At 50.4% G+C, this 115,343-nt stretch carries 90 protein-coding genes, 6 tRNA genes and 1 other annotated feature (1 of these 97 running past the window's edge); of the genes, 79 read left to right on the top strand and 17 right to left on the bottom strand.

The annotated features are described in order from the left end of the window. Positions 1-147 precede the first annotated feature (147 nt). The 7 genes from ACAN54_RS22715 (at position 148) to ACAN54_RS22745 (ending at position 1,419) form a co-directional block, all read left to right on the top strand. On the top strand, positions 148-687 hold the full coding sequence (locus ACAN54_RS22715) for a DEAD/DEAH box helicase family protein (RefSeq protein ID WP_379160942.1): 540 nt from the start codon (positions 148-150) through the stop codon (positions 685-687). Between the two features lie 79 nt (positions 688-766). Continuing rightward, positions 767-841 (top strand) — tRNA-Glu (locus ACAN54_RS22720). 119 nt (positions 842-960) lie between these two features. Continuing rightward, a tRNA-Met gene (locus ACAN54_RS22725) sits at positions 961-1,034 on the top strand. A 7-nt stretch (positions 1,035-1,041) separates the two neighbouring features. Next, a tRNA-Asp gene (locus ACAN54_RS22730) sits at positions 1,042-1,119 on the top strand. 40 nt (positions 1,120-1,159) lie between these two features. Beyond that, positions 1,160-1,234: transfer RNA gene (locus tag ACAN54_RS22735), tRNA-Gly, on the top strand. 6 nt (positions 1,235-1,240) lie between these two features. Continuing rightward, positions 1,241-1,317: transfer RNA gene (locus ACAN54_RS22740), tRNA-Arg, on the top strand. Positions 1,318-1,340: 23 nt separating this feature from the next. Next, positions 1,341-1,419, top strand: a tRNA-Leu gene (locus ACAN54_RS22745). A 461-nt stretch (positions 1,420-1,880) separates the two neighbouring features. On the opposite strand, the gene fabV is transcribed toward ACAN54_RS22745, so the two are convergent. After that, entirely contained in the window at positions 1,881-3,071 is a 1,191-nt protein-coding gene (fabV, locus tag ACAN54_RS22750; protein ID WP_379160944.1) for an enoyl-ACP reductase FabV, read from the bottom strand. A gap of 407 nt (positions 3,072-3,478) precedes the next feature. Here fabV and ACAN54_RS22755 point away from each other — a divergent pair, with 407 nt between their 5' ends. The 8 genes from ACAN54_RS22755 (at position 3,479) to yajC (ending at position 11,239) form a co-directional block, all read left to right on the top strand. Beyond that, a complete protein-coding gene (locus tag ACAN54_RS22755) occupies positions 3,479-4,156 on the top strand; it encodes a BofC C-terminal domain-containing protein (protein ID WP_379160946.1) in 678 nt (225 codons plus the stop codon). A 234-nt stretch (positions 4,157-4,390) separates the two neighbouring features. Further along, entirely contained in the window at positions 4,391-4,894 is a 504-nt protein-coding gene (gene ruvC, locus ACAN54_RS22760) for a crossover junction endodeoxyribonuclease RuvC (protein WP_379160948.1), read from the top strand. Further along, a complete protein-coding gene (ruvA, locus tag ACAN54_RS22765; RefSeq protein ID WP_379160951.1) occupies positions 4,891-5,514 on the top strand; it encodes a Holliday junction branch migration protein RuvA in 624 nt (207 codons plus the stop codon). The genes ruvC and ruvA overlap by 4 nt, the downstream gene beginning before the upstream one ends. Positions 5,515-5,543: 29 nt before the next feature. Beyond that, on the top strand, positions 5,544-6,551 hold the full coding sequence (gene ruvB, locus ACAN54_RS22770) for a Holliday junction branch migration DNA helicase RuvB (protein ID WP_379160953.1): 1,008 nt from the start codon (positions 5,544-5,546) through the stop codon (positions 6,549-6,551). Positions 6,552-6,592: 41 nt separating this feature from the next. Next, on the top strand, positions 6,593-8,677 hold the full coding sequence (locus ACAN54_RS22775; RefSeq protein WP_379160955.1) for a SpoIID/LytB domain-containing protein: 2,085 nt from the start codon (positions 6,593-6,595) through the stop codon (positions 8,675-8,677). A gap of 9 nt (positions 8,678-8,686) precedes the next feature. Continuing rightward, the gene (gene queA, locus ACAN54_RS22780; protein ID WP_379160957.1) at positions 8,687-9,715 is read left to right on the top strand and encodes a tRNA preQ1(34) S-adenosylmethionine ribosyltransferase-isomerase QueA; all 1,029 of its coding nucleotides are present in this window, start codon (positions 8,687-8,689) and stop codon (positions 9,713-9,715) included. Between the two features lie 21 nt (positions 9,716-9,736). Next, a complete protein-coding gene (gene tgt / locus ACAN54_RS22785; protein ID WP_379160959.1) occupies positions 9,737-10,873 on the top strand; it encodes a tRNA guanosine(34) transglycosylase Tgt in 1,137 nt (378 codons plus the stop codon). Positions 10,874-10,924: 51 nt separating this feature from the next. Beyond that, the gene (gene yajC / locus ACAN54_RS22790; protein WP_074112186.1) at positions 10,925-11,239 is read left to right on the top strand and encodes a preprotein translocase subunit YajC; all 315 of its coding nucleotides are present in this window, start codon (positions 10,925-10,927) and stop codon (positions 11,237-11,239) included. Between the two features lie 75 nt (positions 11,240-11,314). On the opposite strand, the gene ACAN54_RS22795 is transcribed toward yajC, so the two are convergent. Beyond that, positions 11,315-12,154 (bottom strand): phosphatase PAP2 family protein, encoded by an 840-nt coding sequence (locus tag ACAN54_RS22795; protein ID WP_379160962.1) that lies wholly within the window; start codon positions 12,152-12,154, stop codon positions 11,315-11,317. Between the two features lie 96 nt (positions 12,155-12,250). Further along, positions 12,251-12,643, bottom strand: a complete 393-nt coding sequence (locus tag ACAN54_RS22800) for a TIGR04086 family membrane protein (RefSeq protein WP_379160964.1) — start codon at positions 12,641-12,643, stop codon at positions 12,251-12,253. A gap of 294 nt (positions 12,644-12,937) precedes the next feature. Here ACAN54_RS22800 and ACAN54_RS22805 point away from each other — a divergent pair, with 294 nt between their 5' ends. Beyond that, positions 12,938-13,705: a YetF domain-containing protein gene (locus tag ACAN54_RS22805; RefSeq protein WP_379160966.1), complete on the top strand. Its 768-nt coding sequence runs from the start codon at positions 12,938-12,940 to the stop codon at positions 13,703-13,705. Positions 13,706-13,712: 7 nt separating this feature from the next. Here the strand turns inward: ACAN54_RS22805 and spoVB are convergent, their stop codons facing one another. Beyond that, on the bottom strand, positions 13,713-15,311 hold the full coding sequence (spoVB, locus tag ACAN54_RS22810; RefSeq protein WP_379160968.1) for a stage V sporulation protein B: 1,599 nt from the start codon (positions 15,309-15,311) through the stop codon (positions 13,713-13,715). A gap of 174 nt (positions 15,312-15,485) precedes the next feature. Between spoVB and ACAN54_RS22815 the strand changes: the two genes are divergently transcribed. From ACAN54_RS22815 to ACAN54_RS22840, 6 genes are all read left to right on the top strand, one after another. Beyond that, positions 15,486-15,740, top strand: a complete 255-nt coding sequence (locus tag ACAN54_RS22815; RefSeq protein WP_379160970.1) for a post-transcriptional regulator — start codon at positions 15,486-15,488, stop codon at positions 15,738-15,740. A gap of 216 nt (positions 15,741-15,956) precedes the next feature. Then, complete coding sequence (gene secD / locus ACAN54_RS22820) at positions 15,957-17,207, top strand: protein translocase subunit SecD (RefSeq protein ID WP_379160972.1); 1,251 nt, start codon at positions 15,957-15,959, stop codon at positions 17,205-17,207. Further along, positions 17,197-18,099 carry a protein translocase subunit SecF gene (gene secF, locus ACAN54_RS22825; RefSeq protein WP_379160974.1) on the top strand — a complete coding sequence of 301 codons (903 nt, stop codon included), beginning with the start codon at positions 17,197-17,199 and terminating at the stop codon, positions 18,097-18,099. The genes secD and secF overlap by 11 nt, the downstream gene beginning before the upstream one ends. Before the next feature lie 120 nt (positions 18,100-18,219). Beyond that, positions 18,220-19,182 carry a cation diffusion facilitator family transporter gene (locus ACAN54_RS22830; protein WP_379160976.1) on the top strand — a complete coding sequence of 321 codons (963 nt, stop codon included), beginning with the start codon at positions 18,220-18,222 and terminating at the stop codon, positions 19,180-19,182. A gap of 28 nt (positions 19,183-19,210) precedes the next feature. Further along, positions 19,211-21,622: a single-stranded-DNA-specific exonuclease RecJ gene (gene recJ, locus ACAN54_RS22835; RefSeq protein WP_379160978.1), complete on the top strand. Its 2,412-nt coding sequence runs from the start codon at positions 19,211-19,213 to the stop codon at positions 21,620-21,622. Between the two features lie 194 nt (positions 21,623-21,816). Further along, a complete protein-coding gene (locus ACAN54_RS22840) occupies positions 21,817-22,335 on the top strand; it encodes an adenine phosphoribosyltransferase (RefSeq protein WP_379160980.1) in 519 nt (172 codons plus the stop codon). Between the two features lie 104 nt (positions 22,336-22,439). On the opposite strand, the gene uraA is transcribed toward ACAN54_RS22840, so the two are convergent. Next, positions 22,440-23,750, bottom strand: coding sequence for a uracil permease (gene uraA / locus ACAN54_RS22845; RefSeq protein ID WP_379160982.1), 1,311 nt, complete (start codon positions 23,748-23,750; stop codon positions 22,440-22,442). A 304-nt stretch (positions 23,751-24,054) separates the two neighbouring features. On the opposite strand from uraA, the gene ACAN54_RS22850 reads away from it, so the two are divergent. The 13 genes from ACAN54_RS22850 to ACAN54_RS22910 all read left to right on the top strand — a co-directional run bounded on the left by ACAN54_RS22850 (position 24,055) and on the right by ACAN54_RS22910 (position 45,180). After that, complete coding sequence (locus tag ACAN54_RS22850) at positions 24,055-26,235, top strand: RelA/SpoT family protein (RefSeq protein WP_379161581.1); 2,181 nt, start codon at positions 24,055-24,057, stop codon at positions 26,233-26,235. 21 nt (positions 26,236-26,256) lie between these two features. Next, positions 26,257-26,700, top strand: a complete 444-nt coding sequence (gene dtd / locus ACAN54_RS22855; RefSeq protein ID WP_379160984.1) for a D-aminoacyl-tRNA deacylase — start codon at positions 26,257-26,259, stop codon at positions 26,698-26,700. A gap of 533 nt (positions 26,701-27,233) precedes the next feature. Next, positions 27,234-27,740, top strand: a complete 507-nt coding sequence (locus ACAN54_RS22860) for a type 1 glutamine amidotransferase domain-containing protein (protein WP_379160986.1) — start codon at positions 27,234-27,236, stop codon at positions 27,738-27,740. A 61-nt stretch (positions 27,741-27,801) separates the two neighbouring features. Next, positions 27,802-28,248, top strand: a complete 447-nt coding sequence (locus ACAN54_RS22865) for a hypothetical protein (RefSeq protein ID WP_379160988.1) — start codon at positions 27,802-27,804, stop codon at positions 28,246-28,248. A gap of 822 nt (positions 28,249-29,070) precedes the next feature. After that, a complete protein-coding gene (hisS, locus tag ACAN54_RS22870) occupies positions 29,071-30,324 on the top strand; it encodes a histidine--tRNA ligase (protein WP_379160990.1) in 1,254 nt (417 codons plus the stop codon). A 64-nt stretch (positions 30,325-30,388) separates the two neighbouring features. Beyond that, on the top strand, positions 30,389-32,167 hold the full coding sequence (gene aspS / locus ACAN54_RS22875; protein WP_379160992.1) for an aspartate--tRNA ligase: 1,779 nt from the start codon (positions 30,389-30,391) through the stop codon (positions 32,165-32,167). Positions 32,168-32,285: 118 nt separating this feature from the next. After that, positions 32,286-33,041: a tRNA threonylcarbamoyladenosine dehydratase gene (locus ACAN54_RS22880; RefSeq protein WP_379160994.1), complete on the top strand. Its 756-nt coding sequence runs from the start codon at positions 32,286-32,288 to the stop codon at positions 33,039-33,041. A gap of 135 nt (positions 33,042-33,176) precedes the next feature. Continuing rightward, complete coding sequence (locus ACAN54_RS22885; protein ID WP_379160996.1) at positions 33,177-34,478, top strand: NCS2 family permease; 1,302 nt, start codon at positions 33,177-33,179, stop codon at positions 34,476-34,478. Between the two features lie 183 nt (positions 34,479-34,661). After that, entirely contained in the window at positions 34,662-36,848 is a 2,187-nt protein-coding gene (locus ACAN54_RS22890) for a HelD family protein (protein ID WP_379160998.1), read from the top strand. Positions 36,849-37,234: 386 nt separating this feature from the next. After that, on the top strand, positions 37,235-37,516 hold the full coding sequence (locus tag ACAN54_RS22895) for a CD3324 family protein (RefSeq protein WP_379161000.1): 282 nt from the start codon (positions 37,235-37,237) through the stop codon (positions 37,514-37,516). A 179-nt stretch (positions 37,517-37,695) separates the two neighbouring features. Beyond that, a complete protein-coding gene (locus ACAN54_RS22900; RefSeq protein WP_379161002.1) occupies positions 37,696-39,000 on the top strand; it encodes a replication-associated recombination protein A in 1,305 nt (434 codons plus the stop codon). A gap of 436 nt (positions 39,001-39,436) precedes the next feature. After that, positions 39,437-42,172, top strand: a complete 2,736-nt coding sequence (locus ACAN54_RS22905) for a glycoside hydrolase family 9 protein (RefSeq protein ID WP_379161004.1) — start codon at positions 39,437-39,439, stop codon at positions 42,170-42,172. A gap of 26 nt (positions 42,173-42,198) precedes the next feature. Next, the gene (locus tag ACAN54_RS22910) at positions 42,199-45,180 is read left to right on the top strand and encodes a glycoside hydrolase family 48 protein (protein ID WP_379161006.1); all 2,982 of its coding nucleotides are present in this window, start codon (positions 42,199-42,201) and stop codon (positions 45,178-45,180) included. Between the two features lie 135 nt (positions 45,181-45,315). Here the strand turns inward: ACAN54_RS22910 and mnmA are convergent, their stop codons facing one another. Further along, complete coding sequence (gene mnmA, locus ACAN54_RS22915; RefSeq protein WP_379161008.1) at positions 45,316-46,437, bottom strand: tRNA 2-thiouridine(34) synthase MnmA; 1,122 nt, start codon at positions 46,435-46,437, stop codon at positions 45,316-45,318. A 309-nt stretch (positions 46,438-46,746) separates the two neighbouring features. On the opposite strand from mnmA, the gene cymR reads away from it, so the two are divergent. Both cymR and ACAN54_RS22925 read left to right on the top strand, forming a co-directional pair. Beyond that, entirely contained in the window at positions 46,747-47,166 is a 420-nt protein-coding gene (gene cymR / locus ACAN54_RS22920; RefSeq protein WP_379161010.1) for a cysteine metabolism transcriptional regulator CymR, read from the top strand. 155 nt (positions 47,167-47,321) lie between these two features. After that, positions 47,322-47,882, top strand: coding sequence for a DUF1541 domain-containing protein (locus ACAN54_RS22925; RefSeq protein WP_379161012.1), 561 nt, complete (start codon positions 47,322-47,324; stop codon positions 47,880-47,882). A 17-nt stretch (positions 47,883-47,899) separates the two neighbouring features. On the opposite strand, the gene ACAN54_RS22930 is transcribed toward ACAN54_RS22925, so the two are convergent. After that, a complete protein-coding gene (locus ACAN54_RS22930) occupies positions 47,900-48,583 on the bottom strand; it encodes an SOS response-associated peptidase (protein WP_379161013.1) in 684 nt (227 codons plus the stop codon). A gap of 136 nt (positions 48,584-48,719) precedes the next feature. Between ACAN54_RS22930 and ACAN54_RS22935 the strand changes: the two genes are divergently transcribed. The 9 genes from ACAN54_RS22935 (at position 48,720) to ACAN54_RS22975 (ending at position 62,509) form a co-directional block, all read left to right on the top strand. After that, entirely contained in the window at positions 48,720-49,199 is a 480-nt protein-coding gene (locus ACAN54_RS22935; RefSeq protein WP_379161015.1) for a 2-thiouracil desulfurase family protein, read from the top strand. Positions 49,200-49,340: 141 nt separating this feature from the next. Then, complete coding sequence (locus ACAN54_RS22940; RefSeq protein ID WP_379161017.1) at positions 49,341-50,492, top strand: cysteine desulfurase family protein; 1,152 nt, start codon at positions 49,341-49,343, stop codon at positions 50,490-50,492. Between the two features lie 98 nt (positions 50,493-50,590). Further along, the gene (locus tag ACAN54_RS22945) at positions 50,591-51,112 is read left to right on the top strand and encodes a PRC-barrel domain-containing protein (RefSeq protein WP_379161019.1); all 522 of its coding nucleotides are present in this window, start codon (positions 50,591-50,593) and stop codon (positions 51,110-51,112) included. A 14-nt stretch (positions 51,113-51,126) separates the two neighbouring features. After that, positions 51,127-51,336: a hypothetical protein gene (locus tag ACAN54_RS22950; protein WP_379161021.1), complete on the top strand. Its 210-nt coding sequence runs from the start codon at positions 51,127-51,129 to the stop codon at positions 51,334-51,336. A 231-nt stretch (positions 51,337-51,567) separates the two neighbouring features. Beyond that, positions 51,568-56,052: a carbohydrate binding domain-containing protein gene (locus ACAN54_RS22955; RefSeq protein WP_379161023.1), complete on the top strand. Its 4,485-nt coding sequence runs from the start codon at positions 51,568-51,570 to the stop codon at positions 56,050-56,052. 133 nt (positions 56,053-56,185) lie between these two features. Further along, on the top strand, positions 56,186-57,592 hold the full coding sequence (locus ACAN54_RS22960) for a sugar ABC transporter substrate-binding protein (protein ID WP_379161025.1): 1,407 nt from the start codon (positions 56,186-56,188) through the stop codon (positions 57,590-57,592). 102 nt (positions 57,593-57,694) lie between these two features. Continuing rightward, entirely contained in the window at positions 57,695-58,651 is a 957-nt protein-coding gene (locus ACAN54_RS22965; RefSeq protein WP_379161027.1) for a carbohydrate ABC transporter permease, read from the top strand. Further along, a complete protein-coding gene (locus ACAN54_RS22970; protein ID WP_379161029.1) occupies positions 58,648-59,505 on the top strand; it encodes a carbohydrate ABC transporter permease in 858 nt (285 codons plus the stop codon). The genes ACAN54_RS22965 and ACAN54_RS22970 overlap by 4 nt, the downstream gene beginning before the upstream one ends. Positions 59,506-59,539: 34 nt before the next feature. Then, positions 59,540-62,509: a GH36-type glycosyl hydrolase domain-containing protein gene (locus ACAN54_RS22975; protein ID WP_379161031.1), complete on the top strand. Its 2,970-nt coding sequence runs from the start codon at positions 59,540-59,542 to the stop codon at positions 62,507-62,509. A gap of 5 nt (positions 62,510-62,514) precedes the next feature. On the opposite strand, the gene ACAN54_RS22980 is transcribed toward ACAN54_RS22975, so the two are convergent. Together ACAN54_RS22980 and ACAN54_RS22985 are read right to left on the bottom strand one after the other, a co-directional pair. Beyond that, the gene (locus ACAN54_RS22980; protein WP_379161033.1) at positions 62,515-64,122 is read right to left on the bottom strand and encodes a response regulator; all 1,608 of its coding nucleotides are present in this window, start codon (positions 64,120-64,122) and stop codon (positions 62,515-62,517) included. Next, complete coding sequence (locus ACAN54_RS22985) at positions 64,100-65,845, bottom strand: sensor histidine kinase (protein ID WP_379161034.1); 1,746 nt, start codon at positions 65,843-65,845, stop codon at positions 64,100-64,102. Before ACAN54_RS22985 ends, ACAN54_RS22980 begins: the two co-directional genes overlap by 23 nt. 118 nt (positions 65,846-65,963) lie before the next feature. On the opposite strand from ACAN54_RS22985, the gene ACAN54_RS22990 reads away from it, so the two are divergent. Then, entirely contained in the window at positions 65,964-67,544 is a 1,581-nt protein-coding gene (locus ACAN54_RS22990; RefSeq protein WP_379161036.1) for an extracellular solute-binding protein, read from the top strand. 65 nt (positions 67,545-67,609) lie between these two features. On the opposite strand, the gene bglS (ACAN54_RS22995) is transcribed toward ACAN54_RS22990, so the two are convergent. Together bglS (ACAN54_RS22995) and bglS (ACAN54_RS23000) are read right to left on the bottom strand one after the other, a co-directional pair. Then, positions 67,610-68,317, bottom strand: a complete 708-nt coding sequence (gene bglS, locus ACAN54_RS22995) for a beta-glucanase (RefSeq protein WP_379161582.1) — start codon at positions 68,315-68,317, stop codon at positions 67,610-67,612. A gap of 217 nt (positions 68,318-68,534) precedes the next feature. Beyond that, a complete protein-coding gene (gene bglS, locus ACAN54_RS23000) occupies positions 68,535-69,257 on the bottom strand; it encodes a beta-glucanase (protein WP_379161038.1) in 723 nt (240 codons plus the stop codon). Between the two features lie 197 nt (positions 69,258-69,454). Here bglS (ACAN54_RS23000) and ACAN54_RS23005 point away from each other — a divergent pair, with 197 nt between their 5' ends. Beyond that, positions 69,455-70,522, top strand: a complete 1,068-nt coding sequence (locus ACAN54_RS23005; protein ID WP_379161040.1) for an AI-2E family transporter — start codon at positions 69,455-69,457, stop codon at positions 70,520-70,522. A 154-nt stretch (positions 70,523-70,676) separates the two neighbouring features. Further along, positions 70,677-70,941 (top strand) — a binding site (T-box leader). Between the two features lie 479 nt (positions 70,942-71,420). Then, on the top strand, positions 71,421-73,874 hold the full coding sequence (gene leuS / locus ACAN54_RS23010; RefSeq protein WP_379161042.1) for a leucine--tRNA ligase: 2,454 nt from the start codon (positions 71,421-71,423) through the stop codon (positions 73,872-73,874). A gap of 100 nt (positions 73,875-73,974) precedes the next feature. Here leuS and comER read toward each other — a convergent pair whose 3' ends face one another. Further along, positions 73,975-74,823: a late competence protein ComER gene (gene comER, locus ACAN54_RS23015; protein ID WP_379161044.1), complete on the bottom strand. Its 849-nt coding sequence runs from the start codon at positions 74,821-74,823 to the stop codon at positions 73,975-73,977. A gap of 165 nt (positions 74,824-74,988) precedes the next feature. On the opposite strand from comER, the gene ACAN54_RS23020 reads away from it, so the two are divergent. The 5 genes from ACAN54_RS23020 (at position 74,989) to ACAN54_RS23040 (ending at position 80,575) form a co-directional block, all read left to right on the top strand. Next, positions 74,989-75,672 (top strand): ComEA family DNA-binding protein, encoded by a 684-nt coding sequence (locus ACAN54_RS23020; RefSeq protein WP_379161046.1) that lies wholly within the window; start codon positions 74,989-74,991, stop codon positions 75,670-75,672. An 82-nt stretch (positions 75,673-75,754) separates the two neighbouring features. Then, on the top strand, positions 75,755-76,273 hold the full coding sequence (locus ACAN54_RS23025; protein ID WP_379161048.1) for a deoxycytidylate deaminase: 519 nt from the start codon (positions 75,755-75,757) through the stop codon (positions 76,271-76,273). A gap of 161 nt (positions 76,274-76,434) precedes the next feature. After that, complete coding sequence (locus ACAN54_RS23030; protein WP_379161050.1) at positions 76,435-79,155, top strand: ComEC/Rec2 family competence protein; 2,721 nt, start codon at positions 76,435-76,437, stop codon at positions 79,153-79,155. Beyond that, positions 79,152-79,409: a hypothetical protein gene (locus tag ACAN54_RS23035; protein ID WP_379161052.1), complete on the top strand. Its 258-nt coding sequence runs from the start codon at positions 79,152-79,154 to the stop codon at positions 79,407-79,409. Before ACAN54_RS23030 ends, ACAN54_RS23035 begins: the two co-directional genes overlap by 4 nt. A 140-nt stretch (positions 79,410-79,549) precedes the next feature. After that, positions 79,550-80,575, top strand: a complete 1,026-nt coding sequence (locus tag ACAN54_RS23040; protein WP_379161054.1) for a LacI family DNA-binding transcriptional regulator — start codon at positions 79,550-79,552, stop codon at positions 80,573-80,575. A gap of 144 nt (positions 80,576-80,719) precedes the next feature. On the opposite strand, the gene ACAN54_RS23045 is transcribed toward ACAN54_RS23040, so the two are convergent. Beyond that, positions 80,720-81,673, bottom strand: coding sequence for a sugar kinase (locus tag ACAN54_RS23045; RefSeq protein ID WP_379161056.1), 954 nt, complete (start codon positions 81,671-81,673; stop codon positions 80,720-80,722). Positions 81,674-82,015: 342 nt separating this feature from the next. On the opposite strand from ACAN54_RS23045, the gene ACAN54_RS23050 reads away from it, so the two are divergent. The 4 genes from ACAN54_RS23050 (at position 82,016) to holA (ending at position 86,024) form a co-directional block, all read left to right on the top strand. Beyond that, positions 82,016-82,657: a bifunctional 2-keto-4-hydroxyglutarate aldolase/2-keto-3-deoxy-6-phosphogluconate aldolase gene (locus tag ACAN54_RS23050; RefSeq protein WP_379161058.1), complete on the top strand. Its 642-nt coding sequence runs from the start codon at positions 82,016-82,018 to the stop codon at positions 82,655-82,657. A gap of 259 nt (positions 82,658-82,916) precedes the next feature. Further along, complete coding sequence (locus ACAN54_RS23055) at positions 82,917-83,465, top strand: RNA polymerase sigma factor (protein ID WP_379161060.1); 549 nt, start codon at positions 82,917-82,919, stop codon at positions 83,463-83,465. Beyond that, positions 83,462-84,679: an anti-sigma factor family protein gene (locus ACAN54_RS23060; RefSeq protein ID WP_379161062.1), complete on the top strand. Its 1,218-nt coding sequence runs from the start codon at positions 83,462-83,464 to the stop codon at positions 84,677-84,679. Before ACAN54_RS23055 ends, ACAN54_RS23060 begins: the two co-directional genes overlap by 4 nt. 325 nt (positions 84,680-85,004) lie before the next feature. Next, the gene (gene holA, locus ACAN54_RS23065) at positions 85,005-86,024 is read left to right on the top strand and encodes a DNA polymerase III subunit delta (RefSeq protein ID WP_379161064.1); all 1,020 of its coding nucleotides are present in this window, start codon (positions 85,005-85,007) and stop codon (positions 86,022-86,024) included. A 215-nt stretch (positions 86,025-86,239) separates the two neighbouring features. Here the strand turns inward: holA and rpsT are convergent, their stop codons facing one another. After that, positions 86,240-86,512, bottom strand: coding sequence for a 30S ribosomal protein S20 (gene rpsT / locus ACAN54_RS23070; RefSeq protein ID WP_379161066.1), 273 nt, complete (start codon positions 86,510-86,512; stop codon positions 86,240-86,242). Between the two features lie 179 nt (positions 86,513-86,691). Between rpsT and gpr the strand changes: the two genes are divergently transcribed. The 6 genes from gpr to ACAN54_RS23100 all read left to right on the top strand — a co-directional run bounded on the left by gpr (position 86,692) and on the right by ACAN54_RS23100 (position 93,572). Next, a complete protein-coding gene (gpr, locus tag ACAN54_RS23075; protein ID WP_379161068.1) occupies positions 86,692-87,702 on the top strand; it encodes a GPR endopeptidase in 1,011 nt (336 codons plus the stop codon). Between the two features lie 220 nt (positions 87,703-87,922). Next, on the top strand, positions 87,923-89,239 hold the full coding sequence (locus ACAN54_RS23080) for a stage II sporulation protein P (RefSeq protein WP_379161070.1): 1,317 nt from the start codon (positions 87,923-87,925) through the stop codon (positions 89,237-89,239). A gap of 15 nt (positions 89,240-89,254) precedes the next feature. Then, on the top strand, positions 89,255-89,764 hold the full coding sequence (locus tag ACAN54_RS23085; RefSeq protein WP_379161072.1) for a hypothetical protein: 510 nt from the start codon (positions 89,255-89,257) through the stop codon (positions 89,762-89,764). Between the two features lie 107 nt (positions 89,765-89,871). Then, positions 89,872-91,686 (top strand): translation elongation factor 4, encoded by a 1,815-nt coding sequence (gene lepA / locus ACAN54_RS23090; RefSeq protein WP_379161074.1) that lies wholly within the window; start codon positions 89,872-89,874, stop codon positions 91,684-91,686. A 129-nt stretch (positions 91,687-91,815) separates the two neighbouring features. Then, the gene (hemW, locus tag ACAN54_RS23095) at positions 91,816-92,988 is read left to right on the top strand and encodes a radical SAM family heme chaperone HemW (protein WP_379161077.1); all 1,173 of its coding nucleotides are present in this window, start codon (positions 91,816-91,818) and stop codon (positions 92,986-92,988) included. Positions 92,989-93,080: 92 nt separating this feature from the next. Further along, positions 93,081-93,572: an N-acetyltransferase gene (locus tag ACAN54_RS23100; RefSeq protein ID WP_379161584.1), complete on the top strand. Its 492-nt coding sequence runs from the start codon at positions 93,081-93,083 to the stop codon at positions 93,570-93,572. Between the two features lie 180 nt (positions 93,573-93,752). On the opposite strand, the gene ACAN54_RS23105 is transcribed toward ACAN54_RS23100, so the two are convergent. Continuing rightward, positions 93,753-94,490, bottom strand: a complete 738-nt coding sequence (locus ACAN54_RS23105; protein WP_379161079.1) for a hypothetical protein — start codon at positions 94,488-94,490, stop codon at positions 93,753-93,755. A gap of 305 nt (positions 94,491-94,795) precedes the next feature. Here ACAN54_RS23105 and hrcA point away from each other — a divergent pair, with 305 nt between their 5' ends. The 4 genes from hrcA to dnaJ all read left to right on the top strand — a co-directional run bounded on the left by hrcA (position 94,796) and on the right by dnaJ (position 99,658). Further along, positions 94,796-95,827 carry a heat-inducible transcriptional repressor HrcA gene (hrcA, locus tag ACAN54_RS23110; protein ID WP_379161082.1) on the top strand — a complete coding sequence of 344 codons (1,032 nt, stop codon included), beginning with the start codon at positions 94,796-94,798 and terminating at the stop codon, positions 95,825-95,827. 48 nt (positions 95,828-95,875) lie between these two features. Next, a complete protein-coding gene (gene grpE, locus ACAN54_RS23115; protein ID WP_379161084.1) occupies positions 95,876-96,466 on the top strand; it encodes a nucleotide exchange factor GrpE in 591 nt (196 codons plus the stop codon). Positions 96,467-96,568: 102 nt separating this feature from the next. After that, on the top strand, positions 96,569-98,413 hold the full coding sequence (dnaK, locus tag ACAN54_RS23120; protein ID WP_379161086.1) for a molecular chaperone DnaK: 1,845 nt from the start codon (positions 96,569-96,571) through the stop codon (positions 98,411-98,413). 120 nt (positions 98,414-98,533) lie between these two features. After that, positions 98,534-99,658 (top strand): molecular chaperone DnaJ, encoded by a 1,125-nt coding sequence (dnaJ, locus tag ACAN54_RS23125; protein WP_379161088.1) that lies wholly within the window; start codon positions 98,534-98,536, stop codon positions 99,656-99,658. Positions 99,659-99,916: 258 nt separating this feature from the next. Here the strand turns inward: dnaJ and ACAN54_RS23130 are convergent, their stop codons facing one another. Then, positions 99,917-104,047 carry a S8 family serine peptidase gene (locus tag ACAN54_RS23130; protein WP_379161090.1) on the bottom strand — a complete coding sequence of 1,377 codons (4,131 nt, stop codon included), beginning with the start codon at positions 104,045-104,047 and terminating at the stop codon, positions 99,917-99,919. 648 nt (positions 104,048-104,695) lie between these two features. Here ACAN54_RS23130 and ACAN54_RS23135 point away from each other — a divergent pair. From ACAN54_RS23135 to ACAN54_RS23145, 3 genes are all read left to right on the top strand, one after another. Next, positions 104,696-105,067, top strand: a complete 372-nt coding sequence (locus tag ACAN54_RS23135; RefSeq protein ID WP_379161092.1) for a hypothetical protein — start codon at positions 104,696-104,698, stop codon at positions 105,065-105,067. Between the two features lie 66 nt (positions 105,068-105,133). Then, positions 105,134-105,313 carry a YfhD family protein gene (locus ACAN54_RS23140; protein ID WP_379161094.1) on the top strand — a complete coding sequence of 60 codons (180 nt, stop codon included), beginning with the start codon at positions 105,134-105,136 and terminating at the stop codon, positions 105,311-105,313. Between the two features lie 135 nt (positions 105,314-105,448). Next, positions 105,449-105,823, top strand: a complete 375-nt coding sequence (locus ACAN54_RS23145) for a hypothetical protein (RefSeq protein ID WP_379161096.1) — start codon at positions 105,449-105,451, stop codon at positions 105,821-105,823. Between the two features lie 127 nt (positions 105,824-105,950). Here the strand turns inward: ACAN54_RS23145 and ACAN54_RS23150 are convergent, their stop codons facing one another. Continuing rightward, positions 105,951-106,907, bottom strand: coding sequence for an AraC family transcriptional regulator (locus ACAN54_RS23150; RefSeq protein WP_379161098.1), 957 nt, complete (start codon positions 106,905-106,907; stop codon positions 105,951-105,953). Between the two features lie 165 nt (positions 106,908-107,072). Here ACAN54_RS23150 and ACAN54_RS23155 point away from each other — a divergent pair, with 165 nt between their 5' ends. The 8 genes from ACAN54_RS23155 to mtaB form a co-directional block, all read left to right on the top strand. Continuing rightward, a complete protein-coding gene (locus ACAN54_RS23155; RefSeq protein WP_379161100.1) occupies positions 107,073-108,827 on the top strand; it encodes an ABC transporter ATP-binding protein in 1,755 nt (584 codons plus the stop codon). Positions 108,828-108,960: 133 nt separating this feature from the next. Then, a complete protein-coding gene (locus ACAN54_RS23160) occupies positions 108,961-109,776 on the top strand; it encodes a DUF2935 domain-containing protein (protein WP_379161102.1) in 816 nt (271 codons plus the stop codon). Between the two features lie 191 nt (positions 109,777-109,967). Continuing rightward, on the top strand, positions 109,968-110,879 hold the full coding sequence (locus tag ACAN54_RS23165) for a methyl-accepting chemotaxis protein (RefSeq protein ID WP_379161104.1): 912 nt from the start codon (positions 109,968-109,970) through the stop codon (positions 110,877-110,879). A gap of 101 nt (positions 110,880-110,980) precedes the next feature. Continuing rightward, positions 110,981-111,556, top strand: a complete 576-nt coding sequence (locus tag ACAN54_RS23170; protein ID WP_379161586.1) for a DNA-3-methyladenine glycosylase I — start codon at positions 110,981-110,983, stop codon at positions 111,554-111,556. An 84-nt stretch (positions 111,557-111,640) separates the two neighbouring features. Continuing rightward, positions 111,641-112,699 (top strand): 50S ribosomal protein L11 methyltransferase, encoded by a 1,059-nt coding sequence (gene prmA, locus ACAN54_RS23175; RefSeq protein WP_379161106.1) that lies wholly within the window; start codon positions 111,641-111,643, stop codon positions 112,697-112,699. Positions 112,700-112,701: 2 nt separating this feature from the next. Next, positions 112,702-113,385 (top strand): site-2 protease family protein, encoded by a 684-nt coding sequence (locus tag ACAN54_RS23180; protein ID WP_379161108.1) that lies wholly within the window; start codon positions 112,702-112,704, stop codon positions 113,383-113,385. Positions 113,386-113,538: 153 nt separating this feature from the next. Beyond that, the gene (locus ACAN54_RS23185) at positions 113,539-114,306 is read left to right on the top strand and encodes an RsmE family RNA methyltransferase (protein ID WP_379161588.1); all 768 of its coding nucleotides are present in this window, start codon (positions 113,539-113,541) and stop codon (positions 114,304-114,306) included. Next, positions 114,306-115,343, top strand: the 5' portion of a protein-coding gene (gene mtaB, locus ACAN54_RS23190; RefSeq protein WP_379161110.1) for a tRNA (N(6)-L-threonylcarbamoyladenosine(37)-C(2))-methylthiotransferase MtaB. Its footprint extends 306 nt past the window's final position; the window shows 1,038 of its 1,344 coding nt (coding positions 1-1,038); it begins with the start codon at positions 114,306-114,308; its stop codon lies beyond the right edge, outside the window. Before ACAN54_RS23185 ends, mtaB begins: the two co-directional genes overlap by 1 nt.

A 115,343-nucleotide genomic window follows, 5' to 3' on the forward strand; every position in this document is an offset into this window, starting at 1 on the left:
GACCGTTAAGCCCTCCAGCGCCGATGGTACTTGGACCGAAGGGTCCTGGGAGAGTAGGACGCCGCCAAGCACTGAAAGCCATTGTCGAGCAATCGACAGTGGCTTTTTTGTATATATTAAGCAATGTGATATCTTAGGGGTGCTCTTATGATCATTTGGGTGAATGGTGCGTTTGGTTCCGGTAAAATACAAGTTGCTTATGAACTGCATCGCAGGCTACCACAATCTTTTGTTTTTGACCCTGAAAATACAGGTTTCTATATTAGAGATAACATACCGCCAGTTATATCAAAATTAGATTTTCAGGATTATTTTCTATGGAGAGATATTAATTATCTAATGTTGAAGTATATAGACACTGAGTACGCTGGTACGGTTATTGTACCAATGACAATTGCTGATCCAACCTATTTTATGGAGATTACAGGCAGACTAAGGGATGAGAGGATACTGGTTACTCAATTTACCTTATGTGCTTCCCGTGAAACGCTTTTAACAAGATTACGCAGCCGTGGAGAGGGAGAGGACTCATGGTCTGCCAAGCAGATTGAACGATGCGTTGAGGGCTTGAAAGATGAGGTGTTCCACTATCATTTGGACACAGAACTGCTGTCCGTAGAAGATGTGGCAGAGAGTATTGCACTACAGTTAGGTATCACACTTTTGCCAAGGAACCGTGGACACTGAAATGAAATATTTATGTTGCTATAATCTCAAAATGTTGATATAATATTTTTTGTTGTCGAAAGATTATTAAAGTGTATGAGGCTCGTTGGTCAAGGGGTTAAGACACCTCCCTTTCACGGAGGTAACATGGGTTCGAATCCCATACGAGTCACCAATTTCTTTTATTGCTTATGAGTTCTTAGACCAATGGTATTAATAAGGTTTGCATTTAGGGCCAGAATGTGTTAAGATCATTAAGTTGCTTCTTTCAATGAATAGAACATTTATTACTGACGCGGGGTGGAGCAGCCCGGTAGCTCGTCGGGCTCATAACCCGAAGGCCGCAGGTTCAAATCCTGCCCCCGCAATTAATTTGGAACCGTGGTGTAGTTGGCCTAACATGCCTGCCTGTCACGCAGGAGATCGCGGGTTCGAATCCCGTCGGTTCCGCCATCAATATTTACTTAAGTTATAAATGATATACATACCGTGTGCGGACGTGGCTCAGCGGTAGAGCATCGCCTTGCCAAGGCGAGGGTCGCGGGTTCGATTCCCGTCGTCCGCTCCATAATTTGCGCCCTTAGCTCAGCTGGATAGAGCGTTTGACTACGAATCAAAAGGTCGGGAGTTCGAATCTCTCAGGGCGCGCCATTTCTACTTATAAACAATAATACGCCGGCGTGGCGGAATGGCAGACGCGCTCGACTCAAAATCGAGTGGGAAACCGTGGAGGTTCGAGTCCTCTCGCCGGTATAACTCAATAGCCTTGTTAATCGCTTTTGGCGGTTTACAAGGCTATTTTTATTATCTGTCAGTCACCTGGTAAAGTTCTATTGAGGACTGGCAACCTGCTTGAATATGCTCCACTGAAGCTTGAACTGTGATGAGGCCGGGCTTGTCATGAAGGCATTACCGTTGGCTGACAAAACTAATCTGCTGTACGATAAGATCATTACATTTGTATTTTATGAGATTACATAGATCTGCCTAAATCCAAGCCATAATACCACGAAAATAAAAAACTATTTGGAGAGCATGAGCAGCTTGAATTCATGGAAAGTTATAATGCCCTGCTGAATAGGTGCCCAAGCATGTAAATGAAGAGATATAAAAGTTTTGAAATGCAGGTGATAAAAGTGTAAATGCGAAAAGCCGCCTCCCGAACTACAGGAAGCGGCTTCTTCGTCAATTGAAGAGCGATATTTCAACAATCTTTAAACCTGGTTGGGGATCTCTATCGAAGGATCGGTATCGGCCTCGTAGTCCACACCTTCAGTCTGGAAGCCAAAAAGGTGGAAGAAATCTTCACGATAACCTTCAAGGTCTGCCAGTTCAGGAACATTATCCGTTTCAAGCTCATTCCAGCGTCTCATAACCTCGATTTGTACATCCTCGCGCATTTCCCAATCATCAATACGAATCAGGTGGCTGCCGTCTGCAGCAGCTTTACCGCCATTGTAAAGATGCTCTGCGAATAAACGGTACATTTGCTGGATGCAATTTTCATGCAGATCTTTTTCCTTCATCACTCTGTACAGTGCTGAAATGTACAACGGAACAACGGGAATGGCCGAGCTAGACTGTGTGACAAGCGCTTTGTTAACCGATACAAAAGCACGTCCGCCTCTTGCAGACAGCTTCTGATTCAGCGCGATAGCAGTCTGCTCCAGATCATTTTTGGCCTGTCCAATCGTTCCGTCCCGGTAGATCGGATGGGTAATCTTTGGTCCAATGTAAGAATAGGCTACTGTGGTTGCCCCATCTGCCAGTACTCCGGCTTCCTGCAGCTGGTCAATCCACATTCCCCAATCATCCCCGCCCATAACAGCGATTGTCTGGCGGACTTCTTCGTCTGTCGCGGTCTCAATGGTAACCGTAGAAACCTCTCCGGTATGGAAGTTCATGGTTTTGTTGGTATAAGCAGTGCCTACCGGTTTAATCACGGAGGAGAAGGTTTCACCCGTTACAGGATGGGTACGACGCGGAGAAGCAACACTATACACTACAAGATCCACCGTGCCATACTCAGCCTTGATAAGATCAATGGTTTTGGTTTTGATAGCATCAGAGAAGGCATCCCCAACGATGCTGTGGGATTTGAGGCCTTGCTCTGCAGCTGCCTGTTCAAAAGCGGCGGAATTATACCAGCCTGCAGAAGCTGTACGGACACCTTCAGCAGCTTTGTCAAAGAACACACCGATCGTATTGGCTCCAGCTCCAAAAGCGGCAGCAATCCGCGAAGCCAAACCGTATCCGGTAGAGGCACCGATAACGAGCACGTTCACGGGTCCGGTTAACTTCTTTTGTGATTTTACATAATCAATTTGTTCTTGTATTTGTTTGGAGCACCCTACCGGATGGGCGGTTGTGCAAATGAATCCGCGGGTTTTTGGCTGAATGATCATCAAGGATTACCCCTTTGTTTTAGTTTTTAACTTTTTTCACTAATATAGAGTATAGCAAATGATGACGCAGAAAGATAAGTATGAATGTATTATTATATATATTAGAGCATTTGGGTGATAGAAAAAACTGCTATTTCTATGGTGAATAGGAAGTTAATTAGAAATTGTCGCCACTTTATTGCGGCTGTTCGAGCTATTAAGTCTGGTTGGCCATAGGGAATGAAATCCGGGATATACTGCAAATTTTCTGCTCCTGCGCATAAATGTTCCCTCCACAGGTCACAATAGGGAAAAAGCAGAATGAAGGGATCCACGTGAATGCTTTTCGCTTAAAGAAACAATTGTGGCGGCGATGGAGACGTTGGAAAAAGGCCCCCTGGGTAGGAGCGGCTTGTATCGTCTTAACGATGCTGGCCTGGCGCGGTATGCAGGTCCCGGAGGAACTCAGCAGCCTGCTGCGTGATTCAGCATGGACTGTACCAGACAATCTTAGCGGGCTAAGTCATCAGGTGCAAACCGGCCATCTTGGAGGAAGTGTGTCAGCTGCAGCCGCAGTATACAGCCATACTGATGACAACAGCAGTGAAGAGGCAGTTGTGCTTGATCATAAGCAGTTGCTCAGGGCGGTAAGTGCAGAGCCGTTTCGCCGAACGGTCCACTTAATAACCACATATATTTCCGGTGATGAGACTTTGACTCTTCCGGAGAAGAAATCGATTGAACAACTCAAAGAGGTCATTGCTGCACACCCAGACTGGAAAGGCTGGATTAGCGCAGATGGTGATTTGTGGATCAAACACAGTGTCAATGATTTGTCACCCCAAATCAAGAAAGATGCTTTTATCGGGATGGATGAGTATGGGAATCTGAATCTCTTCAAAGGTCCACCAACGGATGAGAAGGTGCTGAAAACTTTTTTTCAAATGGATATGGGCTCTATGAAGTCCTCGTTGCCGGAGGATATTCTGAATCAGCTGCATGAGGGTATCCGTGTACAGGATGTTGAAGAATACAATAGCGTTCTGTCCACTTTCAGTGATTATGCAAGGGACTCGTCAGAACAGGTTATGCAAAGTGAGGATTAACTTATACGAAACCAAGGCAGCTTCTGTGCTGATGTGCTACAGCCAGAGCGGCCTTTTTGTGTTTTGGCGATACGCTGGGACCAAAGTTCCTATTCTCGGTAGACCAGAAACTTTTATACTCCGGGAAGATAGATTTTGCTATAATGATTAGAAGGAATACATATGTTCGCTTCACGGCGGAGAAATGGATGAAACAGTAGGAATATTCTGTCTGATTAAGAGGAGAGATTGGATTTGCGCATCTTGGGAATTGACCCGGGGCTGGCAATTGTCGGCTTTGGCTTTGTAGATAAAGTAGGAAATAAATTAACTCCGGTTCAGTACGGGTGTATTCAGACCGAGGCGCATACACCGGAAGAGGAACGTCTGCTGCATGTCTACGAAGGAATGGTACAGCTGATTGATAAATACAAGCCGGATACGGTTGCTGTAGAAAAACTATTCTTTAGCCGCAATGTAACCACAGCGCTTCCAGTAGCACAGGCTAGAGGCGTGGTTATCCTGGCTGCTGTCCAGGCTGGACTTCCCGTTGCAGAGTATACACCAATGATGGTGAAGCAGGCTGTGGTTGGCTATGGCAAGGCGGAGAAGAAGCAGGTACAAGAAATGGTTAAGCTGCTGCTGAAGCTATCGGCTGTACCTAAGCCTGATGATGTGGCGGATGCTCTGGCGGTTGCGGTATGCCATGCCCATTCCGTAAGTCTAAATTCCAAATTAAATGAGGTATTGCGAAAATGATAGATTACTTAAGAGGACCGGTTGTACATTTGGAGTCAGAATATATTGTTATGGACGTTCAAGGCGTAGGATACCGGGTGTTCTGTCCGAATCCATATGCTTTTGCCAAATCAGAGGGACCTGTGACTGTCTATATTCATTACCAGACCCGTGAGGATGCGACCCTATTGTTCGGATTCGCAACAAGGGAAGAGCAGAAGCTGTTCCGTAAACTGATTGAAGTATCGGGTATTGGCCCGCGGGTAGCACTGGGTATTCTGACCGGAGGAACACCTGACCAGCTAATCTCAGCGATTTATCAGGAGAATATTACCTTCCTGACCAAGCTCCCTGGAATCGGCAAGAAAACGGCCCAGCGGATGATTCTGGATCTCCGCGACAAGCTGGACGGCCTGAGCGGAGCATCTATGCAGACCGGACTGTTCGCCGTAGCCGCTGAAGCACAGGCTGCAGCAGAAGCGCTGCCTTGGGAGGAAGCACGGGACGGGCTGAAGGCCCTCGGCTATACTGACGCTGAACTGGACCGTGTATGGCTTACTATGAAGAAAGAAGGCACAGATACTGGAGCTGTTGATGTGCTGATGAAGAAGGCGCTGGGGCTGCTGTTTATAGCCAAATAGGGTGTTTGACAGAACGGAGTGATAGATAGATGGATGACCGGATTATATCGGCTAACCTGATGATGGATGAGCAGGCGGTGGAGTTAAGTCTGCGCCCCCGTTATCTGGGGGAATATATCGGACAGAATCAGGTAAAAGAAAATCTGAAAATATATATAGAAGCTGCCAAAATGCGGAATGAGGCACTTGACCATGTGTTGCTCTATGGCCCGCCAGGACTTGGTAAAACAACTCTCGCGAATATTATCGCCAACGAGCTGGGTGTCAATCTGCGTACAACCTCCGGGCCAGCCATTGAACGGCCTGGAGATCTGGCTGCGCTGCTGACCAATCTTCAGCAGGGGGATGTGCTGTTCATTGACGAGATCCACCGGCTTCACCGTACGGTTGAGGAGGTCATGTACCCGGCGATGGAGGATTTCGCGCTGGACATCATGATTGGTAAAGGGCCAAGCGCCCGCTCGGTGCGTCTGGACCTGCCGCCCTTTACGCTTATCGGAGCAACAACCCGTGCCGGGCTGTTGTCTGCACCTCTGCGGGACCGATTCGGTGTTGTTAGCCGGTTGGAGTATTATAATATTGAGGAACTGAGCTTCATTGTTTCTCGTAATGCAGAGCTTCTTGGCATTGAGATTCTCGGTGATGCTGCTGAAGAGATCGCTTTGCGTGCCCGGGGAACTCCACGTATCGCGAATCGCCTGCTGAAGCGGGTCCGCGACTTTGCACAGGTGCGCGGCGATGGAATTATCACACCGGAGATTGCAGCAGAGTCGCTGAAGATGCTCCAGGTGGACCCGCGCGGACTGGACAGCATTGATCACAAGATGCTTCATTCCATGATCAGTTCTTTCCGGGGCGGGCCTGTAGGTCTGGACACCATAGCTGCAACGATTGGAGAAGAGAGTCAGACCATAGAGGATGTATATGAGCCTTATCTGCTGCAGATTGGCTTTTTGCAGCGGACGCCGCGGGGGAGGGTCGTGACCCCTGCTGGTTATCAGCATTTGGGTCTCCCGATACCTCCACAGCCGAAATAATCGTTGTTCTGCTATCATTATTATTTTTAGGAGGCATCTAGATGAAGCTTGCCAAGTGGAAAAAGACAGGAGTAACCTTGCTTGCAGGTGTTCTTATTGCAGGCGGCCTTCTTGTTCCTGCCGCTGACAGTTACGCCGATTCAAACGCAACTATCCGGGTTGCGCTGTATGCCGATATTGGCAGCAAATATAAATCTACCGTCCCTTTCGTGACGTTGAGTTCAACGATGGACTTCAGCCTGATGTCCGGTAGTGCTAAGCTGCTGCCCATTCCGGCGAATAACAAAATCCGTATCAGCCTCGACGGGTATAAGGTCAAGGTAATGGACAGCCCCACATGGCAGGCAGCCGCAGAAGCTGCCAAAAGACTTCAATCAACCTCCGATAAACCGCTGCTCTTTGTAGCTTCACGGAATGGGGCACCTGTCTATCAGTTGTATACAGGTCCTTATACGAGTGAAAATGCGGCTAAGGAAGGCTTGAACCGGATCGGCAAAGCAGGCCTAGCCTTGCCTCAGGGGCAGGTTCCGGCTTTGACGGGAAGCAAACATTTGTCTGCCGGTACCTTTCCTTCCCTGCAGGAAGCGGATGCTGTCATGAATACGATCACAGCTGCCGGGTTTGATGCCTGGAAGACGCTGGTGAGTGGAACTGACGGCAGTACACAAGTGGAAGTGTGGGTGGGGGAAGCGGCGAGCGACGGTGAGCTTGCTGCTCTGCGTACAGCTGTAACGATCGCGCTCCCGCAGCTTGCTATATCCGAAGGGGCAACTGCCATGCCGGGAATGATGATCCGCACGGATGCGGGAATGGACTGGAGCAGTGAGAGCCAAGCGTTTCACTATCAGGTATCTGGCACAGGAGCCAAGTTTGTGGTGTCTGGGAATTCTGCAGGCATTCAGCTGCTTGAACGATCCAAACGTATTTATCGCGGTAATCTGGAGCTTAGCGGACTCGGCGGATCTTTGGCTGTAATAAACGAAGTTCCACTGGAGCAGTATTTGTACGCAGTCGTTGGCGGAGAGGTATCTTCGGGTTGGCCGCAGGAGGCGCTTAAGGCACAGGCCGTAGCAGCACGTAGTTATGCACTGGCGCAGGGCAACCGCTTTGATGTAGCCAATGTGGTAGATACTACACTCAGCCAAGTCTACAACGGTATCGGCGCTGAAGCACCGGTGATAACCAAGGCAGTGGATGCTACCGCCGGTGAAGTGTTGATGAGCGGAGGCAAAGTTGTTGAAGCCGTATTCTCCTCCAATAGCGGTGGTGTGACAGCTGACCCGTCGGAGGTATGGGGCAACGGAGGCAATGCTTTTGTCAGTGTAGCCAGTGCTGAGGATTCCGCCGCAGTTGCTACATCGAAGAAGTGGTATTACCTGCTGCTTGACAGCGGGGTCTCGGGTTATGCCCGGGAGGACAATATCAAATTGACTGGCAGTAAAACTGCGGCTGGTCTTGATACGGCCACAGCGAGCACCAGTGATGTGAATATCCGTCCGTTACCTGTCATTGAGAGCAGTGTCAGTCCCATAGGCAAGCTGAATCCCGGTGAAAATGCTGTAGTTCTGGATCAGTTCTACGAGAATGGAAGCTACACCTGGATTAAAGGGCCTTACAGCTCAGCGGAACTGCTCAAGAGTCTAACAGGAAAGGTTAGCAGTTCCCTGCCGTCGACTATCGCCACTCTGGAGGTTGCACAACGCGGGCCATCTGGAAGAGTAACTCAAGTGAAAGCTAATGGTGGGATTCTGCAGGTGAAATATCCTGATTTGTTCCGCTCAGCACTGGGCGGGTTGCCCAGCACATTGTTTGATATTGTACCTGCCGGCAGTTATACTGTATTAGGCGCTGACGGCTCTAAGGGGACTGTTAACAGCTCGCAGAGCACTGGAGTGCTGTCCGCATCCGGCATCGTGACGGTGAAAGGCAGCGGTACAGTTGTCATGGGTGCAGATACATCGTCCAGGGCAGTCACGAACAGTTCCGGCTTTTATTTTATCGGCTGGGGAAATGGCCATGGGCTCGGTATGTCCCAATGGGGAATTAAGGGCATGGCTGACAAGGGGTATGATTACACACAAATATTGCAACACTATTTTAATAACGTTACTATAGTTAAGGAATGAAGACTGACCATGAATGTAGACGATTATGATTTTCATTTGCCGGAAGAACTCATAGCCCAGACTCCGCTGCCTGACCGCAGCGCATCACGGCTCCTGCTCGTGAATAAGGACAATGGACAACTGCAGCATAAGCATTTTACGGATATACTGGACCAATTCCAGCCCGGTGACACACTGGTTCTGAATGATACACGAGTGATTCCCGCACGGCTCTTCGGCATAAAAGAAGACACGGGTGCGAAGGCGGAGGTTCTACTGCTGAAGAATCTCGGTGAAGACCGCTGGGAAGCGCTGGTGAAGCCCGGCAAGAAGCTGAAGACCGGAGCAGTGATTATTTTCAGTGAGGAGCTTCGTGCAGTTATTGAAGACGAGGCTGATATGGGGGGCCGGACGCTCCGTTTCATCTATACAGGGATTTTTCAGGAGATTCTGGACAGGTTGGGAAGCATGCCGCTTCCACCCTATATCAAGGAGACGCTGGATGACCGCGAGCGTTACCAGACAGTGTATGCCAAACATGAAGGTTCTGCGGCCGCTCCGACTGCGGGCTTGCACTTCACCCGGGAGCTGCTGGAGCAAATCAAAGCTAAAGGCGTCACAATTGCCTATATTACGCTTCATGTAGGACTTGGAACCTTCCGTCCTATGTCTGTAGAGAAGGTTGAGGAGCATGTAATGCATGCTGAGTACTTTGTTCTGTCCAAGGAGACAGCAGATGTACTTAATGCTGCAAAAGCCCGGAATGGACGAATCATAGCTGTTGGCACAACGTCCTGCAGAACACTAGAAACGGTGGGGAGACAATCCCAAGGCGGCCCAATAGAAGAGTGCAGCGGCTGGACGGATATTTTCATCTATCCCGGCTATACCTTTACCGTGGTAAATGCACTGATTACTAATTTTCATCTGCCTAAGTCTACACTGGTGATGCTGGTTAGCGCGCTGGCTGGACGGGAGAATATCCTTGCCGCCTATGAAGCTGCAATAGAACAGCAGTACAGATTCTTCAGTTTTGGCGATGCAATGTTTATTTATTAAGCAAGAGGAAGGGTTAAGTATATGGCAGCAATAACTTATGAACACATTAAGACCTGCAAACAATCGGGTGCGCGGCTCGGCCGGGTGCATACACCTCATGGTGTAATTGAGACTCCAGCCTTTATGCCTGTGGGTACGCTCGCTACGGTCAAAACAATGAGCCCAGAAGAGCTGAAGCAAATGGACGCTCACATCATTCTGAGCAACACATATCATCTGTTTCTGCGCCCTGGACATGATATTATCCGCGAAGCCGGCGGCCTGCATAAATTCATGAACTGGGACCGGCCGATTCTGACGGACAGCGGAGGTTTTCAAGTCTTCTCACTGAGTGATATGCGTAAAATCACTGAGGAAGGCGTGCATTTCCGTTCCCACCTGAACGGGGACAAGAAGTTCCTCTCGCCGGAAGTAGCGATGGAGATCCAGAATGCCCTGGGTTCCGATATTATGATGGCTTTTGATGAGTGTCCGCCGTATCCGGCAGAATATGATTACGTTAAAAAGTCACTTGAACGTACTTCACGCTGGGCCGAAAGATGCCTTAAAAGCCATGCCCGTCCTGAAGACCAAGGGCTGTTTGCCATCGTTCAAGGAGGTATGCATGAGGATTTGCGGCGCCAGAGCGCGGCTGATTTGACTTCCATGGATTTCCCGGGGTATGCTATTGGAGGACTCAGCGTCGGAGAGTCCAAGCAGCTTATGTATGAAGTACTGGATTATACGGTTCCGCTGCTGCCACAAGGAAAACCGCGTTATTTGATGGGCGTGGGATCACCGGATGCGCTTTTGGAAGGGTCAATCCGCGGAGTGGACATGTTTGACTGTGTCCTGCCTACGCGTATTGCCCGCAATGGAACGACGATGACCAGTCAAGGAAGACTCGTAGTGCGCAATGCACAGTATGCACGTGATTTCGGGCCGCTCGATCCGGAATGCGACTGCTATACCTGCCGGAATTATTCCCGTGCTTATTTGCGCCATTTGATCAAAGCCGATGAAACCTTCGGTTTGCGGTTAACGACATACCATAATTTGCATTTCCTGCTGGATTTGATGCGTAAAGTGCGTGAAGCCATCAGGGAAGATCGGCTGCTTGATTTTCGCGATGAGTTTTTTGCACAATACGGATTATATGATAATCTGAAAGGCTTCTAGTACGGTTACAGCTGGATTGTGCTTTAGTGTTTTTGGAAAGGGGGGAGAAATATGGTACAGCAATTTCATTTTGCAGCAGCTTCAGGGGGCGGTAGCATCCTGGGTCTAGTAGGCCCATTTGTGCTTATGTTTGTAGTATTCTACTTCTTGTTGATTCGTCCACAGCAGAAGAAGACCAAAGCTCGCAACGGAATGTTAAAATCCTTGAAAAAAGGCGATAAGGTAGTGACTATTGGCGGACTTCACGGCACGATTATGGAAATTTCCGATGATATTGTGGTCTTGCGGGTAAATGATGTAACCAAGCTGACCTTTGACCGGGGCTCCATCAGTCACTCTGTTGTCGAAGTAGAAGACAAAGAGTAAATAGTAAATTACATAAAAGCGGCGTCCTCTTCTTATGGGGACGCCGCTTTTTTAATGCTGTAGACTTTGGTTATATTAGTTGATTTCAGTTGCACGGCTGCGGACAGCGAGTTTGGCTTCTCCGCTGCGCAAGGTCAGCTTGGCGAGTTGGACAGCTACCGTAGTTGATAGAATGGCAAGCAGAGTGCCGCCCATCATGTCGGTCAGCCAGTGAATACCCAGATAGAATATGCCGAATACAATGATGACCGCTGACACAGTGGTAATCACCATCCAGCGCCGATTGCCGGAACGGTAAGCGAGCAGTGCTGTTGATACAGAAATTGCCGTGTGCAAGCTTGGAAAACAATTGTTCAGCCCTGAAAGTGGTCTGTATTCCTGCTCAAACCTCGGAAATACATCCAGCATGGTAAACCGGACACCCGCCGGGACATAGGACCAGACCTCATTCACCGGGAAGTAAAGATAAAACGGAATGGCGACCGCATAATTCAGAATAATCGTATAGCAGGTCGCATACAGCATCACACGGTTTTTATCCAGCAGATAGACGCCGAGTGAAGCGGCCAGCACAGACTGAAGCATGAAAATATAAAAGAATACAATAATCGGTGTCAGCCAGGGAGTGAAAAATAGATGCTGCAAATTCCTTACAAAATGGCCTTCAAGCCCAAAAACGAATGAGGTGTAATCCGATGTGAGATTCAGCTTCCTCTCAATCTGGAGTTCGTATTTATTCAGAGCCAGCACACCGAACATACCCACAACCAGCAGCAGGAATTTGTAAGAGCGCAGAAGTTCTTTTCCGATCTCAACAAAAGCCAGCAGCGGATTGCGAAGGGTACTAAGCCACATCAATACAGCAACAATTACAACCGTGTACAGCACTACATAATTCATGGATTGGTAAAGCAAAACAATCGAAGCCTCCTTGATCCTGCATGAAGTCATATAAAATCAGTTTACCATATTTTAAGGAGTCGGATTCGATTTTTTGAGAAATTAAATTATTTAGGATTTATGTAAATTAACCCCAAACATTCCACCGAATGCTGCGATGCCTGAAGCAGCAAGTATCCATAAACAGTCTATGCCGGCAGGTGCACTATCCAATGCCAAAAAACCAATCAGTAATACAATTATTCCGTAGAAAGCCCCCGTCATTCCCCCGTGATACCAGCCCCTGCTCGATGATCTCCGGCCTGCGGTCAATCCACCGAAGGCGGCAGCAATGCCATGTACAATATAGGTGTACATGGTAAGATCCTGTTCTTCGAGTCCGCTACCCCACAGGAACAGGGAGAGGACAACCGCTCCCAGCAGCATCCATAAGAAGGAGCGGCACAAACCGGATAATACAGGACTCGATATTCTCCACGAGAACAGGCGCCGTATTAAATACATGGTACAACCTCCTAAATGTTTTTTGAGCGATACCCCACGAGTTTAGCTACGAAAAAAACTGCCCCGGGAAGCATATGCTAAGTTTTTTGTACGATACAATGCGCAAGGTTAATTACTAACTATTGTATGGGGAGGCTTGCCCCAATAGTACAAGAATAGTCATGACGTCTTTTTACCATTAATTAATAACCCGTCTTCCGAATGTTCCCTCGGCTGAGAGGCCAGAATAGGGGTACATAAATGTGCCCTCTCCCAACAAAAGCGGGGGGTCAATGGAAGGGGAGCGAAGAGAATATGTTCCAGCATATTTCTGCCCATATATTCCTGACTGTGCTGATGTATATCTTCATTTTCCTGTGCATGCGGATTATGGGTAAAAGGGAAATCGGTAAGCTCTCGGTATTTGATCTGACGATCTCCATCATGATTGCCGAGATAGCGGTTTTTTCAATTGAAGATATAGAACGGCCAATTTATGACGGTCTGGTGCCGATGGCAACGCTGGTGCTTATTCAGATCCTCGTCGCACAGCTTAGCCTGAAGAGTAGAAAGCTGCGACTGCTGATCGACGGCAAGCCAAGCATTCTGATTTCGGACGGTAAGCTGCACCGAGGAGAGATGCGTAAGCAGCGGTATAACATTGACGATCTGATGCTTCAGTTGAGAGGTCAGAATATCGACAGCCCGGCAGATGTAGAATTTGCGATTCTGGAAACGAGCGGCCAACTGACCGTTATCGAAAAAAACAAAGGCATATCTTCCACTAATCAAAGTGGTAATAGCAGTACTGCAGCAGAATCGGGACAGCCTAACGGGAATTCTGAAGGGAATAGTTCAGACCGTGTGAAGCTGCCAAGCCATAAAATCAGATATGAAGGACTGCCGATTCCACTTATCATGGATGGTAAGGTACAGGACCAGAATTTGGAAATGATCGGAAAGACGAGATTCTGGCTCAGAACCCAAATTCGGCAAAAGGGTGTCTCGGATTTTCGGGATGTATTCCTATGCTCCATTGACCATAAAGGCAGAGTATATGTAGATCGTCTGCATAACCATTGAATGCTGTTCAGCGCCATTTTTTAAAAAAAGGCACCCGGTCCAGATCATGGACAGAGATTAAGCCTGACAGAAGGCAGATTCCAAAGTAGATCGCCATTCCACTGCATGAGGCTAACAAAAATTGTACCCACTGAACGGAAGCAATTGGGACGGAGGTATAGATATATGACATACCTGCTGCCATAATGATCATTGCGGCAAATGTTTTGAGCGGATCGGCCAATCTCAGCGATAGCGATACCAGCCTGATCACGCTGATTCCGTGCAGAAGAGTCACCAGAATGCTGTTGACAATAATGGCGATAATCGCTCCATAGATGCCGTACTCTGGTTGTGAAGCCAGGCCGAGAATCAGCAAGATTTTGATGACCGCGCCAATCAGGGTATTGACCAAAGCTCTACCCGGCCGTTCCATCGCCTGGAGAGCCGCCTGAAGCGGTGCTTGGACATATAGAAACAAAGCGAAAGGGGCCATCATCCGCAGCATCGGGGCCGTATCGGCATTGCCGTACATTAATGTACAGAGCGGTACAGCAAAAATGTACATAACGGCAGCAAACGGTGCACCGGTTACCATGGCTAGGCGTAGCGCCTGATGCATTCGTTTGTGGATCGTGGGCAGATCATGTCGCGCCGCAGCCTCTGATAAAGAGGGGACGAGAGACACAGCGAGTGAGGAGCTGAGCACCCCAGGCAGAAGCAGCAAGGGAATAACCATCCCCTGGAGGGAGCCGTATTGAGCGGTGGCCGCAGCGGTAGCAATTCCAGCGAACGCGAGGCTGCGCGCAGTGATAATGGATTCCAGCAAGTAAGAGAATGAACCCACAAGACGTCCCGCAGTGACAGGAACAGAAATCCGGATCAACCGCTTCAATATGGAGAGATCCCTGTTGGAAGAAATGGAGTGAAGCGCCTTTCCTGGTGCAGGTTCAGAAGAATCTGAAGTGAGGGATAAACCTGTCTTCTTGTCCTTTTTTACGATAAAATAATATTGCCATAGAAGCGCCAGCATTCCGACGACTTCTCCGACGGTTACCCCCAACATCGCTCCGGCAGCGGCATAGGCGATTCCCCTCGGAAGCAGCAGCCAGGAGAACCATAACATAAATACAATTCGAATCACCGATTCCAGTACAGAAGACAGTGCCGAGGGAATCATGTTCTGCCTGCCTTGAAAGTAGCCTCTATAAATTGCGGACACGGCAACAATGGCGATCATGGGTGTCATACTTATGAAGGTGTAATAGACACGGTTGTCCGTCAGAACTACACTCGAAACCCATGAGGCGCCGAAAAGGGAAAGCAGTGTAAAAAAGACACCAAGTCCCAGACTAAGAGAAAGTCCGGTATGCAAAATCCTCTTGGATTCCTCCGGGCGCCCCTCTCCTTCGGCTTCAGCGACCATTTTGGCAATTGCCAGCGGGATTCCTCCGGTGATAATGGTAACCAGCACAATGAAAAACGGATAACCAAGCTGATAGAGACCTACGCCCTCGGCGCCGATCACACGCGGTAAAATAATCCGCGGAATAAAACCGAGCATCCGGTTAATGATGCCTGCGGCCAGCAATATCAAGGTTCCTTGTATAAAGCTCTGTTTCCTCAAAGGGCACTCCTTCTTCCCAAAGTAGTCTCTCATACATTGATATGCGGCTGAGGGTCCTTTCGATGACAAGCTTTAGTTGTGACAACTTTTCAGCAGGAAGAAGGAAACCGGGAAGTATAGTCGAATACATACTGTGAACATGCATAAGCGAGCGATCTTTGGAGGTGTCAACACGTGGAATCGGAACAATGGAATTACGAACAGCTTAGTGATGAATTCGAAGCCATGTGCCGCAGTAAAGCGGAGGAATTTCGGCTCCTCGGCTATGAATATGTAACGGGCAAGGATATTTGGGATTGCGTTAGCCGCAATTACGCCAAGGAAGGCAGGCCTGCCCTGCATAAGCTGGTGAATGATATCTATTCACTCAAGGCCAATAGTTATATGAACTATCTGACTATTGCCGCTTATCGCGGTTTGAACGCATAAAAGGAACGATTTGCTTTTGCAAACGGGTTCAGGAAGCGTTAAAGTAAGAGAAGAGTAATTCACCATTTCCTATCAAAAACGGATGGCTTGCCGCTTGAGCAGAGCCGGCCGTTTCTTTGTGTGAAAAATGTAACGTCATTCCTTCCTGAATTGACGGTGATTTCGCACGTGGCTATAATAGGAATATTGAGTAATGAAAGGGGAACTAGCAAGAGCATGAAGAGAATGTTGAGCTTTATTATTACCGTGCTCGTATTGACAGGAGTCATGGTGTTTACCACTCCCGGGCTGCTGGACAAGGTCCGTCTGGGTCTTGACCTGAAAGGCGGCTTCGAGATCCTGTATCACGCCGAGCCGATGGAGGCGGGCGCTGAATTAACCCGTGCTTCACTCCAAAAGACTGCGGAAAGCCTGGAAAAACGGGCGAACGCGCTTGGAACAAGCGAGCCTGAGGTTACTACCGAAGGAACGGACCGCATCCGTCTGAAGATTGCGGGCGTTACCGATGAGGCCGAAGTCCGCAAGAAAATGAAAGAACCTGCTGTTCTTACTTTCCGTAGTGCCGCTCCAGGCGATGCTGCCGGAACCTACAGCAAGATTGAGCTTGTAGGTAGTGATTTTGTAGAAGGTGCGGCAGATGTTCAACGCGATAATCTGAACCGGCCGGAAATCAGCATCAAGGTCAAAGATAAGTCCAAATTTGCTGAGATTACCAAACGTCTGGTGGGACAGAAACTTGTAATCTATCTTGATGATAGAATGCTCTCAGATCCCAATGTCAATACAGAGATCTCTGATGGCAATGCTTCAATCTCCGGGAATTATACGCTGGATCAGGCCCGTGAATTGGCTGATACCATCAACCTCGGTGCGCTGCCATTGAAACTGACCGAGAAATATTCCCAAAGCGTAGGCGCAACATTGGGTAAACAGTCACTGGATCAGACCATCAAAGCTGGTCTTGTGGGTTCTGTAATTATTCTGATCTTCATGATCGGCATGTACCGCCTGCCGGGTGCTCTTGCCAGCTTCGCGCTGATCCTTCATACCTGGCTGCTGATTGCGGTGTTTGTCATTGCCGACTTTACCTTGACTCTCCCTGGTATTGCCGCATTTATTCTCGGTATAGGGATGGCGGTTGATGCCAATATCATTACCAATGAACGGATAAGGGAAGAAATGCGCAGCGGCAAGAGCATACTGTCTTCTGTCAAAGCAGGGAACAAAACTTCTTTCCGTACAGTAATGGACGCGAACGTAACCACTATCATTGTAGCGGCTGTAATGTTCGCTTTTGGTACCGGTGCGGTTAAAGGTTTTGCACTGATCCTGATTGTGGAAATTGTGCTTAGTATCGCAACGAACCTTTATTTTGCCCATTGGCTGCTTACCGTGCTCGTTAAAGCCGGTGCGCTGAAAAAGCCGAAGCAATTTGGGGTAAAGGAGAGTGACATAAGTGCGCTTTAAAAAAGAGCTTGATTTTGTACACCTGAGCAAATTTTTCTATATTTTTTCCATTGCCATTACGATAGCAGGTCTAATCTTTCTGGCAACTATGGGCTTGAACTATAGTGTTGACTTCAAAGCGGGCTCTAATGTGGATGTGGCGTTGTCGAAGAATATCACCCTGGAACAGCTTAAACCTGCTCTGGATGGTCTTGGGATCTCGAGTGAGCCGACAATCACATTGGGTGAGAAACGTGTAAATATCCGTTATGATAAGGAACTTGACAACACTCAGGATCAGGCACTGAAAGCTTCGATTACCAAGCTGGATGATAAAGCCTCCTTCGAGGTCAATACTGTAGATACGGAAATGGCCAAAGAACTGGCGCGTAATGCCATCTATTCTGTGCTTCTCTCCTGTCTCGGGATTATCATTTACGTAAGTATCCGCTTTGAATGGCGGTTTGCCTTGGCTGCGATTGTAGCGCTCATCCATGATGCGTTTATCGTCGTATCCGTCTTCTCCATTTTCCGTCTGGAGGTCGATTTGACTTTTATAGTCGCTGTCTTGACGATTATAGGTTATTCCATCAATGATACGATCGTTATCTTTGACCGTATTCGTGAGAATCTGCGGTTCGGCAAGCAGAAAACCTATGAGGATCTTAAACTGTTGGTTAACAAAAGTGTGTCCCAGACTCTTCTGCGGTCCCTTTATACAGCATTTACGGTGTTTATTGCCGCATTCTTCCTGCTTATTCTTGGGGGAGAGTCGATCAAAATGTTCTCTCTTGCGATGGTTATCGGTTTGCTTTCCGGAGCGTATTCATCTATCTTTATCGCAAGTCCGCTCTGGTTGCTGTTGAAGAAGCGTCAGAAGACGGCCGTAAAGAGCAATCCGGCCAAAGCCTAAAGCCAGTTACACCCGAAAAGCCGCGTCAAAGACGACGCGGCTTTTCGAAATCTTTGGAGTGGAATGTCTGGCCAAGCAGTCATCATGAGATTACTTGCTAGTGGCAAGGAGGAACTCGGAATGTATGACAAACAATCACCACCAAATGATAGAGTAGTCTGGACCGGAGTTGCAGGTGATCTTGCATTGGCTGTAGCCAAAGGGACTATTGGTTATGTCTCGGGCAGTAAGGCATTAATTGGTGATGCCTTATATTCAGGATCTGATGCGGCCGCCAAGCTGGCAGAGATTCTTCCGCTTCCGTGGCGGACAGAGCGAGATCAGAAGAATAGATCAACCCAGCGAAATCAAGAGAACCATAAGGGACCGATTATAGCTATTCTTTTTTCAGTACTTATTCTAATGGGGGGGCTTCAAATAGTCTTCTCAGCGATTCGTGATTTGACGAGAGGACATTTGTCTGCACCAGAGCAAGCGGCAATTGTTGCCGTATTCATCTCTATTGTTGTGAAAGAGGCCATTTTTCAGTATCAGTACCGTTATTTCAAAAAAAAGGGCGATGGCAGTCATGCTGCATATGCAGATAACCACCGTTTCAGTCTATATACTTCAATTACTGTAGTAATCGGGATTTCCCTGGCTATGGCCGGAGGATCGTTAAACTGGCATCCTCTGTTATATATGGACCCAATTGCTGCGCTATTAACCGGTTGCCTCATCATCCGCAAAGGTTATTCGCTCATCACTGCTTCTGTGTACGGTAATAAACTTCAGGAGCTGCCTTCTGAAGAAGCAGCCAACTTTATTGAAACTGTCCAGCGGGTGCATGGTGTGATCCGGGTAGAATATTTGCAGGCACTGGAGCAAGGACGTTATGTTAATCTACAGGTGAAAATAAGCGTGAATCCGCGTATCACGGTTATGGAAGCCCAGGATATTTCGGAATGCGCCAGAAAGCTTTTACAGCACCGTTTTGTGCATGTAGGCGAGGTTCACATGGATGTTGTACCGTATGATCCGGGTTATCCTTACAAAAGCAACCACGAGCTTGTGGACAATGAAATCCCAACGTTGCTTCAATAGCCGCTAAGGGAGAGAAAGGTGAAATCTATTGCTTCATTCAAAAACAAGATGGCAATCTCCGGCAGCCGATCCTGATGAAGTTCGGGAATTGGCCCGGAGCCTTTCAGTTTCTCCGCTCCTGTCATCGTTACTTGTGAAGCGAGGCCTGAACACGCCGGACAAGGCGCTTATGTTCATGGAAGGCGGAGATCAGGAAGGGTATGATCCCTTTCTGCTTAAGGGGATGACCGAAGCGGTACCCCGGATTAGAAAGGCTTTACAGGAAGAAGAGCATATCCTTGTATATGGCGACTATGATGCGGACGGAGTGTCCAGTACTGCGCTGATGATCTATCTGCTGCGCTACCTGGGCGCTTCTTTTGATATTTATATTCCACACCGCGCAAATGAAGGCTACGGACTGCACAATCATGCGCTGGACTGGGCAAAGCAGCAAGGTGTATCGCTTGTCATCACGGTAGATACTGGTATCAGTGCCTATCATCAAATTGCATACGCCAGCGGGCTTGGGATGGATGTGATCGTTACGGATCATCATGAACCACCGGAGCTTTTGCCTGAAGCTTATGCTCTGATTAATCCCAAGCTGCCCGATTGTCCTTATCCGTTCAAAGGATTAGCGGGTGTAGGGGTGGCGTACAAGCTGGCACAGGCACTGCTTGGTGATGGGGTTCCTGAAGAATGGAGTGAGATCGCTGCAATTGGGACTGTTGCTGATCTGATGCCACTTCTGGACGAGAACCGCAGCATTGTTCGCAAAGGCCTCTCCAGTATGAGGAACTCGCCATTCCCGGGCATACGAGCCCTGCTTGGAGTAAGCGGAATAACGATAGATACCGTAAGTGCAGTGAACATTGCTTTTGGAATGGCACCCCGGATCAATGCCAGTGGACGGCTGGACCATGCTGGACGTGCTGTTACTTTGCTGACTACGGAGCACATGGATGAGGCTGAGCAGCTTGCCGGTGAACTGGATCTGTTGAATAAGGAACGCCAGTTGGTTGTCGAGAGAATAGCGGCCGAAGCCACTGCCATGCTGGAACTCCAGATTCAGAAGGACAAGCTTCCTGATATTGTTGTGCTAGCCCATCAAGGATGGAATGTCGGAGTAGTAGGAATAGTTGCCTCCAAGCTGTTGGAACGGTACTATCGTCCTGTGATTATTCTGGACATTCATCCCGAGACAGGCATGTGCAAGGGTTCAGCCCGTTCAATTCCCGGTTTGGATATCTACGAAGCTTTATCCTCCTGTGCAGACCTAATGGATCATTTCGGCGGACATCCAGCTGCGGCCGGGATGAGCCTGCATCAGGACAAATTGATAGATTTTGCGGCGGCTTTAAATGATTATGCTTCGAAGGTACTGAAGCCGGAGCATCTTCTGCCGGTGACTGCTGCGGATGCAGAGACAGTGATTGCTGATTTGTCGCTGCAGGCTGCGCTCGAACTGGACAAGCTGGCTCCATTTGGAATGGCTAACCCGGTGCCCAAATTCATCGTTCGTGGTGCTGCTGTGAAAGAAACCCGTAAGATGGGTCAGGATGGCAAACACTTGAAGATTGTTCTACAGCAGGGCAGTCATACTATTGAAGTGGTGGCCTTTGGCAAAGGAGGGCTTGCTGAATTACTCCCGGGCGGAACACTGATCAATATTCTGGCCGAGCTGTCGGTCAACGAATGGAATGGCTCTCGTAAACCACAGCTTATGCTGCAGGATCTGGCGGTGGAGAGTCCGCAGCTATTTGACCTCCGCGGTGCCGCCGATGCGGTGAAACAAGCCGCACAGCTTACAGAGCTGTTGCAGCCTTATTGTGGTGTAGAGCCGCTCAGAACAGCTGCTGTATTCCAGAACAGCCGCTTGTCGCCTATGAGTGCTCTTCAAGGCATGTCCCTATGGGTATATGATGAAGACGCTGGCATATCACCGGTTCTGCTTGAACCGGCAGATTCAGAAGGCACACAGATATCCTTACTCTGTCTGCTCGATATGCCGGAGACCCCGGAACAGCTGGATGCGCTCCTTGCTGCATTCCCGCATGCAGATAACATTGCCTTGCTGCATTCGATCAGGGATGGCCGGGACCGGCTTCAGGTGCCGACAAGAGACCACTTCAAAGTGCTGTATAAATCATTGGCTGCGCTGGCAGCAGCTCCAATACCCGAGCATGAACTGCTGCTGAGGCTCACCAGGCAGTCATCCATGGGGATGCGCATGCTTGCCAAAATGCTCGACGTATTCGAGGAGCTCGATTTTATTGAGCGTACCAAGGGGACAGTTACCTTTGTTACACAGCCCGCTGCTAAGAGCCTTACTGCTTCGCAGCATTTTGTGAGACTGGAACAAACGGCGGAGCTAGAACGTTATTTCATGGAAAGCAGCCGCAGCGAGCTGCAGGAGTGGATCTTGTCCCGCCGGCTGGATGGTTTCCGGGTGGGATAAATAAATGCTTTTCGGAGCGAGTTGGTTCGAAGTTAATTCAGTGAGGTAACGCCCACAAACTAAGCATATGCTTCTGGAGCGAGTTTCGCACGCGCTGAAGCTAGGCTAACAAAACTTTGTATATGCTTTCGTAGCGAGTTTGTTCGAAGTTAATTCAGTGAGGTAACGCTCACAAACTTTTAGGAGATGATAGTGTGAATTTAAAAGACAGTATTCGTGTGATTCCGGATTTCCCGCAGCCGGGCATCAGCTTCAAAGATATTACTACCCTGCTTAAGGATGGTGAGGCTTACCGCCGGGCGATTGATGAGCTGAAGGCTCTGGTATCGCATCTGCAGATCGACGTAATTGCCGGCCCGGAGGCACGCGGATTTGTGGTAGGCGCCCCCCTGGCCTATGCACTCGGGGTCGGTTTTGTGCCGATCCGCAAGAGCGGCAAGCTTCCGTACGACACAATTGAGGTGGGTTACGATCTGGAATACGGAAAAGATACGCTTGCCGTTCACACGGATGCGGTCAAACCTGGACAGAACGTTCTTATTGCAGATGATTTGCTGGCAACGGGTGGCACTATCGCCACTTCGGTCAATTTGATCGAGCAGTTGGGCGGCAAAGTGGTCGGAGCGGCCTTCCTGATCGAATTGACACAGCTTGCCGGACGGAATAAGCTTTCCGGTATTGAGATTCATTCGCTGCTTACTTACGAAGATTAATTTAACCCTGGTGACTTTTCCCGGGAAATAAAAAGCGGACTGCTGTCGATTATGACAGTAGTCCGCTTTTATATACAGCATATATCCCGTTTATTAAGTGCCTATTAATGTGCAGTTTTGTCGCTGTCCTGCTCATTCGATAAGCCAAGTACTTCAATTACTTTGAACAGCAGGGACAGAACCATGCCTACAATGGTTGCAAGCGCCATACCTTTAAGCTCTACACCGCCAAGTTTAAGCGAGATACCGCTAATGCCGACTACAAGAACCAAAGTTGCCAGAATCATGTTGGTTGCTTTGGAGAAATCAACCTTTTGCTCAACAAAGATACGCAGACCGGAAGCCGCAATGACACCGAACAGCAGCAGGGAGACACCACCCATAACAGGCTGCGGAATATTGGCAATAATAGAGGAGAAAGTTCCGGAGAACGAGAGCAGGATCGCTATCACTGCTGCACCACCGATCACATAGACCGAATATACTTTGGTCAGCGCCATAACACCGATATTTTCACCGTAAGTGGTGTTTGGGGTAGAACCGAAGAATCCGGAAAGAATAGTGGAAATCCCGTTGCCCATCAGCGAGCGGTCCAGTCCGGGGTCCTTGGTCAGGTCTTTGCCGACAATGTTGCTGGTAACGAGCAAGTGGCCAATGTGTTCTACAATGACTACAAGCGATACCGGGATAATGGTCAGGATGACCTGCCAGTCGAAGGATGGGGTAATAATGGTGGGATGGGAAAAGAAGTGCGCGCTCGAGATCGCGTCTGTATTTACCACTTGCATAATATAAGCCAGAACATAACCGGTTACGATACCGATGAGGATATGAATGATTTTGGGGAAACCACGGAAGAGCACTGCGCCAATGACAGTTACGCCCAGTGTTACCATAGAAAGGGTGATTGCTTTGGTATCGGGAGTCCAGTCGGCCACACTTACACCTTCGGGAGCAATCAGTCCAGCCATGCGTGCCGCAACGGGTACCAGTTCCAGTCCGATGGTCGCTACGATAGCGCCCATAACCGCCGGAGGAAACACAACATCAATCCAACCGGTTCCGGCATAACGGACAATCAATGCGACAAGGATGAAGATCACGCCAGTTACGATAAAAGCACCCAGTGCAAGCGAATATCCATGCATATGATCTCCCTTATGTTTGTCCAGTACGCTGAGCACCGGGGAGATAAAGGCAAAGCTTGAGCCGAGGTATGCAGGGATTTTGCCGCGGCAGATCAGAATGTACAGCAGTGTGCCGATACCGTTCATCAGCAGGATCATGCCGGGGTCGACTCCGAACAGGTTAGGGACAAGCACCGTACTGCCGAACATAGCGAACAAATGTTGAAGACTCAGCAGAAAACCAGGACCCCATGGGAGCTTTTGATTAACTTGAATTTCGCGTTGCAATGGTATTCACTTCTCTTTCATGTCTATTTTATGTGAGGTTCCAAAAAACCGCCTTTACTAGATTAAATAGAACGGCGTCTTTTTACAACAACATTTTTGCAAGTGCCACGAAATTGTCTATTCTCGACACAATACCTTGCCCGTATGCCATGCTGTGGCAAGTGTTGACGTAATCCATCGCAAGCGTCATAATTATAGACAACTTTACACTGCGGGTAGCGCAGATTCGAAACATATGGAACCTGCAAATTCTGCAACGCTTGCGGGTTCATTTTATTATAGAAAGGAAACGGATACGACGAGAATGGGCATAGAGCAATTAACCGAAAAGGCCGGCGCCTATATAAAAGAAAAAGATCTTCTCCGCATCCGGGAAGCTTATGAATTTGCCGATCAGGCTCATTACGGGCAGGTTCGGAAATCGGGGGAGCCATACATTCTGCATCCGCTCGCGGTCGCAGATATTGTCGTCAATATGCAAATGGATGTTATCTCCATAATTGCAGCGCTGTTGCATGATGTTGTAGAAGATACTACGGTTTCGCTGGAGCAGATCCGCGAGAAGTTTGGCGATACCTGCGCGATGCTAGTGGACGGATTAACCAAACTGGAACGGATTCGCTTCCGCTCCAAGGAGGAGCAGCAGAACGAGAACTACCGCAAGATGTTCATCGCCATGGCTCAGGATATCCGGGTCATTGTGATCAAGCTGGCAGACCGTCTGCATAATATGCGCACTCTTAAGTACCAGTCAGAAGAAAGCCAGCGCCGTATTTCTTACGAAACGCTGGAGATTTTTTGTCCCATTGCGGACCGGTTGGGGATTTCCGCGATCAAATGGGAGATGGAGGATATTGCTCTCCGTTATTTAAACCCGCAGCAGTATTACCGTATTGCCAACCTGGTCCATAAGAAACGTGCGGAACGGGAACAGTTCATCGACAACGTTATCGGCCGAATCCGTTCCAAACTGGATGAAATGGGCATCGAAGGAGATCTTTCGGGCCGTCCCAAGCATATTTACAGTGTGTATAACAAGATGAATACGAAGAACAAGCAGTTCAACGAAATTTATGACTTGCTTGCCATCCGCATTATCGTCGACAATATTAAGGATTGTTATGCCACACTCGGCATTATTCATACTCTTTGGAAGCCGATGCCTGGCCGTTTCAAGGATTATATTGCTATGCCCAAAGCGAACATGTACCAATCGCTGCACACTACCGTGGTGGGTCCGGGCGGAGAACCGACTGAAGTGCAAATCCGCACGTGGGAGATGCACCGTACAGCCGAGTTCGGGATTGCGGCCCACTGGGCTTACAAAGAAGGCAGCAGTAATAATGTCAATCCGGAGAACCGGATGCCATTTTTCCGTGAGATTCTGGAACTCCAGCATGAGGCTAAAGATGCAGAAGAGTTCGTAGAATCGTTGAAGATGGACTTTTTCTCGGATCTTGTATTTGTGTTCACTCCTAAGGGTGAGGTTGTGGAGCTTCCAGCAGGTTCTGTGCCGCTCGACTTTGCCTTCCGGATTCATACAGAGGTTGGGAACCGGACGATCGGCTCAAAGGTGAACGGGCGTATTGTACCGCTGGATCATAAGCTGAAGACCGGGGATATCGTGGAGATTCTAACTTCGAAGAACTCTTACGGCCCAAGCCGTGATTGGCTCAAAATTGCCCAGTCCTCCCATGCCCGCAGTAAGATCAAGCAGTGGTTCAAGAAAGAGAAACGCGAGGAGAACGTTGAAAAGGGACGGGAAGCCATTGAGCGTGAACTGAAGCGTCTGAACGTAGAAGTGTCAGATTGGCTGACAGAAGACAAATTGTCGGAAGTGTCTAAGAAGTTCGCGTTCAATGATGTGGAGGATATGCTCTCAGCCGTGGGTTTTGGCGGCATTACCGCTGCCCAAATCGCTTCCAAGCTTACAGAGAAGCTACGCAAGGAACAGGAAGAAGCGGCCGGTCATCTGGAGCTTACTTCCGAAATGAAAGAAATCAAGTCCAGCGGGGAGAGACGCAATCAGCCGACCAACGGGGTGCGTGTAAAAGGCATTGATAATCTGCTGGTTCGTTTTGCCCGATGCTGCAATCCGGTGCCGGGCGACGATATTATCGGTTATGTGACCCGCGGCCGCGGTGTTTCCGTCCATCGTGAGGACTGTCCGAATATTCCCACCGAAGGGGATGGGGAAGAATCGGCACGGGTTATCGAAGTGGAGTGGGAAGGCAGCATGGAGGCCAACTACAGTGTGGATATTGAGATTACCGGACATGACCGCAATGGACTGCTGAATGAAGTGCTGCAGGCCGTGTCGGAGAGCAAGACGAATATTTCCGCCGTCACCGGACGCAGCGACAAGAACAAAATGGCGATGATTCATATGACGATTCTGATCCGTAATACGGATCATCTGCAGTCTGTGGTCGATAAGGTGAAACGGGTTAAGGATGTATATACAGTTAATCGTATAATGCAATAGAGCAAGGAGCTGGAAGGCGTAATGAGAGTTGTGGTGCAGCGCTGCAAGGAAGCCAAAGTAAGCGTAGCAGATACAGTGACCGGAACGATCGGTGAGGGTCTGATGCTGCTGGTCGGCGTTACCCATGAGGATACAGAGAAGGACGCCAAGTATTTGGCAGATAAAATAGCCGGACTCCGCATTTTTGAGGATGAGGCCGGTAAAATGAACTTCAGTGTTACCGATACAGGAGGAGCCATATTGTCCGTATCCCAATTCACACTGTATGGAGACTGCCGTAAAGGCCGCCGTCCGAACTTTATGGCTGCGGCTGCGCCTGCTGAGGCAGAGCGGCTGTATGATTATTTCAACCAGGAGCTGAGGGCTGGCGGGCTGCAGGTGGAGACGGGTGTCTTCGGAGCGATGATGGATGTGTCACTGACTAACTGGGGGCCGGTAACGCTTCTGCTGGACAGCCGCGGCTAATGAACTCCGTATCGAAGTAGTACAGAACCAACGCGCTATAGATGATGTTCCAGAGTGTCTTACGTAATTCCGGGAGGAATTGGCGTGAGGCACTTTTTTTATAAACATGGAATGATTACAATGAGCTCCCGTCCTTCATACGGATAGACCCCGCTTGGGCTGGATAGACTAGAAAGGATCAAGTATTCGTAGGGTAGCGGGGTGTCAGGCCATGAGACAATCGGAAAAGTCGCGGAGCTGGAGTAGCATTCCGGCATATTGCGCAGGTTGCTGTGCTGAAGCAATAGCAGCAGCCAAGAGTGCCGAAGATTGTAAAGAGCGTCCAGTGTTAAAAGGAAACAGCCGCAGTCTTTTGCCGCGCACCTGAGGTGCAGGAGAGTGCGGCTGTTTCTGTATGTATCTTCCTTTCTCCGCCTCTTTCTTGAATGTAAATATTCGGGAGTTATCCCCGAATCGTTAGAAAGCCTGTTAATACGGGTAATAGAAAGTCGAAGACAGAATGAACACAGAACAGTGAGAGGAGAAACAATCTCATGAGTAAAGTTGCATTTCTGCTGGCAAACGGTTTTGAAGATTCCGAAATGAAAGTCCCTTACGATGAAGTGATAAAAGCAGGACATCAGGCAGAGATTATCGGCCTGAAGAAGAATGAGACCTTGCTTGGCAAGAAAGGCGATGTCTCCTATGCAGCGGATAAAGCGATCAGCGAGGTGAAGGCTGGTGATTACGATGCTGTAGTCATACCAGGAGGCTCATCGCCGGAGAATCTGCGGCTGAACCCTGATATTCTCCAGTTCGTCAAGGAAGCTGACGGTGCAGGCAAACCTATTGCATCCATCTGTCACGGACCGCAAATCCTGATCAGTGCAGACCTGTTGCAGGGTCGGACGGTAACTTCCTATCCTCCGCTGAAGGATGATGTGATTAACGCAGGAGCAGAGTTTAAGGATCAAGAGGTGGTCCTGGACCGCAATTACATTACCTCACGTACACCCAAGGATGAGCCCGCATTTGTGCGTGAGCTGCTAAAGGTGTTGTAATACACGTGATTCAGCATCTCAGGAACTCAAGGATCTGACCATTCAGAAGGAGGGAACGACCATGACTACAAGAATTCAGGCGTATTTCAGAAATGAAAGTGAAGCAGAAGGTGCGAAGACAGCTTTGATTCCTTACGAAGTGGAAGGCATAGAAGTATCTCCATTAACAGATCCTCTGGACAAAGGAGACCACGGGAGCCGTAATATTCTGCTGCCTCTGGTACCCTACAACAATTCAGGCATGGCCGGCGGGGCTTTTGGAGTTGCAGGCGCTACAGGCTCGCTATCTGGAGCAGCCATCGTACCGGGCATCCGTGTGGACGATAACCTTGATGACAACATAGACGCACGCAGTGCTGGCGATGTGCGCAGTGAATCGGATGCGGACGGCCATGATTGGGACGATCTGCATTATGTGATGGCCCTCAAAGTACCTGAAGAAAAGCATAATGAGGTCGTTGATGTCCTGCGGGGCAAACATGCCTTTGTCGAAATATTTGAAGATTAAGCGGTGTTCAGGCTAGCTTTCTCCAGACAATCGCTGTATGGGGGAGATTAACAGGCTGAACACCAGAAAGGCTCCAGAACCCTTCAAAAAGGGCTCGATGGAGCCTTTTTTGGTGTTGGAACACAAAAGTTGTACTATATCTCTAGACAGAGAATAATGTTGTAGTGTAAAGTAATTTGCAGGTAAGAGAATAGGGTATGTTCCGGAAAATAAAACGCTTTCTTTTCTGTAATGCAACCGTAATATTTCATTCATGATTCCTTAATATAGCGTGTTTATAATAGAAGCATGACCCCCTTTTTTATAATATATGATGATGGACCTGCAGCAATCGGCTGCAGGTCATTTTTTTTGGCACAAGCGTTCAAGAGGACTTGGAGAGGATGTATTTTGTTTCATGCCTTGACTTTAGCGCAGTGGTTCAGTAGAATCTAACAATATACGATATGTTATAACGTTTTGATGACGGGACCAAGTAATCCGTAGCCCACAACCCCAGAGAAGAATCCCTGCTGAATCAGCTGTAGTCCATTAGGTGGACTAACAGACTGTTTACGCGCTGGCTGTAAGGATTCTGTTGATGAACGGATGAATGACTTCCCCGAGAACGCACGGCGAAAGCAGGCCATCGCAGGATTGCCGCAGGTCAGTAGCCGGAGCGCGTAGGCGGGCGTTAACCGCTTTGAGCGGGTTTAGGGGAAATATCCTGAATCCGGAATGTGGGTGGTACCACGGGTGAATTATTGGTTATGATAATCCCTCGTCCCTGTTTGTTACAAACAGAGACGAGGGATTTTTTGTTATTTTCAGGAGGGATTGGCTGTGGCAAAGGAAAGATTTGAGAAACCAACGGGCACGCAGGATGTGCTGCCTGGTGCAGTGGAGAAATGGCAGGTTGTAGAGAGCAAGGCGAGAGACCTTTGCCGGCGGTTCAATTACCGTGAGATCCGCACACCGATGTTCGAGCACACAGGGCTTTTTGAACGCGGTGTGGGGGAAACAACGGACATCGTGGAAGGTGAAATGTACACGTTCAAGGATAAAGGCGACCGTGATCTGGCGCTGCGTCCAGAAGGAACCGCTGGTGTTGTGCGTGCTTATGTCCAGAACAAGCTGTATGGTGAACCGGATGTCAGCAAGCTGTATTACATCGGACCCATGTTCCGTTATGAACGTCCACAGGCAGGAAGATACCGCCAGTTCCATCAGTTTGGTATTGAAGCCTTTGGAGCGGTGGACCCGGCCATTGATGCGGAAGTTGTATCGCTGGGATACCAATTCTACAAGGATTTAGGACTGAAGGACGTGAAGGTGGAGCTGAATTCCGTGGGGAATGCACCCAGCCGTGCGGCCTACCGCGAGAAGCTGCTGAACTTCTTGCGGCCGATGCGGGATACCCTGTGCAGTGATTGTCAGCGCCGGATGGAACGTAATCCGCTGCGTGTGCTGGACTGCAAGGTGGACCAGGATAAATTCGGCGGCGCACCATCCATTCTCGATAGTCTGGATGAGGAATGCACTACACATTTTGAACAGGTCAAAGCACATCTGGATGTTATGGGTGTCGAATACAGTATTAATCCACGTCTTGTACGCGGTCTCGATTATTACACGCATACCGCGTTTGAATATAAAGCGGCAGGTATCGGCTCTATTGATACTGTTGGTGGTGGCGGACGTTACAACGGTCTGGTGGAAGAAATCGGCGGGCCGGATCAGCCGGGCATCGGCTTCGGAATCGGACTCGAGCGCATTCTGCTGATCCTGGAGAATCAGGGTGTAGAACTGGAGCAGGTCAAGCCGCTGGATGTGTATTTTGTCGCACTTGGCGAAGCAGCCGATATGGAGATTACGAAGCAGTTGTTCACGCTGCGAAGCCTTGGATTCTCTGCGGAACGGGATTATCTTGGACGCAAGATGAAGGCGCAGATGAAATCGGCAGACCGTTTGAATGCACGCTATACAGCGATTCTTGGCGAAGATGAGCTGAACAATGGCGTCATTTCCCTGAAATCGATGGCAACAGGTGAACAGCGGACAGTCAAGCTGGAAGACCTGGCAGCGTCGCTGGAGTAGGATTTGTTAGGATTGGATTTGCACATCAAAAGATGTATTTAACCATAAAGGGGCAGGATAAATTATGAGTAGAAGTCATAACTGTGGACAGCTGACACTAAGTAACATTGGCGAGACGGTAACACTGAACGGCTGGGTGCAGACCCGCCGGGATTTGGGGGGCGTCCTGTTTATCGACCTGCGCGACCGCAGCGGGATTGTGCAAATCGTGTTCAACCCGGACTATTCCGGTGAAGCGCTGCAGACTGCTGACAAGGTTCGCAGTGAATATGTGCTGTCTGTTACGGGTAAGGTTGTTAAGAGAGATGAAGAAACCATTAACCGTAATCTGCCTACCGGCGAGATTGAAGTACAGATTACAGAAATCGAAGTGCTGAATGCAGCCAAGACGCCTCCATTCTTCATTGAAGATGGGGTTGAAGTCGATGAGTCCCTGCGTATGAAATACCGTTACCTGGACCTGCGCCGTCCGGAGATGTATAAGACCCTGCTGCTCCGTTCGAAAGCGGCCAAAATCTTCCGCGACTTCCTGGACAACGAAGGTTTTATCGATATCGAAACGCCGATTCTGACCAAAAGCTCACCTGAAGGCGCACGTGATTATCTGGTGCCGAGCCGGGTTCATGACGGTGAATTCTTCGCGCTTCCGCAGTCACCGCAAATCTACAAGCAGTTGCTGATGGTTGGCGGTATTGAACGTTATTACCAGATGGCCCGCTGCTTCCGTGATGAGGATCTTCGGGCTGACCGCCAGCCGGAATTCACCCAGTTCGACATCGAGACTTCGTTCATGCCTCAGGATGAGCTGCTGTCTTTGATGGAATCGCTGATGCAGCGTCTCCTGAAAGAAACGATTGGAGTTGAAGTCTCTACCCCGTTCCAGCGTCTGACATATGCAGAAGCTATGGGCAAATATGGATCGGATAAGCCGGACCTGCGTTTTGGTCTTGAACTGGTAGAAATGAACGATATTGTGGCTGCCAGCGGTGTGAAAGTGTTCGCCTCTGTCATTGAAAAAGGCGGAGAAGTGAAGTGTCTCAACGCCAAAGGCTGCGGCACGTGGACCCGTAAGGAAATCGATGACCTGGGACCATATGCAGCACGTTACGGCGCGAAAGGGCTGGCTTGGATTCAAGTGAAAGACGGCGAATTCAAAGGTCCTATCGTTAAATTCTTCACAGAAGAAGAGATTGCTGCAGTGAAGGAGCGCACAGGCGCTGAAGAAGGCGACCTGCTGCTCTTCTCTGCTGATAATAAGAAGGTTGTGGCAGATGTACTTGGGGCGCTGCGCCTGAAGATCGGCCGCCAGCTGGGCTTGATCGATGACAGTGTATTCAAATTTGCCTGGGTAACTGAATTCCCGCTTCTCGGCTATGATGAAGACCAGAAGCGTTATGTAGCAGAACACCACCCGTTCACCCGTCCTATGGACGAAGACCTGCATCTGTTCGATACCGATCCTGGTGCTATCCGCGCACAGGCCTACGATATTGTACTTAACGGCTATGAAGTCGGCGGCGGCTCGCAGCGTATATACAAGCGTGATGTGCAGGAGAAAATGTTCGATGCCCTGGGCTTTACACCAGAAGTTGCCTATGAGAAATTTGGTTACCTGATGGACGCCTTTGAATATGGCACACCTCCGCATGGCGGAATCGCATTTGGGTTCGACCGTCTGATTATGCTGCTGGCCGGACGTACCAATCTGCGTGAAACAATTGCCTTCCCAAAAACAGCGAGTGCAACAGATCTGCTGATGGATGCTCCTTCACCGGTAGATGCTATTCAATTGGAACAGCTGCACATCAAGCTGGCTCCTAAGCCAGACAAAGAAAAGAAATAAACCATTTAAAGATTCAGAATGTTATGCTCACAAAACTTAAGCCTATGCTTTCGAAGTGAGTTTTGTATGAAGTCATTCTGAATGCTATGCTCACAAAACTTTTAGGAGGCTGTACGTTATGCTGCATCAGTTCTCACGTACGGAGCTGGCTATTGGACCGGAAGGTCTGGAGATTATGAAAAACAGCACAGTGGCAGTACTCGGGATCGGCGGTGTAGGAGCCATGGCGGTTGAAGCCCTGGCCCGTACCGGGATCGGCCGGATTATCCTGATCGACAAGGATACGGTGGATATCACGAATATCAACCGCCAGATCCATGCACTGACCACAACTGTTGGCCAGAACAAAACGGATCTGATGGTGGAGCGCATCAAGCTGATCAATCCTGAATGCGAAGCGATCGCGCTGAACATGTTCTATACGGAGGAAACGTATGAGGAGCTGTTCAAGTACAAGCTGGATTTCGTAATTGATGCTTCCGATACCATTATCTACAAAATCCATATCATCAAGGAATGTCTGGCCCGGGGAATCCCTATGATATCGAGCATGGGCGCAGCCAATAAGATGGATCCAACCCGCTTTCAGGTGGCTGACATTTCCAAGACCAGTATGGATCCAATTGCCCGTGTCATCCGGCAGAAGCTGCGCAAGGAAGGCATCAAGAAAGGCGTTAAGGTTGTGTTCTCAACGGAAGAACCGGTGAAGCCGCGTGAGGATGTTACGGAACAGATTGTGCCAGCCAATGCGCCTGACCGGCGCAAGGCCCAACAACCCCCGGCCAGCAATTCTTTTGTGCCGCCGGTCGTTGGTCTCATTATGGTTAGTGTCACCGTACACGACCTGCTGGAGGCAGGCGGGATCACGGTATAGTTGAAGTATTGAATGAATGAATGAAGGATTGAACAAAGGGCGTACAGCCGCCATCCGGCTGTTTACGCCCTTTTATTGCGGTTTATGTATGCTACAGGGACTGATTGGGATTTAATTATTAGTGGAGGTTTTTGCATGAAATCGAAGGTTTGGCGAAATAGTGTAGGCCTGGAGCCGGGCGACAACTGGAAAAGGGAACTCTCGGCAGGCATCCTGTCCTATTTTGCTTCTGTATATATTGTGATGGTCAATGCGGCAATTCTGCATGATGCGGGGATGCCGCTGCGGGCGGGAATGGTGGCTACACTGCTGACGGCAGTTGCTGGCTGTCTCCTGATGGCTTTTGGCGGCAAAACGCCGATTATTGTGGTGCCGGGTATGGGCATCAATGCATTTTTCACCTATACGCTGGTGCACTCCATGAAGCTGGACTGGCGTGAAGCGCTTGCTGTAGTAGTCGTAACAGGAGTACTGTTCGCCGTGGTGGCATTTACCTCACTGTACCGGATATTAAGCGATGCGATTCCCCATAATCTGCAGCATGCTATCACAGTGGGGATCGGACTTTTTCTGACCTTTATCGGTCTGCAAAAAAGCGGCATCGTCATCGCTCACCGCACGACTTTTGTCGCCATAGGGCATTTCAGTGATCCTGCTGTCATCACCTCCAGTATGACGCTCATTCTTGCGCTGGTTCTGTTTATCCGCGGAACAAGGGGCGGGCTGCTGATTAGTATGCTGGCAGGCACGGGGCTGGCTTATGTGCTGGGGGCGGCGCATGCACCGGAGATGACAGATTCAGGGCATATATTCGCTGGATATGGTGATGTGTTTGCCGGTATGGACTGGAGCCGGGGGATCAGTCTGGTCTTCTGGATCGCTGTATTCTTGCTGCTGTTGATTGTTGTCTTTGAAAATATCGGCCTCATCTCGTCCCAGACCCTGATGGCAGGCCGCCCGGAGCGCTTCAAAAGCAGCCTCCGTGCGCTGTCCATCGCCAATATCGCTGCCGGCCTGTTCGGCAGCAGCCCCGTGGTCGCGGCTGCTGAATCTACTGCCGGGATCGCCGCAGGCGGCCGCTCTGGCCTGACCTCGCTTGTCACCGGCATCCTGTTCAGTGCCACGTTCCTGTTCATTCCGCTGCTGGCATACGTCCCGGACAGCGCTATTGCACCGATTCTGATTGTTATCGGCGGTCTGATGGTGCAGAGCGTGCGCGAGATGGACCTCAGTGACTTGACCGAGCTGTTCCCCGCATTCCTGGTTATGGTGATGATTCCGTTCACCTACAGCATCGTGGATGGCATGGCCTTTGGCTTCATCACTTACCCGATTGTGAAGCTGGCAACGGGCAAAGGCAAAGATGTCCCACCAGCGCTGTATGGCATCGCCGGTTTGTTTGTTGCCAACTTTGTGCTGCATGCTTTTATGGGATAGTCTGTTTCCGGCAGAAACGGAAGCCGCTTCTGCTTGGTTTAATAGGGATGGTATTCCAGAATCTGTTGTGATATGATGAATATCCTTTTTGTGTGAGTATAGCCAGTCTTGCACGGGGCAAATCAGGGTGTGCGCTTGCGGAAGCAGGTGTATGCCCGTATAACTTTTAGGAGGTAACTGAAATTGGAGGACAACTTTCAAAGTGCCTATCAAGAGGAAGAAGACAGGCTGAACAACGCGCTTACGGAGATTGACACAGTTCTTGAGAGACTGCGCGGCATTCCGGTGTACACAGGGCATGAGTATACGGAGCAGGTGCTGGAGGACTCAAGGGAGCAGCGGCGTAAAGATCTTGCCAAGCTGCGGCAGGAGCCTTATTTCGGACGGCTTGATTTTCAGGGCAAGGATGAGGATGAACGCAAAGCGCTCTATATCGGCAAAATCGGTGTAGACCGGGAACAGGTAAGCGACCGTCCGCTGGTAATCGACTGGCGCGCTCCGGTAGCGAGCCTGTTCTATTCGTTTACCGGCGGGACAGAACCAGCTTCCTATGAAGCGCCGGAGGGGCTAATCGAAGGGCTGGTGTATCTGAAGCGGAACGTAGTGATCCGCAAGCAGATTCTGGAGCGGGTGGCGGATACCTATAATCGAGACAGCGACGCTCCGGCCGTGTCGGATGAATTTCTGGTCTACCGTCTGGGCGAGAACAAGGACAACCGGCTCCGGGACATTGTATCTACTATTCAGGAGGAGCAGGACCGGATAATCCGGGCAGCCAAGAACACTGCGCTGATTATCCAGGGCGTGGCGGGCAGCGGGAAAACCACTGTAGCCCTGCACCGGCTGGCGTTCCTGCTATATCAATACAAGGATCAGGTATCTGCTGAGAAAATGATTATTTTCGCACCGAACCGGATGTTTCTGGATTATATTTCGGACGTGCTTCCAGAGCTTGGCGTCGGCAATATTGCCCAGAGTACGTTCCCGGACTGGGCTGCAGAGGTGCTGGGAGTTGAGCTGCCTGAGCAGAATGCTGCAGATACTATGAATCTTTGGTTTGAACGCGAAGGCGGGATGCCCGAGATTACAGAAGAGACACCGGGCCGATTCAAAGGGTCCACAGCCTTGATGGGAATTATTGAGTCAGCCATAGGCCTCCTGGAGAACGGGGCGGTTCCTGAAGGTGACTTCAGTCCGTGGGAAGGCTCGGTGCTGAAGCGGTCCATGATTCTGCGCTGGCATAATGAGGAATACGCTCCGTATCCGCCGGCTAAGCGCAAGGAACGGGTGATGGCGCGGATTCACCGCTGGATTGAAATGGAGCTGAAGAAGAGTCCCTCCGCTGCGGCAATGAAGGACCGCAAGAAGAAAAGCGCGGCGCGAGAGAAGGCCTACAGCGCAAAATGGCCGAAATATGATCCGCTGATGATCTACAAGCAGATCTTCCGCGCAGTAAAAGTCCCTGAGGATTGGCCAACAGCAGCGCCGGACAGAATTCCGCAGGGTGTGCTGAAGCAGACGGTCAAAGACCTCAAAAAAGGTATTTTGCATGAAGAGGATCTGCCGCCGCTGCTATACATTCATTATTTGCTGAACGGCAATGAAGGCAGCAGCCGCTTTGACCATATTGTTATTGATGAAGCACAGGATTTCTCACCTTTTCAGATTGCAGTACTGGATTTGTATGTGAAAGGGCATTCCTTTACCATTCTGGGTGATCTGTCTCAAGGGATTCATGCTTATAAAGGCGTGCATGCCTGGGAAGAAATGCAGACTCTGTTTGACCCTGACCACACGGCTTACCATGCGCTGACGCGCAGTTACCGCTCAACCATGGAGATTATCGAATTCGCCAACGGCATTCTGTCTGCCGGAGTCGGCAGCAGCCTGTTGGCTGTACCTGTCTTCCGCAGCGGGAATCCCGTGCGCCTGATTCCTTACACAGAACCGTTGCCTGAGCCAGCAGCAGGCGGGGACAGTCGTGTTAAGGCCGTTAGCAAGGCTCTGGCCTCGCTCTCCGGCCGGGAATACCGGACAGTAGCCGTATTGACCCGCAGCCTAAGGGAAGCCGAAGAGCTGTACACGGAGCTTGCCGGTTCGTTCGATGATATTCATCTGATCGACGGCAGCATGAACGAATATAAAGGGGGGCTGTCCGTACTTCCAGTCTACCTGTCTAAAGGTCTGGAGTTCGACGCTGTAATCCTCGCCGATGCCGATTCGGACCATTACGGTGACGCCGCTTGGGATGCGAAGCTGATGTATGTAGGATGTACACGTGCTCTCCATGAGCTGTGGATACTGCACAGCGGCAATCTTCCGTCTTATCTTCAGAATGAGGATGGGATTACCCTAGGGTGGCCGGAATAAGTTATCTCGCAGTCTCAGCCCTTTCGTTCTGGTGAAGAACGATTATAACTATTCTTGAACTTGTAACAGCCGCTTCCATATGGCTTAATAATAAGTGTCCGGCCGGGCAAGATTACTTCTGGAAGGAGGCTGATTGAAATGATTTCAGAATACGAGGTGGTTTCCGTCTAGTACGGAAACCTGTATATGAGGAGGCCGCGAGGCCTCCTTATCATTTATGAACAGTATCATCACATTGAATGTAGACGCTAACCACAGGGTTTTATATAATGAAATTACGTTTTTACCAAATTTGAGGAGAAGAAAGGAGGCAGGTGACATGAAGCTGATGAACAGCGCAGTGATCGGACACAAGGGAACACACCTGTTGAAGGAGGAAACGTTACGTGAGTTATGTAAATGGAAAGGATGTGCTCCCCCCGGGCCTGCTGGAAGAGCTTCAGGGATACATCCAGGGTGAACTGCTCTACATCCCGAAGAAAACGGAAGAGCGGGTAAGATGGGGCGAGAACAGCGGTACCAGGCAAGAGATTGCCAGCCGCAACGAGGAAATTTTCTGCAGTCACAGCAGCGGCTGCTCGGTGAACGAGCTGCAGAAGAGATACCACTTGTCTGAAGAAAGCATCCGCAAGATTATATCAAAAACACGACTGGCGATGAACCGCTAGCCTGAATTTTGAACAAAGAGCATGGCACCCGCCAGGATGGCGAGGTCATGCTCTTTTTATATGGAGATCAAGAAAGGTACAGCTCAAGTGCCGGGTTCTTGATTGCGGCCGCTGTGTGGTATGATAGAGAGCGGAAATGCTATACAACTCCTACAAGATTACAGCAAGGAAGTGGAATTATGGATTTATTTTCTTTCGGTGAGGAACCCGCGGGCGGACGTCTGCTTGCAGACCGGATGCGACCGGGGAATCTCGATGAATATATTGGCCAGGAGCATATTGTGGGACCGGGCAAGCTGCTGCGCCGTGCAATTGAAGCCGACCAGGTATCTTCCATTCTGCTCTATGGCCCTCCCGGCTGCGGCAAGACGACCTTAGCCCATATCATATCCCATCATACGCAGGGAGAATTTGTGCGTCTAAATGCGGTGGAGGCATCGGTTAAAGATGTGCGCGAGGTCATTGAGCGTGCCCAGAGCAATAAATCACTGTACGGCTCGAAGACGATATTGTTCTTGGACGAGGTTCACCGTTTCAACAGTTCCCGCCAGGATGCCCTGCTTCCCGCTGTGGAGAAGGGGACGATTACTTTTATCGGCGCGACTACTGAGAATCCATTCCATTATGTAAACGGGGCGCTTCTGAGCCGCTCCACGCTATTTCAACTGGAATCACTGACCAGTGAGCATAGCCTGATTGCCATGCGCAGAGCACTGGCTGATGAGGAGCGGGGACTTGGATTCATGCAGCTGCAGGCAGATGAAGAAGCGCTGCAGCATATTGCTGATATGGCGAATGGCGATATCCGGCGCGCACTGAACGCGCTGGAGCTGGCTGCCATGACCACTGCGCCGGAGTCGGACGGCAGCGTCCATATTACGCTTGCGGTAGCAGAGGAATCAATCCGCCGTCCGATTGTCAAAGCCGATGAATCGACGCAGTATGATATCCTGTCGGCTTTTCATAAGAGCATCCGCGGCTCCAGTGACGCCGCCCTGTTCTGGTTCCTCTACGCCGTGGAGAAGCTTGGTATGGATCCAATGACGTTCATCCGCCGCCTGATTGCAGCCAGCAGCGAGGATATTGGCTTAGCTAATCCACAGGCGATGGTACAGGCGGTCAGTGCTCTGGAGGCTTACCGCAATAACGGCTGGCCGGAGGCCAGGCTGAACATCGCCCAAGCGATTCTGTTCGCAGTAGAGAGTCCGAAATCGAACGCCGTGGTGATGGCGATTTCGAATGCGCTGAATAGCATTGAGGAACTGAAATCCGCCGAGGTGCCGCTTCATCTAAGGGATACACATTACAAGGGCTCATCGGCGCTAGGCCATGAGGGATACCAGTATCCGCATAATTTTCCCGGCCATTATGTGAAGCAGGAATATTTGCCGAAGGCGATTGCCCGGAGGGTCTTCTATCAGGCTACGGAGCAGGGAAATGAAGCGAAGATCCGCCATAATCAAGGATTGCGGCGCGGGCAGTAACATAGATCAAGCATTGGGGAATAGTGGAACAAATCCGTTCTTTTACGACATGAGGCAGCATGGCCTCCCGTGAGAGGACGGTTTTTTTTTGAAATAGAAGAATTTATCTGTTCACACTAGAGTTTTAGGACGAAATAGCCTTTTTCACTTGGGAGAATTTCAGGATAGCCTAAACAACGCGCGTTAAATATGATCAAAATGGAAATTATTTTACAAATAATACTGTTTTCTTAGGTTTTTTTAATGTAAATATATAGAATTAAATCCCTGTATATGGTATATGTGTATATGGGACGAGTATTCCTGACATCAGTATGGGAGGTGGATGCTAAATTTGGCGAATGAACAGAATTAAAGTCTGGACACTGGGGCGGTATTGATTCGTGATGCAAGGGATCGAACAGGCATGTAAGAAGGAGAAGGGAGCTGGGCTTGAATGAATCATAAGAAGCGGAAGCAAGGCCTAATCTTATCTTTAAGTGTAGTGCTGGCAGGCACATTGGTCTCAGGTACAGTAATTCACCCGTCAGTCAGCAAAGCGGAGGGAAGTGGATTCAATTATGCAGAGGCACTGCAGAAATCGATCTATTTCTATGAAGCTCAGCGATCCGGAGACCTGCCGGATAACAACCGTGTGGAATGGAGAGGCGATTCAGGGCTGCAGGACGGTGCGGATGTTGGTCACGATCTGACCGGAGGCTGGTATGATGCTGGGGACCATGTGAAATTTGGGTTTCCTATGGCATATACAGCCACGATGCTGGCATGGTCAGTCTATGAGTACAAAGATGGATATGTTCAATCCGGCCAGCTGGATGAGATCCTCGACAACATCCGCTGGGCAACAGATTATTTTGTGAAAGCGCATACTGCTCCTAATGAGCTGTGGGGACAGGTCGGAAACGGTACGGCGGATCACAATTGGTGGGGGCCGGCGGAGGTTATGCCAATGGCGCGTCCGTCGTACAAGATCGATGCTGCCCATCCCGGTTCAGATCTGGCGGCGGAGACTGCTGCAGCCCTAGCATCGGCGTCGATTATTTTCAGGGACTCTGATCCGGCATATGCGGACAAGCTTCTGCTGCACGCGAAGCAGCTGTACAATTTTGCCGATACGTACCGTGGGGCTTACTCTGATACTATCACTGACGCTAAGCAGTATTACAATTCCTGGAGCGGTTATGAAGACGAATTAAGCTGGGGCGGAGTCTGGCTCTATATGGCGACTGGTGAACAGAATTATCTGGATAAAGCCGTAGCCGCCAGCAAATTGTGGGGCACTAATCAAGCCGGGCAATGGGGTTATCAATGGACCCAGTCCTGGGATGACAAGCATTATGGTGCACAGCTCCTGCTGTCGCGTATCACAGGCGATCCCAAATTTATTCAATCTACTGAACGGAATATGCAGTTTTGGACAACCGGGGTGAACGGGACAACCGACCGTGTGGCCTATACTCCGGGGGGACTTGCACATCTGGACCAGTGGGGTGCACTGCGGTATGCAGCGAATCAGGCGTTTCTGGCTTTTGTCTATGCGGACTGGGTAACCGATCCAGTGAAGCAAAATACAGCCCGGACGTTTGCTGAGCGTCAGATTACCTATATGCTAGGAGATAATCCCCGTAACAGCAGCTATGTCATTGGCTTCGGCAATAATGCACCACAGCATCCGCATCACCGGACCTCACACGGCTCCTGGAGCGACAGCCAGACAACCCCAGTCAACCACCGTCATGTTCTGTATGGTGCCCTGGTTGGTGGACCTTCCAAGACCGATAGCTATACGGATGCAATCAGCGATTATGTCTCGAATGAAGTTGCAACCGATTACAATTCAGCCTTTACAGGCTCTTTAGCCAAAATGATGCTCCTGCACGGGCAGGGTCAGCAGCCGCTTCCTAACTTCCCTCCGGCTGAAACTCGGGAGGATGAAATGTTCACCGAGACTTCGGTGAATGCGAGCGGCAGCAATTTTGTGGAAATCCGGGCGCTTATTAATAACCGTTCCGGCTGGCCGGCACATTCCAGCAGCCAGATGTCATTTAATTACTATGTAGATCTTAGTGAAGCTGTAGCTGCGGGGTACGGGCCGGAGGATATTACGGTCAAAGCAGGAGGCTACAATCAGGGCGGGACTGTCTCACAACTGCTCCCGTTTGACGCAGCGAATCATATTTATTACACGAAAATTGATTTCACCGGCACTCCCGTTTATCCTGGCGGGCAATCGGCATACCACAAGGAGATCCAGTTCCGGATTAGTGCTCCACTGAACACCACTTTCTGGGATAACACGAATGATTTCTCCTTCCGTGGTGTGTCTTCGAGCGCATCCGCTCCTGTGAAGAATCCGTATATTCCGGTGTTCGATGCAGGTGTTAAGGTATATGGAGAGCTGCCGACTGGCGCCAACCCCGGGGAACCGCAGGTTCCGGGCCGTCCAACCGGACTACAGGCAGCGGCAGGGAATGCCAGCGCAGCGTTGACCTGGAATGCGGTTAGCGGCGCAGCAAAATACACGATCAAACGTGCGCTCGTCAGCGGAGGACCTTATACGGTTATTGGGACGGTGACAGGAACAGCCTACAATGACAGCGGGCTGGTGAACGGTGTGGACTATTATTATGTTGTAACCGCTTCAAATGGAGTAGGGGAGGGTACGCCTTCTGCTCAGGCCACTGCCCGGCCGCATGAGACCCCCGCGCCTTCCATCGGAGATTTGCGGGTACAATACCGCACCAACGATACGAGTCCCGGTGACTCACAGATCCGCAGCCAGTTCCGGATAGTGAATACGGGAACCACGGCGGTGGCACTTAGCGGACTGAAGCTCCGTTATTATTACACCGTGGATGGAGATAAGCCGCAGGAATTTCACTGTGACTATGCTGTTGTTGGCAGCGGGAATCTAAGCGGCAGCTTTGTGAAGCTGACTGCACCTGCTGCACTGGCGGATTCATATGTGGAGATTTCTTTTGCCGCTGGGGCTGGAAGTCTTGCTCCAGGTGCAGATACTGGCGAAATCCAGGTGCGCTTCAATAAAACAGATTGGACTGCCTACAATGAAAACAATGATTATTCCTACAACGGCACCCAGCAGAGCTTCGCAGATTGGGATAAAGTCACGCTGTACCGTGAAGGCAAATTGGTATGGGGATTGGAACCATAAAATGATCCAGAGAGGGAGCATGCCAAATGATTAAGCTAAGTTCAATCAAGAAACCTATTTCCTTGGCCATGGCTGCAGTCCTGATTCTCACCCTTATGACCGGTACCTTTAATTTCAGACCTGCAACAGCAAGGGCAGCTTCGGTGGAACAGACGCGGTTCTTGCAGCTTTACGCTCAGTTGAAAAACCCGGCAAGCGGTTATTTCTCGGCTGAAGGTATACCGTATCATTCGGTAGAGACCCTACTCAGCGAGGCGCCCAATTACGGGCATATGACCACCTCAGAAGCATATAGCTACTGGATGTGGCTTGAAGTATTGTATGGCTATCATACCGGGGACTGGAGCAAGCTGGAGACGGCCTGGGACAACATGGAGAAATACATCATACCTGTTAATGAAGGGGATGGTGTACAGGAACAGCCGACGATGAGCAACTATAATCCAAACAGTCCGGCAACCTATGCCTCCGAGTTCGCGCAGCCCGATCAATATCCGAGCCCGCTGAACGGAAAGTATACACCGGGTAAAGATCCGCTGGATACCGAACTGAAGTCTACCTATGGTAACAATCAGACCTACCTGATGCACTGGCTTGTGGACGTGGACAACTGGTATGGCTTCGGCAATTTATTGAATCCTTCTCATAAGGCCGCTTACGTGAATACTTTTCAGCGGGGCGAGCAGGAATCTGTATGGGAGGCTGTCCCGCATCCATCCCAGGACGACAAATCATTCGGGAAAGCGAATGAAGGCTTCATGAGCCTGTTCACCAAAGAAAGCAGTGTTCCTTCAGCGCAGTGGCGGTACACCGATGCTACCGACGCTGATGCACGTGCAGTGCAGGCTATGTACTGGGCAAAAGAGCTTGGCTATAACAATTCGGTGTATTTGAATAAAGCCAAGAAAATGGGCGACTACCTGCGCTACGGTATGTACGACAAGTATTTTCAAAAAATCGGCAGTGCTGCGGATGGTACGCCTGAAGCCGGAACCGGCAAGGATGCGAACCTTTATTTGCTGGCCTGGTACACTGCATGGGGCGGTGGCCTTGGAGCAAACGGGAACTGGGCGTGGAGAATTGGCTCCAGTCATACTCATCAAGGTTATCAGAACGTAGTTACTGCGTATGCTCTTTCTGATCCGGCCGGTGGTCTGGTCCCGGCTTCGGCAACGGCGGGACAGGATTGGAGTAAATCGCTGACCCGCCAGCTGGAATTCTACAATTGGCTGCAGTCATCCGAAGGGGCAATAGCAGGTGGAGCCACTAACAGTTATAAAGGCTCCTACAGCGCTTATCCGGCAGGCACGAGCACATTCTATGGCCTGGCCTATGACGAAGCTCCTGTATACCATGATCCTCCGTCCAACGATTGGTTCGGTATGCAGACATGGAGTGTAGAGCGCGTAGCGGAGCTGTATTACATTCTGGCTTCCAGCGGAGATACCACTTCGGCTAATTTCCAAATGGCCAAACGAGTTGTAGAGAACTGGATCGACTGGTCCACTGATTATGCTTTTGCCGGCAGCCGTCCTGTGACAGATTCAGAGGGTTATTATCTGAACAAACAAGGACAACGGATTCTGGGCGGAGCTGACCCGCAAGTGGCTACCGTATCCGCACCCGGCGAGTTCTGGATTCCCGGCAATGTAGAGTGGCAGGGTCAACCAAATACTTGGAACGGATTCAGTAATTTCAGCGGCAACAGCAACTTGAAGGCGGTTACCAAGAATCCAGGTCAGGATACCGGCGTGCTGGGCAGCTACATCAAAGCGCTTACATTCTTTGCTGCTGGTAATAAGGCTGAGCATGGAGCCTATACCGCGCTCGGCGGAACAGCCTCACAACTGGCCAAATCACTGCTCGATACTGCATGGGGTTATAATGACGGAGTGGGTATCACAACAGTAGAAAAACGGGGGGATTATTCCCGTTATTTCACCAAAGAAGTATATTTTCCTGCGGGCTGGACGGGTACTTTTGGACAGGGAAATACAATTCCGGGCAGTTCTACCGTAGCCTCCGATCCTGCCAAAGGTGGAAATGGAGTATACGCAAGCTATACGGATGTACTTCCGGCTATCAAAAATGATCCTAAATGGAGCTATTTGCAGGCGAAATATAACAGCTCCTACAATCCGTTAACCAAGACCTGGGACAATGGAGCTCCTGAGTTCACCTATCACCGGTTCTGGTCACAAGTGGATATGGCCACAGCCTATGCTGAATATGACCGTCTAATCAACAAGAGTACTGTAGAACCTACTGCACCAAAGGCCCCATCCAAACCGGCGGCAACAACAGGCGACAAACAGGTAGCACTTAGCTGGAATAAGGTAACGGGTGCAGACAGCTACACAGTTAAGCGGTCAACCACGAGCGGCGGACCCTACACTAACCTCGGTGTTGTCACTCAGGCTACCTACAAAGATTTGAACGTGCTTAATGGTACAACCTACTATTATGTGGTGAGCGCTGCTAATCAAGTTGGGACCAGTCCGGATTCTCCGGAAGTCTCCGCCACACCTGTAGCTGTACCTGTACCTACTGTGGGAGATTTGGTGGTACAATACCGCACAACGGATACGAACTCCGGTGACTCCCAGTTCCGCCCGCAATTGCGGATTGTCAATAATGGAACCAAAGCAGTAGACCTCAGCACACTCAAGCTGCGTTACTATTACACCATTGACGGGGAAAAAGCACAGCAGTTCAATGTGGATTATGCCACTGTGGGCAACGGCAATGTGCAGGGCAGTTTTGTGAAGCTCGTTCCTGCTGTAGCCGGAGCGGATTATTACGTTGAGATCTCGTTCAGTTCGGCAGCAGGCAGCCTGGCTCCCGGTGCGAACACCGGAGAGATTCAACTGCGGATCAACAAAACGGACTGGAGCAATTACAATGAGACCGGGGATTATTCTTACGATCCAACCAAAACGGCCTATACCGACTGGAACCGGGTACCGCTGTATATGAACGGCGTATTGGTATGGGGACTACAGCCATAATTGGACTGCGATCCTGTTAGAGGAATGAAGAGTCAGCAATTTTCTAAGTAAAATCATACAAAAGAACCTTCAACCCACTGCCCAGTGGTCTTGAAGGTTCTTTTGCATACGGCTATATCTTAAAATGCGGAGAAGTTACACCTGCGTCTGCGGCACGACCTTCTCGGCAGCCTCGATAATTCCACCGCCCAGGCAGTGCTCGCCAAGGTAGAATACAACCGCCTGACCTGGTGTAATCGCCTTCTGCGGCACATCAAAAGCTACATGTACTGTACCGTCTTCCCGGGCAGTCAAGGTAACACCCTGATCAGGCTGGCGGTAGCGAAACTTCGCAGTACACTTCACCGGAGTAGCTCCGAGTGTACCTGCTTCGATCCAGTTCACACCGGAGGCGATCAGACTTGTCGAGTACAGACTGTGGTGCTTGTCTCCTTGAACCACATATAGAATGTTACGTTCCAGATCCTTCTCGGCGACGAACCAAGGTTCCCCCGTACCAGAGCCTCCGATACCCAGACCCTGGCGCTGGCCCAGTGTATAGTACATAAGGCCATCATGCCGGCCTTTGACTGCGCCGGTAGCGATGTCCACCATGTCACCCGATTGGGCCGGCAGGTACTGGCTGAGGAATTCGCGGAAGTTGCGTTCCCCGATGAAGCAGACGCCGGTGCTGTCTTTCTTCTTCGCGGTATAGAGTCCGGCTTCTTCGGCAATCCGGCGCACCTCAGGCTTTGGCAGATGTCCGATCGGGAACATGGCCTTAGAGAGCTGGTATTGATTCAGCGCATTCAGGAAATAGGTCTGATCCTTGTTGTTATCCACCCCGCGCAGCAGTTTGAAGACACCGTCTTCTTCAATGACCCGTGCATAGTGGCCTGTGGCTACATAATCCGCGCCAAGCTGAAGTGCCTTGTTAAGGAATTCTCCGAATTTGATCTCCCGGTTGCACATCACATCCGGATTCGGTGTCCGGCCGGCCTTATATTCATCGAGGAAATAGGAAAAAACTTTATCAAAGTATTCCTTCTCGAAATTAACGGTATAGTAAGGAATATCAATCTGCTCACATACGCGGCGGACATCCTCAGCGTCGGTCTCGGCTGTACATACGCCGAATTCGTCGGTATCGTCCCAGTTCTTCATGAAGATGCCGATGACGTCATAGCCCTGCTGCTTGAGCAGAAGCGCCGTAACAGAGGAATCGACTCCTCCAGACATGCCGACAACGACACGCGTATCCTGATTTGCCTTTGTCATCGAAATCACCATTTTCTATGCAAAAAATACCGGTGAGCTGACCCGGTTCATTGTGTATTATAGCATACCTGTCTACCTTAGACAGCATTTGCTGACTGCAGTTTGTAGCGGATATGACGGAATATTTGACAATTTGTCCACCAGTGGCGAACATAATTACAAAAAATTACGGTTTTCGCTCCAAATGTGTCCAAGGATATGATAACATAAGCTGAGAGCAAACATCGGAATACGTTGATATGACATTTCTCATGTGATGCAACGATTAGACTTACTCACGCCAGCAACTAAACCGAAAGAGGTGCACCTTTGAAAATATCGACAAAAGGACGCTATGGATTAACAATTATGATGGAGCTTGCCCTGAAATTTGGCGAAGGTCCTACATCACTTAAGAGCATCGCCGAGAAGAACGGGCTATCCGAGCATTATCTGGAGCAGCTGATCGCTCCACTTCGTAACGCCGGCCTGGTGAAGAGTATTCGTGGAGCCTACGGCGGATATATTTTATCCCGTGAATCCAGCACCATTACTGCAGGAGACATCATTCGCGTACTGGAAGGACCTATTTCACCTGTGGATTTCACAGAAGAGGATGACCCGGCGAAGCGGGACCTTTGGCTGCGCATCCGCGACAGCATTGCTGATGTACTGGATTCCACAACCTTGTCCGATCTGATCAACTTTAAAGAAGAAAGTCATGCAGACAATTATATGTTTTACATCTGAACCTCTCCAACCCATGGTTACACCCAAAGCCCCTTCCCGGGGGCTTTTTTTTATTTCCTCACCGTCCGCTTCTGCAAGCAGCAGGTTTGTTATATACCCATAGAGGGTATAATGTACTGAAAACCCAATCCACCCGATCAAGGAGTGCTGCACCTATGAAAAGAATATTCGTATTACTTAGTCTGGTTATGGCCGTTGCTCTAAGCGGCTGCGTGAATGGAAAGAAAACTGCGGAATCGGATGGCGCTACGAACATCAATCAAGTGGCGCATAATGCGGGGATGGAGCATACCGGCTCCGGTGAAGTTCCTGAAGGACTCAAGAAGGCTGAGAAGCCAGCCTTTCCAGTGGGCAGTCAGGTAATTGTCAAGGCAGATCACATGCCTGGCATGAAGGGTGCCACAGCGACCGTAGTAGGCGCTTTTGACACCACAGCATATGTGGTTTCTTATACCCCGACTACAGGGGGAGCAAGAGTTACCAACCACAAATGGATCATTCAGGAAGAGATTAAAGATGCGAAGGAGAACCCGTATCCGCAGGGCGCTTCTATCACAATCACAGCGGATCATATGAAGGGGATGAAAGGCGCAGAAGGCACTGTGGAATCCTCCGAACAAACGACAGTATATATGATCGACTATACTCCTACAACCGGTGGGGACAAGGTAACTAATCATAAATGGGTTGTAGAAAGTGAGTTGTCAGCAAAATAGTCCGATGTGAGCCGAATCTAACCTGCTGCTTCGTCCACTTCATCAACTAATGCTTTAAAGTCATTGCGTACATTGCCCACCGCCGCTGACACAGGGTACGCCCGCATTTCTTCCGCAGCATAGGGCTGCAATAGCTTCATTAGCTCCGGAACATCATGATTATTGCGGTCAAGCCACTCCGCTTCGGCTTCGCGGCTAAGAATAACGGGCATGCGGTTATGGATATCTGCCATCAGACGGTTGGGCTCTGTAGTAATAATGGTGCAGGTGCTCAGCCGTTTCCCGCTGGGATCCATCCATATATCATACAGACCTGCCATGGAAAAAAGCTCACCGCTCTTCATCACGATCCGCATCGGCTGTTTGTTCCCGGAATGCTGTTTCCATTCGTAGAAACCGTCAGCAGGTATGATGCAGCGGCGCGAACTGATAAGGTTGCGGAACGAGGGTCTATTCTGTAGTGTCTCCTGGCGTGCATTCATCATTTTGCTGCCGTGTTTGTCATCCTTTGACCAGGAGGGGACCAGCCCCCAGCGCAGCTCACCGAGCCTGTTCTGCTTGCCGTCATGAATAATCGCAGGAACATTCTGCATGGGGGCTGCGTTGTATTTTGGTGCATAATTGACAATGGAGGTATCCCCAATAAAATAATGGAGCATTAATTCCTCCATGCTTACCATAATGGTATATCTTCCACACATTCTGCAGAGCCTCCCCGGACCTTTGATGTTATGTTAGGGGCTTGTTTACAGTTGTAAAGCCCTCATGCTATGCTCTTTGTATTTCTTAGCATCTATTATAAAGGAAGATGCAGACGATAGCGAAGGAGTGCATCCCATGATTATAGTAAGCTCCTGTCTGGCAGGAATGCAAGTAAGATACAACGGGACAGCTTGTCTGGATGAGACCATTCAGAAGCTGCTGGATAACAATCAGGCGGTTGCCGTCTGCCCGGAGCTTCTTGGAGGGTTCTCCACCCCGAGAGAACCGGCAGAGATTGTTGGCGGAGACGGGGATGCTGTGCTTGATGGAAAGGCTAAGGTCGTTGACCGTCTTGGAAAGGATGTCACCGGAATGTATCTCCAAGGCGCCTATGAGGCGCTGGGACAGGCACAGCGGTTGAACGCGGCAATCGTGGTTCTCAAGGAGAACAGTCCTTCCTGCGGTAGCTCCATGATCTACAACGGGTCATTCTCCGGGCGTAAGATTCCCGGACAAGGTGTGACCTCTGCGCTGCTTAGACGCAGTGGCATTGAAGTGATTTCCGAGGAACAGCTCGCCTCCAGATTGGAATCAATCGATTCCCATGAGAAATAAGGTGCTGTGGAATCCGCATAACAATGGTTACAGCATGTTACAATATTGTGTTTATTGACTGGTGGTAAAAGAACAGGTTCAAGAGTATAATCGAATAGTCCTGTATGACAATCCTGAATAACCAGAAGCGGAGAACACGTCATGAAACCGATCTATATGGACCACGCCGCGTCAACCCCGGTTCATCCGGAAGTGGCTAAGGTCATGTATAATATGCTGCTTGAGCAATACGGCAATGCGTCCAGTGTACACACGTATGGACGTTCCGCCAAAAAGATAATCAACGGTGCGCGCGATTCCATCGCGGGCTTTTTAGGCTGTTCGCCGGATGAATGGGTGTTCACAAGCGGCGGCACGGAGAGCGATAATCTCGCCCTGTTTGGGGCTGCTGCGGCCTCTGTACATAAAGGGAAACATATCATTACGACTTCCGTTGAGCATCACGCAGTGCTGCATACCTGTGAAGCGCTGGAGAAGCAGGGTTTCACCGTCACTTACCTGCCGGTCGATGCTGCTGGACGTGTATCCGTTACTGACGTAGAAGCCGCTCTGCGCGAAGATACGTCGCTGATCAGTGTAATGTTCGTGAATAATGAGGTAGGAACTGTAGAACCTATACAAGAGATTGGCAGAGTAGCCGCAGAACACGGGATTCTATTTCATGTCGATGCTGTACAAGCTCTCGGCATGCTGCCTATTACTCTCCGCGAGCTTCCTGTGGATTATATGAGCTTCAGTGCTCACAAAATAGGCGGTCCTCAGGGGATTGGCGGGTTGTATGTGCGGCGGGGAGCCCCCTTGCTTCCAAGACAGTATGGTGGACTTCAGGAACGCGGTAGACGGGCCGGAACCGAAAGTCTAGCGAACTCAGCCGGCTTTGCCAAGGCTGTGGAGCTTGCAGTAACCGGGCTGGAGCAGCATAGGGACAAAGCGTTCATGCTGCGGACAACATTGCTGGAGGAGCTGGACCGACGGATCGGGCGGGATAGCTATGTTATTAACGGAGACAGACAGGAATTTATGCCGTCCATACTGAATCTGAGCTTTCCCGGAGTGAGAACCGATGTGCTGCTAATGAACCTTGATATGGAGGGGATTGCTGCTGCGAGCGGTTCGGCCTGCACCTCTGGTTCTCTGGAGATTTCACATGTGCTGCAGGCGATGAGGCTTCCAGAGGAACTTTTGAACTCTGCGATTCGATTTAGCACAGGTTTGGGTAATACTAATGAAGAAATGGAGTACGTGGCCCAAAAAGTTGAAACCATCCTGAATCGGCTGCGTAAGAAGGATTAGGCTCAGGTATAGCCTCGTTGCCGATACAGTGTTTGAGTGCTCTTCAACCCAAAGGGAACTCGTAAGTACACTCAAAGTAAAAGGGGACATCAACAGCCATGAAACTTCAAGAAATGATCGGCTTGGCTGTATACGAGGTTGAAGAAGGTAACGAAATCGGCAAAATTGTCGACGTTATACTCGATTCAAACTGGAATATAACGGGTATTGAACTGGAAAGTAAAACTTTTTTCTCCAGTCATGTGAAAGTTGTGGCATGGGAAGATATCGTCGCTTATGGCGAGGATGCTGTCATGATCCGCAGTAAAGAGTCGATTGTGAAGGCTGACACTGACCATATACCCTATACATTTCTTTTGGGAAAAAATAAATTAAAGGATCTTCAGGTGCTTACGGCATCCGGAACGATCCTCGGACGTGTATCGGATGTTTATTTTGACCAAAAGTTGGGAAACACAATAGTAGCGCTGGAAATCAGTGACGGGTTAGTAACTGATTTGATCGAAGGCCGCAAATGGCTGCCTTGTTCTGATGGAATGTCCATTGGGGAGAATTCCGTACTGGTTCCCGCGATGAGCGAAGAACGGCTTCAAAAAGCCATTAATATTGTTAACGGATAGGTGGAATGTTTGATATGAAGTGTCCAAACTGCAACTCCAAGGATATCGGCAAGATTGGTTCCCACCAGTTCTATTGCTGGGGCTGCTTCATCGAACTGACAGTCAACGGCGAGAAAATGTCGGTGTATCAGGTTGAAGAAGACGGCACGCTAAGCTCGCTTGACGATTTGTTCTCCGGGGAAGAGATGACTCAGGATTTCCCGCAGATTCATGCGTCTTCTTGATCTCTCTCCTGATTCATGTTCCAAATGAGTTACATAGATTTGCCGCACCCAATTTTTGAGTGGCTCTTGCAGTCGCCCGGAAATTGGGTTTTTTGCTTTTCTACAAAAGTTGCATCTTTGTTATATGCACTAAGGAATTGGTATGTTCCCTGCCGGAGTCGGGCTCTATACTGAAATCGACCAGCGGTAACGCCGGGATTCTACGAGTTTCACATAAGGGGGAATGTTTAGATGTACCGCAGAGGATTATCCAAACTACTGGTTACAGTTATGCTGCTGTCATGGCTTCAGCTTCCGGTAAACACGGGATTGGCCAGAGCAGCGGGGTTAGAAGGGCTGCCCGGATCAGCTGAAAGCACAGATAGCGCTAATGCTGCCGGAACAGCAGCATTTGCCGATATGAATCAGCATTGGGCTGAGGCAGCGGCGGATAGACTGGCTGCCGCCGGGATTTTGCAGGGCGACGGCCAGGGCCGATTTGAACCGGGACGCGCGGTCACGCGCGCAGAGATGGCGGTTATACTGAGCCGGGTATTCCGTTACAGTAACCCTGGTAATTCCGCTTTTAAAGATGTAAGCGCTTCTTCATGGTATGGAAAGGATATTGGCGGGGTCAACGCAGCGGGTATCATTAAGGGTTATGCGGACGGCCGGTTTCAGCCGGGAGCGGCAGTAACGCGGCAGGAAGCGATAACGATGCTGGCCCGGGCTTTCCGGCTGGAGGCCTCTTCCCAGGTTGCCGCGGGCGGGCAGGTGGACGAGATAGCCGTTAGCAGCTATGCCCGGGAAGCTGTGAATGCCATGCTTGAGAAGGGTTATATCCGCGGTGATTCGGAGGGTAAGTTGAATCCGCAGATTACAATGACACGTGCTGAGCTGGCGGCGCTGCTCGGCCGGATGATCGGATGGATCAGTCCGGGGGAAGGGACTTATTCGATTGGTGCCGTGTCCGGTAATGTTATTGTCAACCGGGCGAATGTAAGGATAGATGGCGGGGCAGTCAACGGAAATCTTTATGTGACTGCCGGAGCGGGAGAGGGGGAAGTCTCATTCTCTGGAATCCAGGTGAAGGGGAATACCCTGATCTCCGGAGGGATCGGATATTCAGTCGTCTTCCACAAATCATCCTTGGGGCAGACCACCCTAGACGCATCCAAAGCGACTGTGCGGCTCATCCTGGAGGATGGAAGCGCAGCCCCTGGAATCGAATTGCTCCAGCCGGCCAAAGTTGAAATTGGGACCGGCTCAAGGGTGGATGCCCTGATCGTCGGCGTTGCCGCCGCTGGGTCCGAGATTATTAACCGGGGTCAAATCGGTTTGCTTGAGACAAAAGCGGGTGATGTTCTTTTCAACGGAACAGTACTCAAAGCCGGTGAGACGCTTCGGGATTTATCGGGAATTGGTAGCTCACCAAAGGCCAGTGCTGTGGCTACCTCCGCGACGAGTGGCGGAACTGGAATTGGAGCGACACCTGCGCCAGCTACACCCGCTCCGCCATCCGAGGTCAATGCATGGGAAATGGTCTGGAGTGATGAATTCGACGGCCCATCCATTGATAAGACCAAGTGGAATATTCAAGATACAGGGAATGTATACAATAACGAACTGGAATATTACCATCCCGACAACGCCTCATTGGAGAAGGAGAGCGGAAAGAGTGTACTGGCACTGGAAGCGCGTAAGGAAGCTTACGGCGGCAAGGGGTATACTTCTGCCAAGCTGACCTCCAAGATGAAGGGTGACTGGACGTACGGGAAATTCACGGTGCGCGCGAAGCTGCCGATTCAGCAGGGCATGTGGCCAGCCATCTGGATGATGCCAACCGACGAAGAGAAGCAGTACGGACCTTGGCCGGGAAGCGGTGAGATGGACATTATGGAATTGACAGGACCGGTGGCCGGTGATACGGAGAAGGCCGATCTCTACCCTAGAACCGTTCATGGTTCTATACATTACGACATTCCACATACGTCCCAGTCCAAGACTTACGTTCTGCCGGAAGGTCAAACGTTCGCTGACGATTATCATGAATTCACGCTTGAGTGGCTTCCGGGTCTGATCCGATATTATGTGGACGGTAAAATGTATTTCGAAACGAGTGATTGGGGAACCAAGGTTGAGGGCCAGCCGGATTACTATACGTACCCTGCGCCGTTTGACCGGCCGTTCTATATGATTCTCAATCTGGCAGTGGGCGGCGATTGGCCGGGAGATCCGGCGGCTGACTTCCAGTCAGATAAGATGTATGTCGATTATGTACGGGTCTATAAGTACAAGAATCTGGATCAGTGGCCGGACGTAACCGGACATCGTCCAACGAAGCCTGAGATATCGGTTCCGCAGCGTCCTGCTCTTGCGGATGGTAACGAGATCTACAACGGCGATTTCACCGGTTCCGCAGCAGCGGACGGGCTTCCTGAGTACTGGGAATTGATCGAGAATGCGGGCGGTGCGGGTACAGCTTCCGTCATTGATGATACGGATAAGGGCAAGGCGGTGAAGGTTGCTGTCCAAGAAGCGGGCACCAAGAATTATTCCATTCAGCTTACCCAAATGCCGCTGATGCTGGAGAAGGGTAAAGCCTACAAGGTAACATTCGATGCCAAAGCAGATGCAGTCCGTCCGCTAATGAGCAAGCTTACCGAATTCGGCGGCGGATGGACAGCCTATTCCCAGGAACGGAATTTCCAGCTCACCCCGGACTGGCAATCGTTCGAATACACCTTCAACATGGACCAGGCTACTGATAACAATGTCCGATTCGAGTTCAATCTGGGCCTTAATGACATTGCAGCTTATTTCGCTAACGTCAGGGTTGTGGAGACGAAACCTCTGCCGGTGATTCGTACTCCGCTTGCAGACGGAAATCTGATTTATAATGGAGGGTTTGATCAAGGAGAAGGGCGGCTGGGGTACTGGACATTTGCGGTTAAGCCAAATTCAGGGGCAGTAGCTGAAGCCAAGGTAACCAATATACTGGAACTGCCGCTTATGAAAAGGGAGCTGGAGGCTGAAGTCCGGAATACCGGCGGATCACCACAGGATGTGGTACTCACCCAGACGGGCATCCCTATGTCTGCAGGAGGGGTCTATCAGCTCACGTTCGATGCCAGATCGGATCAGGCGCAGCCGATCGGAGTCAAACTGGAGACCGGCGGTGGAGATCCGCTCTATCCCGACGGATCAACCTTTACACTAACACCGGATTGGAAGAGCTATACAGCGGAAATAGTGCTGGCTGGTGCGTCCGGCACTGAAGGTGCACTGTCATTTCTTCTTGGACAGTCAGCCGGACAGACTGGGATCGATAACGTGCGTCTGGTCCGCAAGACAGATCCGCCCGCACTTAGCGGCGGTTATCTGCATCTCCGTGCCGATCAATATTGGAGGGCATCAGGAATCAGCCTGACACCGAGCGGTGAGGGCGGCAAGGATGTTACCGATATGGATAAGGGGGATAACGCAGAGTACAAAGTGGTTCTTCCTCAGGCAGCAAGCATTGTGCCGGTGGCCCGGGTGTCCAGTGTACGGGCGGATTCTGAACTGGAGCTGTCTGTACTGGATGCCGGCAAGCGCAGTGTGGTGACGGCAACCGTCTACAGCACTGCAGTTGGAGATACGGGAGGGCTTCAATCTTATCGTGCAGTTATTGGAGCTCCGCTTGAATTAGCTGCGGGAACCTATTATTTCCGTCTCGGCGGCAGCGGCTACAATCTGGCTTGGCTGGATCTTTCCCGCGAACTGGTGGTGAACGGAAGCTTCAAGAACGCTTCGGCCGAAGGCTGGACGCTGTTCAAGAAGGATTGGGTGGACAATGATCCGGTGAAGAATACCGTGATGACCGCTGAGCATGGAGCGCTGCAGATTGCCCTTGGCGGCAGTGGAGACGAGGAGTGGAATGTACAAGTGAAGCAGGATGCAATTCCGGTAGAGCAAGGTAAGAAGTATCTGCTTCGCTTTGATGCGGAAGCCTCTGTATCCCGGTTGATGCGGGTACTGGTTCAACATGACGGTTCTTCGGACAACGATTGGACCGCCTATACGAACCAGACAGCCAGTCTGAGTGGAGCCGGCGGACACTTCGAATACTATTTCACCTCTCCGGTAAGCGATTCCTCCGCCCTGCTTCAGTTCAGTCTCGGCAAGGTGAACGAGGTGTTGGGGGCACACAATGTCAAGCTGAGCAACATTTCTCTCCTTCAGGTAAGTCCGGTGCTCGCCGGAGAAGCGTATGGGGAGAATCTGATCCCGAACGGGGATTTCTCGGCTCCGCTTCAAGGCTGGAGCTCGTATTCCTCTGACAGCGGTGAATTGTCTATTGATAATGTGAATGGATCACTGCGGATGCAGGTTGGTTCCACAGGGACGAACAGCTGGGACCGGCAGGTCTATTATGAGGGAGTAGCTTACAACGACGGCAATCATTACACGCTTACTTTTAAAGCCAAGGCAGGAGCGGCGCGCAAAATGAACATCAGCATCGGCTGGCTGGATGCCGCGAACAATTATACCTGGCATGGATATGCGAGCAAAATTATTGATCTTGGTATGGACTATGCTGAATATACCCTTGAATTCGACGTTACCGGAGAAAGCACACCGATTGGCCGGATCTCTTTCGAACTGGGGAATATTGAGAATGGGGGCTCGGGTCAGCTTGCGGTAGATGTTGATGATATTGTCCTGACGAACAACGGAACGTTATCTGCACCTTAAAAGAAGCTTTATAATTTGTTATCCAGGCTTGGGATTTGGTATTTAGACCGGTACCAATCGCTTTTATAATCAATACATGGGGGGCGGACAACCGTTCTCCATGATCTTCAAAAGACAATGGGGGAGATTAATTGTGAAAAAGACAGCCGTTTCCATTAGTGCACTGCTCATGGCATTTTCAGTAGTCGTCAGCGGATGTGGGGGCAATAACAATTCATCAAATTCTGCTAACAACGGAGGAAAGAAAGAAGAGGCGAGCGCGACTACGGCTCCTGCAGCTTCTGAAGCTCCAAGCACGAAACCAGTTACACTGAACGCCTGGGTCATGCCGAACAGTCCGAAACCGGATGCGGACTTCCTGAAGACCCTTGATCCCTATCTGAAAGAGCATCCGAATGTCAAAGTCAAGGTAACGGTGCTGGACTGGGGTTCTGCTTGGACTAAGATCACAACGGCGGCGACAAGCGGCGAAGGCCCGGACCTGCTTCAGCTGGGTAGCACCTGGGTACCGGCAATTGCCAGTATGGGCGGTATTGACAAGGTGACTGACAAAGTTGCCGATGTGGGCGGTGCTGAGGCTTTCTTGCCGGCAATCTGGCAAACAACCTCCATTGCAGGCGACAGCGAGGTGTACGGAGTACCGTGGTTCGTGGATGCGCGTGCCATTTACTACCGGACGGATGTGTTCAAGCAAGCCGGGGTAAATCCGGATACTGCATTCAAGGATTGGGATTCCTTCAAAAGCGCACTGAAAGCGGTCAACGGACAAACGGTTGACGGTAAGAAGATCGCTGCGCTGGGACTTCCGGGCAAGAACGACTGGAACGTGGTGCATAATATTTTTCCTTGGATCTGGGCTGCAGGCGGTGACGTTCTCTCCCAAGATAACAAAGGTGTAGTATTCAACGAAGAAAAAGGTCTTAAAGGCGTTATGTTTTACACAGGACTCGCGCAAGAAGGTCTTGTTGAAAAATCATCACTCGAAAAGAACTCGTCGCAGATCGAGGGTGACTTCGGTGACGGCAAGTCGGCAGTGATTATCTCCGGCCCTTGGCTCGCCAAAAACTTTGCTACGCCAAAAGCAAACGGGGGTATGGATGACAAGAAGGCAGCGAAAAACTTCGCGGTGGCTCCGCTTCCGGCTGGTCCTGAAGGACAAGCCACCTTTGTCGGCGGCAGTGAGCTGACAGTATTCAGCGGCTCTAAAAACAAAGAAGCCACATGGGATGTTATTAAATACCTGACCTCGGATGAAGCGGAGAAGGCTTATGCCAATGTATCCGGTCAGCTTCCAGCCAGAGTGTCCCTTCTGAATGCGCCGGACCTTGATGTCCATATGAAAGCATTCTCGGAAGCAACTAAATACGGAAGAACCTACCCGTCCATTCCACAATGGGGACCTACAGAAACAGCACTGCAAAAGCATTTTGCTAACGTGTGGGATATCGTTGCCGGTGTGAAGAGTACGTACAGCGAAGAAAGCATCAAGAAGGAGCTGGACTCCGCAGCGGCTGAAGTCAAAGCCATTATTAATCAATAACTACTAGAATTTTGGAGGCCGCCGCGCGATAGGGCACGGCGGTTCTTCCATTAACAAAGTGAGGGATAGTAGATGGGACTCCATACTGAAAACGATCTTCCCGTGAAAGTGAAAGCCTCTTCCGGCAAGCGAGCATTGTGGTTCAAGCGGGTCAGAGAGAACAAGTTCGCTTATATGCTGATGGTGCCGACCATCATCTTCATGATGCTGGTACACCTGCTCCCGATGCTCCAGGGCATCTGGATGTCATTTTTGAAGCTGAATCAATTTACACTGGTCAAATATTTAAAAGCGCCTTTTGTCGGCCTGGAGAATTACACCGGACTGCTGTTCAACTCCGATAATCCGGTCCGCCAAGGGTTGAATTTTGCAATACGCAATACCGCAATTTATGCGGTTATTGTAACTATAGGTGTGATGATTATGGGGCTGATGATGGCCATGCTGCTGAACCGTGATTTTCCCGGGCGCGGCATTGCCCGTACAGCCATGCTGCTTCCCTGGGTCATCCCTTCCTATGTTGTCGGCGTACTATGGGGCTTCATGTGGCAGCAGAATGGTATTATCAACTATTTTCTGGTCGATGTATTGCATCTTTATGCAGAGAAGCCCTTCTGGCTGCTGGGACCGAATACCATCTGGGCGATCATTATCCCAACCATCTGGCGCGGCTGGCCGTTCTTGATGGTCATTTTCCTGGCGGGACTCCAGACCATTCCTGAGGATATCTACGAAGCAGCAACCATTGACGGGGCTAACAAGCTCCGCCAGTTTTGGAATATCACACTGCCGATGCTTAAGCCGGTGATAGCGGTACAGCTTTTATTCCAGATCATTAACAATGTCTACTCCTACAATATCGTTTCCACGATGTTTGGTAATGGTGCCGGATATCCGGGAGAGTGGGGAGACCTGCTGATGACGGCCTTGACCCGCCAATCCTTCGGCTACTGGTCGTTTGGTTCCGGTTCTGCCGCTTCAATGATGCTGATGTTCGTAATGCTGATGGTAGTCGGTGTCTGGTACCGAGCTTTTAGATCGGAGTTGAATGCCCAATGAGTACACACCGAAAACGTTCTGTTACTTCGTTTCTTCTGACTTCTCTGACCTGGTTCATCGTTGTAGTGACGATATTCCCGATTCTGTGGATGATTTTTACTTCCCTGCATTCGAACGATCAAATTCTGAACGGTATCACAACCTTCAGCTTGCCGAAGCCGCAGTGGGTCAACTACATCAATATGTGGGACACGGTTAACTTCGCGATATATTTCCGCAACAGCCTGTTGATCTGTGGTGCGACCACCCTGCTTGCCGGTTCCTTTGCCGTTCTGGCAGGATATGCGCTGGCCCGGTTTGATTTTCCCGGATCCAAGCTGTTCAGCATGAGTATTATTTCCACCCAGCTTATTCCGGGCATTATGTTCCTGTTCCCGATTTATCTGATGTTCCTGTGGATCAAGAATACGTTCGGTTTGCCGATGATCAACACCTATTGGGGAATGATTCTCGTCTATACGGCGTTCTATACTCCGATCAGTATCTGGATTATGCGCGGTTTCTTTGTTTCCATTCCAAGAGATCTGGAAGAATCGGCTGCGATTGACGGCTGCACGAAATTTCAGGCGTTCTATAAAATTATTCTGCCGCTGTCTCTGCCCGGAATTATTGCGACATGTATCTTTATCTTTCTTACGGCGTGGGATGAACTCCTCTTCGCCTGGGTACTCACAACCAGCTCAGACGTACAGACCATTCCGGTTGGTATTCGCCTGTTTGTCGGCCAGTACAACACCCGCTATGACCTGCTGATGTCGGCCTCCACTGTCGTAACGGTGCCGGTTATGGTGATATTCTTCATGACGCAGAAATACTTTATTAGTGGTATGACCGCGGGAGCCGTTAAGGGCTGATCCGCAGTATACCAGGAAAGGTGAGGGCTCAATTATGTTAAAGCTTACTACTGCAAGAGAAGCGGCGGTTTCCGCCGAGGACATTCTGAGACAGGCATTCGCTGACCGCATTGGGGCCGGTGAATATCTTAGCGCGTTATTTACCGATTCGGAACGCCGCGGGGCTGTCGGAATAGCGGGGCTTCCGCTTCGGCTGCCTGCCATTCAGGAGCTGCTCAAGCTGCCTGCCTTGGCTGCGCTGCTGCCGGCTGAAGCCGGTGCATCCGCGCTGTTCACCGTAAACGGCGAAGGCAAGACGCTATCCTTGTATATCCGGCTCGCCGGCAGGCAGGAGGAAAAGGTTGAAATACCGGAGACTGCCGCAACGGAGGCTCTGGCTCAACTGCAGGCCGCACCTGGCTGGGCAGGAATGCTTAATACCGAGGGGGAGCATGTAATCGATCTGCGTTCACCTGTACCGGGTCCGCATTTTGCGGTGAATCTGCTGCTGGGCAACCGCCTCCGCTTTCCGCAGCCGCTGCAGACCACGCCCAAGAGTGTTGTTGACCGGTTCGGCGGGGGCAGCTTCCGCTCACACGCAGCGACACAGGTACTGGCGACCCGTTGGGATATGCGCCAGGAAGAGAACGGCTTCCCGGCAAACCGGCAATTCTATTTGTTTGAGGGCGGGAAACAAATCTTCTATTCCGCAGACCCTGGAGATGAAGCAATTGTATCGGCAGTCTGCAGACATTCACAGAATGCAACCGTCATACACTACCGCACCCGCTGCGGTCTGGATATTACCCGTACGATCTTTATCCTGCCGCACGCTGAGGGGATGCCTCTGGCCACCGAAATGCAGCGGATAGAGATTGTGAACCACGGGAAAGAGAAACGCCAGCTTCGGATTGTCTATACCGGAATGTTCGGTTCTGCCGCTCCGGGCGCATTGTTCGAGGATGTGTTGTACAGTAATGTCATCATGCAAGGTGGTGTGCTTCAAGATTCCACAGGAGCTGTGGCAGCTATCAGCCCCGATTATTATCCGGAAGGCGGCAGGCACGATCTGCGCTTCCACACGATGATCCTTCATGGGGAGGACGGAGCGGTGCTTCCGCGGGAATTCTGCGTCAGCTACAATGAATTCGTCGGTACAGGCTCGCTGTTCCGGCCGGCGGGTGCACTTAAGCTCAGCAGCATTCTGCACCGCAAGGGACCAGGCTTCTTCGCTGTAGCAGGGGAGGTTCATGTATCCGCTGGGAGTGTGGCAACGATCGACCAGTTGACTGGGCTTGTCTCGGACAAGAGCGGCGCGCCTTGGAACGACACGGTGCTTGCAGACGAGGTGGGGGCGCTGGTCGCCCGTTTCTCTGACCGCAGTGCGGCGGAATCGGCCCTGGCGGAATCGACCGGCTTCGTACGTGAGTATGGCAGGTTCCTGCAGGTATCCTCCGGTGACGAGAAATTCGATGTGTTTGTTAACCGCAACCTGCCGTTTCAAGTGCTCTATCAAACGTTTGTCTCCCGTTCCTTTTGCCAGACTCAGAAGGGGTACAGGGAAATTGGCTTCCGCGAGATCCAGGATTTGTATGCCTCAATGTACTATTTCATCGGTATGGGAAAAAGCGGTCTGGTAAAGAGCCTGCTGAAAGAATGGACCAGTATGGTGTTCGAGCTGGGCTATGCTTATCACAATTTCTTCTGGGTTGGCAAAGAGCCGGGAAAATGGTCTGACGATGCGTTATGGCTTGTTCAAGCCGTTTACCGTTATGTCATGCTGACTGGAGATCTGGAATTCCTGGATGAGTCCTGTCCGGTGGCGGGACAAGAAGCCAGCCGGCCGGTCTTCGAGACACTCAAGGCGATTATTGTATATTCGGGGCAGATTTCGATCGGTCGTCACGGTCTTCCGTTGCTGGATTATGCGGACTGGAACGACTGCCTGAAGCTGGATGACACGTATCTGAATGGTCCGGCCAAGGAAGAGCTCTACCGGAAGCAACTGGAGGCAGGCGGGGTGTTCGGGGATTCGCTGGAAAGCGATTATTCCGAGAGCGTCATGAATGCTTTCCTGCTGAAGGTGGCGGTAGATGAACTGTCCGCCTTGGCCGCCCGCAAGGGAGAGCAGGATTACGCCGATGAGCTGGAACGCTTCGGAGGCAAGCTGCGCGGCCGCATTCAAGAGCATGCCTGGAAGGATAACTTCTTCGCCCGCGTGCTATTTAACCGGTACCCTAACGGGGAATATACGTACTTGGGCGCAGCAGGAGACGGTCTGTCTTCAGATCCGGCATCCGACGGTTCATACTTCCTGAACTCCTTCAGTTGGAGCATCCTGTCAGGCTGCGCAGAAGAAGCACAGATCGCTGTAATGCTGGACACCATGAAGTCACATCTTATGACTCCTTTCGGGCTGAAGCTGGTCTCGCCGGTTGCTCTGGGACGGGTATCCACCCACACGGCTTCGGACGAATACTTTCCGGGCGACCGGGAGAACGGCGGTGTGTTCAAGCATGCCTGTATGATGGCGGCTGCAGCGATGTTCAAGGGAGCCAAGGAAGTGTTGGATGCGGGACTTGCCGCAGAGCTGGGCCGCTTCGGCTATTGGCTGCTGGACCGGATCATGCCATACAAAACTATGGAAGATCCGTTCGCCATCTGCGGGAATCCGCGATTCTGCACGCAATACAATAACAGCGAGACTGGTGAGAACATCGGTCCGATGCTAAGCGGCACCTCGACCTGGCTCACCCTCTCGCTGATGGAAGCGCTGGGTATTGAATATACGGCACAAGGCATTGCACTCCAACCGATTCTGCGGGAAGAGCAGACGGAGTTCGCTTACACGCTCAAGCTCGGCAGTTCCTCGTACCGGATTCATATCAGCAAGCCGGAGGGCTTCCGCCGGACACAGGATGGAACAGCCCGTATGACCTTGGATGGCCGGGTGCTCGAGGGAGGACTTGTACCGGCTATAGATGATGGTCTCACCCATGAGGTGGGGCTGCGGTTTGAAGTCTAAGAGCGTTACAATGACCGGTCGCGGAACTCCTGCGGGGTCATGCCGGCGTATTCCCTAAATAGTTTTATAAAATAATGGGCGTTGGAGTAGCCAAGCTCAGCGGAAACTTCATAAATTTTCAGCGGCGTATGGATTAGCAGATACGCCGCTTTTTCCATCTTTACCTGGCTGATATAATCGCTGATTCGCTTGCCGGTCTCCAGCTTGTACATCTTGGATAAATAGACCGGGTGCATCTGGATATGATCGGCGATGGCTTGTAGTGAGACATAGTGTAGATTGCTGTTGATATATTCATGAACGTTTCGGATCAGAACAGTCCGGCTGTCCCGACGTTCCGATTCAAAATGATCCTTCAGCAGAACGATGACCTCCAGCGCCCATTCCCGCAGCTTATCTGGTGTTTGGAAGGGGGCCTGCTCCAGCAGTGGATTCCCCACTATCTCGCTCAGCATTTTGTTGTTCTTGTGGGCGAAATAATAGAAAGCCGTCTCCAGATGCAGACGGGCCTCATGGATATGCTCCAGTGAGTGCTCCGGATTCCGGACCAGCTCCGATACAATGGCTTCCAGCTTGTCTTCGATACCCTGCCAGTTGTTCGCTTCGAACATATGGAAGAGCAGCGGAGGCTCATAGAGGGGCTGAAGAATCTCCACTGGCTGGGAGCCGCAGTTGTCTGTTACGTCCAGATAGATGCCTGTTTCACTGCCGATATGTTGGCGGATAGCCGAAATAGCGGATTGATAGAGCGTGTAGACCTGGTCGGGGAAACCTCCCCAGCCAGTAGTCACAACGGATAGGCCGCCTCCTATCAGCGTGCTGACATGGTTCTGCAGCTGATAGGCCGCTTGGGCGACATCGTCAGCAGGATGGCCGCCGGATTCAATGTCATCCCTGGGCTGCAGCAGAAATACGAGATAATCATGCACATCCTTACAGGACCAGATGCGGAAACGGTCCTGAAACAGCTCTTGTGCGATATTGATGATCGCGTATTCGAACAGCAGCATGCTGTGCATGTCCTGGCGCCGGAAGAATTCCTCCGGTCTGACGACTGCGAGGCATACCTGCAGATCGGTCCGCAGGGGCAAATCGAACTGGTCCAGCCGTTCTTGCAGTTGCGGCCCAGCCAGTTTTCGGCCTTGAAGCAGTTCCCCGAGCAGACGATCCCTCAGGAGCGGAAGGTGCTCACGGAAGGTCTGCAGGGTCCGCTGATAGGAGGAACGTGTCTCCCACTCTTTGCGAAGCTCTTCCTGGAGCTTAACGATAACAGCGATCAACTGGTCGTTTGCAATCGGCTTTAGGAGGTAGGCGCTGGCTTGCTCTTCTATTGCTTTGCGGGCGTATTCAAACTCGGCATAACCGGTCAGCATAACTACCCGGATATGCTTCCAGCGGCTTCGTATAGACGCGATCAGCTCAATGCCTGAGATTTCCGGCATATTGATGTCAGTGACTACAATGTCGATAGGATAGTGTTGCAGCAGCTCGAGCGCCTCGTACCCGGAGTAGGCTTTATGAACCTGTTCGAACCCCATTTCGGCCCAAGGAAGAGAGATGGAGAGATCATCTACAACGTAAGGTTCGTCATCAACCAGCAGAATTTGGTGCATGGTGTTCCTCTTTCTTCTCCATACGGAGAGTGATTATTAGACCGCCTTCAGAGGAAGGGGCAATTAGAAGGCCGGAAGAATCATTATAATGAGATTTAAGACGCTGTTGAATATTCCATAGCCCGCAGCCACCGTCCTCGCGCGTCGATTCGGACATTCTGGCATGCAGAGAGGCAATCGCTTCAGGGGTCATGCCGGCTCCGTTGTCCTCAACGGTGATGGTGATCGCTTCATACGTCTGGCTCGCGGTGATTCTTATGAAGCCCTGGCCGATTTTTTTCTCAATTCCATGAATAATACTGTTCTCAACTAAGGGTTGAATCAGCAGCCGGGGAATTTGCAGGCCCAGCAATTCATCGGCAATATCCATCTCGTAACGGATGCGCTGTTTTCGCAAATTCTGAATCTCCAAGTAATTCTCCAGCAGCTTCAGCTCATCCTGGAGCGTTGTGAGAGAGTGGTCAACCTTAGTAATATAACGGTAATACTCGCCAAGATTCAGCGCCATCGCTTCCACCGAATCTGTATCACCAACAACGGCCTTGCTCTTAATGAAGAACAGACAATTGTAGAGAAAGTGCGGATTGATCTGTGATTGGAGCTGTTTCAAGTGGGCGTCCTTGACCCGGAGATGTTCCAGATAGACCTGTTCAATCAAAGATTGAATTTGCTCCGCCATTTCATTAAATTCTTGGTTGAGCATCGTGAACTCGGGATTGGTCCTGGTATGAATCCGTGTAGACCAGCGTCCTTCCTTCATTCTGTTGAGGGAACGCAGCAAAAGGCTTACCGGACGCTGTACTTGACGATAGAGCTGAAGCGAGAACAGAAGACTCATGACCAAAAGGATGGCCGATCCTGTCAAAAAGGAATACCGGCTGCTCCGGATCGGCTGAAGAATCTGCTTCAGCGGTGAATAATGCACGACCTGCCAATTGATGGCCGAGGATGGGACGGAGCTGACGAGAAAGCTGCCTTCCTTGAGGCTGAAGATCTCCGAACTCCCCTGGCTGGTTGAAGGAGCCAGTGTTGCAACGATCTGTTGCGCCATTTCCCGGTCGGTATGGCGTGATAGAATCACCCCGAATGAGGGATGGAACAGGAAGGTGTCACCCTTGTTTTGTGACTGGTAGGTATCGAACATCCGTTCAATATTGGATACTGGAAAATACATTGACATCAGCAGTCCCGCCCCGCGGGGTTCATTCCTGCTCTCGGCAGGGTCGGACAGCAGCAGACGGAAGCCCGCTTCAGAGTTGTCCGTGTCTTCCGAAATATACTCCCAACCGGAAGGCAAAGGCTTCTCCAGTATGGAGGAATCGAAGGAGAGAGAGGAATCCGAGCCGAGGGTCTCGCCGCTGTGCGGCTTGTACAGCACAATCCGGTTCTCCCACGTACTGGAACTGGTCTGCAATGAAAGCTTCTCCAGCACGGTCATAATGGTCTGGGCGGGATCAATGAGATGGCCGAATTGCCGGATCTGCTCATAGTCGCGGACGGTGGGATCTCTCTGAAGGGCATACATACTGCCCGCTAATTGGTTGATGTTATTGTCCATCTGCTGGGTCAGGAACTCCAGATGATTCAAATCGGTCGTTTTTATCTGATTCGTAATGACCCCGACATCCTTGCGGTAGGATAATCCATAGAATAAGAGCGTAACTGAAATAAGGGATAGAAGAATCGCAACCATTTTAATAAACAGGTTCGGACGCCAGGTCATAAGATCATCCTTTTCAAAGACTTCACTGTACTACAAGAAAGTGTATCACACGATGCTGAAGATGATTATGATACAATTTGTTCAACTCCCAAGAACACTACGAAAAGCAGGAGGTTCCATGAAAATTCGATTAATACTGTCCGTGCTGCTCTTGACGTTGTCGGGCTGTACGTTTCATAGCCCGGAAGAAAGTCTGCCGCCAGCCTCCCCGGACAGCACAGCACCTCATTTCGACGTCAAGTCAGGCAAATATGAACCTCTTGTAGATCTGTATACAGTAGGCTCCGTGAATCCCAATCTGACCTTTAAAAAAGGCGAGAGTCTTGAGCATAACGTACATACGATCTGGGCCGAGAACCGGCTTGGCATCCGCATCCGTTATCTGTGGACCATTTCCGGGACCTCCGAGAACTATGCCAACAAGCTGAGGCTTGAGCTGGCTAAAGGCAACATGCCCGATGTTGTAACGACACGGGACGCTGACATCATCCAGGAACTGATTGGCTCCGGGCAATTCATGGAAGTTGGCAGTTTATTCGAGCAGTATGCTTCCGGGGTGTGGAAAAAGGCTGTAGCCGAGGACCCCTCGGCTTGGGATCCCTTCGTGCGGGACGGGCATAAGTATGCAATTCCTATCATGGATTACGAATATAACTCGGACCCGCTGCTCTGGATCCGCCAGGATTGGCTGGACAAGCTTCATCTGAGTGCACCGCGGACACTGGGCGAACTGGAACAGGTCATGGATGCCTTCGCCAACCGGGACCCTGACGGCAACGGTGTTAAGGACACATACGGTCTTGCGGTCGGTTTCCGTAACGGCCCCAATACCTGGATGGGTGACAGCAGTTGGATCTTTGGCGCGTTCGGCATAATTCCTGAGCAGTGGAACCGCCGGAGCGACGGAACACTGGAATATGGTTCCGTCCAGCCAGGCGCACGAAAGGCTGTAGCACTGATGAAGCATTGGGTGCAGCAAGGATACCTGTCCACCGACAGTGCGTGGCTTGATGAAGAGGGCGCGGCCAATCTGTTCGTCTCCGGCAAAGCCGGCATTATCGCCGGTCCGTATTGGATGCGCGGCTGGCCTTTGTCCATCCTGACCGATAAAGATCCGCAGGCGATTGTCAAGCCTATCGCTATCCCTTCCGGACCGGAGGGCATCGCCATGAGAAGAGGAACATTGCCTGTCAACGGCGCTATTCTGATCAACAAGAAAATGAAGCATCCCGAAATCTTTTTTACCTACCAGAATTATTTATTTGATTATTACGCTACCTCAACCGGTGAATTCTCCAACGGCCTTGCGGAGGGGTATGATTGGGCAATGGTCGGCGGTAAGCCGACTATTGCACCCTCCGCTTTACCGCTAGGCGGTATCCGGGTCGCCTCCTACACGCTAACCTTCGATGGAGCGAGAATTCCCTCCAAGGTCGTCAAGGAAATTCCGCAGGACATCGCCCCAGTGCTGCTTGGCCAGAAGGGGGCTTCCCGCAAGGAGCAGTTCACGGGACCGCCAACCGCAACGATGAAAAGGGGCGGCGAACTGCTGAAGAAGCTGGAACAAAAAAGCTTTCAAAAAATTATCTTCGCGGACAGCGGCATCGGGGAGTTTGACGAATTTGTCGACAAATGGAAAACCTACGGGGGACTAACCGAAACTTCGGAGGTCAATGCCTGGGACCGTAGCCGCCGGTGAGTGCCGCAGGGACAAGAAACCGCCTTGAACAAGGCGGTTTCTTGTCGGAGTAACGCCGGAACTTCCTACTTGCCCGACGATGGATCCGGAGTATAACGGAACTCTTCATAGTAAGCATGGAGCGGGACCTTGCCGTCAAATGGCTCCAGCCAGGAATCCACGCCTATCCCGTTCCATAGATTCATCATTATGCGGCCCGGGGTTGCGGGAATATTCTCGGTGGCCGTGTGAACAGGGTGGCCATCGATATACCAGGTAATAGAATCCTTCTTCCAGTCGAAGCCGTACCAGTGAAATTCCTGTGAGGCGTCAAAGTCGAGGTCGATCACCTGCTCGTGGTCCCCTACACCGTCGGTGAAGTAATTCAACTGTACCTGCCGTGTGTTCTTGCCCAAAAATTCAATGTCTATTTCGTCCCAAGGCTCGCCTTCCGAGGGACCGGTGTAAGTGAAGAAAGAAGAGACTACACCGGGATGGGCAGCCGGCTTCATCTGGATTTCATACCGGCCATAGCCATACTTGTTCAGCGAGCGGTATTCAGCGCCGTCGAAATTTCCGGTAGAGGGACTGGTGAGCGACAGGGTCAAGAGACCGTCACCAGCGAAGGCGATATTTCCCTCACGCCAGGTACAGTTGAACATGTCTCCGTTGGAGTAGCCATCTGTTTTCTTCCATAACTCCGTGTTAAACGCGGTAAAAGAATCCTTTATCACTCCATCCCCGGAGCTGGATACTGAACTGTAAGCCCATATGCCCCACACAGCAGCCGACAGGGCCGCGACCGCTGCGGACAATTTGATTAACCTGCTGCGATTCAATACGGTTCCTCCTGTATTATTGTCTTGCTATTATCGTACTGAAAGCCGGCTCAAGCCGCCATACCAATGTGTCAATCCGAATAACAAATTCTGAAGATAAGGGATTTCCAATCGAAACAAAAGAACCCCGGCAGATGCGATCCGCGCAGCTGCCGGGGCAGAGCACCCGCTTTTAGTTGCTTGTATATTTTGACCAATCATAATAAGCGTACAGCGGATTGGCTCCGTTATAGGAGCCGAGCCAGGAATCGACACCTGTACCGTTCCACAGGTTCATCATAATTTTACCGGCATGGGAGGGAATATTGCTGGTTGCCGTATGCTTCAAGACGCCGTCCACATACCATTTAATATAGCCTGACTGCCAGTCGAAGGCGTACGTATGATAGCCTTGGGAAGCATCAAAACCCAGATCGACGATCTTTTCATGTCCGCCAGCGCCGTTAGTATAATAATTGAACTGAACTTTGGTGGTGTCTTTACCCAGAAATTCAATATCTATTTCATCCCAAGGAGTTCCGTCAGAAGGCCCGGTATAGGTGAAAAAGGAGGAGACAATTCCGCTGTTCTTAGCCGGCATCATGCTGACCTCATATTTTCCGTAGCCATACTTGTTAGTAGAACGGTATTCTGCCCCGTCAAATTTATTGTAACTTGAACTGGTGAGTGCAAGGCGAAGCTGTCCTCCGCTGGTAAACGAAATATTGTTAGCGCGCCAGGTGCAGTTAAACATACCGCCATTAGAATAGCCGTCGGCTTTTTGCCAGGTTGCGGAATTGAAGTAGGTTAGCGGTTCATAAAAGACAGTAGCCGCCGATACAGACGGAGCACCCGCCAGCAATCCGGCAAGCAGCAAAGTTAGACCTGCACCGCAAAATTTGCTCAACTTTTTCATATAAAAACATCCCTCCTCGAAATGAAAGCGTTTTACATGTAAATTGTAACCAATGCCGATTCAGGCCACCATACCAACTTCTGAAGCGGGATAACAAAAAAGCAATTTTTGTTGGGCAACAAGAGTATTTTGCCATCCTCACACACATACTGATATCGTATGCCTGTCTTTGGCTGAATACGATCAGGAGGGTTAACATGGAGCAATGGTCCCAAAGTAAATGGTTCCGCCGGATGATCGGAGTACTGCTTGCCTTGATCATATTATATTTCGTGTGGCTCCTCCGTCCGATGCTGATGGGAGTTTTCGTCTTTCTCAAGGCCATCCTTGCTCCATTTCTGGCAGCTATGATTATCTCATATGTGTTGAATCCCGTAGTGAGTATGCTCGCCGGGAGAAAAATGCCGCGCAGTGTTGCCGTACTGCTCATCTATGCCGTATTCCTGACCTCGCTCGCTGTCATTGCCATTAATCTGATTCCTATGTTCATCGAGCAGCTTGAAGAATTGAACGAGCATCTGCCGGAGATGACTCTGCATGCACAGGGGCTCATGCGTAATATGAATACCAGACTGATTCCTCCTGGTGTCGAGATGGGCATGAACAACTGGTTTTTTCAGCTGGAAAATCGTCTGGCGGCAGGGATCTCCCATTTTCTCGATAATATTGGTACTACCATTGGTCTACTATTCAATGCGTTTATCGTGCCTTTTCTGGTTTTCTACATTCTTAAGGATTTCGATGTATTTGAACGGACCGTTGTTGCTTGTCTGCCACGCTCGCGCCGCAAGTCCATGGTGAAGCTGCTTAAAGATATTGACGATGCGCTCGGTAATTATATCCGGGGCCAGTTTTTGGTCTGCCTGATTATAGGGGTACTGGCGTACATCGGTTATGCAATTATCGGCATGCCCTATGCACTGCTGTTTGCTTGTGTGGTGGCAGTGTTCAATATCGTTCCATACATGGGCCCGTTTCTCGGTGCAGCGCCCGCGATTGTTATGGCTTCGACCCTCTCGTTTCGCCTTGTGCTGCTCGTAGCAGTGGTTAACACCCTGTGCCAGATGCTGGAGAGCAACGTTATTTCGCCCCAAGTGGTGGGACGGCGGCTGCATCTGCACCCGCTGCTGATTATTTTTGCGCTGCTGGTGGGTGGTGAAGTCGCCGGAATGATTGGTCTGATCCTGGCGGTACCGGTTTTTGCAGCCGGTAAAGTAGTGATTCAGCATTTTCTCGCGTATTATATACGGCGTAAGCCGGTGTAGGAACCTGTAAGAACGAACGTGAGACAATTACGTAAAGTCGGGGAATGGTGCTGGGTTAAGGGCCGTCTGGCGCCGATTAGGGGAAATCATTGACTGTACCTGCTTCTTTTGTATATAATGTGGTGAATATTACTGATTAACCATCAGTAAGTATAGCAGTGCGATGAAGAGGATCATTAATTCGTGAGACCGTTATTGCAGAGAGCCGGCGCAGGGTGCGAGCCGGTTAACGGAGAAGAATGAACTCACCTCGGAGTAACGGCGTTAAGCCGCAGGAGCCGCAAGCTGAAGCTTGAAGCCCGCGTGTGAACCGTCGTCGATTCACCCCCGTTACAGGGTGTCAAAGTGAGTGGCAGGTAAAGCATATCCAGCCGCTAACTAGGGTGGTACCACGGGAATTCAAACCTCTCGTCCCTAGCGATAATACGCTAGGGATGGGAGGTTTTTTTGCGAATATAAGGATGTATAGGTTTCACGCTATAAATCATCCTTATATTTCTCGCTGAAACGGATACCGTCCTTAAAGGACGGCGAAGCCGTTTCCACTTGGGTATTGGGACCATGTTTAGCGGAACAGCGAATTCTGAGCGGATTCTTGGACTTTGCTGCCCGGCAGGCCAAACGGGTGGATTTATAAAAGTTACAGGGAAACGGAATGGAGAAAAATTTTGGAGCTGGAGCAACGTCAGTGGCCGCCTGAAAGCTTTCCGCAGGAAAGCTCACATCGGAAGCATACGCTATTCTCGGATTTCTACCTCGAAGCGCAGTTCAAATCAAGAAATCCGAGTATAACAGCGGGCGGAAGCCCAAAACTTTTTTGTAGTGGAGTTCATTCCCTAAAATTTTTTAAGCGCAGCAGCTTTAACTAGATAAGCAACACTCCAAGGAGGAGCATACAATGAGCGACAACAAAGCAGCAAATGCTACAGCCGCCACAGGCTACCGTGCCCAGGTCATTGAGCCGAAATGGCAGAAGTTCTGGGATGAGAACAAGACATTCAAGACCGTTGAAGAGGCAAACAAACCGAAATTCTACGCGCTGGATATGTTCCCGTATCCTTCAGGCGCAGGGCTGCACGTAGGCCACCCGGAAGGCTACACGGCGACAGACATTGTCTCCCGCTACAAACGGATGCGCGGCTACAATGTGCTGCACCCGATGGGCTGGGATGCCTTCGGACTTCCGGCTGAACAGTATGCGATGGATACCGGTCAACATCCCCGCGAGATCACAGTAAAGAACATTGATAATTTCCGCCGGCAGATCAAATCCCTGGGTTTCTCCTATGACTGGGACCGTGAGATCAGTACAACCGATCCCGAGTATTACAAATGGACACAGTGGATTTTCATCCAGCTGTACAACCGCGGTTTGGCCTATGTGGCAGAGGTATCGGTCAACTGGTGTGAAGCACTGGGGACGGTTCTGGCCAACGAAGAAGTCATCGACGGAAAAAGCGAGCGCGGAGGCCATCCAGTGGTCCGCAGACCGATGCGCCAGTGGATTCTGAAAATCACCGAATATGCTGAACGCCTGCTTGAGGATCTGGAAGAGCTGGACTGGGAAGAAAGCATCAAGGATATGCAGCGCAACTGGATTGGAAAGTCTACTGGAGCTGAAGTGATTTTTGCGATTGAAGGTCATGATGCCAGCCTGGAGGTGTTCACTACCCGTCCCGACACCTTGTTCGGTGCAAGCTATTGTGTGCTGGCTCCGGAGCATAAGCTGGTTGATCTCATTACGACAGAAGAACAGAAGGCGGCTGTAGCAGAATACCGCGAGAAGGCTTCGCGTAAGAGCGACCTGGAACGTACGGATCTGGCCAAGGAGAAATCCGGTGTCTTCACGGGTGCTTATGCTGTCAACCCGGTGAATGGTGCACAGGTGCCGATCTGGATCGCTGATTATGTGCTTGCCGGTTATGGTACGGGAGCGATTATGGCGGTGCCGGGACATGATACCCGCGACTGGGAATTCGCCAAGCAGTTTGGTCTGAAGATTATCGAAGTTGTGCAGGGCGGCAATGTCGAAGAAGAGGCTTACAGCGGGGACGGACCCCATGTGAATTCCGACTTCCTGAACGGTCTGGACAATAAAGAAGCCATTGCGAAGATGATCACCTGGCTCGAAGAAAAAGGCAGCGGCAAAGGCAAAGTAACCTACCGCCTGCGCGACTGGCTCTTCAGCCGTCAACGCTATTGGGGCGAACCGATTCCGATTCTGCACCTCGAAGACGGTACAATGAAGACGGTCCCTGTAGATCAGCTGCCGCTGCTGCTGCCGGAAGTAGATTCTATCCGCCCTTCAGGCACAGGAGAATCTCCGCTGGCCAATGTGACGGAGTGGGTCGAAACGATTGATCCGGAGACCGGCATGAAGGCACGCCGCGAGACCAATACCATGCCGCAATGGGCTGGCAGCTGCTGGTACTATCTGCGTTACATTGATCCGCGGAACGATCAGGAGCTGTGTTCAGCGGAGAAGCAGAAGCAATGGCTGCCCGTTGACCTGTACATCGGCGGTGCCGAGCATGCGGTACTCCATCTGCTGTACGCACGCTTCTGGCATAAGGTTCTGTACGACATCGGTGTGGTGGATACGAAGGAACCATTCCATAAGCTGGTGAATCAAGGCATGATTCTGGGCAATAACAATGAGAAGATGAGCAAGTCGCGCGGCAATGTTATTAACCCGGATGAAATTGTAGAAGCTTATGGCGCGGATACCCTGCGTGTCTATGAAATGTTCATGGGGCCGCTGGAAGCGACGAAACCATGGAATGAAAAAGGTGTGGAAGGTATCCACCGCTTCCTGTCCCGTGTATGGCGCCTGTTCGTGAATGAAGACGGCAGTCTCAGCACCAAAGTTACCGCAGACGGTGGCAGCGATGAGTTCAAACGGACCTGGCACAAGACAATCAAGAAGGTCACGGAGGACTTCGAACATCTGCGCTTCAATACGGCGATCAGCCAACTGATGATTTTCATTAACGATGCTTATAAACAGGAGACCTTGTCCACCGAAGCAGCAGAGCATTTCGTACAGATGCTGTCGCCGCTTGCTCCGCATATCGCAGAGGAACTGTGGCAGCTGCTGGGTCATGAAGGCAGCGTCAGCTATGTGGCTTGGCCGGCTTATGATGAAGCGCTGACTGTAGATGCCGAAGTAGAAATCGTTGTTCAGGTGAATGGTAAAATCGTACAGCGCGCACTGATCCCGCAGGATATGGGTCAGGAAGATATGCAGAACCATGCGCTGTCCCTTCCAAATGTGAAGGCAGCCGTCGAGGGTAAAGCGGTACGCAAGATCATCGCGGTTCCCGGCAAGCTGGTTAATATAGTAGTGGGTTAAGCGAAGAACGCAATTCTGCCCGCAGCAACGGAGTCATCCGTGCTGCGGGCTTTGTTGTTTGAAGCATCCGAATACCAGTTTCCTGCCCTGAGGAGGAACTCTAGTGGTCGAGCGGACCTTGAACGATGTCGCCCTGACCGAATAATGTGTCCAGCTTTTCGACATCTTCATTATATTTATCATGTGTTGTGAGGATCAGCTGCTCAAAAACCCCTTCCAGACTGGTCCGCAAATGGTTCAGAGCTTCCGCTGTAATGCCGCCGCGCACGGCGACCCGCTCCTGCAGCTCCTGTGGAGTGAAATTGCCTTCGGTCAGCAGTCTGCCTGTACCCAGCAGCATTTCGCCAGCGAGCCGGCCCAGCAGGATTTCATCTATGCCTGTGGTTTTAACAGCTGCTTCAATCCACCGCTCAATGAAATAGCTGATGAACGCAGGACCGCAGCTGGAGAAGTCAGAGGCGATCCTTGTATGCTTTTCCTGGATTTCCAGTGGAACCCCTATGAAAGACAGCAGTTCAAGCAGTATGAGCCGATCTTTTTTATTTAGCCTGCTGCCGAATATGCAAAGCGAAGTTCCGCTTTTGGCACAGTGGGTAATGCTGGGGATGACTTTGGCTATTTTGGACGGAAGTGCGGATTCCAGATGGTATAGCATCACTGGACTGGTGATGGATACAACCATCTGTTCGCTCCGTAAGGAAGAAGAGATCTCATCTGTCAGGGATTTGAATTCCAGCGGTTTGACACAGAGGAAGACGATATCGCTTCCGGCTGCAGTCTCCCTGTTGCTGCCGATGATAATGCCCGGATGGCGATTTTGAAGCTGCAGAAGACTGTTCGGACTGCGGTTGCTGGCCAGCACATCACATGGCTCAAGCGCACCCGAAGACAGGAAGGCGTCAATAAGCAGACTGCCCATGCTGCCCGTTCCGATAAATCCCACCTTCATCTAGGGTACCCTCCTTTCTGTATGGCTATGGCCTTGCAGGAATACTCTTCGTTAAATGTATGCACTGGAGTCTTGGACAAATGACAGGTTTCAACTGCATTTAATAAATATACGCTAGGATTGTTTTCACACCCTAAATCACACGTTTCAGAGGAGGAGAGGGATATGAATAAAAAAGGTATAGCATCTATATTCGCAGCCGCACTGCTTGGCAGTGGATTGGTATGGGCAGCGGACCGGGAAAAGAATCATGGAATCGCCGGCTGGGAGACGCTGAACGCCAGTATGGCGCAGTCGTTGGGTGCAGCGGATGAGCCGGGTTCGGCAGTGACGGGCAGGGTCAAAGGTACGGAGGTTAGCAAAGATATAAAGGTTGAACAGAAAAAGGGCGGGAAAGCGGATGCCTCAGTACTAGGAGAAGCGGCAGGTGGGGCGGGGGTAGGAGGAAATTCGGCAACCGGGGGCGATGTGGCAGAATCTACTGTCACCGCAGGAGCGGGAGCTTCCGGTACAACTGAAATTGGAAGCAACCCGACAACCTTCGGGATCAGCGGAACCAGCACATCAGCGAGCGGCGCAGCAGTGACAGCAGCAGACGAAGCAAATTTCTCAGGAAGCACAGCGACTTCGCCGGCCACAGGGCAGTCTTCCACGCAAGGCACCATTAACGTTAACACAGCGGATGCTGCTGCCCTAATGAATCTGCCTGGCATCGGGGAGAAGAAAGCACAGGCGATTATAGAATACCGCAGCAGCAAGGGGGCTTTTCATAGCTTGACGGATCTGGGCGGGGTGAAGGGGATTGGGCCAAAAATGCTGGAAAAGCTGAAGCCACTGGTAGGCTTTTAAGTCTTATCTGTTGTCCTAGTGAAAAAACGCCGCAATATGCTACAATAATGAACAACTATTAAAGAGAAAGTGGAGATTGCTGATGACGGTAGCCTACCGCAAAAATTGGGATACTTACTTCATGGATATTGCCTGTATGGTCTCCACACGCTCACGTTGCTCCCGGAGACATGTCGGGGCAGTGCTGGTGCAGGGCAAGAAGCTGCTCGGCACGGCGTATAATGGCGCCCCGATGGGTGTGCCGGATTGTTCTGAAGCAGGCTGTATGGTCTCAGAGCAATATGAACGCGAAGTGGTTGACGGTGTGGAGAAGATGGTGATGAAGCAGCGCTGCATCCGCACTATTCATGCCGAGCAGAACCTGCTGTTGTTCACGGACCGGAGCGACCGGGAGGGCAGCACTGTCTATGTAACGGATGAACCCTGCTGGACCTGCGCTAATATGCTGGCCAACAGTGGAATTGTGGAGATTGTCTATCTGCGTCCTTACCGTAAAGATATGGAGAAAGTGGAGGCCATGCTGGGCTCCAAGGGCATCATCTTCCGGCAACTGGAGAATTATGAGCCGCCCAAGGAAACGATGATCACCGTATCGGAATAGCCGTCAATCGGCGTTTGACCAAAATAAGGATAAGCATCAGGGGAGGAACCTCTGTACACGCGGTTTTTGCGTATGCAGGGGTTCTTTTTGCTGTATCCATAGAGTTGCGGTCGGCTTCCCGGCTAGGAGAAATACAAGTACAAATACGAGGAGGAATATGGATGAAAAAAAGGCCGCTGTTAAGCTTCACGGTGTGCTGGGTTACTGGCAGCGCGGCGGGCAACCTGTTCTCCGGATATGAGCTGCTTATGTACATAGCCGGTTGCCTGCTGCTGCTTGCAATCTGTGCGGCCGGTTGGAGGAGCGGCTGGAAAACCGCAGTTATTCTGGGGCTATCGCTAGTTGCGGCTGCCTTCTACTGGGAGTGGAACGAAGGGAGAAATGTAAGCCTGCTCCCTGGGGCAATGGAACAATCTGTGGAAGAGCTGAATGAATCCTATGTAAGCGCAGAAGGGTTAATCGTCTCCCCCGTGGAGCGGGATGGGGACCGCGTGAGCTTTACTCTGAGGCTGTCACGGATGGGACTTGGCGGAACCGGCATGGAGTCGGCAGCATTAGCTGTAAGTTCGGAAGAGAAAAAACCGGGAGATGTCGGGAATAAGGAAGAAAAACTGGAACAAGGAGAAGGTGCTGCAGGCGAACGGATCGCTGTGCAAATCAAGCTTCAGGCTGAGCCGGAAATCGCCGTGGCTGCAGGATGGAAGAGAGGGGACAAAGTGGCCGTTCAGGGGGAATTGGAGCAGCCGGGGGAGGCACGGAACTTCGGCGGCTTTGATTACCGCGTGTATTTGCGGACGCAGAAAATCCATTGGCTGCTCAAGGGGGAAGGTACGGCGAGTGTACATGCTGTACCTCCTGATTCCTGGCATCCTGCCAGCATTCTGCGCTGGAGCGATGCGTTACGCACTGCCCTTGGAGCAGAAATGGACCGCCTTTTTCAGGAGCCGCATGCGGGATATATGAAAGGCCTGGTCCTTGGCATCCAGGATGATTTGGATGAAGACACTTTCAAGCAATTCTCGCAGCTGGGGCTGACGCATATTCTGGCGATCTCCGGGATGCATGTCGCGGTGTATGTTGGCGTGATCCTATTCATACTTAGACGCTGCCGCCTGACCAGGGAAACAGCCCTCACTCTCACTATACTAGTTGTGCCTGTGTATGTGCTGTTGTCAGGGGCCGGGCCATCGATTGTCCGGGCTGGAATCATGAGTATGATCGCCCTGCTCGCTGCCCGGTTCAGCATGCTGAAGGACGGGTTGAATATTCTCGCGGCTTCAGCGCTGATCATGCTGGTCTGGAATCCGTATTTGCTGCTGAGCGTAAGCTTTCAGCTTTCTTTTCTCGTGACAGCAGGACTAATGATCTATGTTCCTCTGGTGAACCCGCTGCTCCGAAGGCTGCCCCGCTGGCTGGGAGGTGCCGTCTCGGTTACGCTGATTGCACAGCTGGTGTCTTTTCCGCTGACCATCTATTACTTCAACCAGTTTTCACTGCTCTCCTTCGCTGCTAATTTGGTGTTTGTCCCTTTTATAACATTCTTGGTGCTGCCGCTGGGAACACTTGCACTGCTGCTTGGCGGGATATGGGGCGCGGCTGCCGGTGTAACCGCGTATGTTGCGGAACTGCTGAATGATGCTACGTTTCGTGCAGTGGAGTGGACAAATGGATGGTCCGGGGGTGTAACGATCTGGAGTTCGCCTTCGTTGCTGTGGATAGGGATGTATTATAGTCTCCTCTATGGTGTGCTCTACACTATGCGTCTGCGTACGGAAGTATTTCTGGCCCCACAGGTTATGGAGGACGAGACGAAGCCGCTGGCTGAGATGGACCGGCCGGCTGATGACACAGGGAGAAGACCTGCAGGGATATGGAGCGGAGCCGGGAATAGCGCGCGGCCACTGCACTTTCAGGTACAAGGTTCCTTGCTCTCTAGTGGAAGGGTTGTCTTAATCGGTATAGCTGTAATGGTTCTGCTGCTGTATAGGGGCTATCATTCAGAGCACCTGAACGGTGCCGGGCGGGTCAGCTTTCTCGATGTTGGACAAGGTGACAGCATTCTGATCACCACTCCGGGTGGCGCTCATATTCTGGTGGATGGCGGGGGCACCGTCAGCTTTGGCAAAAAGGAAGCATGGCGCCTCCGGCGCAGCCCGTTTGAGGTCGGAGCCAAAACACTGCTGCCGCTTCTGAAGCAGCGGGGTATTCACCAGCTGGACGCCATCATTCTGACTCATGGCGATCAGGATCATGCCGGAGGACTCCAGGCGGTATTGGAGGGTCTACCCGTCTCGGCGCTGCTGTTCAATGGAACGCTCGCCAAGGGGGAGTCTTACAGTAAGCTGATGAATACAGCGCTTGCGGCGGGTGTTCGGCTGTACCCGGTGCAGCAGGGGCAGGTGCTTGCTCCGGATAACAGGACGGAGCTGATGTTCCTTTGGCCATCCCCGCATAAGGCGGGGGTGGCTCTGCTCCCGGAGGTGGAGGAACAGAATCACGAATCTGAGGCTTTTCGGCTGCAGATGAACGGCCGGAGCTTTCTTTTTACAGGGGATATGGATAAGGCTGCGGAGGATGCGATTCTGCAGGACGGCAAAGAAGCTGGGATTGGAAACGGCGGGCCGATAGATGTTCTGAAGGTGGCTCATCACGGCAGCAAAACCGCAAGCAGCGCAGCCTGGCTGAAGTTCTGGAATCCCGGCGCAGCTGTCATATCCGCAGGAGTCAATAATCTTTATGGACATCCGAATGATGACGTGTTGCAGCGTCTGTCTGACAGCAGCACAGCTATATACCGCACCGATCTGCAGGGTGAGATCCAGATGGAGATCCGGCCGGAGGGGATCACAGTGCGCCATAAGCTGAAGACTGAGATTCCATGAGCTCCATTGCAACCGTGAAGTCACAGGTGCTCATAGGAACCATTACCACGGAGAAGAAAGAACGGCCTGCTAAGAATCATTATGGCTCAATTGCGATAGATACCAATGAGGACTATTTCGTGGCCCATTATGAAGTTAAAGGGGAGCAGCGTACGGTAGAGATCACTGAAGCAACAGGTAAGCAGTGGTATTATGATTGGGTGTATGAGGAATACGGCCAGAAGATCGAGCCGTCTGCAATTCCTAATCAATAGTAGAGGAACAACTTTTGATAATGATTACTAGATAATTTACTAAAAAAAAGCTATACTTTCTGAGTAAGTTAGAAAGTATGGCTTTTTATATATATGACTTTATAGGATAAGTGTTTTCTATATAGAGTGGAGCGGAATAGATGAAGAAGCTGACGATTGAAGATGTTGCCCAGAAGGCGGGAGTATCCAAGAGTACGGTCTCGCAATTTCTGAATAAACGGTTTAAGTATATGAGTGAAGCGACCAAAAACCGCATTGCCGATGTAATCGAGGAGCTGAATTATCAGCCCAATGGCCTCGCACGCAGCCTGAAGCAGAACCGTACACATATGGTTGGCATTATTGTGGCGAATATCGATTATTCGCTGTCGATCCAGTGCATCCGTGCGATCGAGAATGAGCTGCAGCGACATGGCATTCAGGTGATTATTTGCAACAGCGATGAGAATGCAGATAAAGAAAACACGCATGTAGAAGCGCTTGTTGCCCGCCAGGTGGACGGATTGATTATTTTTCCGACCGGAGATCAGCCCGCTCCCTATACCCGGCTGATCGAAGCGGAGTACCCGCTTGTATTCATGGACCGGCTGGTAGAAGGGATCACGACCCAGAGCCTGCTGCTCGACAACGAAATGGCCGTCAAAACAGCCATCAAAGAGCTGATCGGGAAGGGGCATGAGAAAATTGCCATCTTGTCGCTCCCGCTTGGTGAGCATGCGATCACCCCCCGTAAAGAGCGGATGAGCGGCTACAGAAAAGCTATGGAAGAAGCTGGGCTCAAGATGAATGATGAATACGTGCGCAGTGTGCCAAGAGAGGCCATCGCTTCCGCGCTGGATGAACTGTTAAGCCTGCCGCACCCGCCGACGGCGCTGCTTGCAGCCAACGATCTGGTGCTGGGGGAAATCCTGAAATATGCGAACCGTCATTCCATCGCAATTCCTAGCCAATTATCGGTGATTGGGATTGATGACGCCGAATTTGCCCGGATCTACAATCCGGCCATCACCACCATCCGGCAGCCTGCCTACGAGATGGGAATGCAAGCCGCCAAAATCATGCTTTCTCTGATTGAGGATCAAGGAGACGCCATGCCGATCACGTACAGGTTCCCTCCAGCGCTGCAGCTGGGACAATCGGTCCAGCCTCCACAATCAACGAAGTAAAACGTTTTGTTCATTAAGCTTTGGCTTCGTCTAGCAAAAAGCCCTCCACCGTCTGGCAAAGACGGTGGAGGGCTTTAATAGTATGAGCTGTTCATCGGAGTGGGTATGCATGGAGAGTGTAGTACACCTCTGACAACAGCCTGCTTACACGCCTGCCTTCATAAACTTTTCCAGCCCGTCGCGGGTAGGCAGTCCGTCCATGTCTCCAGGCGACATTACAGCGAGTGCGCCGATCGCGTTGCCACGTTTTACGGCTTCGGCTACGGTCAGCTTTTCCAGCATAGCGCTGATTACACCGACTGCGAAGCCGTCTCCGGCGCCTACAGTATCAACAACCGTTTCTACCTTGAAGCCGTCGACATAACCTTCTTCACCGGCAACTGTTCTGTAATAAGCACCTTCAGGTCCGAGCTTAATGACCACCAGCGACACACCGCGCTCCAGGTAATAGCCGGCGATTTCTTCTGGAGTCTCAAGGCCCGTAAGGGTTTTGCCTTCGCTGAGGCCTGGCAGGAACCAGTCGCATCGTGTTGCCAGATCGTTAATGGTGTTCACCATCGTGTCTTTGTCCGGCCAGAGGGTAGGGCGCAGATTCGGGTCGAGGGACACCGTTTTTCCACTCTTCTTCATAAATTCCATGGCATGCAGGGAAAATTCATGGCAGGTCTTCGATAATGCCGAAGAGATGCTGGTAACATGCAAATGCCCGGCGGAAGCGAAATAAGACTCATTAAAGTCTGTGAGGCTCAGCTTGGAGGCTGCGGAATTTTTACGGAAGTATTCAACCTTGGGATCTCCGGTCAGCACCTTGGATTTGATCAGCATGCCGGTTGGAAATTCTTTGGTGTACGTGATGCTGGCGGTGTCAATCTGCTCTTTGTTCAGCGCACCGACTATAAATTGACCGAAGTTGTCCTCGCCAAGCTTCGTTACATAACCGGTTTTGTGCTCAAGACGTGATAATCCGGTAGCCACATTGCTCTCAGCACCGGCTAATGCTTTGGAAAAAGAAGTAACCTCGTGCAGCGGGCCCACCTCATTGGCATAAAACATAGCCATCGGCTCTCCGAATGTAACTGCATCCAGCTGTTTGCTCATGAATAGTTCCTCCTCGGGGCAAGCTCACAACCCCTGTATAAATGATTTGTAATTTGAAATTATCATATAAATCGGTTTTCTACAATAAGACTCCCCTCATTCCATAGAAAATATTTAACGCTTTTATATGGGGGAGATTAAAAAAACCTTGTTATATAAGGGTATTTTTAATTATTCAGAAGATTTTACGTTCTGTTCACATAAAAATATATTGACGGCAGAAGACATTGTTATTACTATTTTCTTATAAGGTTTTAGCTTATGGTTAGTAAATTAGATAAAATAGTTTATCTAAATTAATATTCTTAATTCCAAGGATTGAACCAAGAAAGGGAGTTTATGATGAAGAAGATAAAAGTATTGCAGAACATCACATCCGTTGGCGTAGTAGCTGTTATCCGTGCCGACAATGCCGACGATGCTTTTAAAATGTCCGCAGCCTGTATCGAAGGTGGACTGAATAACATTGAAGTTACCTTTACAACTCCGGATGCCGACGTAGCGATCAAACGCCTGGTAGCCGAATATGGAAGCCGTGCCGTCATCGGTGCTGGTACGGTGCTTGATCCGCTTACGGCAAGAATCGCTATTCTGGCAGGTTCTGAATTTGTAGTGAGTCCTTCTTTTGAAGAAGAAACCGCCAAAATGTGTAATCTCTACGGAATCCCTTATATGCCAGGCTGCATGACTCTCAATGAAATGAAAGAAGCGCTGAAGCTAGGCGTAGATGTATTGAAGCTGTTCCCTGGCAGCGCCTTCGGACCGGATTATGTCAAAGCCGTCAAAGGACCCATGCCGCATGTCAACATTATGCCTACCGGTGGTGTAGACCTGAATAACATGGAGAAATGGATTTCGAACGGCTGCATCGCTGTAGGCATCGGCGGTAACCTGACTGCTCCGGCCAAGGAAGGCCGCTACGACCAGATCACTGAGCTTGCCGCCAAGTATGTGGCGAAGTTCAAGGAAATTAAGGGCGCGTAAATTCCCACCCAGATATAACAACGTTATAACGCTTTATTTTCACAACAGCCGGTGTGCGCCTTGAGAAGGGTACAGCCGGCTGTTGTGCGTTTTTCTGGTTTCATTTTTGTTACAATCTTTCTATAAAAGAGTATTTGAATGATTGAAGCTTCCCCTGTATGCTTAGTAAGGATTATGGATACCGAAAAAATCATTATAGGCTTGCAACAAATTCGCAGTCTTGCGCGTCAGTAAGATTGCATAGAGAGGGGGAACCTTCGTGGTGGAGCAGGGACTCATCAGAGCCGCTCAAGCGGGCGATCGCGACGCTCTAATCACCCTATTGCGAGAAATTGAAGGGCATGTGTATAAGACGGCCTTCTACATTCTGCATAATGAACAGGATGCTTTGGATGCTTCACAGGAGGCGCTTATCCGCGTGTATACCAAAATCGGTTCTTACGAGGAAAAAGCCCAGTTCAAAACGTGGGTACAGCGGATCGTGACCAACATATGTATTGATAAGTTCAGAAGAACGAAACCAACGGTTTCCATGGATGAACATGAAATGGTGTTTCCAGATACACATAATGTGGAGCGGGAAGTGTTGTCCGGCTATCTGGCGGAGGATATACGGGAGGCGATTGATCAGCTTCCAGAACATCACCGTACAGTAATCGTACTGCGGTATTTGCAGGATTTCTCCTACAACGAGATTGCAGATTCGCTGGACCTGCCCTTGAACACAGTGAAATCGTATCTGTTCCGGGCTAGGCAGCAATTACAGAACAGACTTCAGGAGTATCAGAAAGGGGGTGTATCAGGATGAAATGCGCGGAGGTGATGGAATGGATGCACCGCTATCTGGATCATGACTTGAGCCAAGATGAAATTATAGAAATGTTCCGTCATATCGATAATTGCCCTTCGTGCGCGGATGTCTTTGACCGTCTGAGTGTGCTCTCCCAGCAACTTGAGCAGCTGCCGGATGTGAAACCACCTTTCAGTCTGGTTGATTCGATCTTGCCGCAACTTGACAAGCTGGATCAAGGTGTCCAGGAACCAACCATGAAAAGTATAGATGAATCCAAGGTTGCTCCGTTCACACGTAAAAACTCCCGTGGCAAATTCTTTAAAGGATCTTCCATGGCAGCACGGACAGGTATTGGCGCAGCGGCAGCGGCAGTGATACTGCTTATCGCTATTTTTAACATGCCTGATAGTATGCCTGCAGCAGATATGGATATGGCACTCAATAAGGCTGCAGATACAAACTCTGGACAGACTATGCAAAAAACGGATGAGGCTACAGCGTCTGGACCGGTTGCAGCACAGGACGGCAGCACAGATCGTGCGGCAGGGATTACGGAACAGAACAACCGTACCTTTTCAGCTGCCGAGAACAATCCTGGAGTTGCTGAAGAAATAGTGACTCCGTCTGCAGTGGCGACTCCGGATTCCCCGGCAGTGGCACCTGATCCAACCAAAGAGCCGGCATCCTTAAAGCGGCAGATCACGGTAGAGCCTGATACTACTACGGCTACACCAGGAGTACAGGATATGAGGATAAGCAGTTCTGATCCGGATACCAGCAGCGGGGACAACGCTCAGGACAGTGCGCCAGAAAGCAAAGCCGGAGCGGATAATCCCGAAAGTGAATCCAAGAAGCTTCCTTCATCGGAAGAAGCTGGGGTGATGAGTTTGTTGCCGGCACTGGTTGCACCCTCGCCATGGACATCACCGGATGGACGTTTTGATGCTGAGCTTGCTGGCCAGCAGCTTGTACTCTATTCCATACCAGCAGGCGCTGCCAGAGACGATTGGAAGGTACTGACCTCGTTTCCCCTGGAAGGGGAATGGGTATCCGGCCAATGGTCGGAAGACAGCCGTGTATTCACTTATGTGACCCTACAGAACGGCAGTGAAATTACTAAGACTTACACCATCCCGGATTCGGTAGTATCTCCCGCCCCATCCGGCTCACCTTTACCTTCTTCTTCTGCACCTGCGGCTACTCCGGACGCGGCAACGTCTACAAATTAATCGCAGAGTGGAACTTTTTACGCAGTATAGGAATATACTATAGTAAGAGGACAGGAGATACAGGATCGTGAGAACCATCGGTATGACCGCCGGCTGGAAAGTTTCTAGAGCTTTTCCTACCGTCGTTTATATAGATGCGCCGCGGAAACGGAGCAACTTTGGCCATGGCTGCCGGAGTTGCTCCGTTTTTGCGCAAATATATGGATTTATATTTTTCACGCTACATACAGCTGATTCAGCGAAGCTGGTTCCGCTTGATGCCTATGTTTAAAGATGCTTTTTTGTTACAATAATCAGAGACTGAAATGGAAAAGGAAGTGGCGGGATGGATGCCAAAACGGCGGCCAAGGACATCAAACAAGGAAATGTTTCGCCACTCTATGTGCTGTACGGCAGCGAGAAGTTCCGGATGAATGAATTTGCGGCTTTTCTGGAGGAACACCTGATAGCCAAAGAGGACCGGGATTTTGCAGTTATTCCCTTTGATCTGTCCGAGACGCCGGTGCAGGCGGTTGTGGAGGAAGCAGAGACTGTGCCGTTTATGGTAGAACGGAAGCTCCTGCTGGTGCGTGATGCCTCCCTGTTCACCGCAGGAAAGGAAAATGCCAAGATCGAACATCGCGTAGAGGTTCTCACTGATTATTTACAGCATCCTACAGAATTCAGTGTGATCGTCTTTATGGTCAATAATGACAAACTGGATGAGCGCAAAAAAATCGTCAAGACGGTCAAGGCTGCTGGAACAGTGCTTGCCTTCAATCCGCTGGGTGCAGAGGAATTGCTGCGCTGGGTCGAGAAAGGCCTGCGTGACCGGGGCTGCGTGTCTGCACCGGGTGCCGCAGCAGCTCTTGTGGCAAATGCCGGAACAGGGCTGCAGGGGTTGTCGGCAGAGATGGACAAGCTAAGCCTGTTCGCAGGTAAGGGCGGGACCGTGGATACTGCAGCGATTGAGAGCTTAGTGCACCGGGGGACCGAACAGAACGTGTTCACACTGGTGGAGGATATTGCCAATCTGCGGCTTGATAAGGCGCTGAATACACTTTATGAGCTGCTGAAGCAGCGAGAAGAGCCGATCAAGATTGCGGCGCTGATTGCGCGGCAGTTCCGGATGATTTTACAGGTGAAGGATTTGTCCGCCCAGAGTTACTCACAAGGCCAGATCGCTTCCCAGCTCGGGCTGCATCCGTATGCCGTCAAGCTTGCTGGCGAACAAGCGCATAAGTTCGAGAGCCAGCGGCTGCGGCAGATTCTCAGCTTTCTGGCTGACCTCGACTACCAGATGAAGACAGGGGCCATCGACAAGGTGCTGGGCTTGGAGATGTTCATGTTACGGCTGGGAGCCTAACGGTGAACCTGGTGATTATAAGACTGCGAGTACAACAAAAGCCTGCTCCTTAGCGTAAGTACGCTAACGGGCAGGCTTTTGCTGAAACCTAAGACTTAAATATGCCAGATGCTATAAAGGATCCTGCTATATCTCACTAGAGAACAAAAAAACCTAACCGTATGCAGCATAACGGTCAGGTTCTTATAGTGCTCATTATTAATGTCGCCCTTGGCTTAGGCTTGAGCCTGGAGAGCGTTCAATTTCTTCGCCAAGCGGGATTTTTTGCGGGCAGCCGCATTTTTATGAACCAGGCCTTTAGTTACAGCCTTGTCCAGCTTTTTGGAAGCAGCTTGGAAAGCAGCTTGAGCAGTTTCCACTTCAGTACCAGTCAGTGCTACATCAGCAGTTTTCACAGCTGTACGAAGCGCGGATTTCTGGGAAGCGTTCAGTGCACGGCGTTTTTCGGCCGTCTTGACGCGTTTTACCGCGGATTTGATATTTGGCATTGCATTCACCTCCTGAAAGACATTCGAAATCATCAAATGATTCACAACTTAAAATAGTTTAGCATGAGCGCTCATAAAATGCAAGACTAATGCTTTTAATTTAACCCTTTCCGGTTTGAATAAAGCAAGGCCTTCTCTCGCACACTATCACCAATATGAATAAGGAGGCTGAACTAATAATGGAACTGGATCTTCAGCTATATTCGGTACGCACAGATTTGGCGCTGGAAGCCAAAGAAATGGCTCAGGGACCGCAAAAATCGCCGATCCCCGGTGTGAACGAAGAGGTAGAAGAGGCGGATGGCATTAAGGTTACCCGTCTTGCCGTAGCGAATCAGGCGGGCTCGCAGGCTATTGGACGCGCTATAGGAAACTATGTGACGCTGGAGGTCCCGGCATTGCGCGGCGGAGATACCGGCCTGCAGCAGAAGGTATCCATGGTTTTTGCCAAGGAATTTGAACAGTTCATGGACAGAATCGGTATTGACCGCAATTCGTCGGTGCTGATTGTCGGCCTCGGCAACTGGAACGTAACTCCGGATTCACTCGGACCGCTCGTAGTAGAGAATGCGCTGATTACACGCCAGTTCTATGAGCTGGTTCCCGATCAAGTTGCCCCGGGTTACCGCAATGTGAGCGCAATAGCCCCTGGTGTCCTGGGGCTGACTGGGATTGAGTCAAGCGAAGTGGTTCAGGGAATCGTGGACCGTACCAAGCCCGACGTGATTATTGCGATAGATGCACTGGCATCCCGTTCACTGGAACGGATTAATACGACCATTCAAATTGCTGATATCGGTATCCATCCCGGCTCTGGGATTGGTAATAAACGGCGTGGGTTAACCAAGGAAATTCTTGGGATTCCCTGCATTGCGATCGGCGTTCCTACCGTCTGTTATGCTTCGACCATTGTGAACAATGTGCTGGAGATGATGAGCCAGCATTTTGGACAGGTTGGGGCCGGAGCAGCCCATACCAAAGAGATTATGGGGATGCTGGACGATATCTCTGAACAGGAACGGCTGTCGCTCGTCAAAGAAGTGCTGGAACCGCTCGGGCATGATCTGATTGTTACGCCGAAGGAAATTGATGAGTTTATTGAAGAAATCGCCAACATTGTGGCCAGCGGACTGAACGCTGCGCTGCATGAGGCTGTGGATCCCGGTAATGTGGGAGCATACACCCACTAAGACCTGTCCTGCGGTATACCACGCCCGCCCAGTCTGCCTGCCGGCAAGCTGCGGTCGGGCTTTTTTTCATATAAACAGAAGCATGCTTCATTAAAATGGGACTTGCAAGAGTGACAAGCTGAGCTGCCTTCTTCTCTCATTTCAGGTTCTAGCAATCCTCCTCTGCTCATAGATTGGGAGTATAAGAGATTACAGAGGGCTGGAGGAGGACATAACAATAATGAACAGAAAATGGTTTCAGCTATGGAATATCGGCCGGCTGCGCGGTAAGCTGCTGGACATTCTGTCGCTGGGGAGAACAATGCTGCTGCTGGCCGGAGGTTCACTTGTATTTTTCATGCTGCTTGGAGCCGGAGGATTGGCCGGACAGAAGCTCAACTCTTCACCCATTCCCTCAATGAAAGGGTTAGCTGCATCCTTATCGAGCGGATTTTTTATGGAACTGCTGGGGCTCGAGGTTCCGCACCTGCCGAAGGGTGAAGAGCCGTCTGCATTTTCGGGTAAGAACGTAACCTCTTTCGTATTTCGGATGCTGACCAGTGTGGACCCCGGGGATCCGAAAAGTCTGATCTCCCGCGAGGTTCCAGGGCTGGCTGCGGATGATCCGTTCCTGCTGCGCCTGGGCTCTGGAGGGGCGAAGGATGCGCCTGCGGATTACCATCCGGGAACGGACGATCTGGCAGCCGCAGACTCCGGGGGAGAGGGTATCGGTGATACTGTAGGAGCAGAAACAGAGCCGGACGAAACAGAAGCAGGCGACGGATCGGACGGGCCGGATGGCGGAGAAACGGCTGCACCTAAGCCTACCGTGACACCGGATTCAGAAGGCAGTAAAGATAGTCAGTCTGTACCCGGCAGCAGCCAGGATACTTCGATCAAGCGGATCTTAATCTATCATTCCCATCCCCGCGAGGCATATAACCCGTTGCTGGGCGTACAAAGTGACAATCCTAGCTCTGCTATTCCTTCCAAAAATGTAATGCTGGTAGGATCATATATTGCCAAAAGACTGGAGCAGCGCGGAATTGGTACGGTTCATGTACAAGAAGATTACGCTACGAAGGTGCCGGACTACAATTGGAACTTTTCCTATAAATATTCAAGAATGACGGTCAAGGCTGTATTAGGCGCCAACCAGGAAATGAATGAAATGATCGATATCCACCGGGATTCGCAGCGGCATGGCAAAACGACTGCCGTCATTGACGGGAAAAGTTACGCCCAAGTGTATTTTATCCTCGGTCATGCGAATAAAGATTGGAAGAAGAACGAGGCGTTCGCCAACAAAATCCATCAATTGCTCGAAAAAGACTATCCTGGCGTTTCCCGTGGTATCTGGGGTAAGTCCTCCGGAAATGGCAATAATGGTGAGTATAATCAGACTCTTTCTCCGAATAGTGTATTAATAGAAGTCGGTGGAATCGACAATTCAGCAGATGAGTTGAAAAGAACGGCAGATATTTTGGCAGATGCTATCGCTGATGTGTACTGGAACAGCCACGACGCGGAAAAAGCCGCGGCACCGGTTCATAAATAGAAGGGAGTGCATGAAATGTCGCGGTTCGGCAAAAAACTGGTTATGGTCGGCATATCAGTGGGGATTGGTATATTGGCAGGCATGCAGTTCGGCAGCGGAGGAGGAACAAATACCTCTACAGTGTTGCCTGGCTGGAATGGTGCAACCGGGACAGCCGGGACAACCGGGACAGTCAACGCTGCTCCCTCTACCCGGAAGACTGGGGTGCAATCTGTCCCGGGCTCAAGTCTGGCGCAGGGAGGGCAAGCCTATGTGTATGTTCCTGTAGCAGTAGACCCGGTCACAGGTGCATACACGGTTGTTCCGGGGCAGTTGCAATCTGCTGGGGGATCTAACGCGGCTGCTAATCTGCCGCAGCAGGAGGCCCCCGATTACAGCAGCATGAGCCCTGAGCAGATCCTTATACCTGAGGAACAAAAGCCTACGGTAGACAAGCTTGCCGACAAAACTGCAGGGCTGCTGCAAGAAGCGTCGCAAAAGAGCATACGCTGGGTAGTCTCACTGTTCGATTCCGCTGAAGAATAAACTACCACAGACTTTTTCTTCGGCCGTCCGGGGCGACGGGATTGATGGGCGAAGCGCGGACTGCTATAATAAGTGGATTAACATTAGGCTGTCTGTGGGGGTAAGGAATGACTGACGTTCAGAAAAGACAACAACAAATCCGCAATTTCTCGATTATTGCACATATAGACCATGGTAAATCGACATTGGCCGACCGCATTTTGGAGTACACGGGCGCACTTACTTCGCGTGAAATGCAAGAGCAGGTGCTCGACCAGATGGATCTGGAGCGCGAGCGCGGCATCACCATCAAGCTGCAGGCCGTCCGCCTGACCTATCGTGCCGATGATGGACAGGATTATTATCTTAATCTGATTGATACACCGGGGCATGTCGATTTCACGTATGAAGTTTCCCGCAGTCTTGCGGCCTGCGAAGGTGCACTTCTCGTGGTGGACGCTGCACAGGGAATTGAAGCCCAGACCCTCGCCAACGTATATCTGGCACTGGACAACAACCTGGAAATTCTGCCGGTCATCAACAAGATCGATTTGCCGAATGCAGACCCTGAACGGGTCAAGCAGGAGATTGAGGATGTTATCGGACTGGATACCAGCGAAGCGGTATTGGCATCTGCCAAAGCAGGTATCGGCATCAAGGAGATTCTGGAGCAGGTGGTCAAGCAGGTGCCTGCGCCAAACGGCAATTCCGAAGAACCGCTGAAAGCGCTGATTTTTGACTCGCATTATGATCCGTACAAAGGTGTTATTGTGTATGTGCGTGTAATTGATGGCAGCATCCGCGCCGGTTCGAAGATCAGAATGATGGCAACCGACAAAACTTTTGAGGTCATTGAGGTTGGAGCGTTCATGCCGCGTATGAGTATTGTGTCGGAGCTGAACATAGGCGATGTCGGCTTCATTGTAGCCGGGATCAAACATGTCGGCGACACCCGAGTCGGGGATACCGTAACGGATGCGAAGAATCCCACACCGGAGCCGCTGCCTGGTTACCGCAAGATTAACCCGATGGTATATTGCGGTCTGTATCCGATCGAGACCTCGGACTATAATGATCTCCGGGAAGCCCTGGAGAAATTACAGCTTAACGATGCCTCACTCAGCTTTGAGCCGGAAAGCTCAAGCGCTCTGGGCTTTGGCTTCCGCTGCGGCTTCCTCGGACTTCTGCACATGGAGATTATTCAGGAGCGGATCGAACGCGAGTTCAATCTGCCGCTGATCACAACCGCGCCAAGCGTTATTTACCGCATTAAGCTGACCAACGGTGAGACCATTCAGATCGACAACCCGTCGCATTATCCGGAGATTGGCACTATCGACTATATTGAAGAGCCCTATGTCAAAGCCGCAATCATTGTGCCGAACGACTATGTCGGAACGGTGATGGAGCTGTGCCAGAACAAACGCGGGGAATTCGTCAACATGGAGTATCTGGACACAAGCCGTGTGACTATCACATATGAGATTCCATTGTCCGAGATTGTCTATGACTTCTTTGATCAGCTGAAGTCAGGAACGAAGGGCTATGCGTCCTACGATTATGAAGTATCTGGCTACCGCCAGTCGAATCTGGTCAAGATGGACATTCTGCTGAATAATGAGCAGGTCGATGCCTTGTCATTCATCGTCCACCGCGACCGCGCCTATAACCGCGGCCGTATCATCTGTGAGAAGCTGCGCGGCATTATTCCTCGGCAAATGTTCGAGGTGCCGATCCAGGCTTCTGTCGGCACAAAGGTCGTGGCCCGCGAGACGGTTAAGGCGATGCGCAAGAACGTACTTGCCAAATGCTACGGCGGTGACATTTCGCGTAAGCGGAAGCTACTGGAGAAGCAGAAGGAAGGCAAGAAGCGCATGAAGCAGGTAGGCAGCGTTGAAGTGCCGCAGGAAGCATTCATGGCGGTTCTGAAGATAGATGAGTAGCCGCAAGGCTTGCTTTTGCTTTTGCTGAACGATATGGCCCAGAATGTACTGAAGGGAAGCCTGACGGCTTCCCTTTTCTGGCTAGATATAAATATATAGTTCATCTTATTTTGAATAAAGGAGACAGCTATGACAAACCTGAATAATGGCCGTCCCCCGGAGGCCGTATACATTCATATTCCTTTCTGCACCAATAAATGTTTTTACTGCGATTTCAATTCCTACGTCCTGAAGGATCAGCCGGTCATGGATTACCTGGAGGCTCTGGACCGGGAGATGGAACTTACGGTGAAGAATACGCCGCCTGGTGTGATTAAGACGATTTTTGTCGGCGGAGGAACCCCTACAGTACTGAAACCGTATGAAATGGCCTTTTTCCTACAATCGGTCCGCAGACACTTTCCCCAGTGGGATGAGAATATAGAATTTTCTATGGAAGCTAATCCCGGAACCACTGATAAAGATAAGCTCGCAGTCATGAAGGAAGGCGGCGTCAACCGGGTCAGCTTTGGCGTGCAGGCTTTTCAGAATGATCTGCTCAGCGGCATTGGACGCATTCATAACGTGGATGATGTCTACCGCAGTCTGGAGAACGCGCGCAGTGTGGGTCTGCATAATCTCTCGGTTGATCTTATGTTCGGACTGCCGAACCAGAGCGTCGATATGCTGAGAGAGAGCATAACCAAGGCGCTTGAGCTGGATTTGCCGCATTATTCAATTTACAGCCTCAAGGTCGAGGAAAATACACTGTTCCATACCCTCTTCAACAAGAACAAGCTTCCGCTGCCAAGCGAAGAGGATGAACTGGAGATGTACCTTCTACTCATGTCTACTATGGAAGCCGCAGGCTATGGCCAGTATGAGATCAGCAATTTTGCCAAGCCGGGGATGGAGAGCCGTCACAATATTACGTACTGGCGCAATGAGGATTATTATGGTCTCGGTGCCGGTGCGCATGGATATGTGAAACGGCAGCGACATATGAATATCAAGGGTGTGAATCCTTATATTGAAGCTTCGCTTAAGGGGCTTCCGCGTTTGGATAGCTTCACAGTCTCTGAGCAGGAGGCGATGGAGGACTTCATGATGGTGGGTCTGCGCATGCGTGAGGGCGTCTCGGATCAGGCGTTCCGGACACAGTTCGGGAAGTCCCTGCAGGATATTTTCGCCGGATCACTGAACAAAATGCTTGCTGCGGGCCTGCTTGATCAGGATGGGGACATCTATCGTCTAAGCAAGCAGGGTATCCTATTTGGGAACGATGTTTTCGGTGAATTTGTCGGTGCTTTGACAGAGGTTTAATTTTAAAATACCTCTTGAATTGTAATTCACTCTGTTGTATATTTATTCATATTAACAACGAGGGGTGAGTCACAGTGCTTGTCAAAACGGATATGTTCCACCAGTCGGCTCCTGCGGGAGACCACAAGGTGATATGCAGAAATGCAACGGTGGAGGATGTAGAGCCGCTGTATTTAATGATAGAAGAATATGCTCAGCGCGGAATTATGCTTCCCCGTTCCAGGCAAGCACTGACCCGCCAGATCGACCAGTTCGTGATTGCCGAATTAGACGGTAAATTCATCGGCTGCGGATCACTGTTCAGACTGGGCGCTGATCTTGTAGAGGTGCGTTCGATTGGATTGCGTGATGAGGGTAAAGGCAAAGGCGTAGGCTCGATGATCCTGGAGAAGCTGACGGAAGAAGCCAGACGCCAGAAGATCCCCAAGATTATGGCGCTGACCTATGCGGTGGATTTTTTCCTCAGAAATGGTTTTAGCGTTGTGGAGAAGGAGATTTTTCCTGAGAAGGTCTGGACCGATTGCGTGAACTGCAAGAAGCAGCATTGCTGTGATGAAATTGCTGTGCTGAAGAAGCTGGATTAATATCGGAGTGGCCTTATACCTGAGGGATTATTTTATATAATATACAGAAACCACTTTTCTGCAGGGCGGAAGTCGCTTGCGAAAAGTGGTTTTTTTGTTAACTTGTGATATACATGGTGTGAATGAGGATGAATAGGGATTTGGCGGTATTGGGTGAGGCTAATGCATACAGTAGACAAATTATTTGATGTAGATCAACTTACGCTGCTCTTCCACTAGCCGGGCAAGTTCAGGTGTGGCATAACAGGAAGGATGGAAGGCTTCGAACATCGTGTTATAGGTAATTCTTCTGCTGGAGCCGTCGATCATTTCAATTTCAAGCCAGTATTTATCCCCAACCCATTGTTTGGTCTCTTTCGACAACTGGTCAAACGGGATGTATTTGAGCTTCGGATACTCCCGGATGAATACGGCGTTAGCCTCAGGTGTGAAATCCTTCAAGGGACTCCCGTCCATGCCGCTGATAAAACGGACAGTCTTGATTTTGCCTGCGATATCAAGCAGATCGTTAAGGGTCTGCGCAGAAGGGTTATCAGTAGCCTCATACAGCCTGTCTCCTGCCATTATCCGGGCCGAGTATTTATAACCTTGTACTGTGTAGAGTGGTGTTCCCACTTCTAGCACAGTGGTATCTCCATCCTTCATAGGATTACGGGGGCACTTATGGTCAGCTTTGCGGTAGCTGATTTTACCGATTGGATCTCCTGTTTTCAACCCGCTGATATCCCCGTTACTATTATCCATATAGGTAATGCCATCCCATTGGAGGACAGGAGCATACTCAAGCTCACCATAATAACATTTGTATGGCCCTATTTTCTCCAGCATCCCGCCCGGCGAACAGCCTGACAACATAATGGCGGTCAAGGTCATCATTATGCTGAATGAGGTTAAGAACCATCGTCTGAGTGATTTCATTTCACACCCCCTTTAATAACAGACGAAGGAATGCGGCAATGGTTGCGGAAATGTTCCTGAAGTATGGATTTATCTTGAAAAAAATACAATTTAAGCGGATTGATCTGCTCTTATTTGAATAAAAGGGAATGCAACTGGTCTGCCGTACGTCCCGGAAGCCCGGCTGGGCTGAAATAGGCGAACCCAAGATACTGAACTGACTTGACAATGCTAAGGTCAGTTTGGTATTTTTGTATTAGTGGTTAGCACTCATCTGACTCGAGTGCTAACGAATCGGGAGCCACAGCCGACAGGAGGGGATTTGCATGTTAACCGAACGCCAGAGAATGATATTAAATGCCATCGTAGATGATTACATTACTTCTGCCGAGCCGGTTGGTTCGCGAAGCATTTCCAAACGGGGAGATGTAGGCTACAGTCCTGCAACCATCCGCAATGAAATGGCCGACTTGGAGGATTTGGGCTATCTGGAACAGCCACATACTTCAGCAGGACGAATTCCTTCCCATAAGGGCTACCGATATTATGTGGATCATCTGGTACCGTGGAATTCTGCGGGATCGGCAGAAATGGGCACGATCCGTGAATTTTTTGCCGAGAAGCTTAATGCAACAGAGCAGGTTATCCAGCATGCGGCAATGATTCTTTCCAATATGACGAATTACACTTCCATCCTTCTGGGGCCGGAGGTTTTTCATACTTCATTGCGCCATTTCCAGCTGCTGCCGCTGGACGACAACACCGCCGTGGCGATCATTGTTACAAGTACCGGTCAGGTGGAGAATAAGACTGTAAGCATCCCACCGGGGATTTCCCTGTCCGAGATGGAGAAAGTGGTTAATCTGCTGAACAGCAAGCTGGTGAATGTTCCGCTCTACAAGCTGAAGAGCCAGCTCTATTCCGAGCTGGGGGAGGAAATGCAGCGCCACATCTCCCACTATGAAGAATTAATGAAGGTGCTGGATACGGCACTTGAAAGTGACCATGAACAGCGCATTTATCTTAGTGGAGCGACCAATATGCTTACCCAGCCGGAGTTCAAGGACGTCGACAAGGTGAAGAATATTCTCGACCTGCTGGAAGAAACACCTACGCTCCTCAAAATGCTTGCTCCCGCATCCGGAGGGCCTGGAATGCAGGTGCGTATCGGTATGGAGAATAAGCATGAGGCGTTTGCCAACTGCAGTCTGATTACAGCCACATATTCGCTGGACGGGAAGGCGCTTGGAAGCATTGGCATCCTGGGTCCGACCCGGATGGAATATGCGCGTGTAATGGGCATACTGGGTATTCTGTCCCGTGATTTGACAGCGATGCTGGCACACTGGTATAAGTGAACAGAGCGTAATTGATTTCGTGACTGATTATAAGGAGGTGAAGACAACTTGAAAGAGCAAGAGATTCAGGATACCAATGAAATTAACGATCAGGCAATACATGAGAATCAGGCAGCTGATGAGGCTGAAGTAGTCACTGAGAATGGTGCACCAGCTTCAGAACAGGCCTTCGAGGAGGCTTCTGGAACTGGAGAAGCCGCTAGACGCCTACAGGAGCTGGCAGAAGAATATCAAGGACGCGCGCTGCGTGTGCAAGCCGATTTTGACAACTTCCGCCGCCGTACCCAGAAGGAAAAAGAGGAACTGGCACAGTATGCTACAGCCAAGCTTGTAGGAGAACTGATTCCGGTACTCGACAACTTCGAACGTGCCATTGCCACAGCTCCGGCCAGTCCGGAATTCGAAGCCTTTAACAAAGGTGTGAATATGATTTTCCAGCAGCTGGAAGGGGTTTTGAAGTCTGAAGGCCTTACAGCCATGGAATCAGTAGGACAGCCTTTCAACCCTGAATACCATCAGGCTATCATGCAGGTGGAGAGTGAGGAGCACGAGGAAGGTATCGTGACGGAAGAGGTCCAGAAGGGCTATCTCCTGAAAGATAAGGTTCTTCGTCCCGCTATGGTCAAAGTCAGCATGTAGTTCTGTCTATATATGCAGGTTGTAAATGGGATCCATTACATTACTTAATAGAAAATCTAACTGGAGCTAAGGCTCCATATCATTTTGAGGAGGCACATTACTGTGAGTAAAGTTATCGGTATTGACTTAGGAACCACCAACTCTTGCGTGGCTGTTATGGAAGGCGGCGAAGCCGTCGTTATTCCGAATCCGGAAGGTGCTCGCACCACTCCGTCGGTTGTAGGCTTCAAGAAGGACGGCGAACGTATCGTCGGTGAAACAGCCAAGCGCCAGGCCATCACGAACCCGGACCGCACTATCGCTTCCATCAAACGCCACATGGGCACCAGCCACAAAGAAAGCATTGACGGCAAAGACTACTCTGCTCAAGAGATCTCGGCCATGATTCTGCAAAAGCTGAAATCCGATGCTGAAGCTTATCTGGGCCAAACCGTTACCCAAGCGGTTATCACCGTTCCAGCCTATTTCAATGACAGCCAGCGTCAAGCAACCAAGGATGCAGGTAAAATCGCCGGTCTGGAAGTTCTGCGTATCGTGAACGAACCAACGGCTGCGGCTCTTGCTTACGGTCTGGAGAAATCCGAAGACCAAACCATCCTCGTCTATGACCTTGGTGGCGGTACATTCGACGTATCCATTCTTGAATTGGGCGACGGCTTCTTCGAAGTAAAAGCTACAAGCGGTGACAACCGTCTGGGCGGCGACGACTTTGACCAAGTGGTTATGGATTACCTCGTAGCTGAATTCAAAAAAGAACAGGGTATCGACCTGAGCAAAGATAAAGCGGCAGTACAACGTCTGAAGGATGCTGCTGAAAAAGCGAAAAAAGAACTGTCCGGCGTACTGACTACTACAGTATCCCTTCCGTTCATCACTGTGGTTGACGGCGTGCCTCAGCATCTCGAAATCAACCTGACCCGTGCCAAGTTCGATGAGCTGACTGCAGGGCTGGTTGAACGCACATTGGGACCTACCCGTCAGGCGCTGAGAGATGCGGGTATGACTCCGGCTGATCTGAACAGAATCGTGCTCGTGGGCGGTTCCACACGTATTCCTGCCGTACAGGATGCGATCAAGAAGCTTACCGGCAAAGAGCCTCACAAAGGCGTTAACCCGGATGAAGTGGTAGCCCTCGGTGCAGCCGTACAAGCGGGTGTATTGACTGGTGACGTAAAAGACGTGGTATTGCTTGACGTAACTCCACTGTCCCTGGGTATTGAAACTGCGGGCGGCGTGTTCACGAAGATGATCGAACGCAATACTACGATCCCTACAAGCAAATCACAGGTGTTCTCGACTTTTGCCGACAACCAGCCAAGCGTAGAAATCCACGTGCTACAAGGTGAACGTCAGATGGCGAACGGCAACAAGACACTGGGACGCTTCATGCTGAACGAGATTCCGCCAGCACCGCGCGGCGTACCGCAAATCGAAGTTACCTTCGATATTGACGCCAACGGTATCGTAAACGTATCTGCAACCGATAAAGGTACCAATAAGAGCCAGAAGATCACCATCACCTCTTCCAGCGGCCTTAGCGATGCTGAAGTAGAACAAATGATGAAGGATGCCGAGCTGCATGCTGAGGAAGACCGCAAGCGTAAAGAATTGGTAGAAGCGAAGAACTCTGCCGACCAACTCGTGTATTCCACAGATAAAGTAATCAAAGACCTGGGCGACAAAGTGGACGCTGCTGAAGTAGACAAAGCGAACGCTGCCAAGGATAAGCTCAAAGCAGCTCTGGAAACTGACAACCTGGAAGACATCAACGCGGCTACAGAAGCGCTGACTGAGATCGTACAGCAACTGTCCGTGAAGCTGTATGAACAGGCTGCTCAAGCAGAACAAGGCGCAGAAGGCGGCCAGGGAGCTGCAGAAGGCGCGAAGAAAGACAATGTTGTGGACGCTGACTACGAGGTTGTTGACGACGAGAAGAATCAAGGGTAACCTTAGACGATAAGTGTATTCTGTACGAAGGGAAGGTCAAGACCGGGGCATCCCGTGTTTTGGCTTTCCTTTTAACATGTTACAGGGAAATCTGAGTATTGATGTGCGGAGGTGAAAGCAGTGGCAGATAAACGCGATTATTATGAGGTTCTGGGCCTCGGAAGAGATGCTTCAGACGATGATGTGAAGAAGGCGTACCGCAAGCTGGCACGCCAGTATCATCCGGACGTCAATAAAGCCAGCGATGCAGAGGCTAAATTCAAAGAAGTAAAAGAAGCCTACGATGTGCTTAGCGACGGCCAGCAACGCGCAAGGTATGACCAATATGGGCATATCGACCCTAATCAGGGCATGGGCGGCGGCTTTGGCGGTGGCGGCGGTGATTTCGGAGGGCTTGGCGATATTTTCGATATGTTCTTCGGCGGCGGTGGCCGTCGTGATCCGAACGCTCCGCAGCGCGGCGGTGATTTGCAGTACACCATGACCATTGAGTTCAAGGAAGCGGTATTCGGTAAAGAAACCGACATTACTATTCCACGCACGGAGACCTGCGATACCTGCTTCGGCTCCGGTGCCAAACCCGGTACCAAACCGGAAACCTGTTCCGTATGCCACGGCAGCGGACAACAGGAATTCGTGCAGAACACACCACTTGGACAAATGCGCAACCGCCGTCCTTGTTCCCATTGCTCAGGCACAGGCAAGATCATCAAGGAAAAATGTACAACATGTGCCGGCCAGGGTAAAGTCAAGAAACAGCGCAAGATCCATGTGCGTATTCCAGGTGGGGTCGATGATGGTGCACAGCTGCGCATGACCGGCGAAGGCGAAGGCGGTACACGCGGCGGTCCTGCAGGCGATTTGTACATTGTAATCCGTGTGAAGACACATGATTTCTTCGTACGCGAGAACGATGATATTATGTGTGAGGTTCCCTTAACGTTTGCCCAGGCAGCGCTTGGCGACGAGATTGAGATTCCAACCCTGACCGAAAAAGTGAAGCTCAAGATTCCAGCAGGCACACAGACCGGAACCTTCTTCCGGCTGAAAGGTAAGGGTGTTCCCCACCTGCGCGGCTCTGGAACAGGTGATCAGCATGTACGGGTGATCGTCGTGACACCTAGCAAGCTAAGTGATGAGCAGAAAGACCTGCTCCGCCAGTTTGCTTCATACAATGGCGAGAACACGCATGAACAGGAGCAATCCTTCTTTGACCGTGTAAAGCGTGCATTCCGCGGAGACTGATGGATTGCAGATTCTTGCACAGCAATAACATATAGATTCATACAGACGGCTGCACATCCCTTTAGAGGACGTGCAGCCGTTTTTGTTGGTATGGAAATCTCATCGGATATCGGGCAGTATTGTTTGAACTAGAATTCATATAAAGGTATTGATAAATGCAAAAAAAGAAGACCATGTATGGCTCAGCCATACACGGTCTTCTGGTTCACAGTGACTTTGGTACTTTGCCATGCAAGCTGGAGAAACAGAGAGTATTAATTAGTCAATTAATCCAATCTTGCTGAGCAGCTGGTAGAGTGCAGCAGCTGCTGTCTCACGGGTTGCTGGAGCAGTAGGATTGAAAGCAGTTCCTGCTTCACTACCGATGATACCCGCTTGGGACAAGACTTGTAAGCTGTCCTTTGCATAAGGTGCTACTTTGGCACTGTCGGTATAGGTTGTGAATGAAGGGTTAGCAGCGGCTTTCGGTTCAGTTCCAGTCAGTTTAAGCGCTCTGTCAAGAATAACAGCAAGTTCTTGACGGGTTACCTTTTGAGTTGGAGCAAATTTGCCGTTGCCAATGCCCAGAATCAGGCCTGCTTTGGAAGCAGCAGCAACATCATTAGCATACCAGTCAGATGATTTCACATCGGAGAAGGTAACGCTGGCATCCGTACGTAATCCAAGTGCACGGGTCAACAGTGCGGTGAACTCAGCACGTGTCAGATTGCTCAGCGGCGAGAATGTCGTTGCTGAAGTGCCTTGGATGATCAGCTTGTCGGCCAAGGTCTGAATCGCAGCAGCCGATTTGGAAGCGGCGATATCTGTGAATGCGGCAGCCGGTTTGCTTACTGCAGCATACACCGAGAAGCCAGGACGGCTCACTGTCACGATTGTCGTTCCATCCGACTGCGGAGTGAATTTAGAAGCAACCGGAGTTACAAGTCCCTTCTCTTCAAAGAGCACACCTGCAGTTTTTGGCTGGATCGCACCAGGTACTGTAAAGGATCTCTTAATGAAAACATTATTAGGAACGTTCAAGTAAGTGCTGCTTGTAGCTGTAGTCCAGGAAGCTTCAAATGAAACCGGGGTTCCGATTACCGTTGAACCTGGAGTGCTTGCAGTCAGCTTGCTTGCAGCGTCAGGCTGTTGCTTAAGGTCAAGCTTCAGGCTTTGGCCAGCAGGAGCAGCGGAGAGCAGGGATATTGGCAAGGATACAGCAGAACCGCCAATGTTAACAATAATGGAACTGCCTGATTTGATTCCAGCCAGCAGCTTCACTTGATCAGCAGTCAAGCTTAGTACTGCAGCCTTATCAGAGATAGTACCTACGGAGACCACAACGGCAGTCTTGGAGGCAGCGGCATTCACAGTAGCTGTCTTCAGGTCACTGTCGCTAACGGTTACCGTGGTTACGCCATCCTTCGATACGGTTAGAGGGGTTACACTTACCGGTGTAGCCCCTTCTTCTATAAGGGATTTGGCTGCAACAGGGATCACTGGCGCAGTTGGGGCAGTTACACCGCCACCGCCACCGCCGCCGCCAACATTACCGGGATCTCCGCCTGCTGTAGGGGCAGAACCCGTAATAAAGCGGAAAGAGGTATAGGAGCTGTAATATTTGTCATTATTCAAATCAATCTTGATAGGTCCTTTGGTATTGTCTTTTGCAGTGATAGCCAGGATCTCAAGTTTATAGACCCCATCCGTGATCGTTGCTACTGCAGGCTTGCCGTTAGCATCAACAATAGGATCACCGTTGCTGTCATAAGGCTGGTAGGTAGATCCTATGACCGTGCTGTAACTACCCGGTGCAAAGAATTTATCCGGTGCGCCCGTGGTGGCTACCTGGAAGGAACCTTTTTTGACATCGTCCAGACCCACCAGATTGACTTCATAATAGTTGATGTCATCAGCTTTCAGTTTGTAGGAAAGAGCAGCTGATGAATTAGAGTACACGATCGGTGAGCTGATCACCGCTTCCTGTACACCAGTGCCCCAATCTGGCTGTTCAGCTTTATCACTGATATGAACAGTAAATGGCAGATGGAGTGTTGGTTGTCCTGCGGCTGTCAACACTACATTACCTTGGTACAGCAATTCAGGATCAGCGGCTAATGAAACAGCCAGGTTGAGATTAAATCCTGTTGTGCCCAGGGCGGAGGCGGTTATGGTTGTTTTGTCCAAAGTGGCAGTCACATTATCCTCATCTCCATAATTCCATTCCACAGAGGCAGCATACGTAACGTCACTGTTGCTTACGTTCTTTAACTGCAGTGCTTTGCTGCCCATCGAACCCGGTACCATCACGCCGAAGCCTGTTGAAGGATTGTAGTTCGTGACATTCTGAGACACATAGTTTTTGTCCAGAATGGAAATAGGCTCAACCGCTTCGAGTAATGCTGGCGTCAAGATTGCATTCTCAACATTGGCCCGGCCGGGACCTTGAACATACAGATCTTCAGGATCTCCATTATAGAATAGAGAATCTGCCGTGTTCGCCAGAGCGGCACGAATGTCGAATGGCGTATATTCCGGATGTGCCTGCTTGATCAACAGTGATAAACCTGCGACATGTGGAGTAGCCATACTTGTACCGCTGATACGGTTATACGCCTTGGTATAATCTCCGCCATAAGCTGGCCAAGTAGATAGTACTCCGTCACCAGGAGCTACAATGTCTGGTTTAATGCTCAGGTTGCTATCCACATTTGGACCCCAGGAGGAGAAGCTGGTCACCTCATCACCTGCAGACATTGCCGGATGATAGTCCGTTCCAAAGGTGAAAAAGGTTGGAGTGTTTCCATTGTCTAGAATAGCTCTTGCTAGCGCGCGGCCTTTAATCCCTTCAATGTCGAACGTCGGAATATTGTCGTATCCGTCGCCAAGATTGAGACCTATGAAGCTATCGCGATCCTTGATATGCTCATCAAGAACGGCGACATTCTTGCCGTTATCGGACTTGAAGTTACCATTGAAGATAACTATAGCTTTAGCTCCATGAGCTTTGGCATTGGCAATTTTATCAACAAATGAAAGATTACCGCGTGATACCAATACGATGGAACCGCTGATATCGTCCTTTGGATAATCTTCTTCTGCACCAAGATTCGCGTATACAACTCGAACTGGATCTGTACCAAGGATGCCGGCAAAATCATCTTTGCCTAACTCATATGCCATCACGTGGAACGGATAGTTAGTGTCATATGTAACCGAGGTTACAGAATTTGAAATTTCCGCCTTGAACTCACCGGAAAAGTCTTTTACCGGGCTGGTTACGGCACCAACGGATATCGCCAGCTGAGATACAGCCGGGGAGCCGAGTGTGAAATATCCAGGTCCATTATTGCCGTTTGCAATAACGGCTACCACGCCTGACAGCACAGCATTATTAATCGCAATGGAATCCGGGGAGTTCACATCTTTTTCGGAATCCGAACCCAGGGACAGGTTGATAACATCCATGCCATCCTTCACTGCATGTTCGATACCGTCGATTACCTGAGCCGATGAACCGGAGGATGTACTTGGCTTCTCAAGATTTCGACCAAGTACCTTGTACACATAAAGATCCGCTCCGGGAGCAACGCCTTTTTGGGCGACATCTCCTTTGGCAGCGTATTGTCCAATAATGGTGCCGGATACATGTGTACCGTGTGAAGTCCCTTCATAACCTACACCGTACGGATCTTGTGCGGGAGTCAGTGGAACTTCTTCATAAGGATCATTGTCCTGATAGAAGGAGTCATAGCCGCCTTTGTATGCTGCAGCAATATCCGGATGCTTATAATCCACACCGGTATCGATTACGCCGACTTTCAGACCGGCACCATTATATCCGTGATCCGCAGCCCATGTGGCACGAATCTGCTCAAGTGGAGCATTGTCATTTCTGTAAGTGGCATTTGTTACTGTCTGATCGGGGAGAGTGTACCAGGTGCTGTTCGGATAAATGGAAGTAACGCCGGGAATCTTCGCCAGCTCCGGAATCTTGTTCGCCGGAACGGTGACTTCAAAGCCGTTCAATATGGTGTCATACTTGTAGTTGACGGTCAGGTTAATGCCTTTGGCTTTAGCCTGGTCCAGCACAGTGCTCTGCTGACTCTTCACCTCAGCTGCGGTAGCTGTTTTGGCTAGAGCCGAGAACCCCTGCTTGGCGGCATATTCTCCGACCGCTGCAGGCTGGCCGCTTAATTGAACAATGACCCGGACATTATTTGAGGATTTGGTATTGATCTGTGGAGAAATAATATTCTGATCTGATTGAATTAAAGATGTTAGATGATTGCTAGATGATGGTGTCTGCAAGCTGTCGGCGGCGAATGCCGCTCCTGGAATCATGCCGGCTGTCACGCCTAGTGACAAGGCTAATACAGACAGCTTACGAGGTAATTTTGTCCACTCCAAATGTAATCCCCTCCAAGTTATGTTATTAGTTCTGGCTCACATCTCTCCTGCTTCAGACAGTTAGCGCGGATTCTCCTTTTCTATTGATCCAGTTTATTTCCGTCTAGATTAGTAGGAAAAATATTAAGAAGATTTTACCACCGGTAAAATGTAAAATCCACACTAAATTTATGAAGTTTTGAGAAAAGACATTTTTTGATGATGTGTAATATGACATACATACCCTTATTATGGTAAATATTAAGCGGAAATACGCCTAAAAATCCAGGAATAAATAAAATTCGGATGATACGAGTTAGGAAATGTGACATAATGTAACTTGAGTCGGAATTCCCCCTCATCTCTATAAAACCAAATTCTAGTAATTTACCAGCTCCTTTAAGAGATTTGTTTCTTTCCTGTAAAGTAAGACAGCAGAACGTTTAAAATTACGTTAATTTTACAGTTAAGTGAGTGGATGTTATATACTACTTTTGTACCATATTAAGGGAAAAGTATAGTTTGGGGAGTTTAAATCCAAGTTAATTCGTAGGGAAAATTCGAGGGGATATAAGGCAATGTTACTTTTAACAGAATGCGCATAAATTCCCCTGCCCGTATGCAAAATAGAAATGTCGCGTATGGCAATCCAGGAAGGCAGGGATATTGATGTCTGAAAAAAATATACTGGCGTATTTTAAGAGTCCCGAAGCTGCCGAAGCAGTTTCCCGCAAGCTGCAATCACTCCGCGTGATTGATATGTCCATAGACCGTTTCAGTAAATATCCGGGAGGGGCCCGGTATTCAGGTAATAATCCGCTGACAGGTGATATTCCCAGTCTGGCAACCATGACGCTTAATTCCACGCTGGATAGTCATTCGGCCGGTATTTTGGCGGCTGCGGATTCAAGTGCGAGCGGTATGAGTCATGGCGGAGAGGGCGGACCTACAGGACGTGATATTTTGCTGACGGTTGTGCTTGATTCGGAGGTGTTTGATCAGGCGCTATCCTTAATTGAAGAGGCGGGCGGAATGATCTGATGCCTCTGGTGTCTATCCAAAGAATATTTCCTGTATGACTAATTCAATTTGGAGGGTGGCAATCAAATGGACAGAGAGAACTCAAAAATCTTTTCTAAGACTGACAAAATGAAAATGTTATATGAAGCGAAGGCGGAGGATGTAGTGTATTCTGCGGCAGAAGCAGATATGGATGATCTGGAGGCGCAGGACCGCTCACTGGAGGCTGATAAACGTCAGCTTCATGAAATTATGAAGAAAGAGTAGCCATAAGGATATTTGGAAATGCCCCACGCCTGTGGGGTATTTTTGTGTTTAGGAGAGGGCAGGGAAAAGAAGTCTTGCTTGCCGGGAACTCATACGTAGTATAATTAGGCAGACAGGTTAAGTAGGAGGATTACTATGGATAACATCGTTTTATGGAGCGGGCTGGCGCTGATGGTGGCGCTTCTCACTTTTTTGAACCAGAAGCAGGTCTACTCTTCAAAAGTGAAAAGGGCTTACGGCGAGCTGCGCGGGCTGACGGTCAAGATCCGCAATGAGCAGTCGGAAGATGCCGATTTGGAACGCTGGGAGAGCGCGCTTGCGGAAATGAATAAGCATCCGAACGAATTCAATAAGCTGGAGGCAGAGATTGGCTTCCGGCGGGCTTATGTTGCATACTTGGAGCAGCACTATCCTCAAGATCCGAGATTGCCCGGTTTACGGGAAGCCGCAGCTTTCCAGAAGGATTCAGTCTGGGGCATTAAAATGGGGGATTACGGCTCGAAAAAATAGCTGTCCCGGAAGATGGAATGAGATAGTGTTGTATTTGTTCTTTTAATAATGTGAGGTAATGGGAATCTCCCAAAAGAGGGGCCTGGCAGCCAAGCCGACGCACTGATGTGCTTACGCTTGCCCAGGCCTATTCCGCGTCTTGTGTCCCGGCCTTATATAATGGCGGCATCAGAAAGTTGGCCGCCTCCGGTTTATTCTTGCGGAAGCCGCCGGGCGTGCAGCCGACCCAGGCGGCGAATTGGCGGCTGAAGCTCTGGACATTGACATAGCCAAGCCGGTAGGCGATTGCCTCAATCGAATCGCTGGTGCTGCCCAGCATCTGCATCGCCTCCTGCTGCTTGAGAATCATCAGATACTGGCGCGGTGACATACCATAGGCTTCCCGGAACAGCCTGTGGCAGTGCCTCCGGCTGATATTAAGGTGGCGTGAGATTTCCTCCAGCCAATCGCTGCCGGCTGTGGCTGTGCCTTCGGCAATTGCGGCATTCTCATTGCCCCGTTCCCCGTTCTTCTCTGTCCTGCGCAGCAGGCCCTCAATTTCCTTGGCTATCAGATAAGCCGGCTCGGGCTGTTCCCCGGGAACCCGCAATGCGGCTTCCCCGCTGAAGTAGCTCTGTATGCACTCCATCAGATTCAGCACCTTGAGCATGACCTGTGTCGTTCGCAGCGGCTCTTCCTGCAACGCAGCCATAAGTTCGGCGATCCACGGCTTCAAAGCTTCATTCAAAGGATGACCCTGCGAATAAAAAGCTTTATTCTCGGTCTCGAACAGCTGGAGCAGCTCGGCTTCTTCAACTTGAATGTGGGCTGCGAAAAAAGCTGCGCCTTCGCGGGAGCCGGCCTCATAACCGTGGAGCTGCATCGGTGAGATGAGTGCGAGATCCCCGGGGCCAAGCTCTTGTTCCTCAGCCCCGTGAAACGCCGTGACTTTCCCCTCCAGCACAAGCAGGAATTCGAACATCATATGATGGACATGCCGGCCGCAGACCCAATCCGGAGCTACAGAGCGAAAGTGAGGGGAATAGAGGCAAATCTCGGGGCGGATATGCGGGAAATATATCTCGGAAGCGGCTGTATCAATCACACTCTGTCATCTCCTTCCAGTCCGATTATGTTAAACAACAGGCGAAACAAGGCCGATCTTGTTATGGATGATTCGCACCTGCCGTTCTATACTGACTAATGATTTGAATTATAGTCTAAAAAGCGGGTGGATAACATGGTAAAACCGGAAATAACGCTTGACTACATGAAGTGGTTTCAACAGGAAACCGATCAAAATGCCAAAATGAATCCGTTCGCACTCTTGACCCGGTTATTCCGTGATCATGGCCGTGAAGTAGGGCTATCGGCGTTCTATTACATGCTGAAGGCATTGCCTGTATGGCTGCTACCGCTTATTACGGCTAACATTATTAACATTGTGAGCTATCCGAAGCAGCATGCCATGGGTGAATTCTGGTTCAATCTGATTGTGATTATAGTGGTCATTCTGCAAAATATACCAACGCATACATTGCATATCAGCTATATCAGTACAGCGGTGCGGCACGTTGAGGCGGGCCTGCGCAGTACTCTCGTGCGCAAGCTGCAGCAGCTGTCGCTGGGATACCATGGCGATATGAACGCGGGCCGGCTGCAGTCCAAGGTACTGCGTGACGTGGAAGCTATTGACTTCCTTTCACGACAGATGATGATGACGATTATTCCGGCGGCCATTAACCTGATCGTAATCATTGGCCTTACGCTTTATCACAGCTGGATGGTCGCCATATTCTTCGTGCTGATGGCTCCGGCCTCCATCTATCTAGTACGTGTGTTCAAGAACAAAATGTCCAGCCGCAACCGTGAGGTGCGGAAGAATATTGAGGCCATGTCCGGCAAGGTGTCGGAGACCGTAGAGATGATTCCGGTAACCCGGGCGCACGGGCTGGAGGATGTGGAGATCCGAAAGGTGGATGCCGCGCTGCAGGATATCCGCGAGCGGGGGCACAGGCTTGATGTTTTGGAAGCTTATTTTGGATCCTCCAGCTGGGTGGTTTTTCAGTTATTCCAGGTCGGTTGTTTGTTTTTCACTGCTTTTCTGGCGCATGAAGGATATATGGAGATTGGTGACATCGTCATGTACCAAGGATTTTTCAATATGATCATCGGCTCGGTAACCTCCATCCTGAATGTATATCCGAACCTGGTCAAAGGGCTGGAATCGCTGCATTCTGTCACGGAAGTGCTACTGTCTACGGATACGGAAGAGTACAAAGGACGTGCTAAGCTGGAGGCTGTCCGCGGCTCCTTCAGCTTTGAGGATGTAGGCTTCCGGTACTCGGAATCCGACCGTCATGTGCTGGAGCATTTTACACTGGATGTGAAGCCTGGTGAGCGGATTGCTTTTGTAGGGGAGTCCGGTTCGGGAAAATCGACGATTCTCAGCCTGATTATTGGTTTCTATAAGCCGCAGAGCGGAGTAATTAAGGTTGACGGGATCCCGATGGATGAGCTGAGCATGAAAAAGTACCGTCAATCGCTGGCGATTGTACTGCAGAACAACATCCTGTTCTCCGGCACCATCCGTGAAAATATCACCTACGGCCTTCCTGGCATCTCTGATGAAAAGGTTCAGCAGGCCGTCTATATGGCTAACCTGCAGGATGTGATTGACAGTCTGCCGCAAGGGCTGGATACCTCGATCGGCGAACATGGCGGCAGGCTGTCCGGAGGCCAACGTCAGCGGATTGCGATCGCCCGGGCCCTGGTCAGAGATCCGCGCATTATTATCCTCGATGAAGCGACCTCCGCACTGGACAATGTCTCGGAACGGCATGTACAAGGTGCCATTGAGGAGCTGATGAAGGACCGCACAACCTTTATTGTGGCCCACCGCCTGTCCACCGTCCGCAATGCCGACCGGATTGTTGTGATGAAGAAGGGCCGGATTGTTGAAGCCGGTACCTATGAAGAATTGCTGGCCATGAACGGTGAATTCTATAAGCTGAAGAATTTATAAGAAATTCACGTTTGAGTCTGCTGAATAGCAGAACTTTTGGGGTTGGCTAGTAAGACCGATGATCATAGCGGGCCAAAAACCTCCATATGCTTAGCTGTGGATGAATTTTATTTCTGCAGGGGAGGAACAGCCATTGGATGAATTTGTGGCCCGGTCGCTAGATGAAATACGTTTTTGGTCCAGGATCATGAAGGAGCATTCCTTATTTCTGGGTTTGGGATTTAGAGCAGAGGATACCCAGCTTAAGAATGAAACCAAGCAGTTTTACGCTATTTTTGAGGACATCGAACGAAGAGCCTATGAATTCCAGATTGGGGTGGATCCCCATATCATTCAGAATTTTAATACAGAGGTACGTATTGCGGCAACCAATATTTGGGCATTCAAAAGAAAGGTGCTGGGGTTGATCCTGCAATGCAAGCTTCCGGGTCAGACGAACTTCCCATTGCTGGTTGATCATGTTAGCCGGGAGGCTAATTATTTCAGAAACCGCTTGGAGGAACTCAATTCAGGAAGGCTGGAACCGCTGCCGGATGCCATAATTGATGAGAATGTCTTTTTCCTGAAGATCATGGCCGATCATGCCAAATTCATAGGTCATTTACTGGACCCGTCGGAACGCAAATTGGTTGATCAGGCAAGGGAATTCAGTAATGATTTTGATAAGCTGGTGTTCCAGGCCATGGATTTGAGTCACATGCGCCCCCAATCTCAGACGCTTCCGCTCCTCAGCCAATTCGTAGACGAAAACCGGGTTTCTGTGCAATCCCTACGTGATTTCAAGAAAACCGCACGTGATCTAATCGATGAATGCAGGATCAAAAGCATTATTCATCCTTTACTGGCGGATCATGTATTCCGTGAAGCAGAACGCTTTTTGTATATTCTCGATATGTTTGATCAATCATTATCCGGAGTTAAAGTCAACAAGCGGGAAATTCTGCATTAATACTTTGCGAAGTTATTTGAAAAGACTCAAGACCGCCGGCACTACGCCTGCGGTTTTTTCTTTTATGGCGGAACTAATTCTTCATTAATGTAATCCAAAGCTCTGATTTTTCCGTTAATATGAAAAAGGGGTAAATTAAAAATTTTAAGTATGTAGAATCATAAATATGAGTCTTATGAGGAGAAGTCATAATGGAGAACGTATCAGACCTGAAAGTTACAGATGCTCTTGTGGTCAGAGCCTTAGAGAAGAATCTCGCTTTGATCCGCTTTGATCTTGAACGCAAAGTGGCTTATGTCAATGAGGCATTCGCTAGTACTATGAAATACAGCACGCAGGATATGTATGGGATGCAACACCAAAAGTTTTGTTTTCCTGCATTCGTGAATAGTCCGGATTATGAGAGATTCTGGCAGGATCTGTTCTCCGGCAAGAGCTTTCAGGATAAAATCGAACGGATGGACTCCGAGGGCAATACGGTATGGCTGGAGGCTACATATATGCCTGTTTTTGATGAGACAGAAGAGCGGGTCATCGGTGTAACCAAGGCCGCTACTAACATTACTTCAAGGCAGAATAATATAAGCGAGGTAGTGGAACGGTTGCAGGAGATGTCCGACAGTCTGAATTTGCGCGCGGAAAAAGGAATTGAACGGAGTCAGGAATTGCTGCAGAGCATTGACGAAATCGCCGGGGTCTCGAACGAGAACACCGTGACACTGGCCAATCTGCAACAAAAAGCCGGAGAAATTCAAGGCGTGGTACAGACGATCCGCGATATTGCCTCACAGACCCATCTGCTTGCGCTTAATGCGGCGATTGAAGCGGCTCATGCCGGTGAATTCGGTCGCGGATTTGATGTGGTGGCCAAAGAAGTGCGGAAGTTGTCGGCCATGGTTCAGAATTCGATCAGTAAGGTGCGTGACAGTGTAGAGGGAATTACAGAGGAAATTGGCAAAATGTCCTCCGGAATGGATCAGGTCCAGGATAGTGTAGAAGAAAGCCAGCGGCAGATTGAAATCGCGCTGCAGGAGTTCACTGGAATTTCCACTTCTGCGCAGGAGCTGGATACCCAGGCCCGTGAAGTGCTGAATATTATCTGACCCCAAGCCATTGCATTTTTCAGTAGAATGGAGGTGCCCAGAACCCTTGGCGGGGACGGGTGCCTCTTTATTTTTATGACAAAGGAGAGAGCTTAATTTTGATGATCACACGTTGTGCCTGGGTCAATGAAGACCCGCTGTATATTGCTTATCATGATGAGGAATGGGGCAAACCCCTATACGACGACCGGAAGCTGTTCGAGCTGCTGATGCTGGAGGGGATGCAGGCGGGGCTGAGCTGGTATACGGTTTTGAAGAAAAGGGAACATTTCCGTAAAGTGTTCGATGCATTCGATCCGCATAAAATTGCACGGTATGACGAAGCGAAGGTTGAAGCGTTGATGCAGGACACTGGAATTATTCGGAACCGGTTGAAAATTAATGCGGTCATCCAAAATGCGGCTGTATTTCAGCAGATTTGCCAGGAAGAGGGCGGCTTTGCGGAATATCTGTGGACCTTTACCGGCGGAAAGCCCGTGGTTAACGGGTGGCAAACACGGTCCGAAGTTCCGGCCACCAGTCCTCAATCTGACCAGATGAGCAAAGCGCTGAAGAAGAAGGGGATGAAGTTTGTGGGCTCGACCATCTGTTATGCGTTTATGCAGGCCTCCGGCATGGTGGATGACCATACGGCGGATTGCTTTTGCCGCCAAAAAGGTCCGGTTTCCGGGAGATGAGCCGCTGTTTGGCGCTGGGTGGGGAAGAAATGGTATACTGTTAAATATTCAATTGTTACAACACTTTTAGGAGGACCCACACACATGTTATGGCACGAACTGACGGTACATACAACAGAAGAAGCACAGGAGATGATATCCAATCTGCTGTATGAAGCCGGAGCAGGCGGTGTTTCCATTGAAGAATCAGGAACGCTGAATAAGGTACGGGACACCCGTTACGGTGAATTATACGATGAACCGCTCAATGATATCCCTGAAGGAGAAGCGGTGATTAAAGGCTACTATGCGGAAGCTGTTTCCATGAACGATATTGTTCAAGAACTCGCTCCGAGAGTTGCAGAGCTGCGCGAATTCGGGATTGACCCCGGCAAGGCGCTGATTTCGTGGAAAACGGTAGATGAAGATGAATGGGCCCATGCCTGGAAGCAGTACTTCAAGCCGCTTCGTGTATCGGAACGGCTGACGATTAAGCCGACCTGGGAGGAGTACACCCCGGATAGTCCGGATGAAAAGATTATTGAACTTGATCCCGGCATGGCCTTCGGAACCGGAACACACCCAACCACGGCACTCTGCCTGCGTGCACTGGAAAAGCATATTCAAGGCGGCGAAGAAGTAATCGATGTGGGTACTGGCTCCGGCATTCTTGCCGTAGGTGCTGTTCTCTTGGGTGCGAAGTCGGTCCTTGCGCTGGATTTGGACCCGGTGGCCGTTGAGAGTGCGCGGGAGAATGTGGCGCTGAACCAGCTGCAGGAAGTCATTACAGTAAAGGAGAGCGATCTTCTGTCACTCCTAGGCGGCGAACGGGCTTTGGATTCGTCGGCTGGAGAGATGTGGCCTTCCGCCAGACCTGGACATTTAGCCGAACCTGAAGCAGCTTCTGCTGTTCCGACAAGCGAAGTTGGCCTTGGTGTTACCTTACCAGTCAAGATTGTGGTCGCCAATATTTTGGCGGAGATTATTGTATTGTTCACGGATGATGTCTACCGTGCGCTTCAGCCGGGAGGACTCTATATAACCTCCGGCATCTACAAGGATAAGGAAGAGCTGGTAGCTGGCGCACTGACAGCTTCCGGTTTTGAGATTATGGAAGTATCCCGTGAAGAAGATTGGGTGGCGTTCACAGCCGGAAAGAGGTAAAGATGGATTTCTTGCAAAGTATTATACGTATTCCGCTGCAGCAACTCCCGTTCTTTCTGATTACCATTGTAATTGCATTTACGGTGCATGAGTTCAGTCATGCTTATTTTGCCAATAAATTCGGTGATCCTACTGCAAGGATGCTGGGGCGGATGACGCTCAACCCAGCAGTTCACTTTGATCTATTCGGCATTATTCTGCTACTCGTCGCCGGCTTCGGCTGGGCCCGTCCGGTTCCCGTGAACCGCGAGAATTTCAGACGTCCCCGCCTGATGGGCGTGATCGTCTCGGCAGCGGGCCCGATTAGTAATCTGCTGCTGGGGATCTTGGGTTCCCTTATCTATGCCATACTGCTGGGAACCGGAATCATTGATTCCATTGCGAACGAACAATTGCTTCGGGCAGTTGTCTGGTTTTTCGGGATTTTTATCCAGTTCAATTTCTTTCTTTTTTTGTTTAACCTGATTCCGCTGCCGCCACTGGACGGCTACCGTATTGTGGAGGATGTGGCTCCCCGTCCCATCCGCGGAAGATTGCAGCAGTACGAACAGTGGTTGTCCTTGGTTTTTCTGCTGGTTATCTTCATTCCCGGGCTGCGTAACTATACCATTACTCCAATGAACAATTGGTCTATACAGATCGGGAATGATTTTCTTCAGCTGTTCCTGAAGCTGTTTGGAGTCTGAAGCCTGTAACTGGGACTATTCACAGCCAGGCAAACGTTGTATTATGTAATGTGGTATTTTTAGTGGAATATAGTTGAAAGAGCGGCGGCAGGGAACCTGGGAAGCAGGAACGCTGCCGCTTTTATGCTGAATAAGGGACAGGATGATGAGAACATGCAGCGTTATTTCGTAACACCGGAGCAATTTCATCCGGATACGGTAGTCATTAGCGGCGAGGACGCCCGTCATATCGCGAAGGTGATGCGCGGTAAGGCCGGGGACAAGCTGATTGTCAGCGATGGAGTGTCCCGGGAGGCACTCGTGGAAATTGCCGGGATTGAAATAGGGGAAGTGACTGTCCATATCCTTGAAATGCTGGACATGACCCATGAGCCGCGGATCAAGATTACAGTAGCCCAGAGTCTGCCCAAGGGAGACAAGCTGGAGACAGTAATTCAAAAATGCACCGAAATCGGCGCAGTAGCCTTTGTTCCTTTTCTCTCAGAGCGCACGATTGTGCAGTATGACGAACGCAAGGAAAGCAAACGCCTGGATCGCTGGCGCAAAATCTGCAAAGAGGCCGCCGAGCAGGCACACCGGAATATCGTTCCGGAAGTGCACTCACCGCTTAGCTGGAAGCTGCTGCTGAAGAGCTTCAGTGCGTATGACGCCGTGTATTTCTGTTATGAAAAAGAAGAAGGCCTGCAGCTCCGCAGCGCGGTCGCCCCCTGGCTGTCCCGACTACCTCAGCAGTCGTCCGGCAAGGTGATGGTAATCGTCGGACCGGAGGGCGGTTTCAGTCCAGAGGAATGCCGTGCTGCCGAAGAGGCTGGAGCGGTTTCAGTCGGGCTTGGACGGCGTATTCTGCGCTGCGAGACGGCAGGTATGGTAGCCGCAGCTTGTATTCTTTATGAATCTGGAGAAATGGGGGAGCTTGAATAATGCCATCCGTAGCATTTTATACTTTAGGTTGTAAAGTGAATTTCTATGACACTGAAGCCATCTGGCAGCTTTTCAAAAATGAAGGTTACGAGCAGGTTGATTTCGAAGGGCCCGCCGATGTCTATTTGATCAACACCTGTACAGTAACGAATACGGGCGACAAAAAAAGCCGCCAAATGATCCGCCGCGCCGTGCGCCGCAATCCGGAAGCGATTGTAGCCGTTACCGGCTGCTATGCACAGACCTCACCAGGCGAGATTCTGGATATTCCCGGTGTCGATCTCGTAATCGGCAACCAGGACCGTGAGCACATTATGACTCATGTGAAGAACATTCAGGAGTCCCGCGAGCCGGTGAATGCTGTCCGTAACATCATGAAGACCCGGGAGTTTGAAGAGCTGGATGTGCCAGGCTTTGCGGACCGGACGCGGGCTTTTATGAAAATTCAGGATGGCTGCAACAACTTCTGCACCTTCTGCATCATTCCCTGGTCGCGCGGATTATCGCGCAGCCGTGATCCGAAGTCCATCGTGGCCCAGGCACACCAGCTGGTGGAAGCTGGATATAAGGAATTTGTCCTAACCGGCATTCATACCGGAGGCTATGGGGACGATCTGGAGAATTACCGTCTCGCCGACCTGCTCTGGGAGCTGGACAAGGTGGACGGGCTGGAACGGGTTCGTATCAGCTCTATTGAGGCCAGCCAGATTGACGGAAAGCTGCTCGAGGTCTTGAACCGCAGCTCCAAAATGTGCCGCCATCTGCATATTCCGCTGCAGGCCGGACATAACGAGGTACTGAAGGCGATGCGCCGTAAATATACAACAGAAGAGTATTTCGCCAAAATGGAGCTGATCCGTCAGGCGATGCCGGATGTCGGCATAACCACTGACGTCATTGTCGGCTTCCCGGGTGAGACGGAGGAAATGTTCCGTGCCGGGTATGACTTCATGAAGGCTGTGAACTACTCCGAAATGCACGTATTCCCTTATTCCAAACGGACGGGAACTCCGGCAGCAAGGATGCTGAACCAGGTG

The sequence above is a fragment of the Paenibacillus diazotrophicus genome (assembly GCF_042610465.1).

Excerpts from the sequence above, each read along its gene's own strand:
- ruvA (WP_379160951.1), top strand. The coding sequence starts at position 4,891 with ATGATAGATTACTTAAGAGGACCGGTTGTACATTTGGAGTCAGAATAT.
- ACAN54_RS22940 (WP_379161017.1), top strand. The coding sequence starts at position 49,341 with ATGAAACCGATCTATATGGACCACGCCGCGTCAACCCCGGTTCATCCG.
- ACAN54_RS22900 (WP_379161002.1), top strand. The coding sequence starts at position 37,696 with ATGGATTTATTTTCTTTCGGTGAGGAACCCGCGGGCGGACGTCTGCTT.
- tgt (WP_379160959.1), top strand. The coding sequence starts at position 9,737 with ATGGCAGCAATAACTTATGAACACATTAAGACCTGCAAACAATCGGGT.
- ACAN54_RS22905 (WP_379161004.1), top strand. The coding sequence starts at position 39,437 with ATGAATCATAAGAAGCGGAAGCAAGGCCTAATCTTATCTTTAAGTGTA.
- ACAN54_RS23140 (WP_379161094.1), top strand. The coding sequence starts at position 105,134 with ATGGACAGAGAGAACTCAAAAATCTTTTCTAAGACTGACAAAATGAAA.
- ACAN54_RS22860 (WP_379160986.1), top strand. The coding sequence starts at position 27,234 with ATGAGTAAAGTTGCATTTCTGCTGGCAAACGGTTTTGAAGATTCCGAA.
- ACAN54_RS23085 (WP_379161072.1), top strand. The coding sequence starts at position 89,255 with ATGTCGCGGTTCGGCAAAAAACTGGTTATGGTCGGCATATCAGTGGGG.
- ACAN54_RS23005 (WP_379161040.1), top strand. The coding sequence starts at position 69,455 with ATGGAGCAATGGTCCCAAAGTAAATGGTTCCGCCGGATGATCGGAGTA.
- ACAN54_RS22955 (WP_379161023.1), top strand. The coding sequence starts at position 51,568 with ATGTACCGCAGAGGATTATCCAAACTACTGGTTACAGTTATGCTGCTG.
- secD (WP_379160972.1), top strand. The coding sequence starts at position 15,957 with ATGAAGAGAATGTTGAGCTTTATTATTACCGTGCTCGTATTGACAGGA.
- ACAN54_RS22985 (WP_379161034.1), bottom strand. The coding sequence starts at position 65,845 with ATGACCTGGCGTCCGAACCTGTTTATTAAAATGGTTGCGATTCTTCTA.
- ACAN54_RS23180 (WP_379161108.1), top strand. The coding sequence starts at position 112,702 with ATGGATTTCTTGCAAAGTATTATACGTATTCCGCTGCAGCAACTCCCG.
- gpr (WP_379161068.1), top strand. The coding sequence starts at position 86,692 with ATGGAACTGGATCTTCAGCTATATTCGGTACGCACAGATTTGGCGCTG.
- holA (WP_379161064.1), top strand. The coding sequence starts at position 85,005 with ATGGATGCCAAAACGGCGGCCAAGGACATCAAACAAGGAAATGTTTCG.
- hrcA (WP_379161082.1), top strand. The coding sequence starts at position 94,796 with ATGTTAACCGAACGCCAGAGAATGATATTAAATGCCATCGTAGATGAT.
- ACAN54_RS22970 (WP_379161029.1), top strand. The coding sequence starts at position 58,648 with ATGAGTACACACCGAAAACGTTCTGTTACTTCGTTTCTTCTGACTTCT.
- ACAN54_RS22865 (WP_379160988.1), top strand. The coding sequence starts at position 27,802 with ATGACTACAAGAATTCAGGCGTATTTCAGAAATGAAAGTGAAGCAGAA.
- ACAN54_RS23020 (WP_379161046.1), top strand. The coding sequence starts at position 74,989 with ATGAATAAAAAAGGTATAGCATCTATATTCGCAGCCGCACTGCTTGGC.
- ACAN54_RS23045 (WP_379161056.1), bottom strand. The coding sequence starts at position 81,673 with ATGAGCAAACAGCTGGATGCAGTTACATTCGGAGAGCCGATGGCTATG.
- ACAN54_RS23135 (WP_379161092.1), top strand. The coding sequence starts at position 104,696 with ATGTCTGAAAAAAATATACTGGCGTATTTTAAGAGTCCCGAAGCTGCC.
- ACAN54_RS22850 (WP_379161581.1), top strand. The coding sequence starts at position 24,055 with ATGGGCATAGAGCAATTAACCGAAAAGGCCGGCGCCTATATAAAAGAA.
- ACAN54_RS22990 (WP_379161036.1), top strand. The coding sequence starts at position 65,964 with ATGAAAATTCGATTAATACTGTCCGTGCTGCTCTTGACGTTGTCGGGC.
- ACAN54_RS22880 (WP_379160994.1), top strand. The coding sequence starts at position 32,286 with ATGCTGCATCAGTTCTCACGTACGGAGCTGGCTATTGGACCGGAAGGT.
- ACAN54_RS22935 (WP_379161015.1), top strand. The coding sequence starts at position 48,720 with ATGATTATAGTAAGCTCCTGTCTGGCAGGAATGCAAGTAAGATACAAC.
- rpsT (WP_379161066.1), bottom strand. The coding sequence starts at position 86,512 with ATGCCAAATATCAAATCCGCGGTAAAACGCGTCAAGACGGCCGAAAAA.
- ACAN54_RS23025 (WP_379161048.1), top strand. The coding sequence starts at position 75,755 with ATGACGGTAGCCTACCGCAAAAATTGGGATACTTACTTCATGGATATT.
- ACAN54_RS22775 (WP_379160955.1), top strand. The coding sequence starts at position 6,593 with ATGAAGCTTGCCAAGTGGAAAAAGACAGGAGTAACCTTGCTTGCAGGT.
- ACAN54_RS22950 (WP_379161021.1), top strand. The coding sequence starts at position 51,127 with ATGAAGTGTCCAAACTGCAACTCCAAGGATATCGGCAAGATTGGTTCC.
- comER (WP_379161044.1), bottom strand. The coding sequence starts at position 74,823 with ATGAAGGTGGGATTTATCGGAACGGGCAGCATGGGCAGTCTGCTTATT.
- aspS (WP_379160992.1), top strand. The coding sequence starts at position 30,389 with ATGAGTAGAAGTCATAACTGTGGACAGCTGACACTAAGTAACATTGGC.
- fabV (WP_379160944.1), bottom strand. The coding sequence starts at position 3,071 with ATGATCATTCAGCCAAAAACCCGCGGATTCATTTGCACAACCGCCCAT.
- ACAN54_RS22800 (WP_379160964.1), bottom strand. The coding sequence starts at position 12,643 with ATGTATTTAATACGGCGCCTGTTCTCGTGGAGAATATCGAGTCCTGTA.
- bglS (WP_379161038.1), bottom strand. The coding sequence starts at position 69,257 with ATGAAAAAGTTGAGCAAATTTTGCGGTGCAGGTCTAACTTTGCTGCTT.
- ACAN54_RS22945 (WP_379161019.1), top strand. The coding sequence starts at position 50,591 with ATGAAACTTCAAGAAATGATCGGCTTGGCTGTATACGAGGTTGAAGAA.
- hemW (WP_379161077.1), top strand. The coding sequence starts at position 91,816 with ATGACAAACCTGAATAATGGCCGTCCCCCGGAGGCCGTATACATTCAT.
- ACAN54_RS22980 (WP_379161033.1), bottom strand. The coding sequence starts at position 64,122 with ATGCACCAAATTCTGCTGGTTGATGACGAACCTTACGTTGTAGATGAT.
- ACAN54_RS23105 (WP_379161079.1), bottom strand. The coding sequence starts at position 94,490 with ATGAAATCACTCAGACGATGGTTCTTAACCTCATTCAGCATAATGATG.
- ACAN54_RS22885 (WP_379160996.1), top strand. The coding sequence starts at position 33,177 with ATGAAATCGAAGGTTTGGCGAAATAGTGTAGGCCTGGAGCCGGGCGAC.
- mnmA (WP_379161008.1), bottom strand. The coding sequence starts at position 46,437 with ATGACAAAGGCAAATCAGGATACGCGTGTCGTTGTCGGCATGTCTGGA.
- ruvB (WP_379160953.1), top strand. The coding sequence starts at position 5,544 with ATGGATGACCGGATTATATCGGCTAACCTGATGATGGATGAGCAGGCG.
- ACAN54_RS23050 (WP_379161058.1), top strand. The coding sequence starts at position 82,016 with ATGAAGAAGATAAAAGTATTGCAGAACATCACATCCGTTGGCGTAGTA.
- queA (WP_379160957.1), top strand. The coding sequence starts at position 8,687 with ATGAATGTAGACGATTATGATTTTCATTTGCCGGAAGAACTCATAGCC.
- ACAN54_RS23145 (WP_379161096.1), top strand. The coding sequence starts at position 105,449 with ATGGATAACATCGTTTTATGGAGCGGGCTGGCGCTGATGGTGGCGCTT.
- ACAN54_RS23155 (WP_379161100.1), top strand. The coding sequence starts at position 107,073 with ATGAAGTGGTTTCAACAGGAAACCGATCAAAATGCCAAAATGAATCCG.
- ACAN54_RS23170 (WP_379161586.1), top strand. The coding sequence starts at position 110,981 with ATGATCACACGTTGTGCCTGGGTCAATGAAGACCCGCTGTATATTGCT.
- prmA (WP_379161106.1), top strand. The coding sequence starts at position 111,641 with ATGTTATGGCACGAACTGACGGTACATACAACAGAAGAAGCACAGGAG.
- ACAN54_RS22805 (WP_379160966.1), top strand. The coding sequence starts at position 12,938 with ATGTTCCAGCATATTTCTGCCCATATATTCCTGACTGTGCTGATGTAT.
- ACAN54_RS22930 (WP_379161013.1), bottom strand. The coding sequence starts at position 48,583 with ATGTGTGGAAGATATACCATTATGGTAAGCATGGAGGAATTAATGCTC.
- ACAN54_RS22925 (WP_379161012.1), top strand. The coding sequence starts at position 47,322 with ATGAAAAGAATATTCGTATTACTTAGTCTGGTTATGGCCGTTGCTCTA.
- ACAN54_RS23040 (WP_379161054.1), top strand. The coding sequence starts at position 79,550 with ATGAAGAAGCTGACGATTGAAGATGTTGCCCAGAAGGCGGGAGTATCC.
- lepA (WP_379161074.1), top strand. The coding sequence starts at position 89,872 with ATGACTGACGTTCAGAAAAGACAACAACAAATCCGCAATTTCTCGATT.
- ACAN54_RS23060 (WP_379161062.1), top strand. The coding sequence starts at position 83,462 with ATGAAATGCGCGGAGGTGATGGAATGGATGCACCGCTATCTGGATCAT.
- dtd (WP_379160984.1), top strand. The coding sequence starts at position 26,257 with ATGAGAGTTGTGGTGCAGCGCTGCAAGGAAGCCAAAGTAAGCGTAGCA.
- leuS (WP_379161042.1), top strand. The coding sequence starts at position 71,421 with ATGAGCGACAACAAAGCAGCAAATGCTACAGCCGCCACAGGCTACCGT.
- yajC (WP_074112186.1), top strand. The coding sequence starts at position 10,925 with ATGGTACAGCAATTTCATTTTGCAGCAGCTTCAGGGGGCGGTAGCATC.
- ACAN54_RS23035 (WP_379161052.1), top strand. The coding sequence starts at position 79,152 with ATGAGCTCCATTGCAACCGTGAAGTCACAGGTGCTCATAGGAACCATT.
- ACAN54_RS22910 (WP_379161006.1), top strand. The coding sequence starts at position 42,199 with ATGATTAAGCTAAGTTCAATCAAGAAACCTATTTCCTTGGCCATGGCT.
- ACAN54_RS22830 (WP_379160976.1), top strand. The coding sequence starts at position 18,220 with ATGTATGACAAACAATCACCACCAAATGATAGAGTAGTCTGGACCGGA.
- ACAN54_RS23080 (WP_379161070.1), top strand. The coding sequence starts at position 87,923 with ATGAACAGAAAATGGTTTCAGCTATGGAATATCGGCCGGCTGCGCGGT.
- ACAN54_RS22755 (WP_379160946.1), top strand. The coding sequence starts at position 3,479 with ATGCTGGCCTGGCGCGGTATGCAGGTCCCGGAGGAACTCAGCAGCCTG.
- ACAN54_RS23185 (WP_379161588.1), top strand. The coding sequence starts at position 113,539 with ATGCAGCGTTATTTCGTAACACCGGAGCAATTTCATCCGGATACGGTA.
- ACAN54_RS22715 (WP_379160942.1), top strand. The coding sequence starts at position 148 with ATGATCATTTGGGTGAATGGTGCGTTTGGTTCCGGTAAAATACAAGTT.
- ACAN54_RS22975 (WP_379161031.1), top strand. The coding sequence starts at position 59,540 with ATGTTAAAGCTTACTACTGCAAGAGAAGCGGCGGTTTCCGCCGAGGAC.
- ACAN54_RS23100 (WP_379161584.1), top strand. The coding sequence starts at position 93,081 with ATGTTCCACCAGTCGGCTCCTGCGGGAGACCACAAGGTGATATGCAGA.
- ACAN54_RS23165 (WP_379161104.1), top strand. The coding sequence starts at position 109,968 with ATGGAGAACGTATCAGACCTGAAAGTTACAGATGCTCTTGTGGTCAGA.
- ACAN54_RS23030 (WP_379161050.1), top strand. The coding sequence starts at position 76,435 with ATGAAAAAAAGGCCGCTGTTAAGCTTCACGGTGTGCTGGGTTACTGGC.